The sequence below is a fragment of the Dyadobacter sp. CY347 genome, assembly GCF_021502655.1.
Taxonomy (GTDB): Bacteria; Bacteroidota; Bacteroidia; order Cytophagales; family Spirosomataceae; genus Dyadobacter.
The window spans coordinates 1-115343 of record NZ_JAKFFT010000001.1; the positions used below are offsets into that span (position 1 = coordinate 1).

Genomic DNA, 115343 nt, shown 5'->3' on the forward strand with positions numbered 1-115343 from the left:
ACAAAGACCTTGTTGGTGACTATTGGCCTGGTGTTCACCTCTTCCCATCCCGAACAGAGAAGTTAAGCCCAGAACCGCCGATGATACTTGGATCAAACCTGGTAAAGTAGGTAGTCGCCACAATACCTTTAAAAGCCTCACAGAAATGGGAGGCTTTTTTTGTGCCTGAAAGATTATGGTTAATGGGATGACAGCACTCCTGCATACAAAAAAATTCCATCTAAGTCAAAAGAATGTCAAATGTCTCAGCCCACGAGCGCGACGCTTTTCCCCAGATATTTACCATATTTCTTAGTAGCCGCTGAGATAGACTTGATTTGCGCTTTGCTGATTTTTTCGAACGGGATTATTTCTATCTCGACCCTATCTTTCTTCAAAATGCGTTTCCATAGGCCTATAACTTTTCCATCGACAACGATTGTAGGCATAAACATCCCATTGTTTCCGGGAACGATCCTGTCTGCGTATTCTGCCGCCAGAATAGGCGTTCTGTCTGTGTAGCCGAGCATGTATTCGTCGAAGCCTGGCAGGAGAAAAGTTGATGGGATTGTGTGCATTTCTGGATGATCAGCACCGGTCCAATACTTTTTGCCGCCAGCTTCAATCATTTCCAGAACAGACGTAACGGAATTCAGGCATTCGCGCGCATCGGAAATCTTCAAGCCCGACCACCAAACAAAATCATTCAGCGTAGCTGGTCCGTGGCTTTTAAAATAACGCAGTGCTAACTCTGCTAATGCTTCTTTCCCTTCCAGATTCTTAGAAACCGGAACCCAATCGTCAAGTAACACATATGTAGGCTGTTTTTCATTGTGCACACCGTGGCATAGAACCTGCTTTTGGGCGAGATAATTAATGATATGCATGCCACGCTGTCCTGCCGTCGCAATACCCGCGTGCTCTAAAATGGCATATACTTCGTTTCGCATCAGCTGCTTTCCACCACTCAGAGCGTTGACGAGCAGATCATGACTTCTATTGAATGCTGCTTCATCTAATTCCAATTGCCGGTGTCTGCTCGCTGATCCGGCGATAATCCTGGGCGTGAGTAATTTGAGTAACCACCTAACATCGTCAGCAGCTACGAAATGCAAAGTTCCGCGCATAGGCCAGGTTCTTATGATTGCTTTTCGGGCAATGGCATTGTCAATGTCTGACTGCGTACCGTGTGGAAGACGCAAGCCAAGCGACCATTTCGCGCCGGCATAGTCCTGCGCCTGTATAGCACCCATCCAGGTCACAACTTGTTCCGGTGTGCTTGACGGATTATCGGAAATTTGTTGATTGTAAAGGCGCAGTAATATGATTTCAGTGATGGTCATATCAGGGGTTATTAGAAAGAAAAGATCCCCATAATTTAATGCTTTTACAGATATATTTCCGCCCACCGCAGATCTTCCGGTGTTGTAATTTTTATATTTTCATAAGCGCCCGGAATCAGGTGAATGGGGTAACCGGCTGCTTCCAAAACACTGGCACAATCTGTGAATCGATCATTATAGTCTGCTGCAAAAGCATTCTGCATCCAGGCAAGGCGGAATGTCTGCGGGGTTTGGATCAATTGAAATGCGGATCTGTCCAGAGCCAGATTTTTTCCACTTTCTTCTAGTTTTCTGATCGAATCTTTGAGCGACACGCTGGTAACCGCGCTGCCTTGTTCTGCTGCTTTTACAAAACTGGCGGCGATGATTTCTTTGCTGATGACCGGCCTCACACCATCATGCACCGCCACCAGGCCATCCTGATCCTGAATGCTGTTAAGCCCATTTTTGACAGATGCAAAACGTGAATCACCGCCTGCAATTAATGTGTATGTAGTATTAAATGAATGTTCCGCACAGAGTTGCTTCCAGAATACCATTTGATCATCAGGAAGGATCAGGATGATCTTTAATGCGTCGGAATAATTCCTAAATGCATTTATGGTGTGCATGAGGATTGGCAGACCGTTGATCTTTAAAAACTGTTTTGGAATATCACTTTTCATGCGATTTCCACTTCCCCCGGCAACTATAATGGCATATTCTTGCATAACAATCATAAAAAAATGGTCATTTATGTATCAGGAAATCAAATCCTTGACCACAAATGACCATCTTGAATATTTATTTAAACCTTAAATTATCAGCATTGCGTCGCCGTAGGTGAAAAACTTATATTTTTCCTTGATAGCAAGATCATAAGCTTTCATAACCAGATCAAAACCCCCGAATGCACAAGCAGACATCAATAGTATGGACTCAGGAAGCTGGAAATTTGATAACAATGCAGTGGCAATTTTAAAGTCATAAGGTGGGAATACAAACCTATCGGTCCAGCCTTCCACTGCTTTCAAATGTCCGCTTGCCGAAACAGAAGATTCAACAGCCTTCAATGATGTTGTACCAACCGCGCAAATGCGCTTTTTGTTATCAATAGCCGCGTTTACAATGTCTGCGCTGCTTTGTGTAATCCTGTAATTTTCGGAATCGGTCTTGTGTTTTGTCAGGTCTTCCACGTCCACAGTACGGAATGTTCCGAGACCAACGTGCAATGTTACCGGAGCAAAATTAACGCCTTTAATTTCCAGGCGCTTCATGATTGCCTTCGTAAAGTGCATGCCAGCCGTAGGAGCTGCAACTGCGCCAACATGTTCGGCAAAAATTGTCTGAAAACGCTCTCTATCAGACGTTTCCACTTTACGTCTTGAAATAATTTCCGGAGGAAGCGGCGTTTCACCTAACTCATCAACCAGTTTCATAAACGCATCATTGTCGCCGTCGTACAGGAAGCGGATGGTGCGACCACGAGAAGTTGTATTGTCAATAACCTCAGCAACCAGGTCGCTATCTCCAAAATAAAGCTTGTTACCAACACGAATTTTACGGGCAGGATCTACCAAAACGTCCCAAAGACGCATTTCACGGTTCAGTTCGCGTAAGAGGAAAACTTCGATTTTCGCACCTGTTTTTTCCTTCTGGCCGTACAAGCGGGCCGGAAAAACTTTTGTATCATTGATGGCCATTACATCCCCATCATCAAAATAATTGATAAGGTCTGCAAAGGTTTTATGTTCAATTTCTCCTGTTTTACGATGTACAACCATAAGACGGGATTCGCCGCGGTCTGAAGGATGAAGTGCAATTAAACTCTGGGGAAGATCAAACTTAAATTCGGATAGCTTCATAGCTGAATATTCTGTGAATTTCTTTAGTCGTGAGCCAATAAGGCAATCGTGTACATCTTATGAAAGAAATGTTGAGGGCTGGATTACTTGCATAGTTATTCCAAATTCTGTAATTTTTATGCAACCAACATTCCAAAAAATTAAGACCGCAAAAGTAGGCAATTTCCCGGCAAAATGCAAGAATGTAGCCGCTTAAAGATTGCGCATGCGGCGGAGCTTCCAGGGAGAAGCTTTTTTATTTTCAGAAGTATTGCTAAGTCCATCATTTGACGCAGCTTTTTTTAATAAATGCGCGCTGATGATGGCTGCTAATTGGGAAGATTCGTTGTCGATTTCTTCAACCAACATGTTGGGATGGAAATCATTGGTTACAAAATTCGTATCAAAATCTCCTAATCTGAATGCCGGGTGTTTCATCACGAATTTGCAAAAAGGCAGCGTCGTCTGTACGCCGGAAATCTGATATTCGTCAATAGCGCGGATCATTTTCTGAATGGTTTCTTCACGGTCAGCACCGTAAGTGATCAGCTTCGCGATCATAGGGTCATAATAGATCGGAATGTCCATCCCCTGTTCAAACCCGTCATCAACCCTGACCCCATTTCCCGCGGGTTTTATGTATGTATGTAATGTTCCCACGTCCGGAAGAAAATTATTGGTGGCGTCTTCCGCATAAACGCGCACTTCTATTGCATGGCCTTTGATCGCAAGGTCGGTTTGTGTCAATGTCAAAGGTTTTCCTTCCGCTATAAAGATCATTTGTTTTACCAAATCAACACCCGTAATCTGTTCTGTTACAGGATGCTCCACTTGGAGACGCGTGTTCATTTCCAGAAAATAGAATTTTCCCTGTTCGTCCAAAATGAACTCAACTGTCCCGGCTCCATAATATCCGCATGACCGGGCCACATCAATGGCACAGCGGCCCATTTCTACCCTCGTTTCATTTGAAATTGAAATAGATGGCGCTTCTTCGACTACTTTCTGGTGTCGGCGCTGAATGGAGCATTCGCGTTCAAACAAATGGATAATGTTGCCATGCTGATCGCCTAAAATTTGAATTTCAATGTGTTTGGGGGAAGTAATGTATTTTTCGATAAATACGGAGCCATCACCAAAAGAAGTTTGCGCTTCGCTAACGGCCCGGTCCATTTGTTCGTCGAAATCACTTTCATTGTCAACCACCCGCATGCCTTTTCCGCCGCCGCCCGCAGAAGCTTTGATAAGGATCGGATAGCCTATTTCCCTTGCTCTGGTTTTAGCCTCTGTGCGGTCGGTTATGGCCGTTTCCGTGCCAGGCACCATTGGAATGTTATACTGACTGGCTGCCTGCTTAGCGGCCAGCTTACTGCCCATAATCTCAATGGCTTCTGACGATGGCCCGATGAAAATGAGGCCTGCTTCTTGCACCAGTTTGGCAAAGCCGGCATTTTCGGACAAAAAACCGTAACCAGGATGAATCGCATCAACATTCAGATCCTTACAAACCTGAATGATTTTGTCACCTCTCAAATAGGATTCCGAAGACGAGGGAGGCCCAATGCATACGGCCTCATCCGCATAACGCACGTGAGGTGACTTCCTGTCGGCCTCGCTAAAAATGGCAACCGTCGCAATGTTCATTTCTCTAGCCGTACGCATAATGCGCAATGCAATCTCGCCACGATTGGCAACCAGTATTTTTTTGATTGATGACATTCAGATAGAAAGGATTATTGCAACCAATATTCGTAAGATAACAAAAGCATTCTTCAATAGTTAAGCCCGGATTTTTTATTTGGTGGGAGGATACCCGATTTTCTAATGTTAGTTAAAGCATGATTTTTGTTATTTTACTAAATTACAAGCAGGCCTAAGCCGTGGATTGTATTAAAGTAAGCGCAAATTTTGTTAATTTTGCATTTATCTAACATTTTTGTATCAATTGGTTACCCACATAAAATAAAAGCGAGTGGATATTTTTGAGAAATTACGCAACAACTCTGGTCCTATCGGGACGCCGGCCAAAATGCTGAACAGCCACCATTATTTTTCTTTCCCAATGCTGGAAGGAGAGCTGGGGCCGCGCATGAGATTTATGGGCCGTGAGGTGTTAAATTGGAGCTTGAACAATTATTTGGGGTTGGCTAACCATCCGGAAATCAGGCAAGCTGATACGGAAGCAACTGCGAAATGGGGGCTTGCCTATCCAATGGGAGCCAGAATGATGTCGGGAAATTCAATGCTCCACGAGACTTTCGAGAAAGAGCTTGCAGAGTTTGTAGGCAAGAAAGATGCATTCCTACTGAATTACGGATATCAGGGCGTGATGTCGGCGATTGAATGTATATGCGATCACCGCGACGTCATTGTTTACGATGCCGAATCGCACGCCTGTCTGATCGACGGAATTCGCTTGCACAAAGCCAAATTGGGTGAATACTACAAGTTCAACCATAATGATATGGTTAGCCTTGAAAAGAACCTGATCCGTGCTACAAAACTGGCTAACGAAAAAGGCGGCGGTGTGCTTGTCATTACCGAGGGCGTTTTTGGGATGTCTGGTAAAGTGGGCGATTTGAAAGCGATTGTGGAGTTGAAGAAGAAATACGATTTCCGTCTGCTCGTTGATGATGCGCATGGCTTTGGTACAATGGGTGAAACCGGCGCAGGGGTAGGAGAGCTTTTGGGCGTTCAAAAGGACGTTGATCTGTACTTTTCAACGTTTGCCAAATCAATGGCGGCCATTGGCGGTTTCATCGCTTCGGACGATCCCGAGATCATTATGTTCCTCAAATACAACATGCGGTCGCAAACCTACGCGAAGGCGCTTCCGATGCCATATGTCGAAGGCTGCCGCAAGCGTCTTGAAATGATCAAGACAATGCCAGAGCTCCGTGCGAAACTTTGGGAAAATGTGAAGGCTATGCAGGACGGGTTGAGAGGACGAGGTTTTAACATTGGTGAAACAGAATCGCCGGTAACGCCAGTATTTCTTCACAGCGAAGGCGGCGTTCCGGAAGTAACGCGTATGGTGCGTGACCTGCGTGAGAATATGGGCGTATTCTGCTCGATCGTTGTTTATCCGGTGGTGCCGAAAGGTCAGATCATGCTGCGCATTATCCCAACTGCTGCGCATACTTTGGAGGATGTGGAATATACATTAAATGCGTTCACTACTTTGGCAGACAAACTGAAAAACAGGGTTTACCAGGTTGAGGACATTCAGGAGGTTATCGAGTAAAAATTGGCATATTTCGCTTTCTGAGGGCTTTTTTCAAAAAAGCCCTCTTTTTTTTGATTTTATTTTGAAATTTTAATAATTACTAATACGTTGATTTTAAGTTGATTAGACGTTTGTAAATAATTAATTGCATTTTAGAAGTGTTTTTTTTTGTTTTTTGGGTTGCGGAAATGCTTTTAATTACTAAATTTCGGTCAAAACATGCGTTTTTAGCGTGTTAAAGGCATTTTGAAACTAAAAAACAAACACAAACATGGCAAGATTTGATGAAGTTAAAGATCTGATCCTTTCATTGGAAGGCGATTTCGATAAGTTTTATGACAAAGGCAACCAGGCAGCTGGAACACGTGTTCGTAAAGGAATGCAAGACCTTAAAACATTGGCTCAGGACATCCGTGCCGAAGTTCAAAATAAGAAGAACACTGCAGAGTAATCTGAAACGAATAAATGATATGAAAGCCCGGGCATCCTTGTCCGGGCTTTTGTCTTTTAGAACTTCTCCGTATTGATCATTGTAGCCACACCACGGGTTACCACTTTCCTGGTTGCCACATCCACGATCTCGGTTGAGATTTCAGCAATGTGTTTTTCGGCATTGATGGTTTTGATCGTAAAAACCGCTTTGTAGTCCGTCTCAACGAACATAGGACGTAAAAATTCGAGTGTTTGTTTCAGATAAATGGATCCAAAACCCGGAAATTGCGTCCCCAGCACTTTTGTAAAAATGGTAGCGCCCAGCATGCCGTGAATGATGGGTTTTTTGAAAGAGGTCGTTGCAGCATATTCCGCATCCAGGTGAATGGGGTTATTGTCACCGGTAAGGTCTGCAAAACGCTGAACTTCTTCCTGGGTCAGGTGAAATGGCTGTTCGAAACTACTATCAACAACAGGTTCAATATTCATAAAATCGCTTTTACATTAAGAAAAATCTAAATTCGCTCAATTATCCGATTGTTGCAAACAAACCGGTTTGCCCGAAAGGCCATAAAGCAAAAGAAGCCGTCCCGGTCCGGGGCGGCTTCTTTTGCTCGTTATATATGTTCTTATTCTTCTGTTTCCTCCGTTATAAGCGTAACGCCGTCTTCTAATGCTACACCTTCAATAATCTTCGGTGCCCTGGCATTGTTACGTTTGTCTTTAAACTTTTTAACCTGCATTTTCAATGTATCTATCGCTAAATCAGTAGCTTCTTCGAACGTTGTCCCTTGCTCTCTCACAAACATGGTTCCTCCCGGAACATAAAGCTTAACTTCAAGAAGTTTGGTCTGTAACTTGGCATTGTCACTTTTATCCAATTTCAAAAACACCTCTCCGCTAGTGATCCGGTCATAAAATGTATCAAGTTTATCTAGCTTTTGTTGAATGAAGCTCAACAACTTAGGATCGGCGTCAAAATGAATTGCTTGCATTTGCAGTCTCATAAGCACTTTGTTTTAAGGTAAAACATATTTTTAAACCGTTCTATCAACATGTATGCCGGGGCCGCCAATACAAGTTTCAATCAACTCATCCCAATTTCAGAACTTTCCCCAAACACCATTTTTGATCTTAACGGTATATTAAATAAAGGGAAATAATAGGGTAATGTCAAGTAAACTGGGTTGTTTTTGAATATATTTATTTTACCTCAACAGTGGGTATGTAAAGCCTCATGCTTCCTCCAAAAGTGTCCGAAAAGATACATATTGACCACTAAAAGTTGCGTGATGCCGCTCTTGCAGATCCGCCTGAAAATCGGTCTGGTAGGCAAGGAAATCTTCCATGGTGCGGAACGAAAACTGCGTGGTATAGGTCGAACCTTCGTTTTCTATCTCGGTTAGCAAGCGCAAGAGTTTACATTCAAGCGGCAGTTTTGTAGCCAGGATTTCGGGGATGTGGACTGTCTTCATGTAATGCAGCCAATCCTTTTCTGCGGCGTAGCTGATGTTGACAGTAATGTTAAATATGATCATGATATTTTTAATTATTAGGACTTTTTGTTGTGCAAATATCAAGCATAATGCCCGATTGAGCGTTACATTTGCATACTTTTACTTATTCACCATAAACTGATTTGATATGAACGCGCTTATACGTGCCCACTCAGGCCTCCGTTATGTAGTGTTGGCACTTTTGATTGCAGCGATTTTTACGGCCTATTCCAATTGGCAGAAAGGATCTCAGGGCGATAGCAAAATCTACCTGTTCGCATTCATTGCAACGCATACGCAGCTGCTGCTCGGGTTGATCCTTTATACCATGAGCGCGAAAGTGAATTTTGATCTGATCAGCGAGAAAGTGTTCCGTTTTTATTCAATCGAGCACATATTCATGATGCTGATCGCCATTGTGCTGATCACGGTAGGAAGGATCAGGTCTAAAAAACTGACTGGCGCCGCCAAGCACAGAACGGTGCTTTACTTCTATGCAATGGGTCTGGTCATTATTCTGGTCGCTATTCCATGGCCGTTCAGAAACCTTGGTTCAGGCTGGTTCTGATCCTCGACGCTGAGTTTAAGTTAAAAGGCTTTTCAAATCAAGCAGCATTGTCTTCGCGATTTGAAAAGCCTTTCTTTTTATCCAAACAAATCACTGGACAAATAGCGGTCGCCCCGATCGCAAATGATGCACACGATCACGCCTTCCTTTAATTCTTTGGCTAGCTCAATGGCCGCCCAGGTAGCGCCTCCGCTGCTCATTCCTGCAAAAACGGCTTCCTCTCTTGCTAATTTCCGCGTCGTTAGGACCGCATCTTCCTGCGTAACTTCGATAACCCGGTCCACGCGTTCTCGTTCAAATATTTTGGGAAGATATTCAACAGGCCACTTCCTGATGCCCGGAATGCTCGAACCGTCGGTAGGCTGGCAACCCACGATCTGAATGTCTGGATTTTGTTCTTTTAAATAACGCGAAACGCCCATAATGGTCCCTGTGGTGCCCATCGATGAGACAAAATGCGTGATGGATTGATTGGTATCCCTAAAAATCTCAGGCCCCGTAGTTCTATAATGTGCTTTCCAGTTGTCCTCATTTGCAAATTGGTTCAGCATAAAATAGCCACCGGCAGCCGCTTTCTCCTCCGCAATGTCCCGCGCACTTTCCATGGTTTCCGAAAGCACAACTTTTGCACCATAAGCTTCCATCGTCAGGACGCGCTCCTTTGTTGAGCTTTGCGGCATGATCAGCTCTATTTCCAGATCAAACAGCCGTGCTATCATAGCCAGTGCGATGCCGGTGTTTCCACTTGTAGCTTCAATCAGCTTCGTGCCGGACGTAACTTCTCCGCGGTCCATCGCGCCTTTTATCATACTGAAAGCTGCACGGTCCTTCACGCTTCCGCCAGGATTGTTGCCTTCCAGTTTACCAAAAATTTTTACGTCCGGATTGGGATTGATTTTTTTTAATTCAATAAGAGGCGTGTTACCAACCAGATCAAGCAGTGAAAACATGTAATGTTATTTTGTAGAGGTAAAAAATGCCAGCGTTCCGAGCAGAAAAGACGTGATGGAACTGCTATGCGTGCCACCGGGCACGGTGGTTAATGTAACATTGGCGCCCAATCCTTTCATTGTATCGTAAGCTTTTACCGAATTGAAGTAAAAAACAAGTTCGTCGCTGTTGCCGTGATATAGCTGAACAGGCACTTTCGGTTTCCAGTTATACACATCATTATTCGCAATGGCGGCAATAAACTTCTCGTCCTTACCATCATTTAAATCTGTTTTAAAGCTTTCATTCAAAGCCGAATCAAAGCTTTGCGCAATGGGTGCTGAAATCCCGTTGGCTGTGATATTGGACGCAAATGGTTCTTTAAAATAGTAAGAAGCCGGGCGGTTCAGTTTATAAATCCGATCATACGTTAGCAAGACCCAAGTGTAAAGTGCATTGTATGAAGCAATTCCATGGGTTTTTGTATTGATAATGTGTTTCATGAACGCCGTTTTATCATAAGCGCCCGCCCCACAGCTGGAAGCCCGCAGGTTGAACTCCCCAGCCGCTTCTTCTTCAATCATTTTATGAAGCGACATGGTTGCGTAACCACCTTCACTGTAACCTGCGACATACAGTTTTTCGTCCCATGTTACATCTTTCTGCTCTTTCAAAAATTCCTTTGCAGCACGCAGCATATCCAATGAAGCCGAAGCCAGGCTGGCCCTGTGCTCATAAGGATGGGGAAGATCTTTAGATGCGCCGTAGCCAATGTAATCCGGATAGGCGATAATGTATCCCATAGAACCAAATAATGCCCCAAACGAGGCCGCTTCGGCTCCATCCTTGAAATTGGAAGGTGCGGATGCATCATCGCGGATCGTGCCGTGCTGCACGCTGATCATAGAAACCGGATCAGGCGTTGACGGCAAAATCAGTGCGCCGGAAGCCGTAATGTCCGTTCCGTCTGTATTCTTGGTCTTGTAAGTGATTTTATAAACCTTAATGCCGTTTTTGACATATGCAGACACCAGCGGTCTGAGATCGCCGGATTTTTCGATAACCTGTTCTTTAGTCAGTTCGGTGATAACTGTGCTTTCGCTGAGATATTTATTCTCTGCCGGCGGGTCAATGGGCAGGGGTTTGTCGTCTTTACAAGAATAAAGCAGCAACAAACTCCATACAAGCAGGAAGGATAATCTTCGCTGAAACACTACGATCGTAAACTTTTGCATAATCTTATAAAACAGGTCATCGTTCAAGTTTAGATAACGAACGATGACCTGTTTTAGATCGTGAAATGAACAAATTTCTGACTTAAATTTTTCCCATATACCAGTTGATCATCCGCGCCGTGGCATCGGGCCGCTCCACCATCCCCATATGTCCCGCCTCTGCAAGGATAAACGGATAGCTTTGTTTCGGAAATTCGGATAATGTGATGATGCTTTCAAACGGGATGAGCTTATCCTGCATCCCGATAATAAACAAAACCGGGAACGGCATCCGCGTGAGCACCACCGTGCGTTCAGGCCGGTTACGCATGGCTACAATCCCTGCAATAAGCGCTTCGGCGGGAAGCTTACCATAATGGTTAATGTGTTCTTTGATTTTCTCCGGATAAAGCTCCTTATATCTTTCCCCGAAAAGATTTCCAGCCGTGTTTTTTACGAATGCTTCCGTTCCATGATTTTTGAGCAGATCAATGGTCTGGTTGCGCTGGTGTTTTTTGGCTTCGTCGTCTGCGTAGGCAGTGGAGTGGAATAACCCGAAACCTTCGAGCATGTCCAGGTATTTATCGGCAAAAGCGAGGGCAATGTAACCGCCCATGGAATGGCCGATCAGCACGCATTTTGTAATGTTGGCATTGGTTAAGAACCGATGCAATTCGTCTGCATAATCTTCAACAGACTGGCAGAATGTGAACAGGGAAATATTAGGCCTTACTATTGTAAAATCATTATTAAGCGCGGCATCAAGGTTATCCCAAATCGTATCATCTATGCCATGGCCATGCAACAATACCAGAGTTTTACGGTGTAGATTCATATAGATTTGCTTTCAAGGTTGAGAACTTGTTTGGCTAAATATACATAAACCTTACGCTTTCCGGGCTTTTTCTAGTGAATGAATCATGAAGTAACCGCCAATTTTTGCTATTGTGCTTTGGCCATTTCTTCTTCGCGCAATGCTCTTCTCAGGATTTTTCCAACATTGGTTTTGGGCAATTCATCTCTGAATTCTATCCGGCGGGGGATCTTATAACCGGTTAAATTTTCTTTACAAAAGGCCTTTACTTTTTCTTCCGTAAGTGCGGGATCTTTCTTAACCACATAGATTTTTACAAGCTCACCCGACTTTTCGTCCGGAACGCCTACGCACGCAACTTCCATAACACCCGGACATTGCGCAACTACATCCTCAATCTCATTTGGATAAACATTGAACCCTGAGACCAGGATCATATCCTTCTTGCGATCCACTATTTTAAAGAACCCATCTGCATCTTCATAACCAATGTCACCCGTTTTGAACCACCTTCCACGTCCATCTTCGAAGATCACTTTTACCGTTTCATCCGGCCGGTTGTAATAGCCCAGCATAATCTGCGGGCCTTTTGCACAAATCTCACCTTTTTCGCCTACCGCCGCCCAGGTTTCATCATCCTTTAAAATACGCATTTCCGTGCTCGGAAAGGGAAGCCCTATCGTTCCTTGCTTATGATGGTCGTCCAACGGATTCACAGAAAGCACCGGCGAAGTTTCGGACAGTCCATAGCCTTCCACGAGCGGACAGCCCGTCACTTTTTCCCAGCGCTCGGCAACGACTTTCTGCAACGCCATGCCGCCGGCAATGGTTATTTTAAGTTCGGAAAAATCCACAGAGCTGAAATCGGGATTGTTGAGCAGGCCGTTAAATAATGTGTTGAGGCCCGGGAAAATTTGAAAACGAAATTTCTTCAATTCCTTCACAAAAGCCGGAAGGTCTTTCGGATTGGTGATCAGGATATTCAACGCTCCCCATTTAATGCCGCATAAGCCATTAATAGTCAATGCAAAAACGTGGTATAACGGCAGCGCCCCGACAATGGTGAGCTGGCCAGTCGCTGGCGAACGCCTCATTTTAGACATTAACCATTCATTAATCCCTTCAACATTAGCGATCAGGTTGCGATGTGTAAGCATGGCGCCTTTCGAAACCCCCGTGGTCCCGCCTGTGTATTGAATAAATGCAATGTCGATCCCTGAAATGTTCGGCCTTTTGTATTCACGCCCTGCGCCAATGGATAATGCTTTGGCAAAAGAGACAGCTTCCGGGACATTGTATTTCGGAACCAACTTTTTTACATACTTCACCACTGCATTAACGATCAGCTTTTTAGGGAATCCCAAAAGGTCCCCGATCTCCGTGATGATGACGTGTTGAATGTTGGTGTTAGCAAGAACCTTTTCCAGGTTCATCGCAAAATTGGCCAGAATTACAACCGCTTTGGCACCCGAATCCTTGTACTGGTGCTGCATTTCGCGTGGCGTATAAAGCGGGTTTGTATTCACAATCACCAGCCCCGCGCGCAACGCACCCATCATGGCCACCGGATATTGCAGCAGATTAGGCATTTGAATCGCAATGCGGTCCCCCTGAACGAGCCCGAGCCCTTGCAGATAAGCCGCAAAATTTCTGGACAAAACATCCACTTCTCCAAACGTAAGCTGCTTATCCATGTTGGTATAGGCAGGCTTGTCGGCATTGTCGCGGAATGTGGTTTCCATCATTTCAACGAGGGAAACGTAAGCGTCAGGATTTATTTCGTAGGGAATGCCTTCGGGGTAATTTTTCAGCCACGGATAGGTTTCCTTTGATATAGCGGTCATAATTCAGAAGGGAAAAGGGTACGAAACTGGTGCTCTTCTAAAAATCAAGGTAATCAATAAGAGAGAAAATTATTGATCCTGTCCAATTAAATTTTTGAAAAGCAATAATTCTTAATGATAACGCAAAAGCCGTTGAAGAATTATTTTCGTGCCAGTTCCCACCGCCAAAGCGGCCCTTCATCGGAATCCGTAATGTCCTCAGTTTGTTTAAAACCTATTTTTTCAAGGATCCTCACGGATGCGTTTTCTTCCCGCACCGTGTGCGCCAGGATTTTGTGAACGCCCGGTTGGGCCAATGCATGTTCAGTAAGCCCTTTCGCAAGTTCCAGTCCCAGGCCTTTCAGGCGGTGGGAGGGCATGATCTCGTAACCAATCTCAACCATACCGCTTGCATCCGGCTCGCCTTTGTAGCCGCAGGAGCCGATCAGCATGTTATCGGGAACGTGTATAATCAAATAAACCCACCAGTCTCTCAATGGAGGGTGGGCTTTCCAGCGATGGTAAGAAGGAGTAAAAGTATCCCGGAACTCGGTCCACTTTTTAGGAACATTAACACCCATTACGCGTGCTAATGTGTTATTACCCATGCGAATGGCATCAAAAAGCGTATCATCGCAGGGCACAATCCTTAAATTGGGGGTTAGAATCATATCAATAATTTAACCCCCAATTTAAGAACATTATGAGTTGTTTTCGTCAAATCGGTCCGTTATTGCTTTCCGGATCGCCTGATGCGGACGCATTCCAGCGGCTCGCGGACGGGGAACTGCGCGATCTGCCGATGCATTTGATTTGGCGCGTAATGCAAGGTTGGAAACCGTTAAATGGCTGTTTCTCCAGGCATCATATTCTTCTTCACCCATCACATCCCGGCTCACCTGACCGTGTGCATAACCGTCGCCGTAAGAATGTACGCGCGTGTCGGTCAATGTTTGTTTGCGTTCTGCCTCCAGGTTTTCTATCTCCGCCTTTATTTTTGCTTCTTCCAGTTTCAATTCTTCCAAAGCAGGCATGACTGCAATGTCATTTTCCAAGATGCTTTTTTGTGTCAAATGTGCAGTAAGCGCCTCTTGTAAAGGCTCCATTTGTTTCAAAATCCGTTTTCTTCTGCGTCTTAAACGCCAGAGTTTCGGGTCAAGTTGCAGCCATCGATACCAAAATCCCTGCAAGACCGGCAATGCCATACCGAGCGAAACTGCGCCTGCAATTGCGAAGAGCACACCACTCATGACAAAGGAAAGCAACGCCCAGGGACTATTCACAAGATCCAGGTTCAACTGGTCCGAATTGCGGAGGGCTTCTTCAATCTTATTGGTCAGCTCGGGACTGTTCACGGGTGCGCCCGTAAGCGGGTCAACAGCATTCAATTGCAGGTTTTTAACCGATTTGTTGATCGCTTCTTTCAACTTATCTGTCCGGTAAGCCTCATAACGGAACCAACCCAGAATGATCAATGTCACAATCGCAAAAATCGAAAGCACCAGTTTGAAACCAGCATAACGCGATCTGGCTTTGGGCGTTTCGTTTTTGTGATACGGCTCTTCCACCAACCGGTCGTAAGCAGGCTTTAAAAGGATCGACAACATGGCCAAACCAATTGCAAATGCCCAGGCTTCATTGGAGTTCCTAATGTTCAAGGCATAAGCTACAATTTCGTGCGAAATGATCAGGTCACCTGCGATAAAGGAAATCCCCGCCGCCAGAAATATAAGTCCGGCTACCAGGGAGTAGGACGGCGCTTTGCTGGCCCTTTTCTCCCTTAATTCTTCGGTAACAGAGTCGATTTCAGCAATCGCTTTTTCGTTATCCTGCACTTTTTTAGCAGCATTATTAAGGCCCATGACCTCATTCTGCAATTTATCATAAGCGGTTTTATGCTGCCTGATCGTTTCCTGCTGCTTGTTTTTTACTGATGTAAGCTCTTCTTTTTTTGTATTAATTCTATCAATAACCCAGTCATGGTTCACATTACTGGATAAATATGCTTCATACACCTGGCGGTCGATTCCTTCGATTCCGCTGGAATATCCATGCTGGAAATCTCCGCCCTGGTTTGAATTTTGCTCGTTCATGACGTCTCGTATTTGGTATGATCGAAAATCAATTTTGTAATAATCAGTGCATTACCTCGAAAAAGCTATGCCTGTAAACCTTAGTCCCGGCTTTTCCGGATCAGATTCAGTTGCCTCGTAGTCAGCTCGTTTTTCATTCTGCGTGCCAGATAAAACTCGCTTTCGAACAATTTGACCAGCATATCCCTTTTCGCGTAAAGCTTGTCGCGTTCCGTTTCAGCTGTGCTCTGCTCGCGCAGGATCTGCCATTTTTTGACGCGTAATTCGTCAATTTCTACTTGCAGGTTCTGACACTCATTTTCCCAATTGTAGTTATTGTCTGCCGAATCCTGGCTGTCTTTTCTGATGTTAAGCCAGGCTTTTGTATCATTCCATAGCACCGTAATGTTGCTCAGCAAAAGCTTGCCTGCGAACATAAAAAGGAAGAATACGAATATAAAAAGCGCAAATGCCTGCCACCACGTCTGATGCGTGATCACATTCGCAAACACAAACAAGGCGGCCGCAAACGGAAGCCCGATCTCTTCCAGCAGAGATTTCCACGTCACGCGGGATTCGCTATCATGGAAAAGGGAGATTTTGCCAAACAAACTGAACATTCCCGCCAGGAACACACCCAGCGCAATCCATGAATTATCTGCAAAGACAGGTTTCAACGATTCCCTGATCAGGAAAAAGTTGCCGATGCACATGGCCACGCAAAGGGTTATGCCGATCAATGTGCGGGGCAAATGATGCTCACGTTCAGCGTTACTGACCGGGTTTTTCAATTTGTCCTTTAATTCCTCAATCCGGTTATTTTTCTGCCCGATAAAAAGGTTAAGTTCCTGAATGCGTTCATTATGCTGCTCAATGCTGGCAATGTGACCGGCAAGGAGGTTAGAGAAATACTTGTGGATAATGTCCGTTTTTTCATTCGGGTCGGACTCCGAAAGTCCAAACAAAACACCTTCATCACGCAATGTATCTTCGTCTTCCAGCCAGTAAGGAATGGGCACTTCCACTTTCGGGATTTGCTGAATTTCGGCCACGACTGGTTGAGCCGTCGGCGTCGGCGTTGTTTGCACGGAATTTACGGGAGTATAATCGGAGGGAGCGTAGGGAGCTGTTTCATTTTCAACAGGCTCATCATCATAGTATTGGTCCGCGTCGGATGCGTTGGGGCGGAACCAATTCGCAATCAGTTCAGTCAATTTTGCCATAGTTTTTCATGGGTTAACCTGCGATTATCCATGAAAACAGAGAAAATTGCTACATTATTGTGATGGCCGGGAATTAAAAAAGGTAACCGTCTGACGATTAGTACATTTCAAACATCTTCTGTAAAGCCTGCCATAATTTTTTCTTTAGATTCCGGTCGGCTTCGATCACATGCAGCGGATCGGTGAGCAGGAACCAAACACCGTCGACCACTTTGGGTGTGTAAGGCATTAGTAACAAGTCCAGATGCAGCTTAATGAGCGGCACGCCGAATGTGATAAAAAAGTTTGTTTTCTTTTCCGACAAGACTTTCCGGGCGTCAGGACCTTTCAGAAAGCTGTAATTCAAAACATCGGCCTTCTCTACGGAATGTCCTACGGCTTTCAGAATGTTGTCCAGGAATAAAGATTCGGAAGCGGCCATTTCCTTTTGTTTCGGAGTGTCCATGAGGATCAGTATGCTATGCTGCAATTCCGGAAACGATGCGACGGCAGGTAATGCGGGCGCAGGAACGGGCGCAATAGCAGGCGTTTTGGGGATTGGTTTGGCAATCACTTGGGGAGCTTCCGGCTTAACGGGTGCAGGCTCATGCTCTGTTACAATGGGTTTTTCCAAAACCTCGGGCACAACGCTTCCTCCCACTCGAAACAATGTTTCGTTTTGATACATGATCTGAAAAAGTGCTGCGGAAGAAGACATTTGAGGGTCTGAAATTTGCATTATAATTGACCTAAAAATAAAGACGACTGGCTCCAAATGCCAACCTTTTGCTTCTTGGCCTGAATTTCCAGATTGGAATATTCCTGGCTTTTCGAATATTTCTTGAAATGCACAGCCAATCCTTTCTTGACCAGTTCCTTGTTTAATATCCGGCCGTTTGGAAGCACCACTTCGCCCAGTAACCTGCCATATTTATCAAAATTACCGGCATGTTTAATCTGGACCGTTTTCCGGAAACATTGCTCACTCGTGTATTGCTTGGCAACCTTATAATAAGGGCGTCCACGTTCCGGGCAGTTTACATGCAGAAGCCTGATCCGGATCGGTTTCCCCATCCTTTGCCCTGCTTTTTTGCCGGAAAAAAGGAATTTTAGTTCAATCGTATCGCCGTCCTGGATCCCGATAACTTCGGCCTTTAATGGGTTTGGTAAATCGTAATGTTGCTGAATGCTGCCATTTTGAAGGCGAATTGCACTGTTGTTACTGAAAGATGAAAGCGTCAACAAGCATGTCAGCGCAATCAAAACATTGTATTTTACTCTACTCACTGGTACTCTACTTACTGTTACTCTACTCACTTTGACTCTCACTAATTTCACGCTGATCACTTTCACTGTTCTTCAAGCTTGTACCACTTAATGTCGTTGAGGGGCTTCCTGCGGGCGGCTGTTGCCGTAGGAGCGTAATGTTTTTCCAAATAATCCAGGACCTGCTTTTCCGTTTCACCCAGGTCCCAGAGGTTGTGATTGGCCTGCATCCAGCGGATGTTCTGCTTCCAGCCGTCTCTTGTGAAACGGTTGGCAATGATGAGCTTGGAAGAATGACAGCTTGTACATTGCGCCTTCACCATATACAGGTTCGGATCGGTTACCAAGCCGGTTTCTTGGTCTGTTTTTGCCGTATCAATTGGCATAGTAACTTGTTCAGCGTCATTTTTAATCCGCGTTTCAGCACGGAAAGCAGTTGATACCAAGCCCAGAAACAGGAATAGTGTCAGCAGCAGACCAATATTTTTACTTTTGATAAAATGCATTGCTCGTATTTTTCATGAATGATTAACCGACTTTAACAGCGATCCGCTCGCAAGCATTATTCATGTACCCACCCGGATTCCAGGCTGGAATGACCATTGGCTGCGCATTTCCTTTGTCATCGGTTGCTTTTGCCCAAACTTCATAATAGCCTTTGGAAGGGAATTTTACCTTGGTATTCCAATGCTGCCACGCCAGTCTGTTAGCAGGCGCTTCGAGCTTGCATTCTTTCCAGGTTGCGCCAAAGTCAATTGAAATCTCCATTTTTTTGATCGCATGGTCACCTGCCCAGGCATGTCCGCGCAATGCCAGTTCCGCATCGGGAGCGATCATTGCGCCCGATTTTGGAAAGGTAATGAGCGATTTAACGGGCATGGATTCAATGATCTTGAAATACTCGTCCGTCTGCGGCACATCCTCGCCGGGTGAAACCGGGCTTTTGGGCATTTTATAACTATGGCCCTCCATTTTGGCGCCGTCATGCACTTTATTACGTACAGAAATACGGCTCAGCCATTTCCCTGAAACGGACGCCGGCCATCCGCCAATAACCAATCTTAATGGATAACCGTGAAATTCGGGAATATCCTTACCATTTAACTGCCAGGCGATGATCGTCTCATCTTCAAGAGCTTTGGACATAGGAACACCGCGTGAGATTGCCTCTTTTTTGGGATCCTTGCTCAAATGCTGATCTTTGCCATGATAACCGATGTATACCGCATCACCTTTGATGCCCACGTCAGCCAGCACATCTTTCAAACGGACTCCTGTCCATTCTGCGCAATGTACTGCACCTTGTCCCCATTGATTTCCGGAAGCTTGTGGCTGAAAGCCGGAACGGCCGTTACCGCCGCATTCAAGCACCAATTGATATGTATAAGGTTTGAATTTCTTCTTTAATTCTGCCAATGTATATGTCTTCGGTGCTTTAACCGATTCGCCGTCAATCGTTAATGTCCAGGAAGCAACGTCTATGGTTTCCGGGATGAGCCCGTTGTTTCTGATAAACATTTTGTCAACCGGCGTAATGCGGTCGTCGAGCAAATGAACGGGCGATTCCACGTTCCAGGGCTTATCTCCCTGCACAATCATTTCCTGGCTTTTGCCTTTCAGCGCATCCTTTTCGTCAAATAAGAGCGGGACATAGCCTTTGGGCATTTTGTTGGCAAAAACAATGTTCGTTCCCATTGCCGCAGCGAGTGCTGCCATGCTGCTTCGTTTCAAAAAGCCACGTCTGTCGGATCCAAAATTCATTACGAGGTTCAGAAATAGTTCAAAATATCAACGGTCGAATTTACATAAACGATATTAGTATAACACCCGATCATGCCGATTTAAGGGATATTTAATAAAAAAAGAGGCTGCCGGATGGACAACCTCTCGCTTACGATAATAGTGTGTACTGACATTAGAACATTACTCACTTAAAAAAGTGTATGTATACGTTCAACAGGGAGAATTTACTAGTACGCTAATAACTTCCTATGCTTTAATAAAGGGACCTGCAATCGCAAGCACCGCAGTTTTGTTTAATGGTTCGTCAAATGCTTCTGTTATAGCCGCATCCGATTTAGATGCCAAGCCTTTCAGGTCAACACCGCCTTGGGTCATGTTATCTTCACCTGCGTAAATAGCCGGAACAGCGCCTTCTTTCCCAGTGATCCAACCTTTAATGGCCGGATTTGAGGTTACCGTTGCAGCCAGTCTGCGCGTCATAGCCGCATGGCGTGCTTCTACGGAGTGAACTTGCAATGCATATTCCAGGATCTGCGGATCAGCGAGCAATTCGCCGGCCTGTCCTTTGTAAGCACGTACACCCGTGTCCTCCAGTGCGCTGGAAACAGTTACGAAAGTTTTATAGTTGGTAAACACATCACCAAAAGCGCCACCATATTGGAAGTCAAATGTTGGTTTTTTGATCGCTTTATCGCCCAAAGCTTTCACAAGGAATGCTACGTGCTGTGATTCGTGCTTGCCGATTTGTGTGAAAATCGTTTTATCCGAGGCCGGGATCAGGTTAGCAGCTGCATTCCCTGCTTTGTAGAACTCGTCTTCCAGATATTCAAGTGTGAGTGCAAAGTTTAACACATCCACTGCTTTGGCAGACTGTGCATAGGCTTTGTTTACAATTGAAGCAAAGACAGTAGGAACTGCAACTGTTGCAAGCTTACTGCCGATTCTGTTCATAAAGTGACGGCGTGTGGCAAACTCAAGGCGGCCCGCTGCATCCCCGTCAATTTTTTGAAAATCATCTATTATTTTGAAAATATCCATTGTTTCTGAATCAAATTAGTTATTAAATTATTTACCCACATTAGCTCCTGTGATCGTATCCTTTACGTAACCTTTCACGGCTGCAAGGATATCGGCTGGGGCAACAGCTTTGTCGAACCCGTTTTCGTTGATGATATCATCACCAGCAAAATCAGCAGACTTTGGTTTCAACAAATCACGGATCACCGCTGCGTGGCGGGCTTCAACAGAAACGATTTTTCCGGCAAGCAATAAATTGCCGGCATCTTTAAGCAATCTGCCTGCACCATTATATGCAGCAACACCTGTATCTTCAAAAAGCTTCGCAGCACCTAAAACCGAATCGCGTTTTGTAAAGTCGATTGTAGCAAAGTTTGGCGTAAGATCTTTGATGGCTTTATCACCCAATGCTTTTTTGAAAAAGTCGCGGTGAATGATTTCGTGGTCGCGGATATCGGTAAGGATCGTTTTTTCCGCGTCGGTAATGCCTGCGAATGGCGTAGCAATAACCTGTGTATAGAATGCAGCTTCTAATTGTTCAAGCGCGTATGCATAGTTTAATACACCAACATCTCCTGAGCCCAGGTCTACACTATCGCCAGTTCCCGGAATCATTGGATCCGGATCATCATCATTACAAGCGGCAGCAATTACAATAGTTCCCAGAGACGTGGCCAATCCGGCAGAACGCAAAAAAAGACGTCGGTTCACGACTGACGCGCTTGCTCCTTCTTCTTTTCCGGAGTCGTTTTTTGATTTCATTAGTCTGTTCATAGCAATAAAAAGGTTTCTTGACTTTCCCTTCGTTTATCGAAAAGATTTAACAGACCTACGACCTCCTATTTGCTTTAGATCAGTTCAGAAAAAAATGGAGGATAAATCCGGCGGGCATTAAAATACAAAAAGAGCCCGTTGCCAGGCTCTTGATGCTTCGGATAATCCGATATTGAAAAGTAACGTTGAGTAAATATTCTTTTATATAAAACGCCCAACGAGGCTATATTGCTCAAAAGTTGTAGATAAAATACTAGGGGTTACAAAGTAAGTATTGCTACGCAAAGATAACTTATTCCTCGACTTTTGAAGCAGTTGCTGGTCGAAAAATTTGGATCTTTTTCTAAATGCATTTCTTATAGTATCTAACAAGTGCAAATTGCTAACTAGCTCCAAATCTGCTGTTTAATGCTACAACATGTTGAAAGATCGTACATTCGGCATTGTGCGGATTTTGCAGGAAATTTGTTAATATCTGATTATCAACTTAATTTGGCTAGCGCTGGTTGTGGCATCAATTTATCATAAACCAATGTAAAATTACCTAACACGATCAATTAAGATGAAGAAGATAATCCTATCCATAACGCTCATGGCTATTCTGGGCATGGCTGGTGCGCAAGCCTCTACGATAAGCCCGGCAAAATTTGCATCTTGTGTATCTCAGGATAAAGTCGCTGTCCGGCCGGATGACCTGCCCGAGGCTGTTAAAAATACACTTTCGGGAGATGCTTATGCCGACTGGAAAGTTACCAGCGCTTTTCTGGTAACAAAGGAAGATAACTCGCAGTATTTTGAGATCAATGCAAGGAAAGGAGAAGAGTCAACGGTCGTCAATTTGGATAAATACGGAAAGAAAGTTGATTAAAACTTCACGATATATTTATTAGTTCAAAATGAAAAGCCGGAGATTTCTCCGGCTTTTGGCGTTTGTTTTTATAATTTTACATTTCCCCTGCTCGTTAGTTAGTATTTATTTTTGATAATCAAAACACCCCATGGCCCACCTGCTCCTCGTAGAAGACGATACTACATTTTCAAAGCTGCTTAGCAATTTCCTTGGTAAGCATGGCCATTCGGTTAAAGTCTGTTCGAATATTAAGGAAGCAAGAGAAGCGCTGAAAAGTAACGATACAGACGAGCCTTTTGAAGTGTTAATGTTGGATTATCGCCTTCCGGATGGTAATTCGGTCGATTTTCTGAAAGCGCTGAGGAGCGAAGGAAACCGTACTGCGGCATTTATCATGACCAGTTTTCATGATGTGCGAACAGCTGTTACAGCCATGCAGATCGGTGCTTTTGACTACATCACCAAGCCGGTTAATCCGGAGGAACTGCTTATGGTACTACGGGAAGCACTCAACAAATCCGAATCAGCAGACACTAAGTCGACGCTAAAAACGAAGACCAATCCGAAGTCTGATAAGCAATCGCTGGAATTCATTGAGGGCAAAAGCAAGATTTCGAAGCAGCTTTATGAATATGTAAGATTGGTTTCGCCTACGGATATGTCCGTAATTATCCAGGGAGAAAGCGGAACAGGCAAGGAGCATGTTGCGAAATCGATCCATAAAATGAGCAAACGTAGTAACGGGCCGTTTGTAGCGATCGATTGCGGTTCATTGTCCAAAGAGCTTGCCGCCAGCGAACTGTTTGGTCATAAAAAGGGTGCGTTTACGGGTGCATTACAGGATAAGATCGGGCAGTTTGAAGCCGCTGATGGCGGAACGTTGTTCCTGGATGAAATCGGTAACCTCGGATATGACGTTCAAATCAAGCTTTTACGCGCTTTGCAGGAGCGGATCATTGTGCCGATCGGAGCCACGCAACAAGTTAAGGTGGACGTGCGGCTGATCGCAGCGACCAACGAAGACTTGATGACCAGTGCCGCCAACGGCGATTTCCGGGATGATCTTTATCACAGATTGAATGAATTTAAAATAGAAGTCCCCGCGCTGAGAAAAAGAGGTGAGGACCTGGGCATATTTATTCAACATTTTGTAGACAAAGCGAACGAGGAATTAGGCAGGAACGTGCGTGAACTGTCCAAAGAAGTGATGGACGTTTTCCATAAATACGACTGGCCGGGAAATTTGCGGGAGCTGAACAATGTCATTAAACGCCTTGTGCTGTTGTCGAAAGAAGAAGTGGCAACTTTAAGCGCATTGCCGGCCGAAATGATCACGGCCCTGGAAGATCAGCAAAAACCAACGGGTTCAGACCTGAAAGCTTTGCAGGAAACGCATGAAAAAGAGATGATTGAGAAGGTTTTGCAGGAAGTTCGTTACAATAAGAGCAAAGCGGCTAAACTGCTAAACATTGACAGGAAAACGCTTTATTACAAGATAGAAAAATATCATATCGAGTAAGCCAGGGCCCTTTCTTCAACCTGTTCAACCACGATAGCAGCGCTTTTTACGACCTGCTGCATTTCTGTTATCGAAATTTGAGACGGATCCTCGCTTAAAGCGATTTCAAAATGACGGAATTTTGCCGAGAGCTCACGGGCGCCAATTTGTCCCGTACGGCCTGCCAGGCGGTGCATTAGTTCCTGCGCTTTGTCAAATTCGCTGTTCTGGATGTACAGATCCAGATCGCTTACATCCTTTCTGGAATCCTTTACAAATTGTTCCAAAATCTCCCTGAGCAAGCTTTCGTCACCAAAAGTCATTTCATTTAACGAAGTAAAATCAAGTGCTGTTTCAGGATTTGAGATTGCGATTTGTTCCGGAACCTCGGCGATCGGAGAGGATGCTTCCAGCAATTCCAGCAGTTCGTTGGAATGGAATGGCTTCATTAAATAACCGTCAAAACCCATCCCTAGCAAGCCTTTTCGCTCTTCGGGAAGCGCCTGTGCCGTCAAAACGAAGAATTTGGTGCTATCGGAGGCAGATTGCCGGAGGCGCTTGCAAAGCTCCGCGCCGTTCATGCCGGGCATGCGCATATCCGTAAGTACAAACCTTACCTGCGGGTCCCATGGTCTGCTTAAAACCTCTTCTGCGGAAGAAAAACATGTATGCGGAATGCCGTTCATTTCCAAAACGGACGAACACCATTTAAGTATGAAAGCATCGTCATCGACGAGCCACACTTTTCCGACCACATTATAATTCCTGTCGTGTGTTTCTTCCGGCACTATTTCCAGTGTTTCAGCTTTTTTCATACGGGTGGTTACAAAAAAAGTCGTGCCCTTCCCGAGCGTGCTTTTCACTTTAATCTTTCCTGACATGCCTTCTACCAATGCCTTTACAATGCTAAGGCCCAAGCCCGTGCCACCATATTTACGAGATATGGAAGGATCGGCCTGCTCAAATTGGTTGAAGACCCGCTGAACCTGTTCGGGTGATAAGCCAATGCCCGTATCTAAGATTTGAAACTCAATTTCAAGATCGCTGTCACTCTCAAAACCCGTAACCTGCAAGATTACTTCGCCTGTTTCGGTAAACTTGATAGCATTAGTAAGCAGGTTATAAAGGATCTGGCGCAACCGGAACGGGTCACCATTCAGGTATAGTTTGGGGGAAAGCGCATTTTCCAGTTTTAGGGCAAGTCCTTTTGAAGCCGCCGTTGGCCGCAGCATTTGAACCACTTCGTTAAGCAATGGGGTGATGGCGAAAGTCCTTTCTTCAAATGTAAAGCGATCGGAGATAATGCGGCTGTAATCCAGGACTTCATTAACAAGATGCAGCAAGTGTTCTGAGGCGGAATGCAGCGTTTCAAGATCCTGCCGCTTGGGTTTCTCGTCCTTTTTTAATGCTTCGGTATAGCCAATAATGGATTGCAGCGGCGTACGGATCTCGTGGCTCATATTGGACAGGAACCGCTGCTTGGCCATGCTGTGATATTCGGCCTCCTCTTTGGCTTCTTCTAGCTGGCTGCGATAGGCGTTGCTTTTGGTAATGTCCGTAAAAATGAGATACGAAAGCATGGCAGTCAGGAAAAAGAACCCTAGCATGATATATTCCAATGTATTAATGCTGCCAGTTACGATATTTTTCGATCTCGAACCTTCCAGATTGGATTCTTTCAGCACTTCGGCTTCCACTTCCTGCATGACGTCTAGCAACTGCTGTACGAGTGAATTGCCAGCCGTAGCAAGTTCCTGTTCCCTGTCCACAAAGCTGGTGGTCCTGATCTTCTGTGATTTTTCAATGGCGTGCACTGCTTCACCCACTTTCTCAATGGTGCTATCTTCCTGGGCAACGGTGATGGTATCGACCTGAACATTCACTTCCTGTTTCTGGACCACTTTTGCAGGTGGCGGAGGAATGTTTTTCTTTGCTTTTTTCGAACCGCCAAAAACGCGGTTGAAAAATCCTTTTTTCTCGCTTGCTTGCTGTATAGAGTCTGGTAATTCGGTGTAAACGGTTGTTGTAGTAGTTCTTTTTTCTGTTTTTACAACCGTGCTGTCCGGTTTCAATTTGGTGGTGATCAGCCCTGAAATGGATTTAACTTCTTCTTCCAGGTCTTTGTTATTAACCAGCTTGGAGCGCACTTTGACATACTTCCCAAAAATTTTCTCCCGCTCGTTCAGCAGGCTTTTCATGGAATCAATGCGAATGATCTGAAGGTGGTCGTCGAGGCTCATATTGCTCAGCGAATCCAGCGTCGCAATGAGCTCTTTGGATTGTGCTAAGACCTGCTCGTTCTTTTCCTCACCTTTTAATGTGCGTGTGTTTTGTAAATGGCTGAGCTGGATAATGTTTTTGAATACCTTATTGACCAACCTAAGCTTGTCGTTTGGCGTGGACATTACTTCCAGCTTGATCAGCATATCTTCAAAAGCTTCCTTACTGATGATCCACGACGTGCCTAATGCCAGCGACGCCAAAAGGAACCCAAGCAAAACTTTGCCTTTGACTGATTTCAGGAAAAAAAGGTCACGTAGAGCGGACATATAGGAATGTAGTATGCATGTCTTTAACGAATTTTCAATCGCAAAAGGTGCAATTCAGCTGCATCTGTCTGATTTAGAATGTGAATATAACTAAAAAAAGGCTGTCCACATATTTGGACAGCCTTTCCAATCGTATTTCAAAAAGCACTTTGCAGCTGCAAAATGCAGGTTAGTTATTTAGCAAGGGAGTTGATCCAGGAAGCGATTTTCATGGCATCAGACTTCGAAACTTGTGGCATAGGAGGCATTGGCGTTGCATAATCCGGCCAGTTTTCAGGTTTTGGATGATAGATCAGATCAACGATCTTCTCATTGCTGTATTTGCGTTTGGCAACATCCAGGTAAGATGGGCCAACCACCTTCTTGTCAGCAGCGTGGCAAGCCAGACAAGTATTTTTTTCCAAAAGCGGTTTTACTTCTGCAAACGTAGGCACTTTCATGGCTGCGCCTTTGCCGGTAGTTGCTTTGCCTTTTCCATCCGGAGAAACGTGCTCTTTTTCAGGCGCAGCAACCGAAGCAGCCGCTTTTCCTGATCTGGTCGTTTTCAGGTCAGAAACTTTCAATTTCTCGCCATCAGGAATGTTGTTCAATGTATAGTAAGCATCCGTATGAACAAGCGACCAGCTGTTTGTTGCAGCACGAACGCCTTCCAGCTGGATTTTATGCACATAATACTGACGCATTCCATCCAATACAATCCTCACTTTTTTAGCATCGTCAGAAACTTTTACTCCCACCACTTTCACTTCCTTCGTATCGATCGGAGGACTGCCGTAAACTGGATAATGTTTGTACAAATAGCTGCTGACATTGTAAGAATCAAGATCTTCCGCAGATTTGCGATCAACGGGCATTGTGAATTCAATTTCAAAACCGTCCGGCTGCGCCTTCACAGTGTACATTTCAAATGGCATTTTACCATTCCATACCAAACGCTGCAAACCCTGGTTAGCATCTCCGGCCGAACCCCATCCGCGGTTTGTTTCACCTACGAACATGGAACCGTCTTTATCAAAAGCCATACGCAAAACTCCCGACTGGAAACCGCTGCGGAAACCAATGCTCGCACCCTGGTATTCGCCTTTTACTTTTTCCAAAACAATACGCATAATGTTGCTTTGTCCCTGGTCGCCCACGAAAACCTGTCCCGTAAATGGTCCGAAATTGCCTTTCGTATTATCCAAAATCAGCTCCGAAGTAGAAACTCCGTGCACACCATAAGGAAGCCAAACAGCCGGAAGCTGCACCATATCGTATTTTTCTTTGAATTGATAAAGGAATTGCGGCGTTTCGTTGCCGGTGTTTTCCGGTTTGATTGCGCGTCCTTTGTCGTCTTTGTGCTGGCGGTTGTCGCGCTCAGCGAAGAATTGCTTTTCTGTAAGTTTCACCGGTGTGCCCGCAGCCCATTTCAAACCGGCCGGGTGGCCCATGAAGCCTCCTTTTTTAACCTGGAAAATCCCGCCTGTTCCCATCCAGTCGCCCTGGTTGTCCGTATAAAACAGCTCACCGTCCAGCATGCTGATTCCCGCAGGGGAGCGCACGCCTGTTGCGTATGGTTCGTATTTGCCATCGTTTGTAATATGGAAAATCCAGCCACGACCAGGAACACGGCTTTCGCCTCTCCACCATTCTTCGTCACCAAATGCCACGTTACCGCTCACAAAAAAGCTTCCATCCGGTGCCAGTTTTGGCCCGAAAGAATATTCATGATAATGTCCGGACAATGGCCATGCGTAAACCGTTTCGTAAACATCCGCTTTGCCATCGCCGTTTTTGTCAACCAGCTTGGTAAGCTCGCCGCGTTGTGCGCAATACAATGCACCTTCTTTGTAAGCAAGGCCAAGGATTTCATGCAAACCTGTTGCGAATTTTCTGAAATAAGGTGTCCGGCTGGTAGGGTTATCCACGATCCAGACTTCACCACGGCGTGTGGAAATGGCCAGCGAGCCATTCGGCATGGTGGTTAGTCCGCCTACTTCAAGGATAATCCCTTCGGGAATGGGCGGGGTAATAATTTTGTAAAAGTCTTCTTCTTTCGGTGATTCCTGCGCTTTCAGCATGGAAATCGTTGCGAGAAGAACAAACGCTATTTGAGCAATTTTTTTCATTATATATGAATGTCTATAAGGATTTTGAATCAGAACAGGATCGAATATTTCACTTCACCATTTGTAACCGGCACCAATAATTCCTGCGAGCCGTCAGCGCTTCTGATCTCAGGTTTAACACTTTTATCAGCCAATTGAATGTAGTACGACTTGTTGTCAACGGCATAAAGTCCATCCGCCACTTTTTCAATGTTCGCTCCGTCAGCCAGTCTGGCAACGAGGTCTTTTGAAGGATTGTTTACCTTAATAATTCTCTCGAAATATTGGTTATTCACTACGGAAATGTAATCTGTTACGGCTGAACCAAATGCCTGATACTGGAAAGTAGGAACGTCCTGGTCGTCCAGAACATAGCCTTTTGGACGGTAACCGCTGCCGGTTGTGTCTGCCTGCCATTTTCCTTTTGCTGATTTGCCAAGGACCATATCATTGCCCAAAAGCGTCACACTTCCTCTCGGACGGGAAGATCCGTCGCCGCGGTCGTGCCACATAGGCGTTGCATCCAGGAACTCGCCGCGCCAAACCTGCAAAACTGCACCTTTGTCCAAATCATATGTGTAATGGAGATTGGTAGGGCTTCCTACCGAAACTGCGTGCACCACACGCTGTCTTTTCTCTTTGCCTTTTTTGAAATCCATAAAACTCCGGGTAACATTGTTTGTTCCCGCAGAGATCAGGATCGGATCATTCACGCCGCCGGCCATAGCAGAGCTTTTGGTATGATAAGCAATTTCCCTGAAACCAGGTCCGCTTACCCAAAGTCCAAGCACAGGGCGCATCCAGCCATCTTTTTTATTGTTGAATATTTCAATGGTATGGTCACCCGCTTTCAGGTTTACTTTTCCTTCACGGAATTCATTGTTGGATTTCCATTGGGCATCGATGACATATTTTCCGTCGATTTTCAAGTAAGAATTTCCCGAAGCCTGCAATTTGAAATTGTAATCACCATCCGTAGCAGCATTGTAGCGTCCTGTATATACGTAAGAGTAATTATTATTCTCCTTTAAAATCTCCCAGCTCAATGCTTCGGATTTACCCGTCTCAGCAGGTGTCATTTTTGAAAGATCTTCTGTTTCCGACAAAGCCCCATAGTAAGTTTTATAGCTTAGCTCCGATAATGTTCCCGGCTTTTTATCAAAATTATTGATCACAATGTTTTTGATCGCCAATGATCCGTGATCACCCTGGATGCGGATCGGGCCCATGGCCACATCTTCGCCGGTCAGTGAACCGCGGGTAGGGCCGCTAACTTCCACATTTTCATGGATCGTAACGCCATTTAACACGATAGAAAGAAATACGGCATTGGAAGTTTTCTTTCCGTTTGCGTCAAAACGTGGCGCTTGGTAAGAAATCTTGATATTTTGCCATAATCCCGGTGCTTTTGCCACATTAAAGCGCGGCGCATAGCCTTCGTAGCCTTTTTCGCCTTCGGGTTTTGAATCATTCCAACGCTCGTAAATTCCGCCATTATCATTGTATTTGGCAGTTTTTTTACCCCAGCTGTCAAAAAGTTGCACTTCATAGTTGCCTTGCAGGTAGATTCCGGAATTGGATCCTTTGGTCAGCATAAAATCAAGCTCAATGTCCAGATCTCCGTGTTTGAAATTAGAGATCAGTTCATATTGGTTGCCGTATTTTCCTTTTTCGTGTGTACAGGCCAGCACACCTTTTCCGCGCGTCGTGGTCAGTACATTTTCTTTGGAAATATCGGCTGCTGCATTACCGACGATCTTCCAGTTGTCGGATTTGGTAGTGAACGCACTCAGGTCGTTTAAGGGGATAGGCTGTTGTGCATAAGCGGATTGCATAGCAAATGCAGCAATCCCACCTGCAAAAAGTTGGAAAAGAGAACGGTTAATTTTAAACATACTTGAAGTAAGCTTGTATCGGTTTATTTAAAATGCTGTCCGGCCATCGGCCGACGCGGGTGCAAATTACGTGATAAGAATCCAAAATATTACATTTAATTAGGTGAGAACCGCGTTTGTTAATGCTTTTTACCTAATGTTGTGTTTTGATATTATTTCAATAGTTATTAGACTAAAAGTTAAGTTTTAAAATGAAAAAACTAATCCTGACCGCGTTCAGCCTTGCAACGGCATTTGCTGCACATGCCCAGCTGCAACCTGCTAAGCAAACGCCCGAATCGAGTGAACTTTGGAGCCCGGTTCCCCGCGTAGTAACGCCTGGTAAACCGTCAACGGCTGTTTCCGGTTTTACCGCGCCTTCTGATGCAATCGTATTATTTGATGGAAAAAATCTGGATGCATGGGTTTCTGGCAAAGATGGCAAAGCGGCTGCTCCCTGGACTGTTGGTGACGGTGCAATGACTGTTGCTCCTAAATCAGGGGACATTCAAACAAAACAAACATTCGGAGATTACCAGCTGCACATTGAATGGCGTACACCTGCGAAAGTGGAAGGAAACAGCCAGGGTCGTGGTAACAGCGGTATTTTTATGCAAGGCATTTACGAATTGCAGGTTTTGGACAGCTATAACAACCCAACTTACTCCAACGGACAGGCCGGATCTATCTATAAGCAAACCATGCCACTTGTGAATGCAACTGTTGGACCGGGTGAATGGCAGGTTTATGACGTTGTTTACACAGCGCCGCATTTCAATAAGGACGGTCAGATGACGATCCCTCCATACATTACGGTGATCCACAATGGTGTTTTGGTTCAAAACCACACCATGATCCAGGGAACAACTCCTTACGTAGGTCAGCCAACGATTGAGCCACACGGAAAAGGGCCGATCAAATTGCAGGACCACAACAATACAACGAGCTTCCGCAACATCTGGATCCGCGAGCTGTAAGAGTTTAGTAGGAATTCAGGTACAATATTTTAATGGCTTAAATGGTTTAACAGACTGTTTAAGCCATTTTTATTTGTCTGTTATCCTTTATATTAGTTTATCATTGGCGTTAAGAATTCATTGTCATGCAGGAGATTGAGCCTTATTACAATTGGGAAAAACATTATATAGCCAGCCATGACGAAAAATCGCCGTTCCATGGCCGGACTTACAATCTGGATTATTACGAAAATGCGATCTACGGTTACTATATACATCCGTTGTGGGACGAAATCGGTTCCGAAACGCTGTATGTGAAGATTCTTTTTGCTGATTATATGAAGCATTATGCAGTGATCGAAATGTTTGGTGAATGGAATGATGCGCTGCATAACGACATTATGTTTTTTAAAAGACAAGTCGTAGACCCGCTTGTCGATCAGGGCATTAACCAATTTATTTTAATGGGTGAGAATGTCCTGGATTTTCATGGAAGTGAGGATGATTACTACGCCGAATGGTTTGACGACATTGAAGACGGCTGGATTGCCGCGGTCAATTTCAGGGAACATGTAGAGGAGCAATGGAAGAAGTTCAAGCTCGATTACTATATCAACTTTGGAGGAACATTGCAGCTCAACAACTGGCGCACCATGCAGCCTGAGCCGTTTTACGAGCTAATTAAAAAATTGATGGTTAGAAGGTTAGAGTAGCACAAAGCTGTGTAGTTCCTTGCAACGTTGCCAACTCCTTTGTAGCTTTCGAAATCAACTGTTACATATTTTTCACCTTAAATTTCTTTCCCAATGGCCGAAAACGAAAAACCCACACCCGAAGAGGTGACAGAATCGCTTCAAAAGAAAGTTGAAGAGCTGAAAGAGCAAGCTGCTGAGGAAAAGGAGGAGATCGTGGATCAGGCAGAGGAAATAAATGAGGACGCAGAGTTGTTCGAGACAGACAAAGCGGATGAACTGGAAACAATAGCAGAAGAGGAAATACAGGAAGCAGGTGTGGCAGCAGATGGGATCAAGTCAGAGGTTTACGAAACGCTTGACGACCTGAAATCAGCCGGTGAATCCAAACTGGATAAGACCAAAGACGAAGCACTGGAACTGGAAGCTGAGGCGGAAGACAAATTTGAAGAGGTAAAATCAGTTGCAGCGGATAAAGTAGATGATTTTAAAGAGGGCGCGGCCGATAAAACCGAAGAGGCAAAAGAGATTGTAGCCACCATCAAAGAAGCGGCTACTGACAAGTATGAAGACATTAAGGACGCCGCCGCCGACAAATATGAAGATATCAGGGAAGATCTGAACGAAGCATTTGAAGAAACAAAAGCCATTGCCGCCGAAAAACTGGCCGAAGCACAACTTAAAGCGGAAGAACTCAGGGTGAAAGCCGCCGAGGAGATCCGGGAAGCAAAAGAAGCTGCTTCCGAAAAATATGTTGAAACCAAAACAAAAGCCAAAGGTTTCTGGGCTAGATTGTTTGGTAAATAATCAGGAAAAAAATTGCTTTTAAAACCTGTCGGATTCAATGCTGACAGGTTTCACTAAAACCTGCCTTTTAATGTCACAACAAACATTCTCACTTCCTTATAAGCATCCATTTACTGCGGATAACAAATACAAAAAATCAGTTGTTTATTTCTCAATGGAGTTTGCCGTAGATCAGGCGCTGAAAATTTACTCAGGAGGTCTCGGGTTTCTGGCTGGCTCGCATATGCGCAGCGTACATGCATTGAAGCAGAACCTGATAGGCGTGGGTATGCTCTGGAAATATGGTTATTACGATCAGGGCAGGAAAAAGGACGGCAGTATGCAGCCGGAATTTCACGAGAAAATGTATTCATTTCTTGTTGATACCAAAATCCGGTTTCAGATTCCCGTCATGGGCAAAGATGTCTGGATAGCAGCCTATTATCTGCCGCCGGACGTTTTCCAATCTGCACCATTATTCCTGCTGACTACTGATACAGACGGCAATGACGATGAGACGCGGGCGATAAGCTATTCGTTGTACGATGCAGATGTGACATATAAAGTGGCGCAGTGTATGGTGCTCGGGATTGGCGGCGCTCGTCTTTTAGAGGAATTGAGTTACGAACCTGAGGTGTATCATTATAATGAGGCGCACGCCGTTTCGGGTATTTTTCATTTGTTCAAAAAACTGAAAAAAGTTGCTGAGGTGAAGAAGCGCGTTGTTTTTACCACGCACACACCTGAGGAAGCGGGAAATGAAAAACACGACATTCACTTTCTGGATAAACTGGGTTTTTTCTCCGGGCTGGACCTGGACACTGTCCGCAAGATCAGTAACATTAAAGGCGACACTTTCAACCATTCGCTGGCAGCATTGAGCCTGAGCAGAAAAGCCAATGGCGTTTCAAAGCTTCACGGAGAAGTATCCCGGAATATGTGGAAATCGCACAAGAACATTGCCGAGATCGACCACATTACCAATGCGCAGAATAATACTTATTGGGTTGATAGTGAACTCGAAAGCGCACGGATAGCAAAAGATTCTGAAAGAATTTCTGCCCGTAAAAAGGAGCTGAAAAAGATTTTGTTCAAAACTGTTGCTGACCAATGCGGCAAAATATTTGATCCTAATGTGCTGACCATTGTCTGGGCTCGCAGATTTGCTGCGTATAAAAGGCCGGATATGCTCATTTGGGACCTTAAGCGCTTTCAAAAACTGATGGAAAACAAGGAACAACCGATCCAGGTGATCTGGGCAGGAAAGCCTTACCCAAAGGACGAAGGCGCTATTGACACTTTTAATAAGCTGTTTTATTCAAGCCACCATTTTTCCAATATGGCAGTGCTTACAGGTTACGAATTGGCACTTTCCAAATTACTGAAAGATGGTTCGGACGTTTGGCTTAACACGCCGGTTGTGACCCGTGAAGCATCAGGAACCAGTGGCATGACAGCGGCAATGAATGCTTCGCTCAATCTGTCAACATTCGACGGTTGGATTTGTGAATTCTCGAAGGATGGGGAGAACTCGTTTTTGCTTCCCGTTGCGGAAGGCGATGATATTAATAAGCAGGATTGCGATAATCTCATGCAAAAGCTGGAAACCTCTGTCATTCCAACCTACTACGCCAACCACAAAAAATGGCAGGAAATGGTCCTCAACAGCATGAACGACGTCAACGTATTTTTCAACTCCGACCGTATGGCGCGGGAGTATTATGAAAAGCTTTATTAAACGGGCGTTTTGGGAAATCTTAGGGTTTTATTAAGCGTTATAGAATTGGTAAATTGCTGCCTTTAAACTTACTCATCATGGATACATCACTGATCACAATGCCCGTGACCTTCAAAGTGGGGGACATCATGAGCGAAGATGAGTTCTTCAGGTTCTGCCAGATGAACGATATGCTGAACTTGGAGCGGGACAAACATGGCAATATCATTTTTATGTCACCGACTGGCAGCTTTACCGGAAAGTTTAATTTACGCATAGCAACCAAACTTCTCAACTGGCTTGATAGCAATAAGATTGCAGGTGAATTATTTGATTCTTCAACGGGCTTTACGCTTCCCAATGGCGCAGTAAGATCCCCGGATTTATCCTGGGTTCCGAAGGAAAAATGGGATGCATTATCGCAGAAGGAACAGGAGAAATTCGCACCCGTTTGCCCAGAATTTATTATTGAAATTCGTTCGCAATCTAATAGCTTGAAATATCTGCAAGATAAAATGCAGGAATATATGGAAAATGGGTGTCGGCTGGCTTGGCTGATTGATCGATATAAAATGCAGGTGCTTATTTATAGTCAAGGCAGGGAGATGCAAAAAATCAAAAGCCTGGACATTCAGCTTTCAGGGGACCCTGTCCTTCCTGGTTTCGTTCTAGATCTTGCTGCGATTGACAAATCCTGAGCATTAGCCACCAATCTGCTTTGCCAGTAACGCAATTCCTTCCCGAAATGTGTGCGGTTTGTAGCCCAGCACGTTTCGGGATTTTTGTAGGTCAAAACCAGTTCGTGGGGGGCGGCGCGCTGGTTGGGTGAATGATGACGCGTCGGTAGGTGAAATGAGTGATTTGTCCAGCGAAAAGTAATCGGCCGCCATCATGGCCATTTCATAAGGAGTGAGAAAGTCTTCTCCGGAAATGTGAAAAACGCCTTCCGCGCGTTGATCGGCGATTAAATAGCATCCCATTGCAAGATCTTCGGCTAATGTAGGCGTCCGGAACTGATCGGTGACGACCTTGATTGCCTTGCCTTCTTCCAGTGATTTTTTAACCCAAAGAATAATGTTGCTCCGGCTCATGTCGTGGGCTATGCCGTAAACCAGCACAGTCCGGGCAATGGCCCATTGAATGTCGGAATGCATGACGGCTTTCTCCGCAGCATATTTACTCCAACCATAAAAACTGATCGGATTAGGCTCATCTTCCTCTTTATATGGCCCGGAAGTTCCGTCGAAAATGAAGTCTGTGGAAACGTGTTCGAGGAAAATATTGTGCTTTTTACAGGCTTCGATCAGGATTTCAACGGCCGTCACATTCAGTTTCCAGCAAGCGTCTTTCTCCATTTCGCATTGATCCACATTCGTCATGGCGGCTGTGTGGATAATGACCTGCGGTTTTACCTGCGAAAGCACGCCATCCACCTGCACAGCATCGGTAACATCCATTTCCAGAAAGTGATAACCTTCCAAAACGTTTAACCGGTTTTCACCTTTTGCAGTGGCGAATGTTTCGTATTGGTCATTCCTAGCCAGCAACTCCACCAGTTTTTGCCCGAGCAGGCCATTTGAGCCGGTGATCAGTATTCGTTTTTTATGCATTAAGCTTCGTATTGCCAGCCGTATTTCTTCGTAATCTTTTTCTTCTTCATCTTTTTGACAGACATGTTCATGGAAACATTTTTCTCCGGTCTGTCACGTTCATCTTTTTCCACAGCACCAATCTTATCAATCACATCCATGCCATCGATCACCTGGCCAAAAACCGTGTAGGAGCCGTCCAAATGCGGTGTTCCGCCGATTTCCTCATAAACTTTTCGTTGAGAATCGGTTAGCTTTCTGGCTGCGCGGGCAGCCTGCTTGTTCAAGTCATTTTTGCTCCATTTCCGGCCCTGCACAATGTAAAACTGACATCCGCTGGATTCCTTGGCTGGATTATTGTCGCGGGCTGCAGCTAATGCGCCTTTCTGGTGGAACAGTTTGGGGCTGAATTCGGCAGGGATTTTGTAGCCATTATCACCTTTTCCAAGCAAATCCTCCGGCTTTGCATTCCTTGAATTCGGATCGCCACCCTGGATCATGAAATCATCTATGACGCGGTGGAAAAGCAAACCGTCGTAAAATTTATCTTTGGTCAGTTTAAGGAAATTGGCTTTGTGTTTGGGTGTTTCGTCGAATAGGATCACCCTGATGGTCCCCAGATCCGTTTTGATCGTTACAACATCATCTTTTTTTGAGCTCTTTTGGGCAAAAACACCCACAGAAAACAGGCATAGGATTGCCAGAACTAATGATTTTTTGGTTTTCATAAATTTTATTTTGCCGCGAGTACATTTTTATCGGTTGGGACAAACTGGAATTTCAATCCATAATCCTTTCCCTTTGAAACATCTTCCATATTAACCCGAACCGACTTTTTGTTCCAGGTAACCTTATTAGGTTCTTCCTTAGGTGCGTCATAATCCTTCGTGAAGTAATTTTTTCCAGCGTTCCAGAGCTGTTTTGTGGCTTCCGGACTGTTTAAATAAACATCGACGGTGATCCTGTTCACCTTTTTGTCGGGCGTTAAAAAATATTGGATATCAATGGTTTCCAGCTGCGGAGTCTCATCCGTGTATCCCAAATGATCTGCCGTTTCTTCAAACATTTCAAAATTTTCCGAAGCCTTCACCTTGCTGATCGGGTCGCCGAAAGAAATGCCCCGGAGAATGGCGCCTTCTGCTTTTTCAGTCCCCAAGATCGTTTGCAGCAATGCAGACTGGTCACTATTGAGGTCATTCTCAGCGGGCGCTTCAACCTTTACGGTATCGGTAGCCGCTTCGGATTTTTCGTTTGTTTTGGTATCACATCCTGAGATTGCCAGTGTAAAAATGACAGCAGCAAAACCGGTTTTGAAACTTTTCATGCGTGTAGAGGTTTTTTTCATTCAGTTTAGTATAAGTGTTACAATAGTCGTGCCTTCATTTTCAAAAAGGGCTTTTAATGGTGCAATGTAGCCATATTTGACAATTTTGAAAACGATTTCAAAATTCGCGGGAGACGTTAAAAAAGAATCGCCGCTCGCCTTTTCCGTTTAGCGTAAGGTTGAACCGCGCCAATATATTGTAAAAAGTAACAATATCCAGCCCCGCGCCGGCGCCGTAAAGCATAGAGTTTCCCAGCCTCGTGTTACTGAACTCCGGATAACTGTTTTTGACATAGCCAGCGTCTGCAAACGTATTGATGTAAGCGGCAAGTGGAATTGTATTGAATTGCTTGACCGGGATAAAGGAGAAATGTTTCTGGAATGAAAAGAGCTTGTATTTCAATTCATTTTTAAGCAATGCATAGTCCTGTCCGTCAACCACATAAAGCTCGTACCCGCGCACGAGGTCATTCCGGTAACCTAACCCGATCGTTTGCAGATAAGGCTGTCGTTTTGGCAAAGAAACCCTTCCCCGTACGCCCGTGTTGAAATACCACCTTTTGGAAATCGGAATGTATTTGCGGTAGGAGCCGTAAAAATAGGTCATATTAACATCGTCCGTCGGTAAAAGGCCCATCTTTGAAATCTGTAACCCTAGCGTTTGCCCCCGCAATGCATATTGAACATTATCACGCTTATCATAACTGAATGAATACGTTAGCTGGAAATAACGCTGGATTCTCCGACCATTCAACAGATAATTGGGATTCAACGTGGCAATCGTGTCCGAAATTTTGCTGTAACTCCAACGAAGGTCCGCCGTATGGAATGTGTAATATTTATTCCGGCGGCTGATGCTCACATAAGAATAAAATCTTTCACGGTTAATGTCCTCACTATTAAAGTATTGCAGCTTATCGCGCCATGTTCTGAAAGCGGTTGTTTTGTTTATAGAATAAGAAGAGCCCAGCGTAATACCGGTTTTTTGCGCTTTATCAATGTAGGGCAAAGTATAAGCAACCTCGAATTTTGGAATAAAACCAAACTCAGCCAGAAAACGCAGCTTATCCGCGCGGCCGGTCACATTGCCGTAACTCATGTATACGCCGTAAGTCGTTCGCGACAGATCGCGTTTCCGTTCGTACCACCATTCGTTGAAATTGCGGTCTGCAAGCTGGAAAACGGGAACAATGATGAGATACCAACGCTCTTTCACCACAATCCTGATGTCGGTCCGGGTAGAATCCGGATTGCTTTTCGGGATCAGGTCAACGGTGATAAATAAGTTGGTATTGACAATTTTCCTGCGATCGATTTCCAGCGTTTCTGCGAGCAATGCAGCGCTTAGTGTATCACCCGTTTTTACAGCCATTTCGCGCAGGATAATGCTGGCCCTGGTGCGGTGATTTCCTTCAAGCAGCATGTCGCCCACAACAATTGTCCCGGCAGTGTCGGTTTCAACGGTTTGCGCGTAAGCGGTTTGGATCAAAAGGATTACAAATAGCGGAAAGTATATGTTCTTATAGTGTCTTTTCAGGTTCATTCGTCACTGCCAGGTTTCGTCATAGAAACGATACTTCCCTTGAATTTGGTGAATTTTTGGTAAAAATAAGGCTATCTCAATTCACATAACGGTGCATTTAAAAAAACATATAATCGTGATAGTCTTTTCATAAACACAGTGAGTATCCTACAAAGACTTAACAGCTATTACTATGTCACTTTCCCGGGCTGAAACTTTGATTAATAAACTGATCACTAACAAAATCACCGGGGAAGAACTGTCCGAATTGCTGGAAGGCATCAACAGCGAAAAGGACCAGCAAAAATATTCGGACGCGCTTGAAGTTTACTTCGACTATCTACTCCGACAAAATCAGCCGAACGGGCAAACTGAGAACGGACATTCTCCGCACGAAACCGATAGTACATAATCAAAAATCCCAAGTAATGAATCAGAAACCTCCTTTACACTGAATGATCCACGAAAAATGACCCCGAATATTCAAGCCATTTCACGAAGCCTTTCCTCTGTTATCATGACTTATGACAATCACCTAAAATTTAAAGATTATGAATTCAATCTCTATCATTAATATGCGGCGCGGGTTTTGGTGTTTGCTCGCCGTGCTGCTTTTTGCCGGAGCGGAAGCTTCGGTGCTGGCAGCCGAAAAGACTGAAAATGCAAAACAGGGCGAAGCTGTTGCCAGAATCCGGGGAACAGTAACGTCAGCAGTAGACGGTGCAGTTGTTCCGGGCGTTAATGTGCTTGTAAAAGGCACGCAGGCAGGAACGACAACCGACGCTGCCGGAACATATTCCATTGACGTCACCGGAAATGATGCAGTTCTGGTCTTTTCCTATATTGGTTTCAATTCCATTGAAGTTCCGGTTCAGGGAAAAAGCGTGATCGACGTTGTTCTTGAAGAGAACGTAGCAACATTGCAGGAAGCGGTTGTTACGGCGCTTGGTATCAAAAGGGATGCACGTTCGCTGGGATATAATGTGGGCAAAGTCCAAGGCAAGGACATCGCCAATGTAGCGAATGAGAACGTGCTTACATCACTTTCGGGCCGGGTTTCGGGGGTTTCTATTAACCAAACGAGCGGTATCGGTTCTTCGATCAGCATTGTGATCAGGGGAGCGGCGTCATTGAAAAACAACCAGCCCTTATTTGTTGTGGATGGCGTGCCGCTGGCCAACAGCCTTGCTAACGTGAGTGAAAAAGGAAGCGGCAACAAAGTCGATTACGGTAATGCGATTTCGGACATTAACCCCGACGACATTGAGAGCATGTCGGTTTTGAAAGGACCCAGCGCGGCGGCACTTTATGGTTCCAGGGCTGGTAATGGCGTTATTTTGATCACAACCAAATCGGGCAAGAAGGGCAAAGGGCTTGGGGTTTCTTTCTCCACTTCCAATGTATTTGAAAAACCTTACAGATATCTTGATCTGCATTATAAATACGCAAATGGCGAGAGGCCTTTCCAGTTAGACGAATCGTCGGCATACTGGGGTGGGTTACCGCTGGATGCTGGTAATAAAGAAGTGCAGTGGAACAGCCCGCTGGATGCCGACGGCAAACCGATCCCGACTGAGCTGAGATCTTACAAAGACAATATGAAGAACTTCCTGCAAACGGGGATTACTTCTACCAATAACCTCACTGTTTCAGGTTCTTCTGATAAATCCACTTACCGGGTTTCTTATAATAACATGATCAACCGGGGGCTGATACCAAATTCAGATCTTTACCGGAACGGACTTTCGCTGGCAGGAACATTTGATATGGCAAAAAATCTGAAACTGAGCACGAATATCAATTTCGTTCGTTCCAGCTCGAACAGCCGTCCGCAAACTTCCGAACGGGATGGAAACCCGTTGCAGGCCGTTTATTACTCGCCCAGCTACAACATTGAGGACCTGAAAGGCGTCTGGAAGCCAGGTTTGGAAGAAATAGAACAGATGACCATAGCAAAAGGCGAAACGGACAATCCCTATTTTCTTGCTAAACATTTAACTAATGCGTATACCCGGGATCGTTTGTACGGCAACATTAAACTCGACTGGACGATTGCAGAGGGACTGACCGCTTTCGCGCGTTACTCACACGATATGTATGATGAAGATCGCGAAACCAAAATTCCATGGAGCTACAAAAGCATGGCAAAAGGCGGTTACTATCTTGAAAACATCGGCCGGAACGAAAGCAATGCAGATTTTTTGATTACCAAAACGATTAAGGCTGGTGATCTTGACATCAGCATTTCGGGTGGAGGTAACATTATGCAGCAGCACGGAAACAGCTCTGACCTGGGGGGCAGGGATCTTTCTGTGCCTGGATTGTATAACATTTCAAACATTCCGGTGGGTAACCGGATCGTTGGAAACGGAAGTTACAAAAAAGCCATTTACAGCTTATATGCTTTAAGTTCTATTGGTTTCAAAGATCAGCTTTACCTGGATTTGACAGCGCGTAACGACTGGTCAAGCACATTACCCGAAAGCAACCGCTCTTATTTCTATCCATCGGCATCATTGAGCTGGTTGGCGAGCACAACGTTTAATATGCCGTCCGCCGTTTCGTTGCTGAAATTCCGTGGAGGCTGGGCGCAGGTGGGTAATGATACTGATCCTTATCAATTGTATCCCAACCTTGGAACAGGAAACTGGGGCGACCTTGTTACTGCAAATCTGGGCGAAAACTTGCTGAACCCGGCATTACTTCCTGAAATCGCAACCTCAACAGAAGGTGGTGTTGACCTGAATTTATTCAACAACCGTTTGCGATTTGACATTACTTATTACGACAGGGCCAATACGAACCAGATTTTTAGTGTTCCAATGGCGCCGTCGACTGGTTATGCAAGCAAGAACATCAATGCTGGTAAGCTTGTAAGCCGTGGCTGGGAAATTGGTCTGGGCGGAACGCCTATCAGTAACCGTGGCGGATGGAGCCTGGATTTGAATGCAAATTTCAGCCGTAACCGCGTTACCGTGAAGGAATTGGCACCAAACTTCCCGTATTTTGAACAATGGGGTGAAAACGGAGCCGGCGCTTACACATTCGTAGGAGAGCAAATTGGAAATATGTACAGCCGCGGGTTTGCTACTGTTCAGGATAAAGATTCTCCTTACTATCGCTGGCCAATTATCGCCTATGATGGCGAAGGCGGTGATATGGACTGGCAGAGCTTGGGAGGACGCGAGAACAATGTAAAAGTAGGTAACTACAACCCGGATTTCCTCGTTGGTATGCAAGCCAATTTGACTTACAAAAGGTTCTCACTGGGATTAAGCTTCGACTGGCGGCAAGGAGGCGAGTTCATGTCATTCACGTATCGCTACGGAGAGTCTGACTGGAAATCACAACGCCAGATTGACAACTTGATCCCGGGAAGCCAATATAGCCCCGACGAGCTGGTTGCCTTGCTGAAATCAGATCCTGAAAAATACATTATCCCGCAAAACGGCAACTTCCCGAGAGTAGGAGGGCATACGGCTGCAACGGGTGGCTTCGGGCCGGATGGCGACGGAGCATTTATTCCGGGTGTTTGGCAGGATGAGGCGGGCGCATACCACGAATGGCTGGGCGGAGCAGGCACTAAATATTTGCCTATTACTGCCGTGTATCCGTGGAGCTTCAACCAGCAGGTTACATTTGACGCATCATTTGTAAAGCTGCGCGAAGTAACATTGTCTTACAAAATTCCAAGTCTTTTCGGTGTTGTAAAGAATGCAAATTTGTCGGTATACACCAGGAACATTATGTTGTGGACCGCTTCAAAGATCGGAATCGATCCTGAGCGTGCATTCTGGGCTGATCCTAACAAAGGAGGTTTTCGCCAGGGGATTGAAAGACAAAACGTGATGCCGTGGACAATCCCGTTTGGATTTAAGCTGAATTTCGATTTCTGATCAGATTCTTTTGCTCATCATACTTTAAAAATAAAGCAATGAAGATTTTAAAATATATACCCGGACTTGTTTTCATGCTTGCGCTGCTGGTCGTAACTTCTTGTAAGGAAGACCTCACGGAGATCAATGAAAACCCCAATGGTGTTGACCCGAACAGCGCCAATCCCAACCTGATAATGCCCACCGTCATGACGGGTGTTGCCAATCAATATGTAAAATTAGGCTATGGCAGAGTCGCCGGCGTAGTCCAGCACACGCAGGAAGATGCCTGGAAAGATGGCTTTAATGATTACAACTGGAGTGAGGAAGACGATGAATGGAAAGCATGGTACGGATTCCTGCGGAACAACAACCTGCTGTATAAGAGAGCTGTTGAGACGAAATTCAAATTCCACGAAGGAGTTGCATTAACCATGCGTGCATTCATTTTCGGAACCATTTCCGATCTCTGGGGCGACGCGCCTTATACAGAGGCGCTGAAAGGGGATGAGGGAGCAATGCTTCCGATGTTTGATAGCCAGGAAGTGATCTACAAGGGAATTATTGAAGATTTGAAAGCGGCGTCGGCAATTTTCGCTGCATCTGGTGATGAAAGGGACGCGCCGGCTTACGACGTGTTTTATAATGGTAATGCGCAGAAATGGCAAAAATTTGCAAACACATTGCTGCTCCGTTACTATATGCGCATTTCCAGCAAGCTTCCAGACATTGCCAAACCAGGAATTGAAGCAGTTTTTGCATCCGGAATTTATTTCAAGGATGCCAGTGATGACGCGGTAATGGACTTCATAGGGACAGATTCAAACAATTCCTGGCCCAATTCAACGGCATATGACGTTAGTGAATCCGGTTGGAGAAGGAGAAGACCGGCATCAACATTGATCAATAACCTGGTAACTAATGATGACCCTCGTCTGAAAGTTTGGTTCTTGCCCGTTCATGTGCGCTGGGTCGCTGATCCGACACTGGCTAAAGGAATGGATGAATTTATTCGGGAAGATGGCAAAATTCTGACCGGGGTAAAATCATTTACCGAGCAGGAATTAAGGGCGAAAATCGCTGCGGGACATCAATACACGCGTCATTTTAACCCAAATTCTTACAAACCGAGCCGTCCTGAACAATTCAGCGGGCCACTGAACACAGGCGAATACGTGGGCGTTCCTCCCGGGATGATTGATCCGACTTATTTTAATGAAAACCCAACAACGGGTCAGCAAGTGCAAAATCAGCATGCATCGCAACTAAACTACACATATCAGGGAAGTAAAGGCGGAATTTTAAAAGCTAGACTGGCCTCTGCTGCGGAAGCATCGTTCATTCTTGCCGAAGCCGCACAAAAAGGCTGGGCCGCAGGTTCTGCTGCTGATCATTATAACAACGGAATTAAGCAGTCACTGACAACCTGGGGTGTAGCGGATAAATACGAAGCATTTGTCAAGCAAAAAGGTGTTGCATATAACGGCACCTTAGCCCAGATCATCGAACAAAAATGGGTTTCGAGCTGGACGGCTGCTACGGAAGGTTGGTTTGATTACCGCCGGACCGGCTTACCAGCCCTGGTTCCAGGCGTAGCACCTGCATCCCGCGCATTGCCTTTGCGATTTATTTACAGCAACAACGAATTAAACAACAACGGCGAGAGTGTTAGGAGTGCGATTGAGAAATTAGAGGAAACCAAATTCTCAGGACCGCGTAAGAAAAACAGCCAATGGTCGAAACCGTGGCTGGTCCAAGGCACTGGAAAACCCTGGTAATAACCGGCTGGAAATGAGCGAAAAACTAGCAATATATGGCGGTTCTAAAGCCGTGACCAAAGAGTTTCCATGGCCAATTTATGATAGTGGTGATGTAGATGCGGTCACAGAGATTGTCCAAAGCGGAAAATGGGGAAATCCGGATTGCGGGGATGAAATCGCCAGATTTGAAAGTGACTTTGCAGCATACTGCGGGAGTAAATATGCGATTACCTGTGTGAATGGCTCCGTATCGCTTCGCCTTGCATTGATCGCCTGCGGCGTGAAGCCGGGTGACGAAGTGATCGTTCCGCCTTATACGTTTATTACAACCGCTTCGTCTGTGATCGAATGCAACTGCGTTCCGGTGTTTGTAGACATTGATGCCGACACTTACAACATCAGTCCGGCTGCAATTGAAGCTGCCATTACCGAGCGTACAAAGGCCATCATCCCGGTTCATTTTGGCGGGCTGGCCTGTGATATGGACGCCATTATGGACATTGCAAAAAGACACGGGCTGCGCGTTATTGAGGACGCTGCGCACGCCCATGGTGCAGAATATAAGGGAAAAAAATTAGGCTCAATAGGCGACGTGGGCAGTTTCAGCTTCCAATCCTCCAAAAACCTGACGTCAGGAGAAGGCGGGATTGTGATTACTGATGACGATGAATTGTATGCCATGATGCGCTCCTTGCGAAATGTCGGGCGCATTGAAGGCGGACAATGGTATGATCATTACAATCCGGGCTGCAATTACCGGATCACTCAAATGCAAGCCGTATTACTCTCGCACCAGCTGAAACGTTTGGAAGCGCAAACGCAAAAAAGGAATGATAATGGGTTGTATCTGAATGAATTATTTTCGGATATAAAAGGCATAACCCCATTAACCCGCAGCGAGGCCATTACATTGCATTGCTATCACATTTACATTTTCAAATACGACCCGAATGAATTTGGGGGTTTATCCAGAAACGATTTTGCAGCAATGCTGGCCGCAGAAGGCGTCCCCAGTTTCAAAGGTTATCCGCATCCATTATACAAGCAGCCCCTGTTTCAGAACAAAAACTTCATGTGCTACGCCATCCCGGACCACGTAGATTACACTCAAGTCCACTGCCCCAACGCCGAACAAGCATGCAGCTCCGACGCCGTCTGGATCCTGCAACACGCACTACTAGGCGAGAAGGAAGATATGGAAGCCTTCGCACATGCGATTTTGAAAATTCAGCGGGCAGTTTCCTGAATCGCGAAAATGCCCGCTGAATTTACTTACCCACCTTCACCCGAACCCCCTCGCTATGCGAGGTGAACTCCGGCGCATAAATGCATTGGATGGTGGTAATGCCGTTGCTGAAATCGCCTTCCTGATTGATAAATAGCGGATACTCGAAAACGTATGTTCCTTTTTGTAATGTGCTGAAAAAGAAATTGGTACTGGCGTCTTTTGTGCTTTCGTAGTAACCTAGGCCTCCCTGCCATTTATAATTGCTCAGCACATTCACGGGCTCAAATCCCGAAGCGCGCATATCTTTCATATGCACGTATTCCATGTCGCGGTCGGCACGAAGCTCGATGCGGACTTTCACTTTGTCGCCGACGTGGAGGATCTGATCTGAGTTTACAGGCGTGAGCACGGGGCCGTTATCCGAATTTGTTTCAATAAATAGCTTTTTTGATAGTTTTAGAGGCGTTTCTGAATAAGTGATTTTATCCAGATCTTCAAAATATTGCCAATAAACGGCTCCCCAGGATGGTGCGCTTATAGTGCTTTTTTCGCCTTCTACACGCACTTCAACGTTGCCCATTGCAGCATTCATTTTGCTTGCTTCAATCGTTTTTTTGAAATAACCCGTTCCTGCCTCTGCTTTTTCCCCCTCCACTTTCGTATCGCCCAGATGGACCGAGATTGTACGGTCATCTGTAAGCCAGTTGGTTCCGGTCATAAGCAATGCATAACAGGCTTCGGCAGTGGCTTTTGTACTTTCCCAATTATTGGTTTGTTTGTTTTTCAAAAGCCAGGTTTTCATATCATTCACTGCCTCAACATCATTCGAAATCTCCTGGAATGCTTCTATCAGCAACGCCTGGCGCTCAATGGGCGCTTCGTGCCACCGCCAGCCACGTTGGTTCATTTTCCAGTATATGCCTTGTTCTTCGTTTGTAATCGCCGTTTGTTTTAGTGATTTCAGGATCGCATCAGGTGTGATTTTATCGCCCGAGCGGTGCAATGCTAAGGCAATGAGTCCCTGCATATATTTGGTCTGAATGTTCCAGGTAACCCTGGCGCGATCCATGAAATAGCGGTAGGCCTTTTGGGAAGCGGCAGGCACGGGCTGATCTGAGAAAAAGCTCCGCATATACAAATACTGCGTCACCAATGTCGATGGCGTGTATTCCTTCAAGTTGGCTTTGTGCTTGATCAGATCGTTATAGTCGTCGATAATCCGCGCGTCCAGATAAGGCATTGCGGCTTTGATCAGGGTATTAATTTGCTCCTCCTGACTCTTTTGCACAGCATTAGCCTTCCGTAAATGCCCGATTCCACTGGCAATGTATTGCGTCATAAAGCGGTCGTCGGGGCCACCTTTGAACCAGGAAAAGCTGCCGTCCGGATTTTGAAGCTGATGTAATTTTTCAATGGCGCTACTAAGCTCATTGGTCATCCGCAGAAGATCAAAAAGCAATGCAATGTTCTTCTTTTGCTCCGTTTCTGTATTTGCTGCCAGCACCCAGGGTGTCTCTTCCAATAATAATGATTTTAATTCCTGATTCTTTTTCAGGTTGCTTACCAAGGCTGTCGTGTCACTTTTCCACCAGGTTTCGAAAACCTTGGCTATTTTCGAAGAACTGGCGACAATGTTAGCGGCCATGGAATTCGCATAGTAGCGGTTCCAAGTCTGTTCCGCGCACTCATACGGATATTCCATCAGGTAAGGCAGCGCCTGAACGGCATACCAGGCCGGATTGCTCGTATATTCAACGGTTAGGGACTGGTTGGTCAGCGTTTTTGAGTTGCTGGAATTGATCAGCTTGTCCATTTTGAAGTGCTTGCTTCCGGTCCCGCGTACAGCCAGAGGCAATGTTTCGGTAACCAACATGCGGTTGGACAATACAGGCAACGTGTTTTCTTCTCCATCCGAAAGGTTGCCTGAACTCGCTACGATGCGCCAGGTAACTGTTTTGGAATATGTTTTTGGAATGCTGATGGCAAATTGCGCCACCGTACTTTGCCCAGCAGCAACATCGAAATCCTTTCCATTTCCCAAATTCTCAAACAATGCGTCGATAGCCTCGTTGCTTTCAGTATCAATCAATTGCAGTGAAACTTTCCCGTTTAAAGAACGATCCGACAGGTTGACCACTTTCGTGGCAAATGTAATCTGATCCCCCTCACGCAAAAATCTCGGCGGATTAGGCTGGACCATGAGTTCCTTCTGCGTAACAATTTCTTTGGTGCTGTAACCAAATGCAAGTTCTTTTGTATGCGCCAACGCCTGGAATTTCCAACGCGTTAATGCTTCGGACATTGTAAACGAGAATGTAATGCTGCCGTCTTTGTCGGTTTTCAGGTCAGGAAGGAAGAATGCGGTTTCGTTGAAGTTTTTCCGCGGTGATGGCGGTGGCGTTTCATTTTTGATTTGCGGAGATTGCTGAACGCCATAGCCAACCGTTACAACCTCATTCATAGCAGCAGCATCCTGTGCCATGGGTGCGGGTTCGGCCATGGCGGCTTCTTTAATTTCCTCCATCACCTCACCTTTCTTCACTTGCACGCCCGCGCTCATAGACATTACCCGGTTCCGTACATTACGTCCGCCCCCACGGGGGTAACCTCCATATGACATCTGCGTGGAAAGCAGGTCATCATAGCGCTTTCCAAAACTTTTGTAAGGGCTGTATGTCAAATCAAGGACCTGAGCATCCTTTGACCTGAAACTAAGCCCGTTTCCCCAGCGCGACAGCCCCGATGAAACCGGCCAATGATCAGGCTCCAACCATTTATGCATATAAAATTGGTCGAGCGATGCGTCGTACATGCTGGCAAGCATTTCTGCGGCAACCTTATCCTTTTTATAACCCGAAATTTTTACTGTCCATTTTTCCTTGCTTCCCGGCAATGTTTTGTCCCGGAATGTCTGATACTCGATTTTCAGATCCTTGTTTGTCCAGGGAACACTCACATATTCAGCATGTTGATGCACGCGGTTGTGTTTAACAAACATATAGTCAATCCCAAATCCGCCCCTGTCAGCCTCTGTTGCTGTGATATCAAAGGTTCTTTCCGTCGCATTTAATTCAAAAAATGAAAAGTCGTTTGAATTTTCTTTCTTGCCTTTGCTGCTGATAACGAATGCATTATCGGCTGACGTGGCAAGCTTAATCGTTGTTTTCTCTCCCGGCTCAATGATCGCCCCACCTTCCGCGCTGATATATTGCGGATAGGGTAGGTTATTACGCTTAGGGTCAATCAGTTCAATGAACTTGAAGTCTTCAATTTCTGTGTTGCCTGCATCTTTTGTATTGATTTCAATTTTATAAAAACCGGCACCAAAACTTTTCTTTTCGAGCGGAAACGGTTGATTACTATTTAGTTGTACAGTTTTCTCAAAAACAACATCCGCTGCGGGCCAGCTTTCTTTCTCTGTTTCCCTGTCATATTCATCATTCGGAAATGCTGCGATGAATTCGGCTTTGGTCATTACAAACAGGTCGGGACTCTGCCAGTAACGGGGTTTTATCAGTCGTTTTTCCGGTGTAAGACGCGTTATTTTGACTGTAACAGGAGAAGAAATATATTCTCCGTTCATATTCTCTGTGCGGATTTTCAGACTTGGTAAGCTGTCAAGCGCCACTGTTTCAGGAATGTCAGCTTTAACGATAATAGATTTATAGCCGACGGAAACCAAAGTTTGCGCGCTTCTGGTCTCACCATTCATATCCGTCACATCGGCGTAAACCTTGTAATCGAACACCGGATTGCGCTTTTTATCCGTTTTTGAATTGGGAATGGCCTCAAAATCAATGTGGAACTTGCCGGAAGCGTCCGTTACCGTTTCCCCATGCGCAATTTCCTGCGGAGGTGCCGTAGGGTAATATCTCAACCGATAATTCCAGTGATACAAAAACCTTTCATGGCGGACAACCCTGTAAACGACCTTCGCCCCATCAATCTGATTTCCCGCATATGCTGTGCCGGTTCCGGCGACCTTAATAGTGTCACCAAGCTTGTAGGAAGCACGTAAAGTGTCAAATTCAACCGTAAACCTGGGACGTTTGTATTCTTCAACGTGCAAAGTGGTGGTGTGCGCATCATCTGCAACAATCGAAAATTGCCCGTTTAATGTGCCGGTGGGAAGTACAAATGACCCGGAAAAGCTGCCGAAATGATTGACTGTTTTTGTTTCTTTTCCAACAATCTCTCCATTTGTATTTTTTAATTTCAGCTCAATTTTTCTGGCCTGATCTTTTAAAACAGTCCTTCCTTCTGCCGTAATGCCTTTATAGTAAACCGTTTGGCCCGGCCGGTACAAGCTCCGGTCTGTAAAGAGAAAAATTTGGGACCCGGCAGTGTCCGGACCGGCGCTGTTTTGGTAGTTATAATATGCGTGAGATTCTTCGCGAATGAAGAGCCTGTCCTTCTCATGCGTGATTTCCAGTCGTTGCGCTTCGGCTTGTGGCTGAGTCGTTTTTCCTTTTGTCTGAAAATGGCCGTTTTTGTCGGCAACATAAGGCGTGCCTTGCTGGTTAATGTAACTTCTTGATTTGTAATCATATTTAACATTCCAAACCATTATGTTGGCACCAGCCAGAGGCTGCCCGGTATCGCGGTGTAAGAGAAAAAAATCATTTTCCCGCTGTACGTAACTAATGTTGCTGACGTAAAGCAACTTCATTCCGGTAATGCCTTTGCCCTCCGTAAAACGTTTGTCCGAACTCGCCAGCAGCATATATTCGCCAATTGGCAACGCGTCCACTTTTATTTCTACGCCATGTTGCTGAAAATCCTTGGTTTCCGGCAGCTTTTGTTGCCAGGTCCGCAACTGCGGAATTTTCGCAAGCATTTTGAAAGCTTCCTGAATGTTATTTTTTTCAAGCGTTGTCTTGATCTCATCGGTTGCCTTTACAATACGCAAAAAGAGCGTGCTGACATTCCGGCTTTCCACAAACACCAGAAATGGTTTTTCAGGAATATTGACCTGCTCGGCTTTGAACTGTAATGCTTCACTTTTGATGTTTTTGAGGAGATTAAATGCATTTATTCCACCCTCGGTTTCAGGATTTTCCCGCACTACTTTTTCGCAGATCGCAGCCGCTTTCACCTTTTCAAACCGGTGCGTTGTGTCACCCTCGCGGTTGAAAGCAGATCCTAACTGGTCATGGTATAAAGCTTTCTGATACCAGGCTTGTGCCGCGGCAGGGGTTTGGGCATATTGTTCCACTAAATGGCTCACAGACATATAGTAAAGCTCGTCCGTGTCCGGATGGTCCGATTTCTGACGAACAAATTGAAGTCTTTGCAAATCAATGTCAATCAGCGCGTCGGGTTGCGGGTCGTTGATGTGAAATGCGATTAATTTTTGATATAGTTGAAGCGCAAAAAATTCAAGAGAACTCGTGTCTTTGGTTTCAAATTTGCGATGGATGAAATCGGCAGCCGGATCAAATGCGGATGCTTTGTCGATTTTGAATGCATATGAAGGCCGTTTGATATCCCGTTCATCAGAGGAAAAATATTGCAATGCCCTGTGTGTGAGCAGATCGTATAATGTCGGGCGCAGCTTTCTGGTGTTGCCTTTTGTAATAATGGCGTCGAATGCATCCAGTTTGGTTTTTTGCAAAAGCGCCTCGTCTGCAATGGATTTGAGAAAGAGGCTTGATATTTTCTCATGAAAATCCCCTGTCGACCAGGTGCTTATGTCTTCTTTTTTGAAATTTACCGTCGCAGTCCGCTCGTAAAGTTGCCAGCGAACAGTTTGGTAATAGCCGTAATAAGCGGAAGCAAGCAGGTTGGTGAGTATGATTTTCACAACTCCCTGACTTTGGGAAATTTCTTTTTCCAATTCTGCTATCCCATTCGCGTCCTGCTCTTCGCGTGTTTCGGTCTGCAAATTGACTATATAAACCACTGCCTTGATAACCTGTGCTTCCTGCTTTTCTTTTTTGGCGAGCTCATAAATCTTCCTGACTTCTTCCAGCGCCGATTTTGGTAGTCTTTTCTGCTGATGCGCTTCAACAATCTTCCATTGGGCGGCGTAAGTTTTGGAATTTTCCTGTCCGTTTGTGTGCATAGGTAAGTAGCAAATTAAGAATGTGATGAAATAGGGTAAGTATAACCGGAATGCTGCCATGTTCTTTTGAGAAGAATGAAAATGCAATGAATAAGGGTAAATGTGCTGCCAATGTTCGTTACGCTAAATATAGTCGAAAGCGGAAATGTTTTGAATATCATTTATCCCGCGGCGGTTATGGAGTCTTCAGGCTTCATCAGAATTTAACATTCGGCAGAAGTAAAAAACGAACTAATTGCCGCTTTGTACAATATCAAGTATATTTAATAAACCCTTTTGGAGAAATATAATTTATTAATATTCAAGTTGAACGAAATTTATTTGATTGATATATGCGTACGATAATGCTGGTTGGTGGGATAATCATTGTGCTGGTGCTCGGAAAACTTTTCGTTTTCTCGAAGCCGGGGAAAGATAAACCCACGGAGATGAAGGGAGCCGGAAGCAAAGGAAGCGGCTCATCCGGTGGGTCAGCAGTGCCGGTGAGTGTATATGTCGTTAAAAGAGAAACCATTGAAAATCAGATTTTTGCGTCGGGAACGGTTATTCCTAATGAGGAAGTGAATGTGATGGCGGAAGCTTCTGGCAGGCTGGTTCAGTTGAATATCAAAGAAGGCGCATTTATTCAAAAAGGCCAGCTGATCGGGAAGATCAACGACCGTGAGTTGCAGGCGCAATTACAGAAAGTAACTTACAATCAGGATCTTACCAGGAAAATCGAGGCACGTCAGAAGAAGCTTTTGAATGTAGAAGCCATTAATCTGGAAGAATACGATGTGACTTCAAACAACATTAGGATCTTGGAGGCTGAAAAGGAAGTTTTGGAGGCTCAATTGGAAAAAACAGAGATCAGGGCACCATTCAGCGGCCGTATAGGATTGAAATACATTAGTGAAGGCGCGTATCTGGCGCCGGGTACGCCCATCGTGACCATCGTTCAGAGCAATCCCGTGAAAGTGGATTTTACAGTCCCTGAAAAATACACGCCGAACATTAAGGTGGGCAATGTCGTCAAATTCAATCTCGACGGCGATCCTTCGACTTATAATGCTAAAATTCTCGCCATTGATCCGAAAGTGGAGGAAAACCTGCGAACCCTGAAAGTAAGGGCTATCGCGCCGAATCCCTCTGGGCGGTTTGTTCCGGGAATGTTTGTGAAAATCCTGGCAGACCTGGATGCAAACAAATCGGCTATGATGATCCCTACCGAGGCCATTGTGCCCGTTTTGAAAGGAAAAAAGGTTTTTGTTGTGAAAAATGGCAAAGCGCAGGAAGCAATGGTCGTGACCGGCTTGCGTACGGATAAGAAAATACAGATCATCGAAGGTTTGCAGCCGGGCGACTCGCTGATCACCTCCGGAATTATCGCTATTAAGCCCAATACGGCGGTGCGGGTGAATTGAGGAAGGAATCGTGAACATGTCAAAACGAATGTCAGCCGACATTAATCTCCAATTATGAGTATATCAACACTCTCTATCAAGCGACCGGTCCTGGCCATTGTCATGAACCTGCTGATCATCCTGTTCGGGTTTCTTGGATATAAATTTCTGGGAATGAGGGAGTTTCCTTCCATTGATCCGCCGGTTGTCTCCATCCGGACCAGTTACACCGGTGCCAATGCGGATATTATAGAATCCCAGATCACCGAACCGCTTGAAAAACAACTCAATAGCATTGAAGGCATTAAGTCCATTAATTCCACAAGCAGCCAGGGAACGAGCCAGATAACGGTTGAATTTGACATTGGTGTGGACATGGAACGCGCTGCCAACGACGTTCGGGACAAGGTAGGATCGGCTTCCAGGACATTGCCATTGGATATCGACGGCCCGCCGGTGGTCGCGAAAGCGGATGCTAACTCCGAACCCATCATTGTGCTTACATTCAAAAGTGATACAAGGTCCCATTTGGAAGTGAGTGATTATGCGGAAAATGTGATCGCGCAGCGTTTGCAGACCATTGAAGGCGTGAGTGAAATCCGGATTTTTGGCCAGAAGAAATATGCCATGCGGATCTGGATGGACCCGATCAAAATGGCTTCGCTGGGCATTACCACGCAGGATGTGAAGATTGCACTGGACAGGGAAAATGTTGAATTACCGAGCGGGAAACTTGCAGGGGATAATACCGAGCTTACGGTAAAAACAATAGGCAGGTTCAGGACGGAAGAGGATTTTAATGAAATGATCATTAAAAATTCTGCAACGCAAACCATTCATTTAAAGGACATTGGCCATGCGGCGCTCGGTCCGGAAAATGAGGAAACGGTGCTGAGGCTGGATAATATCCCGATGATCGGTCTGGCTATTTCACCAATGCCCGGGGCCAATTATCTGAACATTGCCGAGGAAGTCAACAAGCGGATGGCAGACATTAAGCGGGAGCTTCCCAAAGATTATCAGCTTGATACACTGATCGATAACACCATATTTGTGGAGCGCTCGATCGAAGAAGTGGGGGAAACGCTGCTTATAGCGATCGTGCTGGTTGTGATCATTATTTACCTCTTTTTCCGGGATTGGCTGATCGCTTTCCGGCCGTTGATTGACATTCCGGTGTCGCTGATCGGGACGTTTTTTGTCATGTACATTATGGGTTTTTCCATCAATGTGCTCACGCTCCTGGCCATTGTGCTCGCAACAGGGCTTGTGGTGGATGACGGGATTGTCGTCACGGAAAACATTTTTAAGAAGATAGAGCAGGGCATGGGGCCGATCGAGGCGGCCATTAAGGGGGCAAATGAGATTATTTTCGCGGTTTTATCAACTTCCATCACATTGGCGTCGGTGTTCCTTCCGGTTATTTTTATGGAAGGTTTTGTAGGAAAACTTTTCCGGGAGTTTGGGATCGTGATCTCTGCTGCGGTTTTGATCTCAGCATTTGTTTCGCTGACACTCACACCTATGCTGAATGCTTACCTGGTTCGTAAGACGCACAAAAAGAGCTGGTTCTACGAAAAGACAGAGCCGTTTTTCGAAAACATTACCAACAGTTACGGCAGTGCTTTGGCTAAATTCCTTAAAATGCGCTGGGTTGCAATTCCTATTGTTGCCGTTACGGTGGGAATGATCTGGTTTTTTGGTAAAGGCCTGCAATCGGAACTTGCTCCGCTGGATGACCGTAACTGGTTCAGGATTAACATGACAACTCCTGAGGGATCTTCATTTGAATTTACAGACCGTTATGTGCAGGATGTGGGGCAGATGTTGATGGATTCTATGCCGGGCAAGAAAGGCTTAATGCTCATTACATCTCCCGGAAACTCCGGCCTTGGGGCCGCAAATACGGGAAGTGGCAGGATTGCCCTGGTTGATAAAAAAGACCGCAAAGAAACCCAGCAGGAAATTGCGGATTATATCAATCAAAAATTGAAGTCTATGCCCGATGCAAAGTCGTTCGTCGTGCAGCAGCAGACCATTTCTGTCGATTCGCGGGGTGGCTTGCCGATCCAATACGTTATTCAGGCACCGGATTTTGAAAAGCTGCGTGCCTATCTGCCCAAGTTCATGGAGGAAGCCTCGAACGACCCGACATTTGCGATCACAGATGTCAATTTGAAATTCAGCAAACCCGAAATCCAGATTGTAATTGACCGTGAAAAGGCAAAATCGCTGGGTGTGACGGTTCAGGATGTGGCGCAAACGATGCAGCTAGCATTTGCAGGTCAGCGGTTTGGTTACTTTACAATGAATGGTCGTCAATATCAGGTGATCGGGCAGTATGACCGTGAAAATCGCGATGAGCCGTTGGATTTGAAAAGTATGTTTGTCAAAACAGCAAACGGAAGCATGGTGCAGCTGGATAACATTGTGAAAGCAGAAGAAGAAAGCAGCCCACCGCAGCTTTTTCACTACAACCGCTACATGAGCGCAACCGTACAGGCTGCATTAGCGCCCGGAAAAACGATTGGCGACGGCATTGCGGCTATGGACAAGATCCGGGATAAGTTGAAAGATGAGTCCATTCAAACCTCCCTCAGCGGATCATCGCGGGATTATGCCGAAAGCTCTTCAAACACAATGTTCTCCTTTTTCCTGGCATTGGTGCTGATCTATTTCATTCTTGCGGGGCAGTTTGAAAGCTTTGTGGATCCGTTTATCATCATGTTTACGGTTCCGCTAGCGATCGGAGGCGCAGTGTTCTCGCTTTGGTTTTTTGACCAGACGTTAAACATTTTCAGCCAGATCGGGATGATCATGCTGATCGGATTGGTTACCAAAAACGGAATTCTGATCGTAGAATTTGCCAATCAGCTGAGGGAAAAGGGCCTAGGCATTCAGGAAGCCGTTCTCGAAGCAGCCACATTGCGTTTCAGGCCGATCCTTATGACCAGTCTTGCCACGATCCTGGGCGCATTGCCGATTGCTATGGCGCTGGGTTCGGCAGGTAAAAGCCGGATGTCAATGGGGATTGTGATTATGGGTGGATTACTTTTCTCGCTCGTACTGACATTATATGTCATCCCAGCCATATACACATTCTTCTCGCGACCAAAGGATTTTGCGAAAATGAAAATGATCGAACAAGTTGCGCGTGAAAGTGAGATAGCAGAAGAGCAGGGGCATGTTTGATTAAAGATTATTAACTTTACTTAAAACAAGCCGGATACACTATGCAATCAACATTGAAGATGCCATTTTCCAACGTGCAGCAAGAATTATTGCAGCTCTATGCGCATCATGTAAGCGACAACGACCTAAATAATATTAAGGAATTGTTGGGTAATTATTTTGCAAATCGCCTGTCCCAACTAGCAGATCAGGCATGGCAAAATAATAACTGGACGAACGAGGATATGGAAGATATACTCAATGATCCGGCCCAGTAATGAATATTGTTTTGGATACGAATGTGCTGCTTGTAGCGCTTCCAAGTAAATCGATATATCATCCGATTTTCGCTTCTTTACTCAAAAAGTCATTTGACCTGTTCCTAACGAACGAAATTATTTCAGAATACGAAGAGCAGCTGAGTATAAGACTTGGAAAGGATCGTACAGATCTTCATCTGATTGAGCTGCTGAATCTCCCAAATATTCATAAAATAGACTCATACTATCTTTGGCAGCTTATCGAGGCTGATAAGCATGATAATAAATTTGTTGACTGTGCGATTGCCTGCAATGCGGATTTTTTGGTCTCAAATGAAACGCATTACAACATTCTGGCAACCATAGAGTTTCCCAAATTAAAGGTGATTAAAGCGCAAGCATTTTTACAAATGCTGCCTACAATTCCTTAACTACATCAGGCCCTGCCCATGCTTTTGAGCATCCTGACGTGCGAACCGAGCGCATTGCCGAAGTTGGCTTTGGCATTGTAATCCAAGCCAAATTCCTGTGCAGTAGCCTGAACGATAGGCGATAACGCGTGGTAATGAATGTGGGAAATGGATGGAAACAAATGATGCTCGATCTGGTAATCAAGCCCGCCGATATACCAGGACAAAAAGCGGTTTCTTCCTGCAAAATTAGAGGTCGTCTGCAACTGATGCACCGCCCAGGCGGTCTCTACGCAACCCGAATCGTCCGGCTCGGGCTGGTGAACGCCTTCCACCACGTGAGCCATTTGGAAAACTGTGCTCAGGATCATTCCTGCCGTACAATGCATAGCCATAAAGCCGATAAACCATTCCCCGAAAGTGAGAGAGGTAACTGCAAGCGGAATAACGCAGATGAAAACAATGTAAGCAACTTTTGTAAAAACCAGCTTAATCAGCTCCTTCCGGGGAAAAGGCTTGGTCATGCCCGATTCTGACATTTTATTAAAAAGAGAAATTTCCTTGAAGTCTTTCCAAAGGAATGACAGAGTCATAAGGCTGTATAAAAAGAATGCGTAAATGTGCTGGAAACGGTGAATTTGCTTCTGCTTTTCCTGGAACGATAAGCGCAAAAGAAATTTCCCGGTAATATCTTCGTCTACTTCGTGAATGTTGGTGTAGGTGTGATGAAGCCTGTTGTGCTGCACTTCCCAGTTGTAGGCATTGCCTCCCAAAAGATAAATAGATGCTCCAAAAATCTTATTAAGCACATTCGAAGTGGCCAGCGAGCCATGAATAGCATCGTGCATCACAGACATCCCGACACCCGCGACTCCGAAACCCATCACAATGGTCATCAGGAACATTGGTAAGGCTGAGAAATAGCCTGTCAGGATGAGTGTATAGGGGATCAGATACAGGCTCAGCATGAAAAATGCCTTGTAAATGATCTTCGTACCGCCGGATTTGCAAATGTTATTGGAAGAAAAATACTGGTCTACCCGCTGTCGGAGTGTTGGGAAAAAAGAGCTCTTACCAGCGTTGGTAAACTTAATTTTTTGATACTGCATAGAAAGCAAGGAGTGATAAAATATCTTAACTGGACAAATAGACAGCCCCTTAGGAACGCGATTATCAGGTAAATATTAGTTAAAGGTAGGGATTAATTGGAGGAACAAATCAAAATTCTGAAAATTCGGGATTATCAAAATATTATCTAGGTATTTTGGGCAGACAAAAAATAAGGCCGGTGGTGAGCCGGCCTTAGCATTAAAAATGGATATGATTATAGAGCAAATTTCTCTTTAATCTGATCTACGAAATCAAGTTTTTCCCAAGTGAACAACTCCACTTCCACTTCTTTCTCTTCGCCATTGGCGCCTTTGAAAGATTTCTTAACCACCTCATTTTTACGGCCCATGTGCCCGTAAGCGGCTGTTTCAGAATATATTGGATTACGAAGCTTCAAACGCTGCTCAATGGCATAAGGACGAAGGTCAAAGATCTCACCGATCTTGGAAGCGATCTCGCCATCATTGCCTGATACTTTCGATGTTCCGTAAGTGTTAACATACAATCCGCAAGGCTCAGCTACACCAATGGCATAGGAAACCTGAACAAGCACTTCGTCGCAAAGTCCGGATGCAACCATGTTTTTAGCAATGTGACGCGTTGCATATGCAGCAGAACGGTCCACTTTGGAAGGATCTTTTCCTGAGAATGCCCCACCGCCGTGTGCTCCTTTTCCACCGTAAGTATCAACGATAATTTTACGTCCCGTAAGTCCAGTGTCCCCGTGCGGGCCACCGATTACAAACTTGCCGGTTGGATTGATATGGAAAGTAATGTCACCCGTGAACAGCTGTTGCAGTTCAGGAGTAAGCTTTCCCTTCACACGTGGGATTACGATGTTGATCACATCTTCTTTGATCTTCGCAAGCATAGCTGCTTCCGCGTCAAAGTCATCATGTTGGGTTGAAACAACAATTGTATCGATGCGCAAAGGCACATTGTCATCGCTATATTCGATCGTTACCTGCGATTTTGCATCCGGGCGAAGATATGGGATCAGGTCAGATTCGTTGTTTCTGATCGCCGACATTTCCTGAAGGATCTTGTGCGCAAGGTCCAATGCCAGCGGCATGTAGTTTTCGGTTTCGCGTGTTGCGTAACCAAACATCATTCCCTGGTCACCTGCGCCCTGTGCATTCGCTTTTTCTTCAAAGCTTTCGGAAGCAACAGCACGGTCAACGCCCTGGTTAATGTCTGCGCTCTGGTCGTGGATAGCAGATAAAATACCGCAGGAATTGGCTTCAAACATGTATTCACTCTTCGTATATCCGATCTTTCTGATAACCTCGCGGGTTATTTTCTGAACATCCAGATAAGTATTCGTCTTCACTTCTCCGGCCAAAACCACCTGTCCGGTTGTAACCAACGTTTCGCAGGCAACCTTACTATTAGTGTCCCAGGCTAAAAAGTTGTCAATTAAAGCATCTGATATTTGATCGGCGACCTTGTCAGGATGTCCTTCAGATACGGACTCCGAGGTGAATAAGTATGGCATAAATTGAAAATGTTAATTCAGCAAAAACGATCTAGGTAGTGTATGGATTAAAAAGCAAAATTGACCTTTTTTGAGAGACTAAACAAATTTTTTCAAATTGTTTAAAATAATAATTAATTGATCAAAACACCTCTCAACTTCTTTATTTGGCTAAAAACGCCCTTAGAAACAACCGAATTAATATTATTTGTAAATAATAATTTGAGTCTCGATTCAACCTGCAAAAATGCAAAAGCCTATTCTCATTGAGAACAGGCTTTCGGCTTGAAGAACATATAAATATTAAATCGGAACATTCACATGGCGTTCCGCGTGGTAGCTTGACCTTACCAATGGTCCTGACTCTACGTATTTAAGTCCGCGTTTCAGGCCTTCTTCTCTGTAATTATCGAACATTTCCGGAGTGATCCATTCGATCACTTCGTGGTGCATTTTGGTAGGTTGCAGATATTGTCCCAAAGTCAGGATGTCTAAACCATTCGCCGCGAGGTCGTCCATAGCTTTGTGCACTTCGTCCTGTGTTTCGCCAAGTCCTAGCATGATGCCGGATTTTGTACGCTGACCAAAAGCCTTCGTTCTTCTGATCTGTTCCAGGCTTCTTTCATATTTTGCCTGGGGGCGTACCGCTCTGTATAAACGTTCCACAGTTTCCATGTTGTGTGAAACCACTTCCTGGCCTGCCTCAATCATATGGATCAATGCATCCCAGTTGTTTTTAACATCCGGGATCAATGTTTCAATGGTCGTTTCGGGCGTATTTTCTTTAACCTGCCTTACAGTCTGATACCAGATTTCCGCGCCGCGGTCCTTTAATTCGTCGCGGTTTACAGAAGTGAGCACTGCATGCTTAACCTGCATCAACTTAATGGCTTCTGCCACGCGCCTTGGCTCGTCGGTATCGTATTCGTTGGGGCGGCCTGTTGCTACGGCGCAGAAACTGCAACTTCTCGTGCAAACATTGCCCAGGATCATAAATGTAGCTGTTCCCGCACCCCAGCATTCGCCCATATTCGGGCAGCTTCCGCTTTCGCAGATCGTATGTAATTTATAATTATCAACGAGTTGCCTCACTTTCCTGAACTCTGGTCCGGCTGGCAGCTTCACCCTCAACCAATCTGGTCTTTTCTTGCGCTCTGAGGGAATAACAGGTAATTCAATCATATTTATTGGTAATCTCTGACGGCCCGGTCGGTAAAACCAAACCATCAATTGCTAATATATTATCGTTTTTTGCTTCCAAAATAAAGGGTCAGGTAACCCGAAGTGAAGAAGCTTCTGTTTTCGGCAAATGCCATGATCTGCACTTTTCTGGTAAATGCTTCTGCTATAAAACCGATTTCCACGCCTGTCACATTTTCGCGAAAAGCGCTTAATTCAAAGCTCATTGCTGTTTTTACGTGTAATCCGGGAACAATTTTAGTTTGTCCAAAACCTTGGAAAAAGCTACCTGCTCCCACGATCCCGGTGGTTTGCGTGCTTCCGGCATGTTTTACAGGGTCAAATGGTTCGGTAACAACCCGGCCATCAGAGCTCTGAAACTGGACCATATAAGGTTTTTCCAGCCCTAATGATGGCCCAGCGGCCACAATTCCGCTGATTGAAATGCCTTCATCATCCTGGCGGCTGAACAATGTCAATTCTCGTCCGTATTCCGGCCGTAAAACAAACAAATAATTTTGTTTACCATAAACCAGACGTGCTCCCGTCACAAAGTCCTGCTGGGAAAGCTCTTTCGGATGCTTTACATTGACCAGTTCAACTGCAAGATATCTGTATTGATTTTTACCAAATAACTTGGAACCTAGCGCCGACGACTGCCTGAACACCGCACCTCCCAGAATGCCTGAGTTGGTGTTGGTAGTGACCCCAAAGGAGGTAAAAGATTTATAGCTCTCTTCACTGTCCTCTGCCTTTGCCCGCCGTTGCGCATATATATCTGTTGAAAGTGCAAACAGAATAGATACTGATAGTAAAAATTTTACACGCATCATATATTTAGATCTAGATCGCTGTAACAATTGAAGTGTCGTATGAACAGTGAAAGTACAAAATTATAGCGTAAAGCCGCCGGATAACGACACCACTTTAACGGTTTTTTGTACATTTATGTTCTTTAAACCAGAAAAGAAATAAAAAAGCCTGCCAATGATCCCGCGCTTCCGGGATTTGCAGAAATAAATTTTTCGCTAATCTTCTTTCAATCAGAGCCTTTTGTCCGAAGTTATCTACCAAAGCGCAATCAGCACCGTCGCCTCTCTGATGCGTGTTGCGGCTTTATTTAATCACAAGATCAAGCTGGGTGTTGCTGGTCGCGATGGGTTGTTGAATGAGCTCGAAAAATCATTTCAGGCACAGGTGAACGGGCGTCCGGTTGCGTGGTTTCATGCAGCTTCGCTGGGTGAATTTGAGCAGGGCAGGCCGGTTATTGAAGCATATAAAAGCCAGTTTCCGGATCATTTTATCCTGCTGACATTCTTTTCGCCATCGGGTTACGAGGTGAGAAAAAACTATAACGGTGCGGATTATATATGTTATCTGCCCTGGGACACGGCTTCCAATGCGAAGCGTTTTGTAAAAATTGTTCAGCCACGCATCGCGTTTTTTATCAAATACGAATTTTGGTTTAATTATCTCAATGAACTGAAAAAGAGCGGTTCACGCATTATTTCGTTCTCAACCATTTTCCGGCCGGATCAGATCTTCTTCAAAAAGCGTGGTGGTTTTTTCAAAAAGACGCTAGGTTACTTCGATCACATTTTTGTACAAAACCAACAATCACTCACATTACTGCAAGGCATAGGCGTGCAAAATTCCAGTTTGGCAGGTGACACCAGATTCGATCGGGTTTCGGCGATTGCTGCAAATGTTAAGGACTTGCCGGAGGTTGCAGCTTTTCGGGATAATAAGCCTTGTCTGATCGTTGGCTCTGCCTGGGAGGCTGATATGCAGGTGCTCATTCCTGTTCTGAATCACTTTAAAGGTCAACTGAAAGCCATTATTGCGCCGCATGAAATTCATAAGGAGGAGATAGAGCAATGGCTTAAAGGCTTAACAGGAAAAACGCTCTTATACTCAGAACTTGCGACGGACATTCAAAGCAAGGAATATGATTATCTGGTGATTGACAACATTGGAATGCTGTCTTCATTATATCAATACGGAGATATGGCCTACATCGGCGGGTCGTTTGGTTCGGGATTGCATAACATTCTGGAAGCGGCCACTTTTGGGATTCCAATTGCTTTTGGAAATAAAAAATATCACAAGTTCCAGGAAGCGGTTGATCTGATTGACAGAAAGGGTGCCGTTGCCGTTGCGGATAAAGACGAGTTGATAACTGTTGTAAATCAGTGGCTTACTTCGCAGGAAGTGAGAAAGAAGGCCGGAGATATCAATAAAAAATATATCGCGGCAGGCGTAGGATCAACAGAACTGATCCTGAGTGAAGTAAAAAAAATGAAAGGCTGAATCAATGTGTAATAAACATTGACGCAGCCTTTGATATCGTTATTCAGGAGAATTCTTTTGCGATCAAATGTTCAAACAAATGCGCTTGTGTTCCCAGTAACCTGGCTTTTGCGCCTAATTTTGAAATGTGGATCGACAGTGAGTTTTTAAAATCGGAAAGGCAATATTTATTGATCGCCTGCTCAATCGGGTTTGAAATAAATGGCCCTGCTTCTGCCAGTAATCCGCCTACAATAATGACTTCGGGGTTGAAAAGATGAACGGCCGTTGCGAGACCTTTGCCCAATTCAGTCCCAACCGTGCTCAGTAAGTCAATCGAAAATTCGTCGCCTGCATGCACGGCTTCAATGATGTGCGAAGTGTCGAGCAGATCGAGGTTATTATTGACGATTTGTGATAAAATAGTCGCTTTTCCGCTGTTAATGCCATCTTTTGCTCTTCTGATCAATGCAATGGCAGATGTGATCGTATCCAGACAGCCGATTTTCCCGCAGTGGCATAACAGTCCGTCGGGCTTCACCTGAATATGGCCGAGCTCGCCTGCGAAACCGGATGCACCATTGAAAACTTCACCATTAATGATGATCCCCAATCCCACGCCCCAGTCAATGTTAATGGTCAGCACCTGAGATTTTTCTCTTGCAAAACCAAACCGGTGCTCGCCGATCGTGGTTGCTTTTGTATCATTAAAAAGGCAAACCGGGAGCTTGAAATGTTTCTTCAAATGCGAAACAAGCGGAACACCGGGAGGGGTCAGATTCAGGTAAGTCAGGTTTATTCCCTGTGAGGAATTGATAAGGCCCGGCATGGAAACGCCTATGCCCCATAATTTGCTGACGTTAATATTGTTGGATTTAAGAAAATCGTCGGTGGCTTCGAAAAGTTGTTCGAGGAATGTAGAAGAATCGTCGAGGCGGATATCAACTTTTCGCTTTAAGATCAGCTGGTTGTGTAAATCGAAAATGACGAGCTGCGTATCATGGCGGTTAATGTCCATAATGAGCGTCAGGTATTTTTTGGCATTCAGTCCGTATAACACCGGCGGCCGGCCTGCCCGCGCCGGGCCAGTTCCGGTTTCGATGATCCATCCTTCCCGGATAAGCTCATTAACGATCCCGGTTGCTGAGGGAATGCTGGCATGGAATAACCGCGCCATTTTGTTGATCGAAGTGTCACCGGATTGATACAAATGAAGCAACAAGTTACTTCTAATACGGTTTTTGCGAATATCAATGACCGAATTCGGTTCTTCTACAACTAAGTCCATTATGCGGAGTGTAAAGGTATTTTTGTATAAGGATTTTTAAAATTTTTATAATTAACAGTCGCTAATGTATGCAAAAACCACTAAAAGCGGTGAAATATTAAAAAATATTATTATCGATAGGCGTGAGCAGCAAATAAAAAACCGGCTCTGTCGAAAAACTACTTAATTTTATTTGGCGATTTTCCGGGATCAGACGGTATTACGTGAAACTCAGGTTAAATTCGCTTTTTGCAAAAAAAGACGGAATGGAATTAGTTAAAGGATTGGTTTTGCGGTCAACTGGTTCATGGTATGATGTGCGGGACAGTCGCGATGGTCATATCTGGCAATGCAGGCTGAAAGGGAAGTTCAAAGCGCTTGGGTTGAAAGTTACCAACCCGATTGCCGTGGGCGATTACGTGCGGTTTGAGGCGGAAGATGAGACGCAGAATTTTGGGATCATTCACGAGATCATGCCCCGTGAAAATTATGTTGTAAGACGTTCCGTACACAAAACAGCACACGCGCATTTGATCGCCGCCAATGTGGACCAGGCTATCCTGATCGCAACGTTGGTTTTTCCGAGAACTTCTCTTGGGTTTATAGACCGGTTTTTGGTGGCTATTGAATCTTTCAGGATTCCGGGTGTGTTGATATTTAATAAGCAGGACTTGCTGAACGATGATATGAAGGAATTCCAGGCCGAGCTGATGGAGCTATATGAAAGCCTTGGATACACTTGCATGGCCACTACGGCTGTCAGCGAAGAAGGTCTTGAAGAATTTGCAGCATTGCTAGGCGGGAAGGTTTCATTGCTATCCGGTCATTCGGGCGTCGGGAAATCGACATTAGTGAATGCAATTGCGCCGAGTCTGGACATCAAAACACAGGAGGTTTCAACATTCGCCAATAAAGGTGTCCATACGACTACTTTTGCCGAAATGTTTGAGCTGGAACCCGGAACGTTCATCATTGATTCACCGGGAATTAAGGAACTCGGGCTTTCGGATATGAAGGCAGAGGAAATCAGCCACTATTTTCCGGAAATGCGTGATTTGCTGAATCAATGCCGGTTTAATAATTGCCAGCATATCAATGAGCCTGGATGTGCAGTGAAAGACGGGGTCTCGGAAGGCCGCATTGCCATCAGCCGTTATGAAAGTTATTTGAGTATGGTGGGTGGCCAGGATAACCGAAAATAGAACGGATGAAGAATGTTGAACACATTGGCATTGCAGTTAAAGCGTTGGAAGAAGCCGAAACGTTGTTTTCAAAACTTCTTAACACAAATCCCTACAAACGCGAAACGGTTGCATCCGAAGGCGTTTTGACTTCTTTTTTTCAGGTTAATCAAACCAAAATCGAGCTCCTGCAATCCATAGATCCGGATGGTGTGGTTGCCAGGTTTATCGAGAAAAAAGGAGAGGGGTTTCACCACGTTGCATTCGAAGTTGACGACATTGTTTCCGAAATGGAACGCCTAAAAAAAGAAGGTTTCACCTTATTAAGTGAAACCCCAAAACCAGGAGCAGACAACAAACTCGTTTGCTTTCTGCACCCAAAAACTACAAATGGAATGCTGATTGAGCTTTGTCAGGAAATCAAATCCTAAACGATATGCTTAAAACGGAAGCCCGACGGCAATGTTCAGGATCAGGTTTTCGCGTCTCCATGCCTTGCTTCTAAAATTAACCTCGTTGAAAACCCAAGGATTTTTGTAAGTAATCTCGCCTTCTGGTGTTTGAGAGGCAATTTCTTTGGTATACCAGGGTTTTCTGAATGGCGTAGCAATATCCAATCTGAAAATCAGGTAAGAGAAATCGAGACGTAAACCGATCCCGCCGCCCACTGCGATTTGCTTCAAAAAGTCACTGCTGATAAGCGCACTTGAATCATATCTTGCTCTTTCAGGACTACCGAATGACCAGATATTACCAGCGTCCATAAACACTGCACCATTGATGATATTAGTGAATTTCAGCCGAAGCTCAGAGTTGAACTCCATTCTTATATCTGCAAAATTCTGATAACCGATTAATGCAATTGTTGCCGTATCCGGTGTATAAGCGCCTGGTCCCAGCGCCCGTGCACGGAAAGCCCTGATTCCGGTGCTACCACCGCCAAAATACTGCTTGAATTGCGGCGTAGCCATGTTTTTCGAATTTCCATAAGGCTTAATAGCGCCTAAGAGAAGCCTGTTTGCCCACTTAATGCCGGGGGTGATGGTGCGATAATATCTGAAATCACCATCCACCTTCACATATTGGAAAACGGGAACCTTCAAGAATTCCTTAGCGTAAATCTTGGATGTGTCATCCTTCGAGTGTTTCGCAAAAAGGCTCAATAAGTTACCGCCATAATCAATCCCACCGGTTACGGCAAACTGATTTTTCCCAAATGGTTTTGGCTGAGGGCGGTAAGATATAGTGTAATTGGAACCTGCAATGAAATACTTTTGCTCAACGAGGGTCATTAATCTTTCAAAGTCAATAGGATTGGTGTTCGGATTTGTCCCAATGGCTCCCAATTTTTCAATATCTACCTTTCTGGGTTGAATGTAGTTCAGCGAAATTGGGGTCAATGTGTGTACGACTTCTGAATTCTTACTCCAAATGTAGGCCCAATCGCCACGGATAGAAGTGGTTGTATAAAGCCCTCGCTGCACCCGGTTTTCGTAATTTACAGAGAGCACCGTCTTTGGGAGTGCCTGGCTTTTTTCCGGACGGATACGAACAAACGGAATGATAAAACGCGGGAACGACAAATCTGCGCCTACACCATATCGAATGTATTCGTTGCCAATCCGGTTTGGATTAGCTTCCCTGTTTCCGCCCAGCTGCACGTCAAATCCGAAAAAGGCCTTAATAGCCAGCATTTCCGCTCCTTTGAATGTATTCCTGTTTCGCCAGGCGACATCAAGCTGCGAACCGCCGAGGTTGTTGGACTTTGTACTCGCACTTAGAGTCGTTTGTAATGCCTTCTTTTTCAGTGGTTCCAAATCGTAACGCACGTCAAGCAACGCAGAATCGGAGCGGGGGACGAGGTCGAATTGATTTTTTACAAACTTAAAATTTTGAAGGTTGACCAATCGCTGCAACGAAACATTATGCATTGTATTGGTATACATATTACCCCTGCGAAAACCGATCGCATCATAGAAGATCCGTCGCTTATATAAACGTCCCGGATCTTTGATATCCAAACCTCTTCTGGCTGGCCCTCTTGTAGCAACTGAATCGGCCAGGAGATTTTCCTCGCTTCCTGTATTTACATATATTCTGTTGATAAAATACTGCTTCAATGCAGTCTGCGCAGTTTGTGGTTTTACTTCCAGGAAGATGTTAACCTGCTGCGGCGCTAGCGTAGAATCCCTTTTTCCAATGGTGGAATCCACTTTAATGATCAGATTATCGGGGTTGAAAAAGTAATAACCCTTTCCTTTCAATTCCAGATCGATCCGGTTTCTTTCTGTCGAGATCACATCGAGACGCGGCGGCTCACCTTTTTTCAGAAGTGTTTTTTGCTTGGCAATAATCAGGTCACGATTAAAAAGTGAGCTATCTCTGACCACGTAATTAATCTCATTCATGACGTAACGCGGCATCACATAGGCATCAAACTCGTAAATGGCCGTTCTGCGTTTTTCCTTTTTACTGGGAACAAGCTTACCCGTTGCTTTCGAGCGGTAGTAGGCCTCATTATCCAAATGTGAAACCATATTGGATGCATTAATGTCAGCTACCCGCTGTGTTGCAAATTTGGGCTGCTCTCCAAGCTTGTTGCGAAACCAGCTACGCAGGCCGCCTTCGTCTTTTGGCTCTCCGATAAAATACCACCACCAAACTTTCCAGGGGAAACCAAGGAGCGTTTTATTAGGCGGCGGCTTCACGATCGCTTCCAGTTCCGATGCAAGGCCCGAGACGTTAGGCTTTGTTATGCTATCCGCCTGCACTTTCACTTTGCTGCCCACATAGAGACTTTGGCCTTCAGGAATGTACTTATTCACCGAACAGCTGCTCAGTGTCACCAAAAGAACCAATATGCCTAATACACTATTTCTCATTTTTTTGCCTTTGGAAAAATTCACGCAGCAGGTCGTAATCTGCCGTCACAATAAAACTCACCCCTGTTTCAATAATGAAACCTTCCAAAATTGATTGATATTGATTTTTACGGAATGCCCTGAATAAATAACGGCCGTCTCTTGTGATCGCGTAATCAAGCGCAATGTTGTCAAACACTTCATTCGAACTGGCTGAATTGCTTTGGCTTTCTATCTCAAAGTTTTTACCAACCGAAATTTTTAAACGATCATTCAAAAATGCCTTGCTCAAACCGAGGTTAAGGTCCGTCCGTGCGCCTGTTGTCTGATCAGCAGTTGAATTGACACCAATGTCAAGATCCACGCCTTTTACTAAATCGGAAGCAAGGTTATTCAACTGGTCGCTGAGAAGCTGGCTTACGCTTTGACGTGCAACTGCTTCGGCACTGGAACCAAGATTGAACCCAGGTGATGACTGGTCTGTGATGAATTTATTTGTAATCAAAAGTGCAAACGCCTGCTTGTTCATCTCAGACGGATTGCTCTTCATATCTTCCCAGAACCGCTGACTGGTGAGCTCATTCGTAACCTGCTTGTCAATGGTTTCATCCGGCACAATGTTGAATGTAATGTTCGGTGTGGTCAGGTTTCCTGTAATAACCACCTGCACCTGGATGGGCACTTTGCTCGCTCCCTGGAATTTAGAGGCAATCGATCCCGGATCCACTTCCACTGTATAGCCCGCGGTAATGTTCAGTTCCGCGTTCATTACGTCACCCGTCCAAAGGAGGTTACTTCCTTTCAATATCTGGAATTGTCTTTTGAGAATCTGCAAAGTCAGGTCATAGGAACCTTCGGTCACATCATAAGAACCAAGCATGAAAAGCTGGCCGTTGGGCGCGATGCCCGTATTTAGCTGTGCATTTCCTTTTAGCCGGATGTTGTCACCATTCAATTCGTCAATGACAACCTTAAATTCCGATTTGTCGTCTACATCAATATCCAGTGAAATTTGTGAAGCGAAGTCAACGGTTGTCATTTTGGCCGCTGCCGAATCTGCAATAGCCACCTGCGTAGAATCACTCATATCCACAAATTCGATGATCCCTTTCGACGCATCACCAGCTTCGGTGGCTTCATTAGGAAGAACGAAAGTAATGTTGCTCCCCGGGTCAACTTTAATGCTTCCGTCAATCACCGACTTGCTGCCTGTTCCTTTTACGCTCAGGTCGGCATCAATGTTAGCGTTTCCGTAAAACAGCTCGTTTTGTTTTTGGGTAGAATTCAGAACATTGAAATTCTTCGCGTCTACGGTCAGGTTATAACCTACATCCGGAATGTTGGCAATGTTCACATTCCCATTGATCTTCATCTGCTGGTTGGTCGAATCCGCAATAATGAAGTTATTGAAGTTGATGGTTTGGCCGTTAAACTGGATTTTCTGATTGGCCAATGAATAGCGCGATCCAATCTGCGTTGCATTGAAAGCAACATCATTAAAGTTAATGGCCCCATTCAACTTAGGACTGTCGGTAGCGCCTGTAATGGCAATGTTACCGGTTAAATTTCCAGTTGCTTTTTTCAGCTGGCCGAAACTGAATGCTTCAATGGTCTGAGCGCTGAGTTTTTTAAGGTCCAGATTGAAATCCATCGGACTTTCGGATTTCAGGTTATAGCTTCCGTCCAGGGTCATATTATTTTCCCCATTCGTCAGCGACATATCCACCCGGATCAGGTTTTCAGTTTCATTGGTCGATTTCAAGACCAGGTTACCAACCGGAATTTTGGTCACGGCCAGGCTGTCGATCGTCAATTCACCAGTGTAGACCGGCGCTTTCATGTAATCGCTCAAAAGTATTTTTCCATTCAAAATCCCGGTTGCCAATGTTGAGTCGCGTGTGGCAATGCCGATCATCGGGCCGATTGAAATATTGGAGATTGCAATGTCCAGCGGACTGTTGGGTGCTTCGCTGGTGGAGTTGATCGTTAGGGACTGATCTTTACTTTTGATTACAAAATTATTAATGTAAAGGCTGTCAGGCGCATAGGAAATGTACCCGGCGGTGTCTGTCTCCCATTTGAGATAATCCAAAAGCAACCCTTCGCGCAGATTAAGCTTATAACGATTGTCTGCAATAGCAAGATCACCCAGCACTGCATGGCGCTCCGTGTTGACAGAATCTCTTACGATGAAGTCGAATTTTACATCATTATTGACGATTTTACTCTCTAACGATGCATTCTGAATTCTGAAACTGCCTGTGTTCACCAAACCAACATTGGCGTTCAATGCTGCGTTTTCGTCTGTATTGCTAAAATCAACAGAAACCCTTTCGGTTTGAATGCTGTCATAATTTACCATTGGAATGGTCAGCCGAGCCACGATGGACGAATCCTGCTGGTTATCCAATTTTGCTTTAAACTGGATATCATTCATTTCTTTCAAAGCAGGAACAAAAGTGGTGATCAGCGGGTGATTGCTCACAGTTGCGTTAAGCGTAAAATTGACCGGCTTTGTAACGGGCTTGTAAGTAAGGTTAGGCGCTTTGAAATGCTTGCCTACTTCGGTGAGCAATGCATCTGCAATTTCTGTATAAACAAAATCACCTTTCATTTCTGCTTTCAGAAAAGGTGATTTGATCGTTGCCTGACGCTGCCCGCTGGAATCGGTCAGCTGCACATTCACTGAATCAATGGTGATTGGCCTGCGGTGATGTGTGAATGTAAAGTCATTGATATCAATGGTTCCCAAAGGATTTTCGGGATTTGTGGAAGGCATATCCACTTTAATGTCGCCTTTGATCTGTAATGAATCCGCATACAGATTCAATGCGGTTAGATCCAGTTTTTCAATTGAAACATCAGCCTTTACGGAAGGATATTCTTTGGAAAGATCAGCTTGCGCGGTTAAGTCCACATCGATGTTCTGATCGTTCATCGTCGCCGCAATGTTCGCAAGACCATTGTCGACATCCCCTTTTAATGTAAGATTATTATACACATAACCTCTGATATCAGCACTGGCAACGGTTCCGTCCAGTCGTGCTTTCATGGTTTTTGGTGCATAGCCTACGCCTTCCAGGTCCGTACGGAGTGTGAGCTTGCCCATTTGCTCGGGCGGCTGCTTCATAAGTTTGCCCAAATCAAAATCATTGAAAGCCAGGGTTCCATTGTATTGCGCCCTGATACTGTCTGTGATGTTTTTCAGGTTACCTGAGAATGTTCCTATTCCAAAAGAAGTGTTGATGGTGGTTGTCATCGTAATATCCTCCATCGATCCTTTCACTTTCCCGGTGATCTTAATGTCTTCCGGAAGTTCGATGCTGGCAGGAACTGCGCTGTCCGGCAGCATTTTCATCAAGTCGCTTTTGGTAGAAGAAAGCTCATTGATGGTCATATCCATAGCAAGCTTGTTAGCATCCGGCAAACCCTGAATGCGTCCGTCAAGGGCGAGGACAGTTCCATCCAGCATGCTGAACCGTGCTTTTGATATCAGCATATCATCCACAGAGCCAGTCACGAGACCAGATCCTTTCAACATTCCGTTTGGCTCTTTGTTGAACGGTGGTGTTTTGGCAAGATCAGGCACAAGCAGCAAAATATCTGCGAATGCAACGCGGCTGTCGGTAAGCCTGAGTTTGATTTTTACGTTGGCAATGTCCTTCGCCAGTTCGTCAAGGTTCTTATACCGAAGGCTCAACTCGTCCCTGAGCAGTGTGTTAGGCGTTTTTACATACAAATTGCGCAGGTATGTTTCCTGCGCACCATATTTAAAATTCGTCCGGAATTCCTGCAACTTGAAGCCGCTTTTTTCCTGGAATGAGCCTGATTTAAGCGAACCGGCAATGTTCTCGGGAGAGAAAATGAAATTTTGTAAATCTATATTAAGATCTTTTACATCCAAATGCGCAAAATCCAACCCTTTGGGTTGTGCCGGTGTGTTGAAGTCGTCATAGCGTAAATCGTTGTTAACGAGCTTGATGTCGCCTACTTTCACGTTCCAGCCTGGCGTTGCAGGTTCGCCCGTGGTAGTATCTTTTTTCGCTTCTGGTTTTGCCTTTTTAGCAAACTCAGCATAAAGCGACATTTTTTCAAGATTAAGATTGCGAACATCCACATATTGGCTTCCCATATAAATGTTGTTCACATGCCCTTCCAGCTTGCCCACGCTGACGCCGTTTTTCAATCCGGCGATTTCATCTTCAAAAAGCCATTTAAATTCCCTGATATCAATGTCTCCGACCTTAATATCCAGCGAATCCGCCGGATCCGGGACGGTTTCGGGCGTCGTATCCGTTTTAAGCGGCTTGTACATTCTCAGCTTCACCTCGCTGCCGAGTAAGGCAAGTTTGGCAGGGTGATATTGGGAAAGGGTAGGATTGAATTTGTCAAAACGGACATGAGCCGAATCAATGTTGGCTAACGCATCTGTTCCTGTAACGGCATCGCGATACGATAAGCGTACATTTTTCAGCGAGATCTGGTCAAGGCGCATTTCCATCGGGGAGGACGTTGTGTCCACCGTGGCAGTAGTGTCTGCGCCTGCAAATGCATCAACAATAAATTGGAAATTGAAAACGGTGTCAGGTAAAACCCTGGTAATGTTGGCATTAATGCCTTCAAGCTCAACTTTGTTGATCCCGACATTGCCCTTAATCAGGCTGTACATGTCGAGATCAACATAAAGTCTTTTGCCGGCAACTAATGTGTCGCCCTGTTCGTCTTCGAAGTAAACGCCCTCTAACAGAATCCAGTCCGGGACGTCGAAACGCACTTTTTCAATATTAACCTTTGTTTTGAGCTTCTTCCGGAGATATGAATTGGCCTGATTTGTTAAGAAGTTTTGTCCAAAAGGTGTTTGAATACCCCAAATCAAAACACCAACCAGGATCAATATCGCCAGAATTACAATTGCAAATACTTTTAGTGCTTTCTTCATCCTCTTCTATTATGCCCGGCCCACATTGGGCGCAGGTGAGCTAAGTAACGGTGTGCTATAAAATTCAAGCCAGCACCCTGGTTATCGTCTAAATAATTCCGGGCTAACCTGGGCATTAATGGTGGCGGAAGAAACAACTGTCACCGGTTTTTTATCTAAACTATTGATTTCGACCAGCTTTGCAGGATAGGAAATGCCATAAGCCGATTTTGTGTAATTAGATAAGTCCGTGGTCGTTTCCACCCCTGCCAGGTTTTTCCGTACACGTTGCAAAAGGCCCGTTCTGGAATCAAAATATAGATTATATTTCACACCTTTTCCTTGCAGTTCCACTTGTGTAACCGGAATGCTGTTCAATGTTTCAATGCCCACGGTTGTGGCAATAAGGCCTCTGTTTTTGTAGTCAACAAATGGTACAAGCAGCTCGTACATTTCCAGGCGCATGTTCTGCTGCTCAGCCTGGCTCAAGTCCTTTACATCCGTTCTCTGCCCGATCGGCACTTTGATCCAGCCTTCATTTCCCTTCACCGTATACACAAAGCTGCGCTTCATAATGGTTTTCGACTTGGTAATGGACTGATCCGGAATGGAAACCGTCACATTTGCATCATAAGGTGCCGCGGAGGGTGCAGTGTAGCTTCTTTTTAAATTCAATGTCTTTACACCGTCCCATAATGATTTACCTCCGGTGGCTTTATAAAATTTGGAAAAAACAGAATCGGCGGGCACCTGCTGTCCAAATGAAAGGACGGAAATCAGCAGCAGTGCAGATAGCATGTTCAATGATTTTTTCATGTCAGTGTTTGTTTTGTATGAATAACGGGTCACAAGTCTTACTTGGGAAAAACGATATGCTTTTCGTAATGTTAGATCAAGTAATCCGTCCGGGGTTTAATTAAAGGAATTTATTTCACTACTGCACTGGCCTATTTGCAAAAACCATTCCATCAATAACAAATACAACACAATCCGGCCATTTGTTGATGGAATAGCCGTTTTCGTACAATAGTCCAGGCATAAAATGCAAAAGGGAAGAGTGAGCCACCCTTCCCTTTTGCATTTATAATGTGAATATTAATCAGGCATCATCGCCTCCGTTCGAGGAAATTTTGCCAAACCTGTATTGGAAAGTCAGGTTGACGAGGCGGTTTGTCTGCTGCCAGAGTGAGTTTTGCGCGTATGTCGCCGTATTAAGCTGGCTTTTGTAAGCTCTTGACAAAAATATGTCCTGCACGTTAAATGAAATTGTTGCCTTTTTTTCCAATAGCTCCTTACGAATACCCATATTGGCGACAAACACACCTTCACGCGTTCCCTGCGCAATGGCTCTTGGTCCTTCATAATTAATGTATGCCGATGCCCGGAAGTCTGCCGGAAGCGTTACAAAAGCATTCAAGTTACCCGAGTAACTCCAAGTTCTGTTGTCAATTTGTGCAACCTGGGAAACCACTTCGCTTCTGTAAATCCGGCCGCTGCCATTGATTTTCAAAACTTCGAAAATGGTTTGGGAAAAATCAGTTTCCAATCCATAGGAAAGCTCTCGGCCTACATTGGCAAATTGCGTGAGTGAAATGCCGGTTTCATCAATCGTCCGGATGCGGGTAATGGCATTATTGGAATAATCCATAAACAACGAAGGTCCCCAGCCGCCCGAAGCCTCGTAATTGGAATAACCCATCTCGGCCTTATGCGTAAACTCAGGTTTCAGTGCCGGATTTCCCGATTGAATGTTTCTTGGATCCGATACGTCTGTATAAGGATTAAGCCAATCCGCCTCCGGCCGCTGCACGCGACGGCTGTAATTAAGCTTCAATTGTGCTGATTCGCCCAGTTTCCTCGTCAATGCCAGGCTAGGCACGAGCGTAAGAAAATGCACACTGAATGCACGGTTAATGCTGATCTGATTAATGTCCTGGTTGTAATCTGTTACACGAAGGCCTGCGCGCATGCCCCAGAGATCTGTTTTTTGGGAGAATGTCATGAAACCCGTGTAAGTCGCGTCTTTGTAGCCAAACACATTGCTGATATTCGGATCAAAAACAAAGCTTCCCGTTTCCTTCGACATATTATAAAACGAATTGGTGTTGTCGTTAGCGCTCATACGCGACCGCAAACCCACTTCCAATGTCGCCTTTTTGGTGATCGGCCAGGTGTAATCCGAGTTCAGGAACAAGGAATGACGTTTATTATCGCGCAAGTTCTGCTGGTTACGCATCAAGCTGTCGATCTCGCTTTCCTGATTGTAATAAGATTCCCCATCCGACTCACCCAGCGAATAACTGGATGTGAACGTAAGCTGGTGATCTTTCTCATCGAATTTCTTGCGGTAATCAAAGCTGAAATTCAAATTTTCACCGTTTCCTTTGCTGTTGTTCAGGCGATTAAATATTTCGGGCGCATTGCCGGAAGAGAAAGTGGTTTCGTTTAAAAGGTTGCTATTGTTACGGCTCTGGTCGCGGGAATAATTCACGCCCAGCTCCATCGAATTTTTATCATTAAAATCGTAGTTCACCCCGATCCGGCCAAATGCGTTTTTGCCCTTGTTACCACCCGTTCCGGTTTGTTCCAGATGTGAAGTGTTGTCAGAAATAAAGTTATCGCGGCTCAGGTTTCTTTTCCAGGTCATATTCCTGGTTTGTCCGCTTAATGAAGCATTCACGCCCAGTTTTCCCATGCGATAGCTCAGGTTCCCGGATGCATTGTTGTTGTTTTTATTGCCAAGACTTGCGCGTAAGCCGCCGTTTGTACCGCGTATTTTGGTCTTTTTTGTGATAATGTCAATAACGCCCGATGCACCTTCGCCTTCATATTTGGCGGATGGCGTTGTCATCACGTCAATGCGTTCGATGAGGTTTGCGGGGAAAGATTGCAGAATGGTAGGAAGGTCGCTGCCGTACAAGTTCGAAGGTTTACCATCGATCAGCACCACCACATTCCCTTTGCCCCGAACCTGCGGATTTCCGTTTTCATCCAGCGAAACGGCAGGCACTTTTTCCAGCAGGTCGCTTACATTATTGCTCGTAGCAAGCATATCCTTGCCAATGTTGACCATTTTCTTGTCAATATCATCCACGATCATGCTTTTCTCACCTTTCACGATCACTTCATTCAGTTTCTGAGCTTCCGGCAGGATGGTAATGTTCCCCAGATCGAGCAGGTTGGCTTCTGCCGAAACATTGATATTGGAAACAAATAAGGTTTGGTAACCCATGTTTGTTACCCGCAGCACATATTTGCCGGGAGTGATATTCGCAATGGTGAACACGCCGTTTTCATCCGCAACGCTGCCGCTGGCCAGCGAAGAATCCTTGGACGCAAGCAAAGCAATAGTAGCAAAACTGACGCCGGCATTGCTGGGAGACTCAACGATTTTTCCCACCAGTTTCCCACCGTCTACGTACCCGTTTTTCAGGCCGGAAATAGGATTCGCGGTTACATTGATTGAAGCAGAAAGGGAGAGATTAATTAATAATAGAGCAAGGAAATGAAGAAACGAAGTTCTTTTCACGGGTATAGGTTTTAGATTTTTATTAGGAGTTTAGTTATTTAAATGATCAAAGGGGCGTGTGTTTTGGATAAAACCGGGCTCACGAAAAGTCAACCGCTCCATCCAGGCAGGAACATTTGTAACGCCCGCTGTATCTGATTAATTACATAAAACTATAAAAAAATTGAGAATAGTAACCGTTCAATGTTAAGGATATCGCTATTGCTTATTTGTTATAGAATTTAATGTTTCGATCTTTACTTAATCAATAGCACCATCAGCACTATGAACGTACAATTTGTGTCAAACTCAAAAGGTAAGATCACCGCTGTCCAGTTACCACTTAAAGACTGGCAAGAGGTTGAACGAAAGCTTGAAGCTTTTGAAATAGCCGCCAGCATTAGAACTGGATTTGAAGAAATGAAGCAAATCGAAAATGGTAAGTTGAAAGCCACAACATTAGATGATTTTTTAAATGGCCTATGAAATCATTGCAACCCCCCATTTTCAAAAGGAATTCAAAAAACTGCTAAAAAAATATCCTTCGATACAGTCTGACATCGCTGCATTATCAGAAACGCTTCTTAGCAATCCAACAGCAGGCAACGAAGTTTTCAAAAATTGTTATAAGCTGCGTTTCGCCATCAAAAGCAAAGGAAAGGGGAAGAGCGGGGGAGGGAGACTGATTACTTACGTTACAGTTACCAATCAGCGCATTTACTTATTGACAATATTCGACAAATCTGAAAAAGAAAATTTAACGGATGCTTACCTGAAACAATTGTTAAAAGAATTGCTGTCGTGATAAATAAAAATCCTGCAACCGACTGAGGCTTCTTCTGAAAGATCATATTTTTGCAGGATGTATAAAATTCTCATTTCCCCTATACTTTTCCTGTTTGATGCTGAACGCATCCATTATTTTGTCTGCGAACTGTTGCGGTTTGCTTTTAAAATCCCCTTTGGTCCCCAAATGTTAAGATCCCTTTACACTTATGATCACCCTGATCTTGTCCAGGAAGTGGCTGGATTGAGATTTCGTAACCCTGTGGGACTGGCGGCGGGTTTTGACAAAAATGCGGAAATGGTCGACGAGCTGGATGCATTAGGGTTTGGTTTTATTGAAATTGGGACGGTTACGCCGCGTCCGCAACCGGGAAATGAGAAACCAAGATTATTCAGGCTGAAAAAAGATAAAGCGCTCATCAACAGGATGGGTTTCAACAATAAAGGCGCTGCCGTTGCCGCCGCCAAACTGGCAAACCGCAAATCGAAGATACTGGTAGGAGGTAACATTGGAAAAAACAAAGACACTCCCAATGAACAGGCGCTGGACGATTATCTGATCTGTTTCAGGCAGTTATTTGATGTTGTAGACTATTTCGTGGTCAATGTAAGCTCGCCTAATACGCCCGGACTTCGCGATTTGCAGGAGAAAGCACCGCTTACTGCGCTGCTCCGCGAACTCCAAAAAAAGAATACCGAAAAATTTAATCCAAAACCCATATTTTTAAAGATCGCCCCGGACCTGACGCTAAGCCAGCTGGACGATATTATTGACATTGTAAAAGAAACCGGCATCGCGGGCGTTATCGCTACCAACACCACAGTCAGCCGCGCAGACCTGCGCACAAGCCAGGCGGAAATCAAAAGTGCCGGGGCCGGCGGGTTAAGCGGGGCGCCACTTGCACACCGCGCGACGGAAGTAATTCGTTACATTTGTGATAAGTCGAATCATGCATTTCCGGTTATTGGGGTAGGGGGGATCGGCTCGGCGCAGGACGCCATCGATAAGAAAAATGCAGGAGCGAGCCTGTTACAGCTATATACAGGCTTTATTTATGAAGGGCCCGGTTTGGTCAAAAGCATTTGCAAATCGCTGGTCAGAAGATAAGAGTTGATACACGCATCCCAAGAATTGAAGATAAATGTCAGTAAATAAGCTAAGGGGAAATACTCAGCGCCCGAAAACAACAGAAGAAACATCCAGTCCCGGCTTTCGCATATCATTAGATTGGGACCATATTTTTTCCAATCCAAAGAACATTTTGGCCTGGGGTACTTTTTTTATTGTGCTGGGGCTGATTATGGAAATTTCTTTCCTGTCCTACATCATCACCGGCCTTTCGGACCAGAGCGTGATTGATGGCCTCGGCCAGGAATCCATTCGCGACGCAGGCCGTCAGACGCGCAACTTTTTTGGCGTACTGGGTGCGGTCGTCTCTCATTTTTTTGTGTACAGATGGTTTGGCGTAGGAGCGCTTTTGCTTCCGCTTGTGCCTTTCATTGCAGGCTGGAAAATGGCTTTCGGCAAAGAACTCCTGTCGTTGACCAGGACTACCAAGGAAGTGATTTTCTTTACATTATGGCTGAGTGTCATGATGGGCTATGTAGTGTTGATGAGCGACAAGGAAAACACATTGAGCTTTGTCTCAGGCGGCATTGGTTATACAGTGAATGTTGCCCTTTTTGACTGGCTGAAATGGGGAAGCGTGATCCCGATCATCTTCGCATTATTCGTTTTTGCAGTTTTCTTCTACGATGCAAAATCGGCCTATGAAGCTTGGCAGCTGAAAAACGCCAGACCGGACATTATTCCGGAGCCGAAAGAACAAGCGGTGCCGGGAGCGGAAGAGAAAGTGGTTGCGGAAGAAAGAAGCTTTACATCGGTAGTGAATGATACTTATGACGATGAAGACGTTGTCGCAGAAGAAAAAGAGCCTGTAAAAGAAACAGTTGAGCTGGAAACGGTCGCAAAAACGGAGGTGATCCCGGATTTTGTCCCGGTGATAAAGCCGGTAGCGCCTGCACCTGTGGCTCCTGTAAGCCCGCATAAACTTGAACTGGAAGTAGAGGATACGACTTTTGTTTCTGATGTTCAGGTGGAGGAAGAGTTTGAAGATGAAGATATTAATGCTACGGTTCTGCGGGAATTTGGTCAGTATGACCCTATGCTTGATCTGCCTACTTATCAGTTTCCAAGCATCGGCTTGCTGAATGATGCGGTGGATAACCAGCATGAAAAAGTAAGTCAGGAAGAGCTGGAAAGTAATAAAACGAGGATTGTTGATACGCTCGGAAGCTATGGGATCAACATTTCGAAGATCAAAGCCACGATCGGGCCGACAGTTACATTGTACGAGATTATCCCGGAAGCCGGCGTCAGGATCTCGAAGATCAAAAACCTGGAAGGTGACATTGCACTGAGCCTTGCAGCACTTGGGATCAGGATCATTGCACCGATGCCCGGGCGCGGAACAATTGGAATAGAAGTGCCAAATAAAAACCGCGAAACGGTTTTTATCCGCTCTGTTTTGTCCAGCGAGAAATTCATGAAGGCCAATTACGATTTGCCGATCGTGCTGGGAAAAACAATTTCAAACGACATCCATATTGTCGATCTGGCAAAAATGCCCCACTTACTCATGGCCGGAGCAACCGGGCAGGGAAAGTCTGTGGGATTGAATGTGATCCTTGCTTCGCTGATCTATAAAAAGCATCCTGCCGAGCTGAAATTTGTGCTTGTGGATCCAAAAAAGGTTGAATTAACATTGTTCAACAAACTGGAAAGACACTTCCTGGCGAAACTGCCCAATGCCGAAGAGGCCATCATTACCGATACCAAAAAGGTTATTTTTACACTTAATTCATTGTGTATAGAAATGGATTCGCGTTACGACTTGCTCAAAGAAGCATCGGTTCGTAACCTAAAAGAATACAATGCAAAATTTGCCCAAAGACGTTTAAATCCTGAAAAAGGCCACCGCTTCCTTCCATACATTGTCCTGGTCATTGATGAGCTTGCCGACTTAATGATGACGGCTGGTAAAGAAGTGGAAACGCCGATTGCGCGACTTGCTCAGCTTGCACGCGCAGTGGGAATTCACCTGGTTGTTGCCACGCAACGTCCTTCTGTTAAGGTTATTACAGGTCTTATCAAGGCCAACTTCCCCGCACGTCTATCATTCCGCGTAACTTCCAGCATCGACTCCCGCACCATTCTCGATATGGGCGGTGCCGAACAGCTTGTAGGACAAGGTGATATGCTTCTGGCGATCAACTCGGAAGTGATCCGTTTGCAATGTCCGTTCATTGATACGAGGGAAATTGAAGATGTCTGCGAGTTTATTGGCGCGCAGCGGGGTTATGACGACGCATATGCACTGCCGGAATATGAAGGCGAAGATGCAGCTGAGGGCAAAGCAGACCTTAATCCGGACGATTTTGACGGATTACTGCCGGATGCCGCCAGGCTCATTGTGACCCACCAGCAGGGAAGCACATCATTGATCCAGCGGAAAATGAAGCTCGGCTACAACCGTGCAGGCAGGATCATGGATCAGCTTGAATTGCTTGGTGTGGTCGGTCCGTTCACCGGGAGCAAAGCCCGAGACGTAATGTTTCATGATCTGAGCGGCCTGGAAGAACATCTTCGTTTGAGAGGCTTACTTTAATCCATTAAACCATCCCGTTTACAATTGGTCTAAAATTTGTAGCAATACAGTTTTACAACTTTTTATTTAACTTACTAAGAACCAAACCTTTTAATATGAAAAGTTCAAGAATAAGCGCTTTTTTCTTTGCAGCAATGGTTATCTCAGGCCTGTCGGTAACATCGGCAAATGCGCAGGGAGACAAAAAATCGTCGGCCATTCTGGAAGCAATGAGCAGCAAATATCAGAAGATCAAATCCTTCAAAGCGATGTTTACTTACACGCCCGAAGGAGGAAAGCCGCTGAAAGGGGAAGCGACGGTAAAAGGGACAAAATTCAGGTTGAAAATGGCCGGTCAGGAGATATTTAATGATGGAAAACTGATGGCGACTTACATTAAGGAAACCAACGAAGTGAATTTGCAGGACTTCGATCCTACGGCCACTGGTGACCTGGACCCGACCAAAATTTATACCGCTTACAAGAAGGGTTTTAAATATGCTTTCTTAAAAGAACAAAAAGCCGGTGCCAAAACGCTGGAAGTGGTGGAGCTTACGCCTACCAAGAAAGAAAGCCAGGTTAATAAGGTGCAGATTGCTGTGAATAAGGCAGATAAGTCGATCAGTAGCTGGACTATTTTCCAGAAAAATGGTCAGGAAGTAACTTACACGGTGAATGATTTCCAGCCGGACGTTACCGTTGCCGACAGTTATTTTGCATTTAATTCAAAACAATATCCAGGCGTTGAGGTTGTCGATTTGCGATAATTGACTCAGCACAACAAAAGCAAGGCGGCGGAATCATTTGATCCCGCCGCCTTTTTCATTTATAAGCAAATTGTGCACTGATTATCAGTTAACAGCCTGATGCAAGTCTCTGTATTTCTTGATCAGGTTGTGCGATTCCAGCAACTCCGCTTTTTGATTTGCGATGATCTGTCTGATGTTTACCGGGAGATCGGCGTCTGTTGCTAATGCGTCGTCATATGCTTCCTGAGCTGCATCCTCACCATATTCGCAGCTTTCAAGAACCGAGGTTCTGTCGTGCCCGGTGAATGTTGCTTTAATGTCCATCCACACTCTGTAAATTTTTCCTGAGTTTGTAGTGCCGGTTGCCACTTCGCCTCCCAGCGCTTTGATCTCCGCACTCAGCTCATCTATATTTTGACGGCTTTCATTGGCCATTTTTTGAAATATCCTCCGAAGGTCAAGGTCGATATCTTCCACTTCTTCAACTGCCTTTTCGTAGCCGTCGATACGGTCGTTATTTATTTTTATCAAGTCGTTCAGGACTTCAACTAAATTTTCATTGGTTTCCATAACTAAGCTTATTTTAAGTTTGTGATAAGTATTTATATCTGCGTAATGAAGCCAACCCTAAAAATGCTGTGCCATCTGGTTGTGATGCATTCAAAAAGCCCCTACGTGGCTTGGGAACATGCAGCTACAAACGTATATGTAGCCCTTTTTGCACGGATCAGAGTAGGAAACCCATTTTGATGCCTCCCCAGCGATGATCCATTCCCGTGCGGAATTCCTTGGTCAGAAATGATTGATAGTATTCAAGGTAAATGCGCCAGTATTGGATGACCATACCAAAATTATCCTGAAAAGTCACGCGGTTGATCTGTGAAGATTTCAGTTTATATGGGCTGTGTGTGGAGAACAGACCGCCCTGCAATGTTGCATCATATGCATTGAAACCGACCAAGGGCTGATTGTAAATATAGCATTGAATGTTCCGCGCATTTAACCTGGGAGAATCTTTAAATGGCGAGGCGAATTTCCCAAGCCGTAAGGTTAATCCGGCCTGTGCTTTGTTATTCAATGTCCCGATCTGCATCTGAGTTTCCGTATTCAGGGCAACGACATTTCTTAGATTCAAAATTTGTTTCTGAAACTGGATCTCGTAGTTGAGCACCACATCATTCCGGATCTGATATTGCCAGCCTTTTGGATCCCGGTCGCCCGTCCACGAATGAATTTTTGTCTGCATTTTTCCTGCGAAAGCAGCCGGCCCGATCATTCCTGTGCTGAGGATTGCGACCAACCGCGTTTTATGGATTGTGTCTGTTGAAATACGGAAGGATTTGAGCATAATCGCTCCTGCGAAAGGCCGATCATTGTATAAAATAGCATTGCTGGAAATGCTCGTTGGTGTGAAGCCATAATGTTCAAAAGCCAGTCCATAACGTGTGGACTGGCCTTTGTGAAGCAAAAGTTTGTTGATCGGGTTCTTGCTCAAACCTGGGTTAACAACTTCAAAGCTGTAACCCTGCGTGTAATAATAATCGCTTTCAGCAAAGAAATCATTATCATAATGCAGCCGGATGTATTTGTCGCCTGCTGCATTCCGAAACGAAGCGGTTTGGTCAATTCGCTGCGCTGAGCCAGGTTTTGGAATAACTAATAGGGCAAGAACAAGGATTTTGAAATATCGCATCATGCTTCATATACGCTGTCTGCTTGCTTTTAGACCTGATGTGCCAGCAGAGACTTTACATGCTGCTCACTCTCGGTAAAAAGCTTCATTTCCTCGACCTGCTTGTTTAGAAACCGTTGGATCTTTCCATTTTCATAAGCCCGGAACACCGCCGGGTGCACGTAATATTTTTTGCAAACCGTCCGGGTATTTCCCAAATGTGCGGCTACAACGTCCAGGCAAGTGTTTAATGTCCTGGTCAACTGACGCTGCGTATCGTATTTTTCCTGATGACTAAGATATTCAAATGCAGTTACGGTGCCCATCCAGGTCCTGAAATCCTTTGCAGAGAAATTGGAACCCGTATATTTCCGAATGTAATCATTAACCTGGCCCGCATTCAGTGAGCAGCGGCCGCCACTTTCCTGTGTATATTGAAAAAGCCGTTTGCCGGGCATTTCCTTGTATTGTTTTACCAATCTTGCCAGTTGGGTATCCCGCAATGTAATGTCTTGCTTGATGCCTTTCTTGCCGGTAAACATAAACCGGATCGTGCTTCCCTTCACAGTGGCACAACGCGCGTCCAATGTCGTGATCCCTGAGGAGCCGTGTTTCAGCTTATAACGCTGGTTGCCAACCCGCATACAAGTTTTGTCCATGAGTTTGATCACCAATGCAATGGACTTGTCAAGATCAAAATTGTGTTTCCGCAAATCGTGCTCAACCTGTTCCCTGAGCAGAGGAAGTGCTTCTGAGAACGTAAGCAGGCGATAATATTTGGTTTGGTTGCGGATCAGGTTCCAGTGCGGATGATAGCGATATTGCTTGCGGCCGGCTTCATCAATGCCTGTTGCCTGAAGATGCGCATCAGCGTCCTCGCTGATCCATACTTCCCGCCACGCGGGTGGCAGCACCAGCGATTTAATCCGCTTGATCTGTTCTTTGTCCTTGGCTCTGTTTCCGTTTTTATCCACATAATAAAACCGGGGCGATTTGCCTTTTCGGAGAAAGCCTGGCGCGTTCGCTGACTGAATATAGTTTAATCCTGCCGCAGCGGCTGTAAGGGCAGGATCTTTCCTTAATTTTTTAATCTGTTTTGCAGTGATGACGGGAGCTTCCGTCAACGTCCCAACTGCTACGGCTACCGACATATAGTGTACTTTAGACTGTGTGTTCGGTATTATTAAAGTAATACCAGTCTGTACGGAGCCGATTTTCAGATTACAATGAGGAACATTATACTCATTTGAATATTCCTCCGAAAATTTTAGCGGGTTACGGGAAGAAAAAGTGTAAAAACAGAACCTTTGCCTAGCTCGGATTGCGCGGTAATAAACCCTTTATGGTTTTCGGCAATTTTCTTGCAGATGGCCAGGCCTATGCCTGTTCCCGGATATTTATGCGCCGGATGAAGTCTTTGAAAAACATCAAAAATCCTGTGCTCATATTCCTTTTCAAAGCCAATTCCCTGATCCGCAAACGCAATGCTGTAAAATTCTTTCTGAGGAGAAATGATATCATTAATATCGCTTCCTTTCACCACGCTCAAGTGAATGCTGATATCAGGATTTTTATCGCCATCCGTGAATTTGATCGCATTACTGATCAGGTTGAGGAACAACTGGTGGATTTGGAACGGAATGGCCTTCAATGTTGGCAGCTGTTGCGCCTGGATTGAAGCATTGCGCTCTTCAATGTTTTCGTTCAATTCGTGCAGAACATTTCCTAGAACTACATTGAGATCAACATCTTCAAAAACCTTTTCCGAATTTCCGGCCTTCGAGTAAGCAAGAATATCTTCGATCAGATTCTGCATTTTCTCGGCTGCGACGCGCATGCGCCCGACAGAATCTTTTACCTGCAAAGACAAATCCGGATCCTCGCGGTCAAGCACTTTCGAGGCAAATATCTGGATCTTTCTGAGCGGTTCTTTTAAGTCGTGTGTGCTGATCCAGTTTAGGTTAGCCAGTTCCTGGTTTGCCGTTTTCAGTTCTTCGTTCAGCGCCCGGTTTGCATCTTCCTGGGTCTGGATCACGCGGTAATTAATGTGCTTTTGCAAGGCATAGGAAAATCCCGAAGCTGCATGAAGCTCCGATTTCCGCCAGGGAGCGCTGTTGTCCTTCACCACTTCCTTCCAAAGTTCGAAAGATTTCCGGGGCGAAAGGCGCAGGCCGTCCTCGTTTGCCAGCACAGCCTTATCCGGGTTTCCCGCCCAGTTTATATTTTCAACCTTTTCCTGCCGCATCCAAATGATGCCATCCGCACTTCCAGGCAATGCATGATAAACAATCCCTGCCGCCTGTTGCGAAATGGGACCGGCATCAGGATACTGATCGATCAACCGGTGGGTTACCAATCCCTGAGATTTATAATGGTCTGCGAGGAAATGGAACAGGGGCGTCAACTGCTCGTCTGCTGGCGTAATGCCGTTTTTATAGAGTTTGTTATTGTAAAAAATAGCAGTGCCCGTTGCATTGGCCAGTTTCAGCAATGCATCCGAACTATGATATTCTTCAAAAAACAGATTGTTTTCGTGCAAATTCGAAAGCATTTCCGTCAGTGACTTGTCTACTTTCTGAGTTACTTCAAACTCTTCCGCAACTTCCCTTACCGAGATTTGCGACGTAAGGAAATGTCCCTGCAGCAATGCTGAAAGTCTGGTATAATGCGGTAATATTTTGGCCGAATAATGATGGCAGGCGATCAATCCCCAGAGCTTTTGATTTTTCAGAAGAGAAATGGTCAATGTTGCGCCCACGCCCATATTTTTTAAATATTCGACATGGATCGGGGATACGCTGCGCAGGATAGACAAGCTGAGATCCAGCGATTTGTTGGTTTTTTCGCTTGTATCGTCTAATGTCAGAATTGGAACGGGCGTGTAATTAATGTCTGCTATCATCCGCAGCGGATTGCGAATATATAATTCCCTGGCCTGTGCCGGAATGTCCGTATGCGGATATTTTTGTCCGGCAAAAGAGTCAAGGTCCTCACGCTTGCTCTCTGCGATCACATCACCATTAAACTCCGAATCAAACTTATAGACCATAACACGGTCATAACCTGTTATAACGCGTGTTTCGTTGGCTATTTCCTGGCAAAGCTCTGGCAGATAAGTCGTTTTCTCCATAATCGACACGAAAGTCCGTGTTTGATTATAAAGGTTGGGCAGATTGATCGTTCCGTCCGGGAATGGCTCAAATTCAAGGACTAATGTCTCATTGCTTTTGTGAACCGTAGTATTATAAGGAACCTCATTGAAGGAAAAAACAAAGGGTTGGGCAGAATCAATGGATTCCGCAGCAGCATAGGCCCTGAAATCCTCAGCTTCCTGCATTGGGAAAATTTCAGACAATGGTTTGCCTAAAATCGCCTGCGGGGTCAGCTCAATGTAAACTGCGCTATTTTCGCTGCAATAATCGATCAGGTAAGTCTGGCGGTTGACGCCCAGCATAAAGCCGTGGGGTTGAATGCTTCCTGGTATATGGATTGGTTCACTTTCGCAGTTTGTCAAGTTGACAAGATCGCGGTTCACGATGTTCTTGATGTTCATTCTTACTTTTCAATTACTGCTTCGTCAAGCCAATTGTCTATGATCGTAAATGTGTTTACAGCACCTTGTATTATTTCCGTACTCTGCCCGGTCTCTTGTGCAAACTGGGTAAATGATGAGACGAAAGATTTCCACATCATGCCGGTATCCTCGCCGTAGCCCCAGAAGTAGGCGCATCCGCTTTCAGGAGTCAGGCCGAGTGTTTTATGTATATGTTTATATAAAATGCGGCCTCCTAATGTCGAACCTTCAAGCACATACATGGCGCCCAGGTTTTCGGCAACAGAAGCAAACGCAAAACGGTAAACAGGCAACGCCTCAATTTGTGCCCTGGAAAAACCCGTGGCCAGAAGGTCCTGTTCAATCAGATGCGATCGTTTTCTCGCATCCAGATTTGGGATAATGTCCTTTAAAGAGGAAAATACAAAGTCTTCGCAACCAAGCGTGACTCCGTACATTGCAGACAAGTAGTTCTGGTAATCCGGCAGGCTGACCTTTTCGTCGAGAATCATTTTAGATAAATAATTCTCTTCCAGTTTTTTGTGGCTAACTGCGGTTTGTTTTCTCAGACTTTGAATAAAAGACTCCTGATCGGAATGAAAACTAGGCACTTCATTCATATACGGAAATAGAAATTCTAAAAGCTAATCAGTAATCAAAAATTGTTCCATTCCAAGCAGCGGACCTTCCGGGTATCTCTCAAAAAGGCACTTATCCAAAATCTCTATCAGGGCCGAAAAGCTGGTTGGTTTTTGAATGTACAAATTTGCACCGGCTTTGTACGCCGAATCCAGCATATATTTGGCAACCGATGTCGACAAGATGATAACCCGCACGCCTTCAAGCCCTTGCTGCGTCCTTATTTCGCGCAGGCATTCCAGGCCATTCTTCACAGGCATATTCATATCCAGAAATATAATATCGGGCTTGTATTCTTCCTGATGAAGGGTCTGCATCAGCCGCATGCCGTTTTCAGCCACCATGAGCTGCGTGTTCAAATTCACATGGTCCAGCGCCTCCCGGAACAGGAAAGCATCGTCATCATCATCGTCCGCAAGGAGAATTTGGAGCGGTTTTTTATTGCTTGTCATTAATTAAGAATAGGGGGCCTGCGCGTGTTCTAACAGATAATAGTATTAAAGCAAGATAGCCATTTGGCTTGGCAGCACAAAAATATACAAACTTTTTCAAACGAATAAAATCTCGTCGGAACATTCGGACTGGCACAATATTTTAACAATTAAATACATTGTCACAAAAAAATGAAATGAATTATGAAAAAGATAATATTAAGCGGAATGTTGTTCGCAGCTATGCTTTCATTTTCCGCATGCAACACAGAGAAAGCAGAAGATAGTAAAGAGGTTGCTGAAGAGCAAAATGACGCGAAGCTTGACGATACAAAGCTGGAAGATGATTCGGAATTTGCAGTTGCTGCGGCAGATGGCGGTATGCTTGAAGTGCAGCTTGGTGAATTGGCTCAGACCAATGCAGCCAGCGCTGATGTGAAGAAATTTGGTAAAGACATGGCAACCGAACATGGTAAGGCCAATGAAGAGCTGAAAGCCCTTGCCCAGCAAAAAAATATTACTTTGCCAATGTCGGTAAGCGATGATAAGCAAAAGAAAATTGATGATCTGTCTAAGAAAAAAGGCGCTGAGTTCGATAAAGACTATATTTCTTTCATGGTAGATGATCATAAAGAAGACATCAGCGAATTTGAAGAGGCAGCCAGCGATGCTAAGGATGCAGAGGTGAAAGCCTGGGCAGCCGGAAAACTGCCAACATTGAAACACCATTTGGAAATGGCACAAGGCATTAAGGATAAGATGAAATAATATCCGTTTGAATATAGTTTGATGAGCCGGGAACCTGCATTGGGTTTCCGGCTTTTTTAATTTAAAACCATTGAATAATCAAAAGAAATACTGAATTTGTCACGCTGGACGGCATTTTTACGGGTTTCTTATCAGTATTAACAAGAAACATTTGTTAAATCCTCTGCTATAAGCTTATTTTGTCTACCAATTATATAGAGTATTCGGATGCGCAAGCGTTTTTCCCTTTTTCAAATCCTGTTAAGCCTGTTACTGATTCTCGGCGCAGGCAACATTGCGATGGCTCAAACCGCAAGTCGTCCCAACATTATATTCATATTTTCGGATGATCATGCTTACCAGGGCATCGGCGCTTACGGTAACAAGCTGGTGAAAACGCCAAACATCGACCGTATCGCACGCGAGGGCGCATTGCTTACCAACAACATTGTAACTAATTCCATCTGCGGGCCAAGCCGGGCCACATTGCTTACCGGGAAATACAGCCACGTGAACGGTTATAAAAGAAATGACAGGACAAGGTTTGACACAAACCAGACATTGCTCTCAAAATCTTTGCAGCAAAGCGGTTACCAAACGGCTTGGATTGGAAAAATGCATTTGAACAGCCTGCCCGCGGGATTTGATTACTGGAACGTGTTGCCCGATCAAGGCAATTACTATAATCCGGATTTCATAGGCCAGCCTAATGATACAACCCGTTATACCGGTTACGTGTCGGACCTGATCACGAAGTTTTCCGTCGAATGGCTGGAAAAACGCGAAAATTCCAAACCATTTTTCCTGATCGTTGGGCACAAAGCTACGCATCGCGAATGGCTTCCGGATTTGCAGGACCTGGGCGCTTATGACGATGTAACATTCCCATTGCCAGCCAATTTTTATGATGATTATAAGGGCCGGTCCGCCGCAATGCAACAGGATATGAGCATTGAAAAAACAATGCGCCTGAAACAGGATCTGAAAGTAAATGTGGATTATGAAAAAGACTACGCATATAACCGCTTCAATCCCGAGCAAAAGAAGGTTTTCAAAGCTTATTATGATAAAATAGGCAAGGAAGTAACCGATAAGCAACTGACTGGTAAAGCGCTGACAGAATGGAAATACCAGCGTTACCTGAGAGACTATTTCTCGGTTGCCAACTCACTGGACAGGAACATCGGAAAGCTGCTGGACTATCTGGATAAATCTGGTTTAGCGAAAAACACGGTTGTAATCTATGCTTCCGACCAGGGTTTTTATCTGGGAGAGCACGGTTGGTTTGACAAACGCTTTATATATGAAGAGTCGCTGAAAACGCCATTTGTGATCCGTTATCCGGGTGTGATCAAGCCAGGTAAAAAAGTCGAGGATCTGATCGTGAATATAGACTGGGCGCCTACGGTGCTCAACATTGCGGCCGCTAAAATTCCGTCCGACATGCAGGGAAAATCTTTTTTACCATTATTAAAAGATGAAGCAAAAGCGCCCTGGCGGAAAGAAGCCTATTACCATTATTACGAATTCCCCGAGCCGCACCACGTGTTTCCACATTTCGGATTGCGTACAAGCCGGTACAAACTGGCCTATTTTTACGGTGGAGCAGATTCCTGGGAATTATTTGACCTGGAAAAAGATCCTTCCGAAGGTTCCAACATTTACGGAAAACCTGGAACAGAGAAGATCACAGCCGATTTGAAAGAAAAGCTGAAAGCCCTCATGAAAGAATATAAGGATGATGAGGGGCTGAAAATATTGGCCGGAGCCAAAAGCATTTAATCAAAGGATGGTGAACAAAACAGAATACGATGCGATAGTGGTAGGGGCCGGTCCGAATGGATTAGCGGCGGCTATTACATTGCGCCAAGCCGGATTGTCTGTTTTGCTCGTTGAAGCCAAATCAACGGTTGGCGGCGGGATGCGATCCGCGGAACTGACGCTTCCAGGCTTTGTACACGACGTTTGTTCGGCAGTGCATCCGATGGCAGTCCTTTCACCTTTTTTTAAAAAAATGCCTTTGAAGCAATTCGGTTTGGAAATGATCCAGCCGGAATATGCGGCCGCGCATCCGTTTGATGATGGAAAAGCAGCCGTTTTGCACCAGTCGGTTGTGGAAACAGCGGAAGGATTAGGAATTGATAAAAAAGCCTATCTCGATTTCATGCAGCCGTTACTGGCAGATTTGCCAGGTTTACTTCCCGATCTGCTTGGTCCGCTTACATGGCCAAAACATCCGATCGATCTGGCCATGTTTGGATTGAAAGCGCTTCCGCCGGCAAGCTGGACACGTAAATTTTTTAAAACACAAGAGGCGCGGGGATTGTGGGCAGGCATGGCGGCACATGCAATACAGCCTTTGGAAAACATTGCCACCTCCGCCTTCGGGATCATGTTAATGGCCGGGGCGCACCTGGCAGGCTGGCCTATTCCAAAGGGCGGAAGCCAGTCGATAGCGAATGCATTAGCCAGTTATTTTTTATCCATCGGCGGTGAAATCCAAACGGACTTCGAGGTAAAATCACTGGACGGGCTGCCGCCTGCAAAAGCAGTTTTGCTGGACATTACGCCCAGGCAGCTTTTGAAAATTGCAGGCAACAAACTCAGCCCTTCCTACCGCAAGAAACTGGAAAAATACCGCCACGGAATGGGCGTATTTAAAATAGACTGGGCATTAAGCGAGCCTATCCCATTTACAGCCGACGCTTGCAAAAAAGCGGGAACGGTGCATTTGGGCAATACATTTGAAGAAATCGCTCACGGGGAGAAAAGCATGGACAAAGGAAAGCATGTGGACAAACCGTTTGTTTTGCTGGCGCAGCAAAGCCTTTTCGATCCCGGGCGCGTGCCGGCGGGAAAGCAGTCGGCCTGGGCGTATTGCCACGTTCCAAATGGTTCGAACAAAGATATGACGGCCATTATTGAAGATCAGGTGGAGCGTTTTGCGCCTGGTTTTCGGGATACGATCATTGAAAAGCACACCATGAATACGGTGCAGATTGAGGCCTATAATCCCAACTACATCGGCGGGGACATTAATGGGGGCGTTCAGGATATTTTGCAGCTATATTCCCGTCCCACATTGCAGGTTTCGCCTTATCGAACTTCGGCAGAGGGCGTTTATCTGTGTTCATCGTCCACACCGCCGGGCGGCGGCGTGCATGGAATGTGCGGGCATCATGCAGCCAGACAAGCATTGAAAGACGTTTTTAAAATCGATGACATTGCAGCAGAGCGCGTTAAATAAGTCAGAATATGAAGTTTTTGCAGTCCGTTAATATTTGTTTTTTTATTGGAATAATAACCCTGGCCATTACAGGCTGCGATAAAAAGCAGACTGCGGAAGAAAGAAAAGCCGACAGCCTCGCACATTGCATTGCAGACGGAATTCCGTCCAGAGCATCGGCGATTCAGAATGCGAGCTATTTAAAGGAAGGAGAAGGCGATACAACGGGAATGGCCTGGATCGGCGGTGGTAAATTTTTGATGGGCGCGGATGAATTTCCTGATTCCCGTCCTATGCATGAGGTTACTATCAATGGTTTTTATATGGATAAACACGAAGTAACCAATGCACAGTATGCAGCATTTGTAAAAGCAACCGGTTACAAAACAGTAGCAGAACGGCCATTGCACCCGGCCGATTATCCGGGTGTTCCGGCAGATAAGCTGGTCCCTGGTTCAGCCGTTTTTACACCAACAAAAACACAAGTTTCCCTGGATAACCCATTACAATGGTGGAATTACGTTCCGGGAGCAAGCTGGGCACATCCGGAAGGACCATCGTCATCGATCAAAGGCCGCGAGAATTACCCGGTAACGCACATTTCCTACGAAGATGCAGCCGCTTATGCAAAATGGGCAGGAAAAAGGCTTCCTACCGAGGCCGAATGGGAATTTGCCGCACAAGGTGGAAAAGGAAACCATACGTATTACTGGGGCGACGAACTGAAACCCGGGAACAAATGGGTTGCCAACATTTACCAGGGAAGTTTTCCCGACAAAAACACCAGGGAAGATGGTTTCATAACAGCAGCGCCAGTGCAGACATTTCCTGCAAATCCTTACGGCTTGTATGATATGGACGGCAATGTCTGGGAATGGTGTGAAGATCTATATCGCCCGGACTATTACCAGAAAAGCCCGAAGGACAACCCGAAAGGCCCGTCGGACAGCTATGATCCCGAAGAACCGGGCGCAGTCAAACGCGTTCAGCGCGGCGGCTCTTTTCTCTGCAGCGACGACTATTGCATCCGATACAAAGCCGGAAGCCGTGGCAAAGGCGAAGTTACCAGCGGAAGTAACAATCTAGGGTTTCGTTGTGTGAAGGATAAGATTTAATTATTGTTTAAAAAGATTTCAACGCTTGCATATGCATTTTCTAACAGTTCCAGGACTGGCTAGCTCGGGGCCGCAACATTGGCAAACCATCTGGGAAACGCAGTATAGTGACGTTTTTAGCAGAGTGCAGCAGGAAAACTGGGACTGGCCGGTGAAGGAAGATTGGGTTGGCCAGCTCCAAAAGCAGATCAGTCAGTTAACGGGCCCGACCGTTTTGATCGGGCATAGCCTGGGGTGCATAACCATTGCACATTGGGCGCAGGAATTTAGTTCAGAACATATTCAGGGGGCATTGCTGGTGGCGCCCGCGGATGCCGAATTGTCGAAGCGGTTAAACTTCGTGGTGGGATTTACACCCATCCCCATTAAACCTTTTGACTTCAAATCGGTCGTAGTAGCGAGCACCAATGATATTTATGCAACCATTGGCCGGTCAAAAGCCTTCGCAGCAAGCTGGGGCAGCGATTTCGTTAATGTTGGGAAAAAAGGGCATATCAATGCGGTTTCAGGACTGGAAGATTGGCAGGAGGGAAAAGCGATCCTGGAAGGCCTGAGTGGCGTTAAACTTGCTAAATAAATTTTTATTATATCTTCTTATCTTACAAATCAATTTTACCACTTAACAATCGAATGACTATGAAAAAAATGTTTGTTTTCGTTTTTGCTGGTTTGCTGTTCAATGCCGCTGCAATGGCCGGCCCTGATAAAAAAGCTGCTGACAAAACACTTGCAGTGGACACAAAAAGCAGCACAATAACCTGGGGAGCTAAAAAAGTTACAGGAACGCACGCAGGCTCGGTGCCTGTTGAAAGCGGATCGCTGATCGTTGACGGCAATAAGCTGAAAGGCGGAACATTTGTAGCCGACGTGAAATCACTGGTTGTTACGGATGTTACCGACAAGGAAATGAATGGAAAACTGACTGGCCATTTGAAAAGTGATGATTTCTTCTCAGTAGAGAAACATCCTCAGGCTAAGTTGGTTATCTCATCAGTAACACCAAAAGGCGGGGACGCTTATGATGTAACCGGTAAGTTGACCATTAAAGGAATTACGCAGGACGTGAAATTTCCTGCAACGGTGAAGTCGGATGCCAAAAAAGTGACGGCGGTTGCAAAAGTAACTGTGGACCGTACGAAATATGACATCAAATTCCGCTCTTCCAATTTCTTCGAAAACCTTGGAGACAAAGCGATTGACAATGATTTCACATTGGACGTGAACCTTGTTGCTAACAAATAAGATAAGGTAATTTTAAGAAAAGTTTGTATAATCCGGCCCGATTCGTTCGAGTCGGATTTTTTTTAACCCAATTTATCCATGAAAAGAATATTTACCGGCTTCGCGCTAACGCTCACAATGCTTGCGGGAGTTGCATTTGCCCAAACGGAAAACAAACTTCCCGACTGGACATTCGGCGGTTTTCAGCGTCCGGCTGGGGTTAACCCCGTTATTTCACCGGATTCGACCACCACATTTTTTTGCCCGATGAACAAAAGGCAGGTTGACTGGGAATCCAACGACACCTTCAATCCGGCTGCTACAATAAAAGATGGGAAGATTGTGGTGTTGTATCGTGCGGAAGACAAAGCAGGCCGCGCCATCGGAAAGCGGACTTCACGCCTGGGTTATGCCGAGAGTGAGGATGGGATCACTTTCAAAAGACGCAAAGAGCCCGTTTTGTATCCTGCCGAGGACAACCAGAAAAAGAATGAATGGCCCGGAGGCTGCGAAGACCCACGTGTTGCGGTCACCGAAGACGGTTTATATGTGATCATTTACACACAATGGAACCAGGACAAAGCCCGGCTGGGAATCGCTACGTCGAGAGATTTATTAAAATGGGAAAAACACGGCCCGGCATTTACAAAAGCATTCAATGGCAAGTTCAACGAAATCTGGTCAAAATCAGGATCAATTGTAACGAAGCTCGTTGGTGACAAGCAGGTTATCGCAAAAATTAATGGCAAATACTGGCTCTATTTCGGCGAGGCGAATGTCAATTTAGCTTCGTCAACCGACCTGATCAACTGGACGCCGCTTGTCGATAAAAACGAAAACCTGGTTAACCTGATCTCTCCGAGAAAAGGCTATTTTGACAGTAATTTAACTGAATGCGGCCCGCCAGCCATTGTTACGGAGAAAGGGATCGTTCTTTTATATAATGGTAAAAACGACAAAGGTGAGGATGGCGACAAGCGTTTTACGCCTAATAGTTATTGTGCAGGACAAGTTTTATTTGATAAAAATGACCCTTCAAAAATGCTTGCCAGACTCGACGTTCCGTTTTTCCGGCCAATGGAATCATTTGAAAAGAGCGGTCAGTATGTTGCGGGGACTGTTTTCATTGAAGGAATGGTGTATTTCAAAAACAAATGGCTTCTGTATTATGGCTGCGCCGATTCGCGCGTAGGTGTTGCTGTTTATGATCCCAAAACCAAAACCCCGGGCGACCCGCTTCCATGATGTAACCGGTTGGGACAATATTATTTACTTACAGATTGATCTATCTGCAATGCGTTGGCGTATATCAGGTATAAACAAAACAAACTTGTTACCTATGAAAACGTCGATGAAATTTACAAGCTTGCTGGCATTTGCTTTAATGACAGCATTCAGTGCATTTGCCCAGGAAAAAACAGTAATGGTAGGCGGAGCAGAAATGTATCCTTCTAAAAACATCGTTGAAAACGCAGCTAATTCCAAAGATCATACCACATTGGTTGCAGCAGTAAAAGCAGCTGGTCTTGTAGAAACATTGTCAGGAACAGGTCCTTTCACGGTTTTTGCACCTGTTAATGCAGCATTTGATGCATTGCCAGCAGGAACGGTTGACAATCTTTTGAAACCAGAAAACAAAGCAACATTGACTTCGGTATTAACTTACCATGTAATCCCTGGAAAAGTGGATTCTAAATCAGTTGCGAAAATGATCAAGGACGGAAAAGGAAAGGCAATGGCAAAAACCGCACAAGGTGCTGAGCTGACCTTTTCTATGGACGGAAAAGACCTGATTGTAACGGATGCAAAAGGAAACAAAGGCAAAGTGACCATTGCAGATGTATACCAATCCAATGGCGTGATCCATGTGATCGACAAAGTATTGATGCCTTAATGAGCTTAGTTTAGTGAGTTTGGTTGTGCAGAGTGGTTGTGATGTGGCGGGAGAGCTTAGGCTTTCCCGCCTTTTTTGTGCGCCATGCAGGTTAGTACAGGATAGTCCCATGGATAATTTTAGGAATTTTTGGATATTATTTTCTGCTTTTTTAAGAGTAGTGATTAAAAAATTGCCGTAGTTGTAAGGGAAGCCATTATTTCAAAAGTCACTAAACCTATAAATACAATCCAAAATGAATTCCAGATTTATCAGCGCCGGACTTATGCTGGCCGTTTTATTGACCATCGGAAGCCAGATTTCCTGCGTGGCCCAGAAGAAAGAAAAGGGCTTCGTATCCATTTTTGATGGTAAAACATTAAAAGGATGGGATGGTGATCCAAAATACTGGAGAGTGGAAAATGGAAATCTTGTAGGAGAAATCACGCCGGAGACCCTTTTAAAAACAAATTCATTCATCATCTGGAAAGGCGGCGAGCCCGCAGATTTTGAATTGAAAGGTTCGGTTAAGATCGCGGCGGCAGGTAACTCGGGCATCAATTACAGAAGCGAGCAGTTAACAGACGTCCCTTTTGCATTAAGAGGTTACCAGGCCGATATTGACGGAAAGAACAACTATACCGGCCAGAATTACGAGGAGCGCAAAAGAACAACCCTTGCATATCGCGGCCAGAAAACAACGATTAAGCCTTACACAGGTGAAAATACGCCAGAAGCAGTTCGTGCAGGTGTGAAAGCGAATGCCTGGACAGGGCTGGAAGTAACCGGCTCATTAGGAAAGTCCGATTCGTTGAAGACTCTGATCAAAAGCGAAGACTGGAATGACTTCCACATTGTGGCCAAAGGAAACCGGCTGCAACATTACATTAATGGCGTTTTGATGAGCGACGTGACGGATAATGATACGGTTAATGGTAAAAAAAGCGGCTTATTAGGCGTGCAGGTTCACGTTGGACCGCCTATGAAAGTGGAATACAAAGATTTGAGAATCAAACAATAGCGTGCATGCCAGCAATGGCAAGAATGATAGTAAAATGAATAAAATAGGATTTAATGTGCTTGCCTGGACGGCAGCGGTTTCTGATGATCTTTTTCCCATTTTAGACCGGTTGAAAAACATCGGTTATGACGGGGCGGAATTTTACTTAGGCCCTCAGGAATCAGCTGCGTATCAGCGCATAGGCAATCATACCAGAGATCTCGGCCTGGAAACGACCGCAGTAATGACCCTTGGCGCGGATGAAAATCCAGTGAGCGAATCGGTGGAAGTGAGGAAAAAGGCTTTGGATAAAATTAAATGGGCGGTGGATCGCGCACATGATCTGAATGCAAAGATTATTTGTGGTCCGTTTCATTCGGCGCACACAGTTTTTGTAAATCGTCCCGCGCTGGATCAGGAATATGCATTGGCCGGTGAGGTGCTGAACGCAGCCGCGGATTATGCCGCGCAAGCCAACATTACATTTGCATTGGAAGCGTTGAACCGTTTTGAATGCTATTTGTGCAACACCATGGAGCAGTTGCTCAAACTCGTAAAAGCCGCAGATCATCCCAATGTGCGCGCCATGCTCGACACGCATCATTCCAACATTGAGGAGAAAAAGTATTCGACAGCGTTGCAGACCATTGCGCCTGTTCTGGCCCACGTGCACATCAGCGAAAATGACCGTGGAACGCCCGGCGACGGACAAGTGCTTTGGGACGATGCATTTTCTTCATTGGCAGCGATCAAATATCAGGGTTGGCTTACGATTGAGGCTTTTTCAAGAAATGATCCGGATTTTGCGAATGCCATCGGCGTCTGGCGGGAGTTTTCAGATCCGTGGGACATTGCCGAGAATGGCTACAACTTCATCCGCGAAATGAGCCTGAAACACGGTCTTTGAGTAAACCAACATCATTCCTGACCCATGCAAAAAACCTTGAAATCATTGCTGTTGTTCAGCTTTGCCACATTCATATTTAGTTTTATATCAATTTGTGCAAATGCGCAAGGTGATGACGTTAGCAAATATCGCGTCGTTTACAAGGGCGAAAAAGGGCCGGGCGTTGGCAAAAACATTGTTTTCATCGCCACCGACCACGAATACAGAGGCGAAGAGTCCTTGCCCGCGCTGGCAAAAATTTTGGCAAAAACTTATGGCTTTAACTGCACGGTCGTGTATGCGCTGGATTCCGCAGGCAACATTTTCCCGGGCGGTTCCAACATTAAAGGCCTCGACGTGCTTGATAAAGCCGATCTGCTCGTCATGTTTATGCGCTTCGCCCACTTTCCGGATGCCGAAATGCAGCATATCGATAATTACGTGAAAAGAGGCGGCCCGATTGTGGCTTTCCGCACATCCACCCATGCTTTTGAGATTAAAAACGATCCGAAATGGGCACATTATAGCTGGGATTACAAAGGCGATAAGGCCAACTGGAAAGACGGTTTCGGCGAATATGTGCTGGGTGAAACCTGGGTTTCACATTATGGCACGAATCACAAGCAATCTTCCAAAATCATGATCGAAAAATCACAGGAATCGCACCCGATCATGCGCGGCGTGAAAGACATGTGGGTGCAATCCGGTGGTTATACGGCTGAACCAAAAGGAACGGTGCTTGCCAAAGGCCAGGTGCTCAACGGCATGACCGCAACTTCCGAGCCCGACAAAACCAAAGAACTGCTTCCGGTTGCCTGGATCAAGGAATATCAGGTTGAAAACGGCAAAAAAGGCCGCTCGTTCACAACTACACACGGCGCTTCGGAAGATTTGTTAAACGATGGATTCAGAAGGATGGCGCTAAATGCAGCGTTTTGGGCTATGGGCATGGAAAAGGAAATTAAGCCAAATAATAACATTGCATTCGTAGGGCCTTACAAGCCGACAACATTCAATTTCAGCGGTTATAAAGCCAATGTAAAACCATCCGATCTGGCGGGCTGGGATTCGCTTATTATGCCGGGCGAGATTGTCAAAAAGAAGATAAAGTAATTTTTTGATTTATACAAATTAATAAAAGCATTTAATGTCTCAAATACTTCCATTTCGCTTCGGATCAGAGGTTTACACCTGGTTTATGAGCAACAACGGTCAAACGCATCAGGGCCGGCTGGGTCACATGATTGAAGTCATTTCAAAAGCCGGATTCACCGGGATTCAACCCATTTTTACCTGGATGGGCGATTTGATCGATCCTGATAAGCTGGAAGCAAAGTTGGATGAACAAGGCATTGAGCTGGCGGCATTGGCATTGGCATTGGATTGGAACGAGGCAGAGGAAACCGAGCGCGAGCGCGAAGTGGCGGACCATGCGATCAAAGTTTTGCAGCGTTTTCCAGGTGCCGTTTTAAACACAGTTCAAATTCCAACGGGCCGTCACGATCTGGCAGAGCGCCAAAAACGCCTCGTTAACATTGTCAACACCGTTTCAAAACGCGCCGCAGACAAAGGCGTTCCTTGCAGTTACCACCCCAATTCCCCACACACATCCATTATCCGTACTGCCGAAGATTATAAGATCGTGCTCGAAGGGTTGGACGCATCGGTTACAGGCTGGACACCCGATGTAGGCCACATTATCAACGGCGACATGGATCCTTTGGCCAAAATGAAGGAATATCAATCGCTGATCAATCATGTGCATTATAAAGATTGGGATGGAAATCCTGAATTCACATTGATGGGAAAAGGGAAAGTGGATTTACTGGGCGTAACACAATGGCTGAAAGACATTAATTACACCGGTTGGATCATTTGTGAAGATGAAGGAAAAGAAGCACTGGAAGATCCCGATTTCGTAACTACGCACGACGGCAACTGGATCCAGAACGACCTAATCCCAGCACTAAGATAAGGCCGATCGCTAAAAACCATCAACAACGAATGTGCCAGAGGCATTATCAAAAAGATAACAACAGTTTTTTTGCCCCAGCGGGGCTACCCATTTTTATATGCCAACGATAAAAACCAACGGAATAAGCATGTATTACGAAGAAAGGGGCTCCGGTGAGCCGCTTTTGCTGATCATGGGCATTACCGCGCCCGGATCCGTCTGGAATGTGCATGTGGCCGATTGGAAGCATCATTTCCGCTGCATTATAGGCGATAACAGAGGCGTAGGACAAACAGATAAGCCCGCAGGCGCATACACCAGCGAACAAATGGCCGATGATTATGCCGGTTTACTAGACTCACTGGAATTGGAAAATGTAAATGTTGTAGGCTGTTCCATGGGCAGCACCATTGCGCAGCAGCTCGCTATAAGGCATCCGAACAAACTAAAATCACTGGTATTAATGTGCCCCTGGGCACGCTGCGACGCTTATGCGAAAGGATTATTCCAGCATATCATGAACAGCAAAGCCAGGTTCAGGCCTGAGGAATTTAGCTTATACATTCAATTATTAATCTTTTCAAAAGCATCCTGGGACGATCCAAAACAGCATGAAGAGCTTGAATTAGGTAGAAAACAGGACGCCGTAAATCCTTATCCACAACCATTACACGGCCTGGAAGGACAAGCCGCAGCTTGTATTAATCACAATGCGCTCGCTGATTTGGGCAAGATTGATAAACCAACATTAGTGATCGGAGGAAGGGAGGACATTTTCACACCCGTTTGGATGGCTGAGGAAGTTGCAAACGGCATTCCAAACTCAGAACTTTTTCTGTATGAAAAGCTCGGACACGCATTTCATTTTGAAAATACGGGCGATTTCAACCTGAGAGTGAGGGAATTTCTTTCAAAAACACATTAAAGAAAGGGCATAACAGCCTTTTTTAATTTTGAATTGACATTATCAATGGAAAGTGCGGAGCATATAAATCAAGACTGGAAGGAAAAAGTAGGCAATCACGCGCAGATAGGCGGAATTGAAACTTCTGTCCTGGATAATGGCGCCGGAAGAGGAACGCGGATTGCCTGGATAAACACAGGAGCAGGATTGCGTTTCAAAGTCGTGATTGACAGGGCGATGGATATTGCAGAAGCATTTTATAATCAGCATAGTCTGGCTTGGTTAAGCCATGGCGGCATCACCTATCCGCAGCCATTTTCTGACAAAGGCATTGACTGGTTAAGAACATTCGGCGGCGGTTTGCTAACAACTTGCGGCCTCACCCATGTAGGAGGGCCTGAATCCGATGATTTTGGTGACAGAGGTTTACACGGCCTGATCAGCAATTCACCGGCAGAAGTCATTTCCATCATTCAGCCCGACCCAAGAGCAGGCAAGCTGGAAATGAGCATTACGGGCATTATTAGGGAAACAAAACCATTTGGCCCGAGCCTTGAACTACGCAGAACCATTTCAGCAACATTAGGCCAACCAGGAATCCGCATTCATGACGAAGTAACCAATAAAGGAAACACGCCATCGCCGCACATGCTTTTGTATCATTTCAATTTCGGCTGGCCTCTGGTTGACGAAGGAACAGGCATTCTGTGGAGAGGCGAATGGCATCCAAGGCACGGTGAGGAAAATGCCAAGATCTTTAAAAAAGGAAACGATTTCAAAAAATGCCCAGCACCACTGGAAGATCACTTAGGAAGTGGCGAGGAAGTTGCTTTGGTTGATATTGAAGCCGACATTTTCGGCGACAGCGTTTGCGGGCTTTATAATGAGAAGATTGGTCTGGCCGTTGGTTTAAAATTCAAAAAAGAGCAATTGCCCTGGATGGCCAACTGGCAACATTGGGGCAAAGGAGAATACGTAACCGGCCTGGAACCCAGCACGCATCCGCTATCTGGGCAAGCGAAGGCTAGGGAAGATAAAACACTGATTTTCATTGGGCCGGAGGAGATGAAGGTTTATGATTTGGAATTGAATGTGATGACGGGGAAAGAGGTCATAGATGAGTTCATATTAAATGTAAATGTGGCCTGAACAAGGCCCCTGTCACCCTGAGCGTAGTCGAAGGGGCGTTACCACCAAGCAGTAACGCCCCTTCGACTACGCTCAGGGTGACAGAGTCAAAAGCAGAAGCTCACAACTTTATTAAATAACAAAGCAAAAGTTTACACTAAACCAATATATTAACCACAATGGGACTTTCGAGTATAGCTGAAAAGGCGTTAGAGCAGGGAAAAGGGATTTTGCGTTTGGCGCCGACCTGGGTGCCGCGTTCATTTTGCGTTCCCGGCCGCAGGATCAAATTACATCCGGACGATTATTATGTACTGGGTGGAGAGCGTGGCGGTATCGATGAGCGCTGGTTATCTTCTACTACTCCCGCGGAGAACGGGCCGCTGACAGGCGAAAATGAAGGTTTGAGCCAAATTGTTTTGGAAGATGAGTCAGGCATTCAAAAAGTCACATTGCGGGATGCGGTGGAAGAGCTGAAAGGTGAAATTATTGGTGACAGACTTTGGGATCAATACAAAAGCTGGCCGATGTATTCCAAGTTTTTTGACAATATGGGCCCGCTTCCACACCATATCCACCACAGAGACGAGCACGCTGCCATGGTGGGTCAGAACGGCAAACCGGAAGCCTACTATTTCCCGCCGCAACTCAACAACCACGGCGGCGATTTTCCTTATACATTCATTGGTATTGCTCCTGGTACTTCCAAAGAGCAGATCAAGGAGTGTCTGATGAACTTCACCAAGGGTGACAATAAAATCACGAATTACTCTCAGGCATTTCGTCTGGAACCGGGTACGGGCTGGGATGTGCCTCCCGGCATGCTGCACGCGCCGGGCAGCTTGTGCACGTATGAGCCCCAGAAAGCATCGGACATTTTCGCAATGTATCAATCGCTTGTTAACGAGGCGGTTATTCCGGAAGAGCTGCTTTGGAAAGGCACCCCGCAAGACAGAATTGGCGATTACGACTTGTTGATGGAAGTAATCGATTGGGATTTGAATGTCAATCCTAATTTGATGGAGAAACATTTCATGCGTCCGAAACCGGTGAAAGATGTTGCCGAAATGGAAGCGGAAGGATATAGTGAAAACTGGATTTGCTACAAAAACGAAGCTTACAGTGCCAAAGAATTGACCGTATTTCCTGGGCAAACCGTAACAATTAAAGACGGTGGCGCATACGGAATGATCGTGATGCAGGGCCACGGCAAACTAGGCGAGTGGGACATTGAAACACCCGCATTGATCCGCTACGGACAACTGACGAATGATGAGTTTTTTGTGAGTGAAAAAGCTGCGACAGAAGGCGTTGTGATCAGCAATCCTTCCAAAACAGATCCAATTGTAATTCTGAAACACTTCGGTCCGGGGAATCCTGACCTTGTTCTTTAACCAATAAATTCTTAAACCATGCCAGAAAATAATTATCCTAAGCTTCACAATGCCACATGGCCTGGGATTGTGGGGAAAGGTTCTGATGAAGAACCGATTATTTCTTTTGATACAATGCTTGAAAAAACCGCCTCTGCGGAAGTGGGCGGCGTTCGTTTTGATGGTGTTGATCTGGGCCTTTTCGACCCGCATGTTGGTATTTATATGAACCAGGACGGCGGCGCAGAACGCCTGGCTGAAAAGCTGAGCGGCCTGAACCTCGAAGTAGGAAGCCTTGTGGCCAATGTTTGGGCTGGCTCTGCAATGGGGACCAAGGAAGCGAAAGACACATTCGTGGAGCAGGTGCGCCAGGCGTGTATTTTTGGTAAAAAACTGCGTGACCTCGGTCTTCGTGAAGGCGGCGTAATCCGCGTTGACTCAGCTGCCTCTCCGGAAGTTTGGGCTGTTGATCCTGCTGCAAATACGAAGCAAATCGCTGAAACATTCAGACGTGCTTGTGACGTAGCTGCTGATTTTGGTGAAAAAATCGCTGCCGAAGGAGAAATCTGCTGGGGCGGGATGCATAGCTGGAGAGCGATGCTTGACACTTTGCACGCTGTTGATCGTCCAAATATGGGTTTCCAGGCCGATATGTCACATACATTCCTTTATTTATTGGGTTACAATGCGCCTGAACACCGCATTTTGCCTGTGGATTTCCAGTGGGGCGATCGCTTTGCTTTGGAGGAAGGTTTGAAAAAAATGACTGCTGAATTGCGTCCTTATACATTTGATTTCCACGTCGCGCAAAACGACGGAACGGTTCACGGAACAGGCTCGCATGATAAAACCGGGCGTCACTGTCTTGCAACGGATCCAAACGGAAGATTAGACATTACAAAAGATGCCGGATACTGGCTTCGCGATGAAAACGGCAACATTACCAAGGCATTCCGTCACATTTGCTGGGACGGCTGCATGTTCCCTAATGAGGTAATGACCAATCAGCAAACCTGGAATGATATTCTCGCGGCAATGGTGAAAGTGCGTCAGGCGCATGGCTGGTATCAGGAAGATTCAGTTGTTTCTCCCATCGTTTAACCCGATTTGAATTCAGTAATATGTCAAATAAAAAAGAAATCAGGATCGCGTTGATCGGAACCGGATTAATGGGCCGCACGCATTCCAATGGATATAAAAGAATAGGCGACTTCTTCCCGGAGCTGGAATATCGTCCCGTTTTGAAGGCAGTTTGCTCGCGTAACGAAGAAAAAGTACGCGCATTTGCAGAACAATGGGGTTACGAATCCATTGAAACGGATTGGAGAAAAATCATAGAACGCGACGATATCGATGCAATCGACATTTGTACACCCAATGACACGCATGCCGCAATAGCGATTGCAGCTGCCGCCGCGGGCAAAATGATCCTTTGTGAAAAACCATTGGCAAGAACATTGGAAGAAGCCAAAGCCATGGTGGATGCTATCGAAAAAGCGGGTGTTCAAAACACGGTTTGGTATAATTACCGCCGCGTTCCTGCCGTAACATTAGCAAAGCAAATCGTTGATTCAGGTAAGCTGGGTCGTATTTTTCATTATCGTGCCAATTTCCTTCAAGATTGGACCATTAACCCGGATGTGCCACAAGGAGGCGCTGCAACGTGGCGTTTGGATGTGGATGCGGCCGGATCTGGGGTAACAGGTGACTTGCTGGCACATTGCATTGACACAGCCATGTGGATCAATGGCGGCATTAAGGATGTTTCGGCTGTAACGGAGACATTTATCAAAGAACGTGTACATTCAGAAAGCGGTGAAGTGAAAAAAGTAGGCATTGATGATGCTTGTATTTTCCACTGTCATTTTGATAACGGTTCCTTAGGTCTCTTTGAATCAACGCGTTACGCACGTGGACATAAGGCACTTTATACATTTGAAATCAATGGCGAGCACGCTTCCATCCGATGGGACTTGCACGATCTGAACCGTCTGGAGTTTTTCGATCACAGCGACGAATCGATCGTCCGCGGTTGGAGATCGATATTGGTTACAGATGCTGATCAGCCTTATATGAAGCGTTGGTGGATTCCGGGCACGAGCATTGGTTATGAACATTCATTCATCCACCAAGCCGCCGATTTTTTTGAAAGCCTGCAAACCGGTGAGCCTTGCCGACCAACTTTCAAGGATGCTTATGAAACCCAGAAAGTCTGCGAAGCAGTGCTGGATTCCGCCGCATCAAAAAACTGGAAAGACACGAATGTGACTTGGGAAGGCTAGTTTAAATCAGATTTTATTCTGTCCTATTCCATTTTTATTTCTCATTTATCATAAGGCCCGGGGTTGAAACCCCGGGCAATGTTTTGTTTTGAGGGTTATTCGTGTAGAATGAATTCTTGACATCATTTAAACTAAGCATCTCAAAAAAAACATCAATTGCCCCGGTTTCAACCGGGGGATTAAAAAATATGATTGAATCTATCCTTAAAGTTTCAAATCTCTCAAAGTCATTCTCCGGTGTGAAAGCATTGGATAATGTTCATTTTGAGCTAAAAAGGGGAGAAGTGCATGCCTTAATGGGTGAAAACGGAGCAGGGAAATCGACTTTTATGAAAATCCTGATCGGCCTGCTTGCACCTGATTCAGGGGAAATAAGTTTTGAAGGAACAGATTTAAGAAACAGCAATGTCAGCGACACATTAAAGCGTGGAATTTCAATGATCCATCAGGAAATCCTGATTATTCCCGAACTGACGGTTGCGCAAAATATTTTTCTAGGAAGAGAAAAGGAACTTTCAGGAAGAAAAGACTGGACTTCCGGCTGGTTGAATGACACTGCTATTGATAAAAAAGCGGCGGTTTTGCTGGAAGAAATGGGGGTTAACATTGATCGCAAAGCCAAAATGAAGCATTTGAGTGTTGCCCAGATGCAAATGGTAGAAATTGCAAAAGCAATTTCAAATGATGCAAAAGTGATCATTATGGACGAGCCGACATCGGCCATTTCCGACAAGGAAGTTGATACACTTTTTAAAATCATTAAAGACTTAAGAGCGAAGGGAGTAAGCATTATTTACATCTCTCACAAAATGGACGAAATCTTCGAGATTTCGGACACCATAACCGTCCTGCGTGACGGTCAATACATTGCCACGAAAAGCGCCGTAGAACTCGACAAGCCCTCATTGATTGCCATGATGGTCGGCCGGGAAATCGATCACATGTTTCCCGAATCCAACAGTGCGAAAGGCGATCTGGCGCTTTCAATAAATGGATTGTGCAGGAAAGGTCAGTTTTCAGATATAAACTTTGAAGTCCATGCCGGAGAAATCCTGGGTTTCGCTGGCCTGATGGGCGCTGGAAGGACCGAAATTGCACGCGTAATTTTCGGTTTAGACAAGCTGGACGGCGGCGAAATCAGGATTAAAAATAAATCAGTAATCAACAAAACCCCACGCGAGGCCATCGAAAACGGCATTGGCTATGTAAGTGAAGATCGGAAGGGATTGGGTTTTATTCCTGGCATGTCGGTGAAAGACAACACCACATTAGCCAGCATGAACCGGCACAGGAAAGGGATTTTTATAGATCAAACCAGTGAGAGGATTTCAACTGAACAAATGATCGATGACTTGCGCATTAAGACTGCCGATATGGACCAGAAAGTTACTTATCTCAGCGGCGGCAATCAGCAAAAAGTGGTCATTGGCAAAGTGCTGCTCGCCGCACCCGAGATCATCATTCTTGACGAGCCGACAAGAGGCGTGGATGTAGGCGCAAAATTTGAAATATATAAACTTATCAGAAACCTTGCAGACAAAGGAATTGCCATCATTATGATCTCTTCTGAATTGTCTGAGATTTTGGGTATGAGCGACCGGATTTTGGTTTTATCAAAAGGAAAACAAACGGCAATTCTTTCAAGAGCGGAAGCGACGCAGGAATTAATTATGAAATACGCGGTCGCCTGATCGATAAATAAATATGGATAGATCTTTCCAATTGAAGCGTTTTGGCCAATATGGCATCTTTTTGGCATTTGCTTTGATATGCCTGGCCTTAGCATTAAGCACGCCCAGGTTTTTCACACTTCCTAACTTACTAATCATTGGAACGCAGGTTTCAATCAATGCTTTGCTAGCTTTTGGCGTCACTTTTGTGATCATAACCGGCGGGATTGACCTTTCGCTTGGATCGATGGTTGCAGTTGCCGGCGTTACGGCAGCCATGTTCGCCCATCCGGACACTTATCCTTTGCTTGTTCCATTATTTGCCGGATTGGGCGCAGGTGTTTTCTTCGGAGCATTCAATGGTTTTGTCATTACAAAAAGCAAAGTGCCGCCCTTCATTGTAACATTAGGAACCATGACCATTGGCCGAGGACTTGCATTGATTCTAAGCAAAGGTCGGCCCATCTCTAATTTGTCAGACTCCTTCAACTTCATTGGCGGCGGAAATGTCTTTGGAGTTCCTTTTCCCATCATTATCCTGATCATCGCCTTCATTATTTGCTCCATTATTTTAAACAAAACCGTCCTCGGGCGTTACATGTACGCAGTAGGCGGAAACGAGCCCGCTGCAAGGGCGTCAGGCATTAGTGTTACCAATGTTAAAATGTGGGTTTACACACTCTGCGGGCTGCTTTCTGCCGTAGGGGGAATCTTGCTTACATCCAGAATTACTACTGGCCAGCCTAATGCGGGCGCAGGATTTGAGCTCGACGCGATTGCCGCCGCTATCATCGGAGGCACAAGCACATCCGGCGGCACCGGCACCATGACCGGAACGCTGATCGGCGCTTTGCTGATTGGAGTTATTAGCAACAGTCTGGATTTGCTGAATGTCACTTCCTATTATCAGCAAGTGGTAATGGGAATCATTATTATTGGCGCTGTGGTGCTAGATAGCATGGGTAAAAAAGATCGCTAATTTCAAGGCACCTGCCAAAAAAATAGAATCAAAATATGACCATTAATCCAATGAAATACATTCTAATAGCAGCGTTATGTATCACAATGGCAAGCTGCAATCAGTCTCAGAAAAGTGAAAATGGAGAAAAGGATTCTGGCAAAAAACTTGTTGTTGGCGCGACAATGTTAAGCATGCAAAATGAGTTTATCGTCAATGTCAGCGACGAAATGGAAGCCAAAGCCAAAGAGCTGGGTGTTGAATTGATAACCGTTGACGCCGAGCGCTCAGCGTTAAAGCAAGTGGAACAAGTCGAAAGCTTCATCGCACAAGGTGTGGACGCGATCATTATGAATCCTTGCGAAGTCGAGGCCAGTTCCCCTGCCGTAAAACTTGCGATGGATGCGAACATTCCCATCATCAATGTCAATTCCGAAACTTCCGCAAAGCCCACCGCATTTGTTGGTTCCGATGACACAGAATCTGCGCGCATTGCCATGAAATATCTTGCTGAGAAATTAGGCGGCAAAGGAAATGTGTTGATTATGCACGGATTTATGGGCCAGGCTGCGCAAATTAAGCGGGACAATGGTGCAAAGGAAATCCTCAAAGCCAATCCGGGAATGAAATTGCTGGCCGAGCAAACCGGCGAATGGGATCGCGCAAAAGCCATGTCATTAATGGAAAACTGGATTCAATCCTACGGTTCCAAGATCAACGCGGTCTTCGCTCACAACGACGAAATGGGCATGGGAGCCGTTAAAGCCCTTGAAGCAGCTGGTTTGAAAGATAAAGTAATCGTAGTAAGCGTCGACGCGATTCCTGATGCATTGCAGTCCGTGAAAATAGGAGCATTAAACGCTACAATCTTCCAAAACGCCCAGGAGCAAGGTGGCAAAGCAATAGAAACAGCCGTAAAGGCTGCTAAGAAAGGAGCGTTTGAGAAACAGGTTTTAATCCCGTTTCAGTTGGTAACCAAAAAGAACGTTGAGCAGTTTTTGAAGTAGGCGTTTCAATTATGCCTTCTTTCCGGTAATAATGCTTAAATCAACATTCTCAAGGCTCTTCATCGCTTGTTGCAATTTCTTTTGTGAAAAGGCTTCAACAGCGGCGCGTTCTTTTTCTGACTTGTAGAAAGGGCTGGCGGTTTTAACTTCTTTTTTCATAGTTAAATGTCATTTTAGTTACTCTTTTTACAACAAACGCAGTATACGGCCGGTTCCTGCTAAATGGTTCAACTAATGTATTGATCATTCCAAAAATCTCAAAGTCTTTTCGAAACGTTTCAAACTCTTTGTTGATTATAATTCTATAAAGGCGTGTTCGCTGCGGTGTACTTCCTTCTATATATATCAAAGCGGTAGGATTTACTTGACAAAATATAAAGATGCTTTGAATTACTGTTGCGATCACTTTTTCCATATCAGCATTATTGCTAATCATAAGATCATCCATCTCGTCCTGTTCGTCCAGATCGCCGAATGCCAGATTATAGAAATTGATGCCCTTAGGAATAGGTTTGAAGGTAATCATCTTTTTTATTGTCTTTGTATCACTTACACTTTCAAATCTAAAAGACAAATAGTCATCGCTCGGCTTGGTCTGGTAATAATCCAATTTCATTTTCTTTCGAATTCTTTTCCCATTTAGACGTAAGTCTTCGAAAGGGGTCACAAATTCAAATAAAAAATTTTGCTGAAAGTAAACCAGCCGCTCACATCCCTTTTAGTCACAACTAAACCAGACCCATAACCAACCAGTCAATCAATGAATAATTTCAATATCAATCGCCGTCATTTTCTGCATGGTGCTACGGCGGCACTCGCGCTTTCTACATTTGGGGCGAGGGGAATGGACCTTATTAATCCTGCTAAAACGCTTCGCGTGGGACTTATTGGAACCGGATGGTATGGTAAAAGTGATCTGTTCCGATTGATCCAAGTGGCTCCGGTTGAAGTGCTTGCGCTTTGTGATGTTGATAAAAATCAGTTGAATGAGGCAGGAAAGCTTGTGAGCCAGCGCCAGAAATCCGGTAAGACGCCGAAGTTGTATGCTGATTATCAAAAAATGTTGGCTGAAAATGAAATGGACATTGTTCTGATCGGCACACCGGACCATTGGCATGCCTTGCAGATGATCGATGCGGTGAAAGCCGGCGCGCACGTGTATGTGCAGAAACCAATCAGTGTGGATGTAATGGAGGGCGAGGCAATGGTCGCCGCTGCCCGCAAATACAATAAAGTGGTCCAGGTTGGAACGCAGCGGAAAAGCACGCCCCACTTGATTGATGCGAAGAAAAACATTGTTGACGCAGGCTTGCTGGGCAAGATTTCACACGTTGAAATGTGCTGCTATTTCCATATGCGCAACAACGGCAATCCACCAGTTGAGGCTGTGCCTGATTTTCTGGATTATGAAAAATGGACGGGGCCAGCGCCCTTGCGACCATATGACGGCCTGCCGCACGTCCGCTGGTGGAGGACATTTATGGAATACGGGAATGGCATCACGGGCGATATGTGTGTACATATGTTTGACACCGTGCGCTGGATGTTGAAATTGGGTTGGCCGAAAAAGATTAGTTCAACAGGCGGAATTTATGTTCAGAAGGAAGGGAAATCCAATATTTCTGACTCACAGTCTGCCATTTTTGAATATGACGGGCTGAATTGCGTTTGGCAGCACCGCACCTGGGGAACGCCCAATAATCCTGATTATCCATGGTCGTTTACGCTTTACGGTGAAAAAGGAACTTTATGGGCGAGCACAATGGCTTATGACTTTATTCCCAACGGCAAAGGTGACAAAATCCATAAAGATGTAGTTTTTGAAAAGGAAAAATATCCGGAAGATGTGTCCGAAAAGGCCATTGAACTTAATGCTGCGCCAGCAACAAGACTGCATATGCTGGACTTTTTGAGCGCCATCGACAACAGCACCAACCCCGTTGCAGACATTGAAGAAGGTCACATATCAACCGCAAGTTGTATTCTTGCAAATCTTTCCATGAAAACCGGGCGGCCCATTGTTTATGATCCGGTAAAACGCGAAATTGTTGGGGATAGAGAGGCCAATGCGCTTTTGGCCCGCCCTTACAGGGATCCTTACAAACATCCGGATTATAAAAAAGTTTAGCCTTGTAAAAGAGTTTGTGGTCCCTATAAATTCCCAGTGCATCGCGTCCGGCTAACCCCGGGCGCTTTTTGTTTTACAACCATTTCCGAACGACTATTGTCTACCTTTTGAGAGGCATTAGTGCAAACGTTTGCATAACTCGAAAACCTTGTCTGTGATGCAATTAGGGCATTGGTCAAATGTTTTTTTTAAACTTATATACCAAAAATATTTGTTTATAGTTTATATGATATTGTTGTCCGAACAATTAAACTTTTGCCCTCGAAAACTGTCAGATTAATACAATAACTAAACGTTCAAACAAACATGAAAATCATAGTGAAGTTGATGAAGTCCACCGCTGCGGTGGTCGTTGCGGGGCTCTTAATGATGGGATGCAGCCAGGCGCTGCAAGTAAGTTACGATTATGATTCCTCTGTCAATCTGAAACAATTTAAGACCTTCAAGGTGGAAGCCGAGCACAATATGGAGCAGGATCCGCTTTTGGGCAGTGAGCTCAACAGAAGAAGGCTGGGAGATGCGGTCGTAGAAGTGATGGAGGCCAAAGGTTATAAAATGGATACCAAAAACCCGGACATTATTGTAAGATTCATGACCGATGTGAAAGAACGTCAGCAAGTGCGTTCCAACAACATGTACTCGCCCTATATGTGGTGGTACGGCGGCGGAAACAACATTTCGACCTATAACTATCAGGAAAGCCGTTTTATCCTGAACATTTATCAGAAAAACAGCGACCGGATGGTTTGGCAAGGATGGGCTTCCGGCAAAGTGAAAGCACCAACCAAGAAAGAAGACCGCGAAACAATGGTAAAAAACACCATGACGGACATTCTCAGAACTTTCCCACAAGCCACACTGGATACTTACAGCAGGAATTGATAGGATAGATTTAAAATGAAAAGAGCAGCGAAAGCTGCTCTTTTCATTTTAGGCCGGAGTAAGTTTTGGCTCAGAAACCAATACGTCCAGCGGGAACCCTAATCCTTTGTGAAGGTTTCGAATCATTTCAATCGATAATCCACGTTTCCGGTTCAGTACGCGAGAAACATTTCCTTTGTTGCCCATATAAGGCACAAGATCGCTCGCTTTAAGCCCCATTTCCTCCATTCTGACCTTAATGTATTCAATCGGGTCGGGTTCGTCAATGGGGAAATTTTCAAGCTCATATTTATTAACCAGCAAAACCAACACATCAAGCTCTTTCGCATCCTTGCTGCCTTTTTTAGCGTCAAAGAGCTCGTCAATGCGCGCAATTGCCCTGTTATATTCTTCCTCTGTTTCAATAATTTTTAGCTCCATATTCAATTCGCTCATATTCTGACTGCATTAATTTTATCGTAATCAGCATGTGTTCCAATCCATTTGATCATGATCCTTTTGTGCTCAAAACTTATCCTGGCGATCAAACGATAATGATTTCCCTTAATGTTGAATATCAATCTATTGTCCGCGACGAGGTCCACGCTCCTGAAATCATGTTTTACATCATTGAAATCTTTCCAATCCGCTTTTCTAACCGTCTTAAACCACGATGTCAAATAAACTTTGGAATCGGGATGCGCAGTGTAAAAATCTCTTAATTTTTTAAAACTGATCACGTTCATGTAAAGTGTGTCCTTTTTAAACACAAATATAGGGTTGAAAGTTGCCATAATGACAACTTTCAACCCTATATTTATTTTGTTTTTTTATTTACAAACTCTCCCCATTCCTAAACTCCTCCGAAGCCTTCTTCACAATCGGGTCGCCGGCGTGAAGATTGCCGAAGACTTCGACGAGGGAATCTACGACGGTTCCTCTTTTTACAGGCACCCATTCGGCTTTTTTGTCTTTTTCCCGGATTACGAAAACTTGCTCGCTGGAATAGACGACTGCTGATGTCGGGACGAATAATGTGTTGGCCGTGCGGGCTGAGTTAAGCGACACCTGCGCATACATGCCTGCTTTGAGCTCGTTGGAACGGTTATCCACGTCAAATTCGGTCATCATGGAGCGGTTTTCTTCGGTTAATGTTCTCGAACTTCTTGCATATACGCCTTTATACTGCTTTTCGGGACTTGCGGAAACTGTAAAAGTAATCTCGCCTTTTGATGGAATTGCATTGGACAAATTCTCGGGAATGGCCAGGGTTAACCGCAATTTTGTATTGTCTTCCAAAACAAATAATGGTTTAGCGCCGCTTTCTCCCGGCCCTACCAATGCGCCCGGACTGATATTCCGCTCGGTAATAATGCCGTCGAATGGTGCCGCAACAGTCAGATATTTAGCCAGTTGTGATTTTGTTTCCATGTAAGAGCGTGCAGCCTGCACATTTCCCTGTGCCATGGCAACGGCCGAACTGTCGGTGGTCGACCTTGCTTTTGCCAGATCCAGCTCATTGAGCGATACGGCGCCTTCCGTTTTGCTGGTGCGCAGTAGGCGATTGTAAGTCAGCGAGCTGGTTTGAAAACGCGTGGTGCTTTCGTGTAATGCGGCTTCCGAAGCGATCAGTTGCGCTTTGGCCTGGCTTAATTCAGACAAAACTTCCGGTGCTTCGAGCGTTGCAAGAATCTGCCCTTTCCGCACCAGCGTTCCCCGGTCAACGTTGACCATTTTTACAAAACCTTTGACTTTCGGATGAATGCTGACCTTATTCCAAGGCTTCAATTCGCCGGGTAGGGCAAGCTGTTTGGCCGGTTTCAGACTTTGCACCACAGCCATTTCAGTCGCTGGCGCTTTCTCTTCTTTTTGCTCTTTGTTATTAGTCGTCTCAGCTTCGGAATTGCACGACATGAAGCCAAATGTGCACGTTCCAATGACGATTAACGATTTCAGGGTGTTCATGGAAATGGATGTTTGAAGTTTGTTTCGGAAAAAATTGCTTTCCGGATCTTCCGGATCGAGCGATAGGGAATGGATAGATGCCTTTTTCTGAACCATTGTAAAAACGGCAGGCAGAATAAGCAATGAAGCCAAGGTGGATGCGATAAGCCCACCGATAACAGCCTGGCCCAGCGGAGCAATCTGGTCGCCGCCTTCGCCCATGCCGGATGCCATCGGGATCATCCCGGCAATCATCGCAATACTGGTCATTAAAATCGGCCGTATCCTGCTTCCGGCTGCCAAAATCACTGCCTTATGCGAGTCATTGAGCTGTAAACGCAGGTTTTCGGCATTGGTAACCATTATAATAGCATTTGCGACGGAAACCCCAACCGACATAATCAAGCCCATGTAAGATTGGAGATTCAATGTGGCGCCAGTTATAAGCAGCAAGCCGATCGACCCCACAACCACCGCTGGAATCGT

Annotated in this window: 96 protein-coding genes and 1 rRNA gene (1 of these 97 running past the window's edge); 49 read left to right on the forward strand and 48 right to left on the reverse strand. The window is 45.2% G+C overall.

What is annotated here, in order from left to right; translation table 11 throughout:
- Positions 1–11 precede the first annotated feature (11 nt).
- A 5S ribosomal RNA gene (gene rrf / locus L0659_RS00005) occupies positions 12–123 on the forward strand.
- Between the two features lie 122 nt (positions 124–245).
- Here the strand turns inward: rrf and L0659_RS00010 are convergent.
- From L0659_RS00010 to L0659_RS00025, 4 genes are all read right to left on the reverse strand, one after another.
- Positions 246–1322, reverse strand: a complete 1077-nt coding sequence (locus L0659_RS00010; protein ID WP_235123452.1) for a winged helix DNA-binding domain-containing protein — start codon at positions 1320–1322, stop codon at positions 246–248.
- A 44-nt stretch (positions 1323–1366) separates the two neighbouring features.
- On the reverse strand, positions 1367–2032 hold the full coding sequence (locus L0659_RS00015; RefSeq protein WP_235123599.1) for a 2-C-methyl-D-erythritol 4-phosphate cytidylyltransferase: 666 nt from the start codon (positions 2030–2032) through the stop codon (positions 1367–1369).
- An 84-nt stretch (positions 2033–2116) separates the two neighbouring features.
- Positions 2117–3166 (reverse strand): tRNA preQ1(34) S-adenosylmethionine ribosyltransferase-isomerase QueA, encoded by a 1050-nt coding sequence (gene queA, locus L0659_RS00020; protein WP_234615704.1) that lies wholly within the window; start codon positions 3164–3166, stop codon positions 2117–2119.
- Positions 3167–3358: 192 nt separating this feature from the next.
- Positions 3359–4864, reverse strand: a complete 1506-nt coding sequence (locus L0659_RS00025) for an acetyl/propionyl/methylcrotonyl-CoA carboxylase subunit alpha (protein ID WP_235123453.1) — start codon at positions 4862–4864, stop codon at positions 3359–3361.
- 253 nt (positions 4865–5117) lie between these two features.
- On the opposite strand from L0659_RS00025, the gene L0659_RS00030 reads away from it, so the two are divergent.
- Positions 5118–6389 carry a pyridoxal phosphate-dependent aminotransferase family protein gene (locus L0659_RS00030; RefSeq protein WP_235123454.1) on the forward strand — a complete coding sequence of 424 codons (1272 nt, stop codon included), beginning with the start codon at positions 5118–5120 and terminating at the stop codon, positions 6387–6389.
- Between the two features lie 253 nt (positions 6390–6642).
- Entirely contained in the window at positions 6643–6822 is a 180-nt protein-coding gene (locus L0659_RS00035; protein WP_026628750.1) for a hypothetical protein, read from the forward strand.
- A gap of 56 nt (positions 6823–6878) precedes the next feature.
- Here L0659_RS00035 and L0659_RS00040 read toward each other — a convergent pair whose 3' ends face one another.
- The 3 genes from L0659_RS00040 to L0659_RS00050 form a co-directional block, all read right to left on the reverse strand.
- Positions 6879–7292, reverse strand: a complete 414-nt coding sequence (locus L0659_RS00040) for a MaoC family dehydratase (RefSeq protein ID WP_235123455.1) — start codon at positions 7290–7292, stop codon at positions 6879–6881.
- Positions 7293–7432: 140 nt separating this feature from the next.
- Positions 7433–7810: a ribosome hibernation-promoting factor, HPF/YfiA family gene (hpf, locus tag L0659_RS00045; protein ID WP_026628748.1), complete on the reverse strand. Its 378-nt coding sequence runs from the start codon at positions 7808–7810 to the stop codon at positions 7433–7435.
- A gap of 228 nt (positions 7811–8038) precedes the next feature.
- Positions 8039–8341: a DUF4286 family protein gene (locus L0659_RS00050; RefSeq protein ID WP_235123456.1), complete on the reverse strand. Its 303-nt coding sequence runs from the start codon at positions 8339–8341 to the stop codon at positions 8039–8041.
- A 106-nt stretch (positions 8342–8447) separates the two neighbouring features.
- On the opposite strand from L0659_RS00050, the gene L0659_RS00055 reads away from it, so the two are divergent.
- A complete protein-coding gene (locus L0659_RS00055) occupies positions 8448–8867 on the forward strand; it encodes a cytochrome B (RefSeq protein ID WP_235123457.1) in 420 nt (139 codons plus the stop codon).
- 77 nt (positions 8868–8944) lie between these two features.
- Here the strand turns inward: L0659_RS00055 and cysM are convergent, their stop codons facing one another.
- The 13 genes from cysM to L0659_RS00120 all read right to left on the reverse strand — a co-directional run bounded on the left by cysM (position 8945) and on the right by L0659_RS00120 (position 21722).
- Complete coding sequence (cysM, locus tag L0659_RS00060; RefSeq protein WP_235123458.1) at positions 8945–9817, reverse strand: cysteine synthase CysM; 873 nt, start codon at positions 9815–9817, stop codon at positions 8945–8947.
- 6 nt (positions 9818–9823) lie between these two features.
- Complete coding sequence (locus L0659_RS00065) at positions 9824–11032, reverse strand: S9 family peptidase (protein WP_235123459.1); 1209 nt, start codon at positions 11030–11032, stop codon at positions 9824–9826.
- 82 nt (positions 11033–11114) lie between these two features.
- Positions 11115–11846: an alpha/beta fold hydrolase gene (locus L0659_RS00070; RefSeq protein ID WP_235123460.1), complete on the reverse strand. Its 732-nt coding sequence runs from the start codon at positions 11844–11846 to the stop codon at positions 11115–11117.
- Between the two features lie 107 nt (positions 11847–11953).
- Positions 11954–13669, reverse strand: a complete 1716-nt coding sequence (locus L0659_RS00075; protein ID WP_235123461.1) for an AMP-binding protein — start codon at positions 13667–13669, stop codon at positions 11954–11956.
- Positions 13670–13809: 140 nt separating this feature from the next.
- Complete coding sequence (locus L0659_RS00080) at positions 13810–14319, reverse strand: GNAT family N-acetyltransferase (protein WP_235123463.1); 510 nt, start codon at positions 14317–14319, stop codon at positions 13810–13812.
- Between the two features lie 30 nt (positions 14320–14349).
- Entirely contained in the window at positions 14350–15741 is a 1392-nt protein-coding gene (locus L0659_RS00085; protein ID WP_235123464.1) for a hypothetical protein, read from the reverse strand.
- Positions 15742–15821: 80 nt separating this feature from the next.
- Positions 15822–16943, reverse strand: coding sequence for a hypothetical protein (locus tag L0659_RS00090; protein ID WP_235123466.1), 1122 nt, complete (start codon positions 16941–16943; stop codon positions 15822–15824).
- Positions 16944–17040: 97 nt separating this feature from the next.
- Positions 17041–17640, reverse strand: coding sequence for a hypothetical protein (locus L0659_RS00095; protein WP_235123467.1), 600 nt, complete (start codon positions 17638–17640; stop codon positions 17041–17043).
- Positions 17641–17660: 20 nt separating this feature from the next.
- Positions 17661–18209, reverse strand: a complete 549-nt coding sequence (locus L0659_RS00100) for a thermonuclease family protein (RefSeq protein WP_235123468.1) — start codon at positions 18207–18209, stop codon at positions 17661–17663.
- 62 nt (positions 18210–18271) lie between these two features.
- Positions 18272–18694 (reverse strand): hypothetical protein, encoded by a 423-nt coding sequence (locus L0659_RS00105; RefSeq protein ID WP_235123469.1) that lies wholly within the window; start codon positions 18692–18694, stop codon positions 18272–18274.
- A gap of 22 nt (positions 18695–18716) precedes the next feature.
- Positions 18717–19949, reverse strand: coding sequence for a sulfite oxidase (locus L0659_RS00110; protein ID WP_235123470.1), 1233 nt, complete (start codon positions 19947–19949; stop codon positions 18717–18719).
- 228 nt (positions 19950–20177) lie between these two features.
- Positions 20178–20969, reverse strand: coding sequence for a ferritin-like domain-containing protein (locus L0659_RS00115; RefSeq protein WP_235123471.1), 792 nt, complete (start codon positions 20967–20969; stop codon positions 20178–20180).
- A 27-nt stretch (positions 20970–20996) separates the two neighbouring features.
- On the reverse strand, positions 20997–21722 hold the full coding sequence (locus tag L0659_RS00120) for a ferritin-like domain-containing protein (RefSeq protein ID WP_235123472.1): 726 nt from the start codon (positions 21720–21722) through the stop codon (positions 20997–20999).
- 562 nt (positions 21723–22284) lie between these two features.
- Here L0659_RS00120 and L0659_RS00125 point away from each other — a divergent pair.
- Together L0659_RS00125 and L0659_RS00130 are read left to right on the forward strand one after the other, a co-directional pair.
- Entirely contained in the window at positions 22285–22590 is a 306-nt protein-coding gene (locus tag L0659_RS00125; protein WP_235123473.1) for a hypothetical protein, read from the forward strand.
- Between the two features lie 130 nt (positions 22591–22720).
- A complete protein-coding gene (locus tag L0659_RS00130; protein ID WP_235123474.1) occupies positions 22721–24091 on the forward strand; it encodes a sigma-54 dependent transcriptional regulator in 1371 nt (456 codons plus the stop codon).
- Here L0659_RS00130 and L0659_RS00135 read toward each other — a convergent pair.
- The 3 genes from L0659_RS00135 to L0659_RS00145 all read right to left on the reverse strand — a co-directional run bounded on the left by L0659_RS00135 (position 24079) and on the right by L0659_RS00145 (position 30601).
- Positions 24079–26619, reverse strand: a complete 2541-nt coding sequence (locus tag L0659_RS00135; RefSeq protein WP_235123476.1) for a hybrid sensor histidine kinase/response regulator — start codon at positions 26617–26619, stop codon at positions 24079–24081. The genes L0659_RS00130 and L0659_RS00135 overlap by 13 nt on opposite strands.
- Before the next feature lie 173 nt (positions 26620–26792).
- The gene (locus L0659_RS00140) at positions 26793–28727 is read right to left on the reverse strand and encodes a c-type cytochrome (protein WP_235123477.1); all 1935 of its coding nucleotides are present in this window, start codon (positions 28725–28727) and stop codon (positions 26793–26795) included.
- A gap of 29 nt (positions 28728–28756) precedes the next feature.
- On the reverse strand, positions 28757–30601 hold the full coding sequence (locus L0659_RS00145) for a family 16 glycoside hydrolase (RefSeq protein ID WP_235123478.1): 1845 nt from the start codon (positions 30599–30601) through the stop codon (positions 28757–28759).
- A 191-nt stretch (positions 30602–30792) separates the two neighbouring features.
- Between L0659_RS00145 and L0659_RS00150 the strand changes: the two genes are divergently transcribed.
- The 5 genes from L0659_RS00150 (at position 30793) to L0659_RS00170 (ending at position 35429) form a co-directional block, all read left to right on the forward strand.
- Positions 30793–31557 carry a DUF1080 domain-containing protein gene (locus L0659_RS00150; protein WP_235123479.1) on the forward strand — a complete coding sequence of 255 codons (765 nt, stop codon included), beginning with the start codon at positions 30793–30795 and terminating at the stop codon, positions 31555–31557.
- A gap of 125 nt (positions 31558–31682) precedes the next feature.
- Positions 31683–32249 carry a hypothetical protein gene (locus L0659_RS00155; protein ID WP_235123480.1) on the forward strand — a complete coding sequence of 189 codons (567 nt, stop codon included), beginning with the start codon at positions 31683–31685 and terminating at the stop codon, positions 32247–32249.
- Positions 32250–32342: 93 nt separating this feature from the next.
- Positions 32343–33035, forward strand: a complete 693-nt coding sequence (locus L0659_RS00160) for a hypothetical protein (protein WP_235123481.1) — start codon at positions 32343–32345, stop codon at positions 33033–33035.
- A gap of 70 nt (positions 33036–33105) precedes the next feature.
- Positions 33106–34752: an alpha-glucan family phosphorylase gene (gene glgP / locus L0659_RS00165; protein WP_235123482.1), complete on the forward strand. Its 1647-nt coding sequence runs from the start codon at positions 33106–33108 to the stop codon at positions 34750–34752.
- A gap of 77 nt (positions 34753–34829) precedes the next feature.
- Entirely contained in the window at positions 34830–35429 is a 600-nt protein-coding gene (locus L0659_RS00170; RefSeq protein ID WP_235123483.1) for a Uma2 family endonuclease, read from the forward strand.
- 3 nt (positions 35430–35432) lie between these two features.
- Here the strand turns inward: L0659_RS00170 and L0659_RS00175 are convergent, their stop codons facing one another.
- The 4 genes from L0659_RS00175 to L0659_RS00190 all read right to left on the reverse strand — a co-directional run bounded on the left by L0659_RS00175 (position 35433) and on the right by L0659_RS00190 (position 39187).
- Positions 35433–36341: an NAD(P)-dependent oxidoreductase gene (locus tag L0659_RS00175; protein ID WP_235123485.1), complete on the reverse strand. Its 909-nt coding sequence runs from the start codon at positions 36339–36341 to the stop codon at positions 35433–35435.
- Positions 36341–37048, reverse strand: a complete 708-nt coding sequence (locus L0659_RS00180; RefSeq protein ID WP_235123486.1) for a peptidylprolyl isomerase — start codon at positions 37046–37048, stop codon at positions 36341–36343. The genes L0659_RS00175 and L0659_RS00180 overlap by 1 nt, the downstream gene beginning before the upstream one ends.
- A gap of 5 nt (positions 37049–37053) precedes the next feature.
- Complete coding sequence (locus L0659_RS00185; RefSeq protein ID WP_235123487.1) at positions 37054–37644, reverse strand: hypothetical protein; 591 nt, start codon at positions 37642–37644, stop codon at positions 37054–37056.
- A gap of 118 nt (positions 37645–37762) precedes the next feature.
- Entirely contained in the window at positions 37763–39187 is a 1425-nt protein-coding gene (locus L0659_RS00190; protein ID WP_235123488.1) for a BamA/TamA family outer membrane protein, read from the reverse strand.
- A 172-nt stretch (positions 39188–39359) separates the two neighbouring features.
- Here L0659_RS00190 and L0659_RS00195 point away from each other — a divergent pair, with 172 nt between their 5' ends.
- From L0659_RS00195 to L0659_RS00210, 4 genes are all read left to right on the forward strand, one after another.
- The gene (locus tag L0659_RS00195; RefSeq protein WP_235123489.1) at positions 39360–39578 is read left to right on the forward strand and encodes a hypothetical protein; all 219 of its coding nucleotides are present in this window, start codon (positions 39360–39362) and stop codon (positions 39576–39578) included.
- Between the two features lie 139 nt (positions 39579–39717).
- A complete protein-coding gene (locus L0659_RS00200) occupies positions 39718–43062 on the forward strand; it encodes a SusC/RagA family TonB-linked outer membrane protein (RefSeq protein WP_235123490.1) in 3345 nt (1114 codons plus the stop codon).
- 38 nt (positions 43063–43100) lie between these two features.
- The gene (locus L0659_RS00205; RefSeq protein WP_235123491.1) at positions 43101–44819 is read left to right on the forward strand and encodes a SusD/RagB family nutrient-binding outer membrane lipoprotein; all 1719 of its coding nucleotides are present in this window, start codon (positions 43101–43103) and stop codon (positions 44817–44819) included.
- Positions 44820–44832: 13 nt separating this feature from the next.
- A complete protein-coding gene (locus tag L0659_RS00210; RefSeq protein ID WP_235123492.1) occupies positions 44833–46047 on the forward strand; it encodes a DegT/DnrJ/EryC1/StrS aminotransferase family protein in 1215 nt (404 codons plus the stop codon).
- Between the two features lie 22 nt (positions 46048–46069).
- Here L0659_RS00210 and L0659_RS00215 read toward each other — a convergent pair whose 3' ends face one another.
- Entirely contained in the window at positions 46070–52093 is a 6024-nt protein-coding gene (locus L0659_RS00215) for an alpha-2-macroglobulin (RefSeq protein ID WP_235123493.1), read from the reverse strand.
- Between the two features lie 332 nt (positions 52094–52425).
- On the opposite strand from L0659_RS00215, the gene L0659_RS00220 reads away from it, so the two are divergent.
- The 4 genes from L0659_RS00220 to L0659_RS00235 are packed head-to-tail and all read left to right on the forward strand — an operon-like array spanning position 52426 to position 57337.
- On the forward strand, positions 52426–53496 hold the full coding sequence (locus tag L0659_RS00220) for an efflux RND transporter periplasmic adaptor subunit (RefSeq protein ID WP_235123495.1): 1071 nt from the start codon (positions 52426–52428) through the stop codon (positions 53494–53496).
- A gap of 54 nt (positions 53497–53550) precedes the next feature.
- Positions 53551–56667: an efflux RND transporter permease subunit gene (locus L0659_RS00225; RefSeq protein WP_235123496.1), complete on the forward strand. Its 3117-nt coding sequence runs from the start codon at positions 53551–53553 to the stop codon at positions 56665–56667.
- A gap of 41 nt (positions 56668–56708) precedes the next feature.
- Positions 56709–56924: a hypothetical protein gene (locus tag L0659_RS00230; RefSeq protein ID WP_235123497.1), complete on the forward strand. Its 216-nt coding sequence runs from the start codon at positions 56709–56711 to the stop codon at positions 56922–56924.
- Complete coding sequence (locus tag L0659_RS00235; RefSeq protein WP_235123498.1) at positions 56924–57337, forward strand: putative toxin-antitoxin system toxin component, PIN family; 414 nt, start codon at positions 56924–56926, stop codon at positions 57335–57337. Before L0659_RS00230 ends, L0659_RS00235 begins: the two co-directional genes overlap by 1 nt.
- Positions 57338–57342: 5 nt before the next feature.
- On the opposite strand, the gene L0659_RS00240 is transcribed toward L0659_RS00235, so the two are convergent.
- From L0659_RS00240 to L0659_RS00255, 4 genes are all read right to left on the reverse strand, one after another.
- Positions 57343–58425, reverse strand: coding sequence for an acyl-CoA desaturase (locus L0659_RS00240; protein ID WP_235123499.1), 1083 nt, complete (start codon positions 58423–58425; stop codon positions 57343–57345).
- A gap of 215 nt (positions 58426–58640) precedes the next feature.
- Positions 58641–59921: a methionine adenosyltransferase gene (gene metK / locus L0659_RS00245; protein WP_235123500.1), complete on the reverse strand. Its 1281-nt coding sequence runs from the start codon at positions 59919–59921 to the stop codon at positions 58641–58643.
- Between the two features lie 282 nt (positions 59922–60203).
- Entirely contained in the window at positions 60204–61082 is an 879-nt protein-coding gene (lipA, locus tag L0659_RS00250; protein ID WP_235123501.1) for a lipoyl synthase, read from the reverse strand.
- 59 nt (positions 61083–61141) lie between these two features.
- Complete coding sequence (locus L0659_RS00255) at positions 61142–61912, reverse strand: hypothetical protein (RefSeq protein WP_235123503.1); 771 nt, start codon at positions 61910–61912, stop codon at positions 61142–61144.
- Positions 61913–62132: 220 nt separating this feature from the next.
- Between L0659_RS00255 and L0659_RS00260 the strand changes: the two genes are divergently transcribed.
- Entirely contained in the window at positions 62133–63389 is a 1257-nt protein-coding gene (locus L0659_RS00260) for a 3-deoxy-D-manno-octulosonic acid transferase (RefSeq protein ID WP_235123504.1), read from the forward strand.
- Between the two features lie 43 nt (positions 63390–63432).
- On the opposite strand, the gene L0659_RS00265 is transcribed toward L0659_RS00260, so the two are convergent.
- Positions 63433–64656, reverse strand: a complete 1224-nt coding sequence (locus L0659_RS00265) for an ROK family transcriptional regulator (RefSeq protein ID WP_235123505.1) — start codon at positions 64654–64656, stop codon at positions 63433–63435.
- A gap of 245 nt (positions 64657–64901) precedes the next feature.
- On the opposite strand from L0659_RS00265, the gene rsgA reads away from it, so the two are divergent.
- The gene (rsgA, locus tag L0659_RS00270) at positions 64902–65837 is read left to right on the forward strand and encodes a ribosome small subunit-dependent GTPase A (protein ID WP_235123506.1); all 936 of its coding nucleotides are present in this window, start codon (positions 64902–64904) and stop codon (positions 65835–65837) included.
- A gap of 5 nt (positions 65838–65842) precedes the next feature.
- A complete protein-coding gene (mce, locus tag L0659_RS00275; RefSeq protein WP_235123507.1) occupies positions 65843–66247 on the forward strand; it encodes a methylmalonyl-CoA epimerase in 405 nt (134 codons plus the stop codon).
- Positions 66248–66256: 9 nt separating this feature from the next.
- Here the strand turns inward: mce and L0659_RS00280 are convergent, their stop codons facing one another.
- The 4 genes from L0659_RS00280 to L0659_RS00295 all read right to left on the reverse strand — a co-directional run bounded on the left by L0659_RS00280 (position 66257) and on the right by L0659_RS00295 (position 77124).
- Entirely contained in the window at positions 66257–68698 is a 2442-nt protein-coding gene (locus L0659_RS00280) for a BamA/TamA family outer membrane protein (protein WP_235123508.1), read from the reverse strand.
- A complete protein-coding gene (locus L0659_RS00285) occupies positions 68688–73616 on the reverse strand; it encodes a translocation/assembly module TamB domain-containing protein (RefSeq protein ID WP_235123509.1) in 4929 nt (1642 codons plus the stop codon). The genes L0659_RS00280 and L0659_RS00285 overlap by 11 nt, the downstream gene beginning before the upstream one ends.
- 81 nt (positions 73617–73697) lie before the next feature.
- Positions 73698–74411 (reverse strand): hypothetical protein, encoded by a 714-nt coding sequence (locus tag L0659_RS00290; protein ID WP_235123510.1) that lies wholly within the window; start codon positions 74409–74411, stop codon positions 73698–73700.
- Positions 74412–74694: 283 nt separating this feature from the next.
- Entirely contained in the window at positions 74695–77124 is a 2430-nt protein-coding gene (locus L0659_RS00295; protein WP_235123512.1) for a TonB-dependent receptor domain-containing protein, read from the reverse strand.
- Between the two features lie 264 nt (positions 77125–77388).
- On the opposite strand from L0659_RS00295, the gene L0659_RS00300 reads away from it, so the two are divergent.
- The 5 genes from L0659_RS00300 to L0659_RS00320 all read left to right on the forward strand — a co-directional run bounded on the left by L0659_RS00300 (position 77389) and on the right by L0659_RS00320 (position 82303).
- A complete protein-coding gene (locus L0659_RS00300) occupies positions 77389–77589 on the forward strand; it encodes a hypothetical protein (RefSeq protein ID WP_235123513.1) in 201 nt (66 codons plus the stop codon).
- Complete coding sequence (locus L0659_RS00305) at positions 77579–77908, forward strand: type II toxin-antitoxin system RelE/ParE family toxin (RefSeq protein ID WP_235123514.1); 330 nt, start codon at positions 77579–77581, stop codon at positions 77906–77908. The genes L0659_RS00300 and L0659_RS00305 overlap by 11 nt, the downstream gene beginning before the upstream one ends.
- A gap of 57 nt (positions 77909–77965) precedes the next feature.
- Positions 77966–78997, forward strand: coding sequence for a quinone-dependent dihydroorotate dehydrogenase (locus tag L0659_RS00310; protein WP_235123515.1), 1032 nt, complete (start codon positions 77966–77968; stop codon positions 78995–78997).
- 34 nt (positions 78998–79031) lie between these two features.
- Entirely contained in the window at positions 79032–81557 is a 2526-nt protein-coding gene (locus tag L0659_RS00315; protein ID WP_235123516.1) for a DNA translocase FtsK, read from the forward strand.
- A 95-nt stretch (positions 81558–81652) separates the two neighbouring features.
- Positions 81653–82303: an outer membrane lipoprotein carrier protein LolA gene (locus L0659_RS00320; RefSeq protein WP_304488755.1), complete on the forward strand. Its 651-nt coding sequence runs from the start codon at positions 81653–81655 to the stop codon at positions 82301–82303.
- Positions 82304–82387: 84 nt separating this feature from the next.
- On the opposite strand, the gene L0659_RS00325 is transcribed toward L0659_RS00320, so the two are convergent.
- The 6 genes from L0659_RS00325 to L0659_RS00350 all read right to left on the reverse strand — a co-directional run bounded on the left by L0659_RS00325 (position 82388) and on the right by L0659_RS00350 (position 88601).
- On the reverse strand, positions 82388–82855 hold the full coding sequence (locus L0659_RS00325) for a PA2169 family four-helix-bundle protein (protein WP_235123517.1): 468 nt from the start codon (positions 82853–82855) through the stop codon (positions 82388–82390).
- 157 nt (positions 82856–83012) lie between these two features.
- Positions 83013–83981, reverse strand: a complete 969-nt coding sequence (locus tag L0659_RS00330; RefSeq protein WP_235123518.1) for a lipid A deacylase LpxR family protein — start codon at positions 83979–83981, stop codon at positions 83013–83015.
- 26 nt (positions 83982–84007) lie between these two features.
- Positions 84008–85108, reverse strand: coding sequence for a DNA topoisomerase IB (locus L0659_RS00335; protein ID WP_235123519.1), 1101 nt, complete (start codon positions 85106–85108; stop codon positions 84008–84010).
- Between the two features lie 116 nt (positions 85109–85224).
- Complete coding sequence (locus L0659_RS00340; RefSeq protein ID WP_235123521.1) at positions 85225–87510, reverse strand: ATP-binding protein; 2286 nt, start codon at positions 87508–87510, stop codon at positions 85225–85227.
- Between the two features lie 2 nt (positions 87511–87512).
- A complete protein-coding gene (locus L0659_RS00345) occupies positions 87513–88130 on the reverse strand; it encodes a biliverdin-producing heme oxygenase (protein WP_235123522.1) in 618 nt (205 codons plus the stop codon).
- A 24-nt stretch (positions 88131–88154) separates the two neighbouring features.
- Entirely contained in the window at positions 88155–88601 is a 447-nt protein-coding gene (locus tag L0659_RS00350) for a response regulator (RefSeq protein WP_235123523.1), read from the reverse strand.
- A gap of 183 nt (positions 88602–88784) precedes the next feature.
- On the opposite strand from L0659_RS00350, the gene L0659_RS00355 reads away from it, so the two are divergent.
- The 20 genes from L0659_RS00355 (at position 88785) to L0659_RS00450 (ending at position 109924) form a co-directional block, all read left to right on the forward strand.
- The gene (locus tag L0659_RS00355) at positions 88785–89348 is read left to right on the forward strand and encodes a DUF4142 domain-containing protein (protein WP_235123524.1); all 564 of its coding nucleotides are present in this window, start codon (positions 88785–88787) and stop codon (positions 89346–89348) included.
- A gap of 279 nt (positions 89349–89627) precedes the next feature.
- The gene (locus L0659_RS00360) at positions 89628–91109 is read left to right on the forward strand and encodes a sulfatase (protein WP_235123602.1); all 1482 of its coding nucleotides are present in this window, start codon (positions 89628–89630) and stop codon (positions 91107–91109) included.
- Between the two features lie 7 nt (positions 91110–91116).
- The gene (locus L0659_RS00365; protein WP_235123525.1) at positions 91117–92574 is read left to right on the forward strand and encodes an NAD(P)/FAD-dependent oxidoreductase; all 1458 of its coding nucleotides are present in this window, start codon (positions 91117–91119) and stop codon (positions 92572–92574) included.
- An 8-nt stretch (positions 92575–92582) separates the two neighbouring features.
- Positions 92583–93668: a formylglycine-generating enzyme family protein gene (locus tag L0659_RS00370; RefSeq protein WP_235123526.1), complete on the forward strand. Its 1086-nt coding sequence runs from the start codon at positions 92583–92585 to the stop codon at positions 93666–93668.
- A gap of 31 nt (positions 93669–93699) precedes the next feature.
- The gene (locus L0659_RS00375; RefSeq protein ID WP_235123528.1) at positions 93700–94245 is read left to right on the forward strand and encodes an alpha/beta hydrolase; all 546 of its coding nucleotides are present in this window, start codon (positions 93700–93702) and stop codon (positions 94243–94245) included.
- A 68-nt stretch (positions 94246–94313) separates the two neighbouring features.
- On the forward strand, positions 94314–94910 hold the full coding sequence (locus L0659_RS00380; protein ID WP_409018569.1) for a YceI family protein: 597 nt from the start codon (positions 94314–94316) through the stop codon (positions 94908–94910).
- 78 nt (positions 94911–94988) lie between these two features.
- Positions 94989–96134, forward strand: a complete 1146-nt coding sequence (locus L0659_RS00385) for a glycoside hydrolase family 130 protein (protein ID WP_235123530.1) — start codon at positions 94989–94991, stop codon at positions 96132–96134.
- A 94-nt stretch (positions 96135–96228) separates the two neighbouring features.
- A complete protein-coding gene (locus tag L0659_RS00390; RefSeq protein ID WP_235123532.1) occupies positions 96229–96783 on the forward strand; it encodes a fasciclin domain-containing protein in 555 nt (184 codons plus the stop codon).
- Between the two features lie 235 nt (positions 96784–97018).
- The gene (locus tag L0659_RS00395; protein ID WP_235123533.1) at positions 97019–97783 is read left to right on the forward strand and encodes a DUF1080 domain-containing protein; all 765 of its coding nucleotides are present in this window, start codon (positions 97019–97021) and stop codon (positions 97781–97783) included.
- A gap of 34 nt (positions 97784–97817) precedes the next feature.
- Positions 97818–98669: a sugar phosphate isomerase/epimerase gene (locus L0659_RS00400; RefSeq protein ID WP_235123534.1), complete on the forward strand. Its 852-nt coding sequence runs from the start codon at positions 97818–97820 to the stop codon at positions 98667–98669.
- Between the two features lie 24 nt (positions 98670–98693).
- Entirely contained in the window at positions 98694–99761 is a 1068-nt protein-coding gene (locus L0659_RS00405; RefSeq protein WP_235123535.1) for a ThuA domain-containing protein, read from the forward strand.
- Positions 99762–99795: 34 nt separating this feature from the next.
- A complete protein-coding gene (locus L0659_RS00410; protein ID WP_235123536.1) occupies positions 99796–100623 on the forward strand; it encodes a sugar phosphate isomerase/epimerase in 828 nt (275 codons plus the stop codon).
- A gap of 97 nt (positions 100624–100720) precedes the next feature.
- Positions 100721–101527 (forward strand): alpha/beta fold hydrolase, encoded by an 807-nt coding sequence (locus L0659_RS00415; RefSeq protein ID WP_235123537.1) that lies wholly within the window; start codon positions 100721–100723, stop codon positions 101525–101527.
- 45 nt (positions 101528–101572) lie between these two features.
- Positions 101573–102655, forward strand: a complete 1083-nt coding sequence (locus L0659_RS00420) for an aldose 1-epimerase family protein (protein ID WP_235123538.1) — start codon at positions 101573–101575, stop codon at positions 102653–102655.
- 158 nt (positions 102656–102813) lie between these two features.
- Positions 102814–104028, forward strand: coding sequence for a class I mannose-6-phosphate isomerase (locus L0659_RS00425; protein ID WP_235123539.1), 1215 nt, complete (start codon positions 102814–102816; stop codon positions 104026–104028).
- A gap of 18 nt (positions 104029–104046) precedes the next feature.
- Complete coding sequence (locus tag L0659_RS00430) at positions 104047–105108, forward strand: sugar phosphate isomerase/epimerase (RefSeq protein ID WP_235123540.1); 1062 nt, start codon at positions 104047–104049, stop codon at positions 105106–105108.
- Positions 105109–105128: 20 nt separating this feature from the next.
- Complete coding sequence (locus tag L0659_RS00435; protein WP_235123541.1) at positions 105129–106289, forward strand: Gfo/Idh/MocA family protein; 1161 nt, start codon at positions 105129–105131, stop codon at positions 106287–106289.
- Positions 106290–106477: 188 nt separating this feature from the next.
- The gene (locus tag L0659_RS00440) at positions 106478–107980 is read left to right on the forward strand and encodes a sugar ABC transporter ATP-binding protein (protein ID WP_235123542.1); all 1503 of its coding nucleotides are present in this window, start codon (positions 106478–106480) and stop codon (positions 107978–107980) included.
- Positions 107981–107993: 13 nt separating this feature from the next.
- Positions 107994–108938, forward strand: a complete 945-nt coding sequence (locus L0659_RS00445) for an ABC transporter permease (protein WP_235123543.1) — start codon at positions 107994–107996, stop codon at positions 108936–108938.
- Positions 108939–108988: 50 nt separating this feature from the next.
- On the forward strand, positions 108989–109924 hold the full coding sequence (locus tag L0659_RS00450) for a sugar ABC transporter substrate-binding protein (protein WP_235123544.1): 936 nt from the start codon (positions 108989–108991) through the stop codon (positions 109922–109924).
- Between the two features lie 9 nt (positions 109925–109933).
- On the opposite strand, the gene L0659_RS00455 is transcribed toward L0659_RS00450, so the two are convergent.
- Both L0659_RS00455 and L0659_RS00460 read right to left on the reverse strand, forming a co-directional pair.
- On the reverse strand, positions 109934–110083 hold the full coding sequence (locus L0659_RS00455; RefSeq protein ID WP_235123545.1) for a hypothetical protein: 150 nt from the start codon (positions 110081–110083) through the stop codon (positions 109934–109936).
- Entirely contained in the window at positions 110067–110540 is a 474-nt protein-coding gene (locus tag L0659_RS00460) for a DUF6934 family protein (RefSeq protein ID WP_235123546.1), read from the reverse strand. The genes L0659_RS00455 and L0659_RS00460 overlap by 17 nt, the downstream gene beginning before the upstream one ends.
- A gap of 144 nt (positions 110541–110684) precedes the next feature.
- Here L0659_RS00460 and L0659_RS00465 point away from each other — a divergent pair, with 144 nt between their 5' ends.
- A complete protein-coding gene (locus L0659_RS00465) occupies positions 110685–112052 on the forward strand; it encodes a Gfo/Idh/MocA family protein (RefSeq protein ID WP_235123548.1) in 1368 nt (455 codons plus the stop codon).
- 306 nt (positions 112053–112358) lie between these two features.
- Positions 112359–112934, forward strand: coding sequence for a DUF4136 domain-containing protein (locus tag L0659_RS00470; RefSeq protein ID WP_235123549.1), 576 nt, complete (start codon positions 112359–112361; stop codon positions 112932–112934).
- Between the two features lie 48 nt (positions 112935–112982).
- On the opposite strand, the gene L0659_RS00475 is transcribed toward L0659_RS00470, so the two are convergent.
- The 3 genes from L0659_RS00475 to L0659_RS00490 form a co-directional block, all read right to left on the reverse strand.
- Complete coding sequence (locus L0659_RS00475) at positions 112983–113369, reverse strand: type II toxin-antitoxin system HigA family antitoxin (RefSeq protein ID WP_235123550.1); 387 nt, start codon at positions 113367–113369, stop codon at positions 112983–112985.
- Complete coding sequence (locus L0659_RS00480; RefSeq protein WP_235123551.1) at positions 113366–113683, reverse strand: type II toxin-antitoxin system HigB family toxin; 318 nt, start codon at positions 113681–113683, stop codon at positions 113366–113368. The genes L0659_RS00475 and L0659_RS00480 overlap by 4 nt, the downstream gene beginning before the upstream one ends.
- A 64-nt stretch (positions 113684–113747) precedes the next feature.
- On the reverse strand, positions 113748–115343 hold the 3' end of the coding sequence (locus L0659_RS00490; RefSeq protein WP_310590674.1) for an efflux RND transporter permease subunit. The gene runs 2763 nt beyond the window's last position; only the last 1596 of its 4359 coding nucleotides appear in the window; the start codon falls outside the window, past its right edge; it ends in the stop codon at positions 113748–113750.

Coding starts and splice junctions, on each gene's coding strand:
- L0659_RS00170 (WP_235123483.1), top strand. CDS start 34,830: ATGGATACATCACTGATCACAATGCCCGTGACCTTCAAAGTGGGGGAC.
- L0659_RS00390 (WP_235123532.1), top strand. CDS start 96,229: ATGAAAACGTCGATGAAATTTACAAGCTTGCTGGCATTTGCTTTAATG.
- L0659_RS00025 (WP_235123453.1), bottom strand. CDS start 4,864: ATGTCATCAATCAAAAAAATACTGGTTGCCAATCGTGGCGAGATTGCA.
- L0659_RS00475 (WP_235123550.1), bottom strand. CDS start 113,369: ATGAGCGAATTGAATATGGAGCTAAAAATTATTGAAACAGAGGAAGAA.
- lipA (WP_235123501.1), bottom strand. CDS start 61,082: ATGATTGAATTACCTGTTATTCCCTCAGAGCGCAAGAAAAGACCAGAT.
- L0659_RS00465 (WP_235123548.1), top strand. CDS start 110,685: ATGAATAATTTCAATATCAATCGCCGTCATTTTCTGCATGGTGCTACG.
- L0659_RS00330 (WP_235123518.1), bottom strand. CDS start 83,981: ATGATGCGATATTTCAAAATCCTTGTTCTTGCCCTATTAGTTATTCCA.
- L0659_RS00305 (WP_235123514.1), top strand. CDS start 77,579: ATGGCCTATGAAATCATTGCAACCCCCCATTTTCAAAAGGAATTCAAA.
- L0659_RS00355 (WP_235123524.1), top strand. CDS start 88,785: ATGAAAAAGATAATATTAAGCGGAATGTTGTTCGCAGCTATGCTTTCA.
- L0659_RS00035 (WP_026628750.1), top strand. CDS start 6,643: ATGGCAAGATTTGATGAAGTTAAAGATCTGATCCTTTCATTGGAAGGC.
- L0659_RS00180 (WP_235123486.1), bottom strand. CDS start 37,048: ATGAAAACCAAAAAATCATTAGTTCTGGCAATCCTATGCCTGTTTTCT.
- L0659_RS00010 (WP_235123452.1), bottom strand. CDS start 1,322: ATGACCATCACTGAAATCATATTACTGCGCCTTTACAATCAACAAATT.
- L0659_RS00050 (WP_235123456.1), bottom strand. CDS start 8,341: ATGATCATATTTAACATTACTGTCAACATCAGCTACGCCGCAGAAAAG.
- L0659_RS00160 (WP_235123481.1), top strand. CDS start 32,343: ATGGCCGAAAACGAAAAACCCACACCCGAAGAGGTGACAGAATCGCTT.
- mce (WP_235123507.1), top strand. CDS start 65,843: ATGAAGAATGTTGAACACATTGGCATTGCAGTTAAAGCGTTGGAAGAA.
- L0659_RS00400 (WP_235123534.1), top strand. CDS start 97,818: ATGAATAAAATAGGATTTAATGTGCTTGCCTGGACGGCAGCGGTTTCT.
- L0659_RS00345 (WP_235123522.1), bottom strand. CDS start 88,130: ATGAATGAAGTGCCTAGTTTTCATTCCGATCAGGAGTCTTTTATTCAA.
- L0659_RS00280 (WP_235123508.1), bottom strand. CDS start 68,698: ATGAGAAATAGTGTATTAGGCATATTGGTTCTTTTGGTGACACTGAGC.
- L0659_RS00215 (WP_235123493.1), bottom strand. CDS start 52,093: ATGCACACAAACGGACAGGAAAATTCCAAAACTTACGCCGCCCAATGG.
- L0659_RS00195 (WP_235123489.1), top strand. CDS start 39,360: ATGTCACTTTCCCGGGCTGAAACTTTGATTAATAAACTGATCACTAAC.
- hpf (WP_026628748.1), bottom strand. CDS start 7,810: ATGAGACTGCAAATGCAAGCAATTCATTTTGACGCCGATCCTAAGTTG.
- L0659_RS00130 (WP_235123474.1), top strand. CDS start 22,721: ATGGCCCACCTGCTCCTCGTAGAAGACGATACTACATTTTCAAAGCTG.
- L0659_RS00290 (WP_235123510.1), bottom strand. CDS start 74,411: ATGAAAAAATCATTGAACATGCTATCTGCACTGCTGCTGATTTCCGTC.
- glgP (WP_235123482.1), top strand. CDS start 33,106: ATGTCACAACAAACATTCTCACTTCCTTATAAGCATCCATTTACTGCG.
- L0659_RS00075 (WP_235123461.1), bottom strand. CDS start 13,669: ATGACCGCTATATCAAAGGAAACCTATCCGTGGCTGAAAAATTACCCC.
- L0659_RS00380 (WP_409018569.1), top strand. CDS start 94,314: ATGTTTGTTTTCGTTTTTGCTGGTTTGCTGTTCAATGCCGCTGCAATG.
- L0659_RS00440 (WP_235123542.1), top strand. CDS start 106,478: ATGATTGAATCTATCCTTAAAGTTTCAAATCTCTCAAAGTCATTCTCC.
- metK (WP_235123500.1), bottom strand. CDS start 59,921: ATGCCATACTTATTCACCTCGGAGTCCGTATCTGAAGGACATCCTGAC.
- L0659_RS00255 (WP_235123503.1), bottom strand. CDS start 61,912: ATGATGCGTGTAAAATTTTTACTATCAGTATCTATTCTGTTTGCACTT.
- L0659_RS00110 (WP_235123470.1), bottom strand. CDS start 19,949: ATGAATTTTGGATCCGACAGACGTGGCTTTTTGAAACGAAGCAGCATG.
- L0659_RS00230 (WP_235123497.1), top strand. CDS start 56,709: ATGCAATCAACATTGAAGATGCCATTTTCCAACGTGCAGCAAGAATTA.
- L0659_RS00445 (WP_235123543.1), top strand. CDS start 107,994: ATGGATAGATCTTTCCAATTGAAGCGTTTTGGCCAATATGGCATCTTT.
- L0659_RS00350 (WP_235123523.1), bottom strand. CDS start 88,601: ATGACAAGCAATAAAAAACCGCTCCAAATTCTCCTTGCGGACGATGAT.
- L0659_RS00395 (WP_235123533.1), top strand. CDS start 97,019: ATGAATTCCAGATTTATCAGCGCCGGACTTATGCTGGCCGTTTTATTG.
- L0659_RS00095 (WP_235123467.1), bottom strand. CDS start 17,640: ATGTCTTCTTCCGCAGCACTTTTTCAGATCATGTATCAAAACGAAACA.
- L0659_RS00115 (WP_235123471.1), bottom strand. CDS start 20,969: ATGGATATTTTCAAAATAATAGATGATTTTCAAAAAATTGACGGGGAT.
- L0659_RS00320 (WP_304488755.1), top strand. CDS start 81,653: ATGAAAAGTTCAAGAATAAGCGCTTTTTTCTTTGCAGCAATGGTTATC.
- L0659_RS00455 (WP_235123545.1), bottom strand. CDS start 110,083: ATGAAAAAAGAAGTTAAAACCGCCAGCCCTTTCTACAAGTCAGAAAAA.
- L0659_RS00145 (WP_235123478.1), bottom strand. CDS start 30,601: ATGTTTAAAATTAACCGTTCTCTTTTCCAACTTTTTGCAGGTGGGATT.
- rsgA (WP_235123506.1), top strand. CDS start 64,902: ATGGAATTAGTTAAAGGATTGGTTTTGCGGTCAACTGGTTCATGGTAT.
- L0659_RS00460 (WP_235123546.1), bottom strand. CDS start 110,540: ATGAAATTGGATTATTACCAGACCAAGCCGAGCGATGACTATTTGTCT.
- L0659_RS00150 (WP_235123479.1), top strand. CDS start 30,793: ATGAAAAAACTAATCCTGACCGCGTTCAGCCTTGCAACGGCATTTGCT.
- L0659_RS00015 (WP_235123599.1), bottom strand. CDS start 2,032: ATGCAAGAATATGCCATTATAGTTGCCGGGGGAAGTGGAAATCGCATG.
- L0659_RS00140 (WP_235123477.1), bottom strand. CDS start 28,727: ATGAAAAAAATTGCTCAAATAGCGTTTGTTCTTCTCGCAACGATTTCC.
- L0659_RS00315 (WP_235123516.1), top strand. CDS start 79,032: ATGTCAGTAAATAAGCTAAGGGGAAATACTCAGCGCCCGAAAACAACA.
- L0659_RS00125 (WP_235123473.1), top strand. CDS start 22,285: ATGAAGAAGATAATCCTATCCATAACGCTCATGGCTATTCTGGGCATG.
- L0659_RS00325 (WP_235123517.1), bottom strand. CDS start 82,855: ATGGAAACCAATGAAAATTTAGTTGAAGTCCTGAACGACTTGATAAAA.
- L0659_RS00340 (WP_235123521.1), bottom strand. CDS start 87,510: ATGAACATCAAGAACATCGTGAACCGCGATCTTGTCAACTTGACAAAC.
- L0659_RS00375 (WP_235123528.1), top strand. CDS start 93,700: ATGCATTTTCTAACAGTTCCAGGACTGGCTAGCTCGGGGCCGCAACAT.
- L0659_RS00240 (WP_235123499.1), bottom strand. CDS start 58,425: ATGCAGTATCAAAAAATTAAGTTTACCAACGCTGGTAAGAGCTCTTTT.
- L0659_RS00365 (WP_235123525.1), top strand. CDS start 91,117: ATGGTGAACAAAACAGAATACGATGCGATAGTGGTAGGGGCCGGTCCG.
- L0659_RS00190 (WP_235123488.1), bottom strand. CDS start 39,187: ATGAACCTGAAAAGACACTATAAGAACATATACTTTCCGCTATTTGTA.
- L0659_RS00205 (WP_235123491.1), top strand. CDS start 43,101: ATGAAGATTTTAAAATATATACCCGGACTTGTTTTCATGCTTGCGCTG.
- L0659_RS00415 (WP_235123537.1), top strand. CDS start 100,721: ATGCCAACGATAAAAACCAACGGAATAAGCATGTATTACGAAGAAAGG.
- L0659_RS00055 (WP_235123457.1), top strand. CDS start 8,448: ATGAACGCGCTTATACGTGCCCACTCAGGCCTCCGTTATGTAGTGTTG.
- L0659_RS00450 (WP_235123544.1), top strand. CDS start 108,989: ATGAAATACATTCTAATAGCAGCGTTATGTATCACAATGGCAAGCTGC.
- L0659_RS00360 (WP_235123602.1), top strand. CDS start 89,628: ATGGCTCAAACCGCAAGTCGTCCCAACATTATATTCATATTTTCGGAT.
- L0659_RS00435 (WP_235123541.1), top strand. CDS start 105,129: ATGTCAAATAAAAAAGAAATCAGGATCGCGTTGATCGGAACCGGATTA.
- L0659_RS00425 (WP_235123539.1), top strand. CDS start 102,814: ATGGGACTTTCGAGTATAGCTGAAAAGGCGTTAGAGCAGGGAAAAGGG.
- L0659_RS00335 (WP_235123519.1), bottom strand. CDS start 85,108: ATGTCGGTAGCCGTAGCAGTTGGGACGTTGACGGAAGCTCCCGTCATC.
- L0659_RS00420 (WP_235123538.1), top strand. CDS start 101,573: ATGGAAAGTGCGGAGCATATAAATCAAGACTGGAAGGAAAAAGTAGGC.
- L0659_RS00225 (WP_235123496.1), top strand. CDS start 53,551: ATGAGTATATCAACACTCTCTATCAAGCGACCGGTCCTGGCCATTGTC.
- L0659_RS00370 (WP_235123526.1), top strand. CDS start 92,583: ATGAAGTTTTTGCAGTCCGTTAATATTTGTTTTTTTATTGGAATAATA.
- L0659_RS00235 (WP_235123498.1), top strand. CDS start 56,924: ATGAATATTGTTTTGGATACGAATGTGCTGCTTGTAGCGCTTCCAAGT.
- L0659_RS00070 (WP_235123460.1), bottom strand. CDS start 11,846: ATGAATCTACACCGTAAAACTCTGGTATTGTTGCATGGCCATGGCATA.
- queA (WP_234615704.1), bottom strand. CDS start 3,166: ATGAAGCTATCCGAATTTAAGTTTGATCTTCCCCAGAGTTTAATTGCA.
- L0659_RS00285 (WP_235123509.1), bottom strand. CDS start 73,616: ATGAAGAAAGCACTAAAAGTATTTGCAATTGTAATTCTGGCGATATTG.
- L0659_RS00300 (WP_235123513.1), top strand. CDS start 77,389: ATGAACGTACAATTTGTGTCAAACTCAAAAGGTAAGATCACCGCTGTC.
- L0659_RS00200 (WP_235123490.1), top strand. CDS start 39,718: ATGAATTCAATCTCTATCATTAATATGCGGCGCGGGTTTTGGTGTTTG.
- L0659_RS00065 (WP_235123459.1), bottom strand. CDS start 11,032: ATGCAAAAGTTTACGATCGTAGTGTTTCAGCGAAGATTATCCTTCCTG.
- L0659_RS00135 (WP_235123476.1), bottom strand. CDS start 26,619: ATGTCCGCTCTACGTGACCTTTTTTTCCTGAAATCAGTCAAAGGCAAA.
- L0659_RS00185 (WP_235123487.1), bottom strand. CDS start 37,644: ATGAAAAGTTTCAAAACCGGTTTTGCTGCTGTCATTTTTACACTGGCA.
- L0659_RS00040 (WP_235123455.1), bottom strand. CDS start 7,292: ATGAATATTGAACCTGTTGTTGATAGTAGTTTCGAACAGCCATTTCAC.
- L0659_RS00410 (WP_235123536.1), top strand. CDS start 99,796: ATGTCTCAAATACTTCCATTTCGCTTCGGATCAGAGGTTTACACCTGG.
- L0659_RS00265 (WP_235123505.1), bottom strand. CDS start 64,656: ATGGACTTAGTTGTAGAAGAACCGAATTCGGTCATTGATATTCGCAAA.
- L0659_RS00470 (WP_235123549.1), top strand. CDS start 112,359: ATGAAAATCATAGTGAAGTTGATGAAGTCCACCGCTGCGGTGGTCGTT.
- L0659_RS00405 (WP_235123535.1), top strand. CDS start 98,694: ATGCAAAAAACCTTGAAATCATTGCTGTTGTTCAGCTTTGCCACATTC.
- L0659_RS00155 (WP_235123480.1), top strand. CDS start 31,683: ATGCAGGAGATTGAGCCTTATTACAATTGGGAAAAACATTATATAGCC.
- L0659_RS00210 (WP_235123492.1), top strand. CDS start 44,833: ATGAGCGAAAAACTAGCAATATATGGCGGTTCTAAAGCCGTGACCAAA.
- L0659_RS00120 (WP_235123472.1), bottom strand. CDS start 21,722: ATGAACAGACTAATGAAATCAAAAAACGACTCCGGAAAAGAAGAAGGA.
- L0659_RS00385 (WP_235123530.1), top strand. CDS start 94,989: ATGAAAAGAATATTTACCGGCTTCGCGCTAACGCTCACAATGCTTGCG.
- L0659_RS00175 (WP_235123485.1), bottom strand. CDS start 36,341: ATGCATAAAAAACGAATACTGATCACCGGCTCAAATGGCCTGCTCGGG.
- L0659_RS00085 (WP_235123464.1), bottom strand. CDS start 15,741: ATGAACGAGCAAAATTCAAACCAGGGCGGAGATTTCCAGCATGGATAT.
- L0659_RS00080 (WP_235123463.1), bottom strand. CDS start 14,319: ATGATTCTAACCCCCAATTTAAGGATTGTGCCCTGCGATGATACGCTT.
- L0659_RS00310 (WP_235123515.1), top strand. CDS start 77,966: ATGTATAAAATTCTCATTTCCCCTATACTTTTCCTGTTTGATGCTGAA.
- L0659_RS00105 (WP_235123469.1), bottom strand. CDS start 18,694: ATGCATTTTATCAAAAGTAAAAATATTGGTCTGCTGCTGACACTATTC.
- L0659_RS00430 (WP_235123540.1), top strand. CDS start 104,047: ATGCCAGAAAATAATTATCCTAAGCTTCACAATGCCACATGGCCTGGG.
- L0659_RS00220 (WP_235123495.1), top strand. CDS start 52,426: ATGCGTACGATAATGCTGGTTGGTGGGATAATCATTGTGCTGGTGCTC.
- cysM (WP_235123458.1), bottom strand. CDS start 9,817: ATGTTTTCACTGCTTGATCTGGTTGGTAACACGCCTCTTATTGAATTA.
- L0659_RS00090 (WP_235123466.1), bottom strand. CDS start 16,943: ATGGCAAAATTGACTGAACTGATTGCGAATTGGTTCCGCCCCAACGCA.